Genomic DNA, 83,021 nt, shown 5'->3' on the forward strand with positions numbered 1-83,021 from the left:
GCTCGCGAAACTGCACGTGCTCGCCGCCCGGGACCTCGTGTCAGAGGCCGAGCTGGGCCGCCCGGTGGCCGACCCCGTGGTCGCCACCCGGCTGGACGGGCTGGCCGGCCTCGTCGCCGGCGGCACGAAGGTCTCCCCGCTGGTGCTCGCCGCTGTCGTACACGGGGAGTTGCTGAACCTGCGCCCGTTCGCCGGGCCGTCCGGCGTGGTGGCCCGCGGGGCCGCCCGGCTGGTGCTGCTCGCCAGTGGCCTCGACCCGCGTGGCCTGCTCCCCGTCGACGTGGGGCACCGCGAGCGGGAGCCCGAGTACGTCGGCGCAGCCGGTGCCTTCGCCACCGGCACCCCGGACGGGCTGCGCTCCTGGCTACGCCACTACATGGCCGCCGTCGAGGTCGGCACCGACCAGCTCACCGCCATCGGAGACGAGATCCTCGCCGCCGCCTGAGCGGCTGGACGGGTTGAGGACGGTCAGGCGGTGGTGGCGGCTCGGGTGCGGCGGTGCCGGCCGTACCAGGCGATGCCGATGGCCACGCCCACCCCGACCCCCAGGGCCGCCGCGGCCACCGGGACCGCGGGACGTTCCCGCAGTCGCCGGCCCAGCGGAATCGGGTGCCGGAACTCCAGCACCGGCCACGCGTTCTCCGAGGCCAACTTGCGTAGCTGCCGGTCCGGGTTGACCACACTCGGGTGGCCCACGCACTCCAGCAACGGGCGATCGCTGTACGAGTCGGAGTAGGCGTACGAATCAGCCAGGTCGTAGCCCCGGGCGGCGGCCAACTCGCTGACCGCCTCGACCTTGCTCGGGCCGGCCGCGTAGAACTCGACCTCGCCGCTGTACCGGCCGTCCCGCACCGTCATCCGGGTGGCGATCACGTCGGTCACCCCGAGCAGCTCGCCGATCGGCCGGACCATCTCCTCGCCGGACGCCGACACCAGCACCACGTCCCGCCCGGCGGCCTGGTGCTCCTCGATCAGGGCGGCGGCTTCGGCGTACACGTAGGGGTTGATCAGCTCGTGCAGCGTCTCCGCGACGATCTGGCGGACCTGCTCCACCTGCCAGCCCTTGCAGAGCGCGGCCAGGTAGTCCCGTGTTCGGGCCATGGTCTGCTCGTCGGTGCCGCCCAGCCGGAACATCAGCTGCGCGTACGCCGACTTGACCACGTCACGCCGGGTTATCAGCCCATCCCGGTAGAACGGCCGACCGAACGCCAGGGCGCTCGACTTGGCGATGACGGTCTTGTCCAGATCGAAGAAAGCGGCACTTCGGCCCACGGCGCGAAAGTCTAGCCGGATGGTCTATCGTCGGCGGGTGCCCGGGGTCATGCCACCCTTCAGACCTGCGGGCTCTCCGCTCCGCGTGATCACGCTCACACTCTGCGAGGAGATTTTCGCAGTGAGTGGAGGCAGCACCACTCGACGTGACGGGCCCGCTCAGGCAGACTTGTCCGTACGACGAGCTTTCACATCCTCGAAACAGGCAGACCCTCAGCGGTTGCACCCCCCGTGACCGCTGAGTGGTTCGGCTCGACCCCCCCCGGAGCCGAACCTCCGACGACCCCCGTCTCCCCCCGACGGGGGTCGTCCCTTTCTGCTGGAAACGCTCCACCGCAGCTCACAAGTCGTCCTCCGGCCCGTCCAGACCGTCCAGGGACGGCGTTTCTACGGCCGGAGGCAGCAGAGAGGCAGCAGAGCCGTCGAACGACTCCAGGACCCGAGCGGCGTAGTCGTCCGGAGTGTGGGTGTACCGGTTGAGCGTCGTGGATGCCTGCTCGTGGCCCATGACCCGCTGCACCAGGTTGATCGGGACGCCGTCGGTGACCAGCCAGGTGGCGTAGGCGTGCCGCAAATCGTGGAACCGCGATCGACGGATGTACGAGTGGACCGTGCCCGCTCTTTGCTGCCCCTCGGGATGAGAGACCGCTGAACCACTCATCGGTCTACTGCTACGGCCCATTCCACAGCTAGTATCTAGCCAGGCAGCTCACGCCTGCCGGGCTTCCGAGCCGCCTCACCCGCGTTGGGGCTGGCAATGAGGAAGAAAGGGTCTCCGACTCGCGTGATCAGCTTCCTCCTGCCCTGAACCAGGCTCTGCCTGTCTGTCCTCGGTGGGGTACGCGGGACGCCACCGGACAAGGACAATCGGTGACCAAGGACAAGGCGCGTAAGCGTGCCAACCGACAGCGGATGGTTGACCTAGACGAGCGGTACACAGGGGTCGTGGCTCGTGCTCCACGCTTGCTGACTTCGGAGTTCGCCCTCGCTGAAGCCTCATGCCTTTCAGAGGAAGAGCGAATCGAGCGGGAGTGGTGGTTTGTCCGCTGGCCCTGCCTTGATGGATGCCAGTCGGAGTACCAAGTCTTAGAAATCGGTTCAGCATCGATGGTGTCCTGCATCGGGTGTTCTCTGCCGGTCTGCGCCGACTGCCAGGTGGAGCCTGTCGAGTACGAGGCTGGGCGGTGCAGAGAATGTGTGGCGGGGCTTGCGGTAATGAGTCGGCCGCCAGGACCAACGTGCCTCGGCCGTTGCATCACCCAGGCCCAGGCGTGGGACGATGCGTACCCGGGCGAGTTCCATGACCACTCAGACAGTGCAACTGGCCTGTGTGACGCCTGCGATCTTCCTATCTGCGTGCACTGCGGAGCAGCCGAGGCACCGTACCTATTCGGAGTATGCGAAGAGTGCGGGAAGGTGTTGATCGATGAAGCGCCGCCTGAGCAAGATCCGCGGGATAGAGGTGTCGCTGCGGAGCTACAGCGACTCGTCGGTCAGATTGCCTCTGCTGGAGGAGGGCCCTTCCCGCATATCAACCGCTGGGTTAACAAGCAGATGGGGGTGCGTCGCCGAAGGGAGGCTGATGCGGGCCAACTTGCGGTGGGAGTTGATGTTGCCGGACGTTGGTCGGCGTCGTTGCGGACCGCGAACGAGCGCAATCAGCTCGACCAGTACGGGTCGTAGGAGCTGCGCGACTGCCCGCCAGCCGGCTGCCGGCGATGTCGGGCTGCCAGCTACCGGCCGGCGTGGGAGGACTTTCTGTACGTCTATCAAAGCGGCCCTGAACGGGCCGCCCGCGCCGCCGCCAGGGCGCGCGTCTGTCGCTCCGCTGGCGCTCCGACTCCGGCCACGCAGAACGCCCGGCGGCTGGCGCGGAAGGCGGAAAGCCCGAGGCCGCCGTAGACGGTAGCGGCGAATGTGGTGGAGGCTCGTGAGTCGGCAGCCGGCCAAGGCGCGGCGGCCGTCCCACCGCCGCGCCTTAGAGCGAGTCACCGCCGGTCGTGGTGGGGATGCGGCGTGAAGGATGCGGGGCCGCCCCTCCGACCTCAAGGGTGCTTCGCATCGCTGCGCGACAGCCCTACGGGCCGCCCTTGACCCCGGAGCCTCTGCGACCCCTCGGGCCGGCGTTGCCGGCAGGCGGGGCCTGCCCGTGATGCTCACGCCGCATCCCCACCACGACCTCGTATCGCACCCGCAGGCTTAAATCCAGTCAACTTCTACTTGACAACAGACGGCGCTAGCCATGACGTGGCCAACTAGCGAATTCCCCCAACTGCTCATTGATCAAATAAACTTGAGCAAGCAATGCGGCCGCGAAAGCCAAAGCGCTTTCAGCGTCTTCATAGTTGACTACCGGCCGAGCGCCGTGAGCCACGCTATTTGCCATATGCACAACGTCCGTCCCCCAGCCGGCAAGTCGCTCATCGATGTGTTGGGACTCCTTCAATCGACGGATGCCTCGTCCCGCAGTAACGTCGCCCAAGCCTCTGTCCGCGCAGACCGCTTCAACGACCCATCTAGTAAGCACCAGGACGGTGTCAAACCGGGAATCTCGCTTGGCAGACCAAGCGGAGGCGAACGCGCTGAGAACGGTATGAGGAACTTGATCCTCGATATAGGCGGAGAGCATTGAAGCCCGCTGACCACCTGCAATCATTGCATGAGACCGACTGTCAGTTGCCAGCATATTGTTCTGGATTACGTGTTCGCCGCCCGCAGAAAGCGGAACAAGATGGCTTGCGCCGCTCTCGTAAAGCGCTGCTTCATGCAACCTTTTGAACACGGCAATGTCGCCGTTGAGCTGCCGAACGAGCTTTTCGACAAGACTCCATCGAGGGATACTGGATCCGGTTTCAGCGGCGCTTAACGAGGACGGGCTGTAGCCGATTTTTTCCGCAACCGCCCTGAGCGTCACACCCTCGTTGCCACGCAAAGAACGCAGCGCGCGCGCCAACTGAATTCGCGCAGAGGAGTTTGAATCGAGAGACGGCACAAAGGCATTCTTAGACTCACGTCCCAAATCGGCCGCCGGCGAGCCATGCTCTGACGCGCGAAGGGCACTTCTTACTCGTCGCGCGAGCGCCGGCACCAGCCGCATCTCCGAAGACTTCACCTCGATGCCCAGTTGCTCAAGCGCCGCCCTCACTCGCTCTTGATCGACTCCCAGGTCGTCTGCCAGTTCGGCGAGCGTTGCGGACCGGCCAGGACCGGGCGTGTCCGTAAAGTGAGTTTCTGGCACGGTAAATCACCTTTCCTACCACGTTGCCGTCGAAGCGTTCGGTGATGTACGGTCCGTTCGCCGAACATTCGGGCTGGCCGAACGGTCGCGCCCTCCGGCCTTGCTTGCCCTCAAGGAAGGATGTCCCAGCCGTGCTGGTCGACGCTCGATGGATCATGTTGGTTGCCGTCTTCACACTTGTCCTGTTTATGGTGCGCAAACGCAAGGAGTGGGCTGAACCGCTCCTTGTCGCCACCGCAGTGGCGACACTGCTGATCACGCTGCTGTTCTTCATCTCCGAACCGCTCGGGATGCTCTCCTGAGTGTTCGGCACCGAACAACCGGACGGTGCCGAACACATGGTACTACGAGAGATGGACCGAAAGATCAATCGCGGCAGACAGGGGCGGCCCACCCATCGTGGCGTGCGCCCAGAACTTGCACGCGAGGCGCGCGGCGCGAGGCGCGAGGCGTGAGGCAGCCGAGGCAGCAAGAAGGCAGCGCGAGCCTCGATGCGGGCCTAGCCGGAACGTGAACCGACGACGCCTGGCACCTGCTCGTCGACGAGGGCCGCCACCAGTTGGCAGCGGCCGGCAGGTTGTGCCCGCATCCCCCCGACGGGGGACCGCGTCGATGTCCAGCACCGCGCCGAGTCGTACCCGAACGTCAAACACCGCGTCTCCTCGTCGTTGGCGCCGTGTTTCTGAGAGGCGGCGCGCTGTCGGTCCTGTGTTGCTGGATCTGGAGACCGGTGATCTGGGCGAAGACCTCCCGCCGTGCCAGGGCCTTACCGGTGGCCAGGTCGATGGAGTAGCCGGTCAGCCACACCCAGCCGTGGTACGTCGGCTTGTCGCAGACCGAGCTCACCCGTAACCACAGAGCCCGATCACCGCCGAACTGCACCGACGCCCGACTGTCAATCAGCACCAGGTCCCCCGGAACGGGGACACCTGGCCGGCGTGGCGTCGGTGTGCGCAGCGCCGAGGCGGGCGGACCATTCACAGGCCGTCGTTCGGTTCGCGGTCCCAGGCCAGCACTCACCCCGGGCCGGCCTCAGCAAGTCGCCGCGACCGGAGACCGCGCAGTCCCGGCGCGGACGCCGCACGAGCTGCCAGCCCGTGGAAGATGCCTGCCCGATGGCATAAAGGTCACCCCGCTGGCGGACGAACTTCCGCGCCCTGCCGGAGCGCGGCGAGCAGGTGCCGCCAACCTTGACAGCGCCTGGAGCCATGAGGTGTGGGAGTCAGCAAGCTGAACCGGGGGTGGTCCGGATGTGTCCGAAACTTCCGTAGCACCATGCATCACAATCTCCCACCCACCAGGCATTAGAACTAGCTCTATATGACCCGATCGCATGTCCCGTTGTCAATAGAGCTAGTTCTAATGTTCGCGAGTGAGGCATACTTGCTGATAGAGATGGCTCTACGCAGCACGCGGCCAGGAGGAGCGATGGGCATCGGGTACCGGGATCTCGCTGCGCTCCTGCGCGAAGCCATCCAGCGCGGCGACTACGCCGAAGGCAGCACCCTGCCGAAGCAGGACGAGATCGCCGCGGAGCACGGAGTCAACATCAACACTGTCCGGCAAGCAGTGCGACTTCTCGAAGCCGAAGGACTCGTCACGCCCGTCCGCCGGCGCGGCACCGTGGTCCGGCCACGCATGGCCATGAAGCGACTCGGTACCGATCGCTACGCCAAGAGCAAGTGGAAGTCAGGGCTGGTCGCGTTCGCCGCCGATCGTGAAGCTACCGGCCGCGCATGGGCGCCAGGAGACCAAACCAACGAGGTGCGCCTGACGAAGGCGGACGCCGAAACCGCGGACGCGCTCGGACTGGCAACCGGAGCGCCCGTCTACGAACGCACTCGCCTGGTCAAGGAAGCCGAGGTTCCCACCCACACTCTGACCAGCTACTACCGGCCCGAAGACGTGGAAGGAACATCCCTGGTCGATCCGACACCAGGGCCGGCCGGCAGAGGCGGAGGCTTCGCTATCCTCACCGGCCGAGGACAGGAACCAGACACGATCACCGAAACCGTCCACGCCCGGATGCCCACCCCCGAGGAGACGCAACTCCTCCGCCTCCCCGCCGGCGAACCGGTCATGGTCCTACAGCGCACGACGTTCACCGAGAGCGGCCGACCAGTCGAGTTCGCCCGAGGAGTGCACGCCGCATCCCGCTTCACCTGGACGTACACCTTCAAGATCCCCGACTGAGGGATTAACGATGCCGAGGACTCGCGCGACCATCCCCGCCGAGCACCGCGCGGACGTCGAACGCCTGTGGAACTACCACAACATGCACCACGAGATTCGGCCGGTAGACGTCGGCATCGGACTCGGCAGTCACGACCTCGGAGTTGCCAAGGCGGCCACCGATCTATACCACCGAGGGATGTTTCCGACGCTGGTCTTCACCGGAGCTAACGCCGCGACCACCATCGAGACCTTCCCTCGGGGCGAGGCCGTCCACTACCGCGAGTACGCCATAGCTCACCGCGTCCCGGCCGATGCGATTCTCATCGACACACAGGCGACCAACACCGGCCAGAACATCGAGTACACCCGCGCGCTCCTCGCAGAGCACCGGGTCCAGGCCCAGTCGGTAATCCTGATGTCCCGCCCCTACCAACAACGCCGCGCGTACGCCACCTGCAAGAAATTCTGGCCCGACGTCAAAGTGATCTGCGCGTCCCACCCGCTCACACTCGACGACTACGTCACCAGCATCGGCAACGCCAAGAAGGTCATCGACATGCTTGTCGGCGACACCCAACGCATCGACTGGTACGCCGAACTCGGCTTTGCCATCCCCCAGCATGTCCCCGACGAAGTCCGCGCCGCCTACAGCCGCCTGATCGACGCCGGCTACACGAGCCGCCTCGTGTAGCCCGTCTACCAGCTCAGCGCTCGCCGGTCAGCCTCTGCCACCTCAGGCGACACCATGTCGCCACGATCTCACCGTCCTCGTCAGCGGCACCGGGTTCCCCGCCCGCACCACCTCGATCAACTCGTTCAGCACCAGCTGGAAACGTCCCACCGCAGGAAACACCTGTGCTGAGCGGTGTTGCTCGGACGGGCTTCCCTCCCCACCTCGTCGTGGGCCGTGCGATCACCGCCTGCCGTGTAATTTGCAGACGGGACGAGCCGAGGAGGAACAGGTGGCTGCTGGTGGTTTCTCGCCGAAGCGGCTGGCTCGGCTGCAAGGGTTGCTTGAGCGCCGCGTCGACTCCGGCTTCGTCCCGGGCGTGGTGGTCGTCCTCGCCCGCCACGGCGAGGTGCACGTCGAGGCAACGGGTCATCTCGCGTTCGACGGCCCAGGGGCGCAGACGCCGATGGCGATCGACTCGATCTGTCGCCTGGGCTCGATGTCGAAGCCGATCGTCGCCGCGTGTGCGATGACCCTCGTCGAGGACTGCACCCTTCGCCTTGACGACCCGGTCGACGATCTCCTCCCGGAGCTGGCCGACATGACAGTGCTCGCCGATCCCCACGGCCCGCTGGACGACACCGTCCCGGCGAAACGCCCGATTACGCTGCGGGACGTACTGGACGGCACCCTCGGCACCGGCATGGTCCCCGCCGAGCCGGGAACGGTGCCGATCGCCGACGCGCTGGACGCACTCGAATATCAGTCGCCGGACGAGTGGATCCGCCAGCTCGGTGACCTTCCGCTCGTCCACCAGCCAGGCGAGCGCTGGATGTACGACACCGCCGCCAACGTGACCGGCGTGCTCATCGCCCGGGCCACCGGCATGTCCTTCGGGGATGCGGTGCGTGAGCGGGTCTGCAAGCCGCTGGGAATGGCCGACACCGCCTTCCACGTGGGTAGCGAGAGCATCGGGCGCTTCGCGACGGCGTACGAGCAGGACAACGCCGCCACCGGCGAGCCGGTTGTCGAGGACGCTCCTGACGGGCGGTTCAGTCGACAGCGGATGTTCGAGTCCGGTGGCGGCGGGCTCGTCTCGACCGCCCAGGACTACCTGGCCTTCGCCTCGGCTCTGCTCGCCGGCGGCGCCCACCGAGGCGAGCGGGTGCTGTCGCGGCCGGCGGTGACGCTGATGACGAGCGACCACCTGACCCCGACGCAGAAGGCCATCTCCGGGTTCTGGCCCGGGTACTTCGACGCCATCGGCTGGGGCTTCGGGATGTCGGTCCGGACCCGCCGCACACACCTCGGGCCCTCGGTCGGCAGCTACGGATGGCCCGGCTTCTACGGCACAGCCTGGTACAACGACCCCGCCGAGGACCTGACCACGATCGTGTTGATGCAGCGGGCGCACGCGGGCGACCAGCGGCTGCCGATGTGGCACGACTTCTGGACCACCGTCTACCAGGCGATCGACGACTGACCGCAGCGCTCGTTTTCCCGCTGGGCGGCACCCGCCCTCGGCCGCCCGGTAATCCTCGGGCCCCCCAGCGACACAAGCCACTGTGAGAGTCGCCGAGGCAATGGGGGTTCGGGTGGGTCCACCGGAGAAGCGGGACGAGGGCTGGTTCACCAGTCTCTACGCCGCCGAGTACGAGCACATAGTCCGATACGGTCTGCGTCGGCTCGCTGACCGGGATGCGTCCGCGGAGCTTGCCCAGGAGGTCTTCGTCGTCGCCTGGCGTCGCCGCGTCGAGGTGCCGGAGCGCAGCCTGCCCTGGCTGTACGGGGTGGCCCGGCGCCTTCTGGCAAACCAGTGGCGGTCACGACGTGCCGCACCGGACCTCCTTTCGACCACCGATGTCGACCTCGAGCGACTGGCCGGATCGTCGGGTGCCGACACGAGCGTCGGGGTCGCCGACATCTGGACTGCTCTGGCCACCCTCAACGACCTCGACCAGGAAATCCTCCGGCTGGTCGGCTGGGAGGAGCTGACGGTGTCCGAGGCGGCCAAGGTTCTCGGCTGCACCGGGGCGACCGCCGCGGTGCGCCTGCATCGCGCCCGCCGCCGTCTTGCCGAAGCGATGTCGGACCGGCCCGCGCAGACCCGGCGTAGCCCGGTGTTGGTGACCATTCGAGAGGATCTGTGATGTTCGGAGCAGAGCGCACCCGTACTCTTCTCGGCCCGGCCGACCCGGCCCGGAACGCCGCCGTCGGGCCACCGCTGGTCTCGGCGCGCGAGCTGATCGACCGCGCCGACGCTACCGAAACGGTCGCCGGGCGTCGTCGCGTACGACCGACCCGCCGGCTGGTCCTGACGGCCGGGACGCTGGCGGTCGCGGCCGGTGCCGTGGCGGTGCTCCAGCCGTTCGGCGGGGACGCACCGGACACTCCGGGCGAACCGGCGGCGGCAACGGGGTTGGTGCTCGTGCCGGTCGCGTACCAGTTCGACGCGGATCCGCCGGCCGCCGGCCCGCAGCTGCGCATGCTGGCCGACAAGATCAAAGACGCGGCGTACGACCACCAGAGCGGCCGCTACATGTATCACCACACGAAGCTGTGGGGCGATCCGGTGATGACGTCCGCCGACGGCCGCCACCACGTGGCCTTCGCCAGCGAGACGAAGCTCTGGCAGGCCGCCGACGGGACCGGCAACCAGGTCAGCACCCAACTGGAGCCGCAGTACCCCGACCAGGAGTCTCGGGACTACTGGCAGCGCGAGAGCGCTGCGCGGCCAGCAGCCACCGGCACCCCCGCACCGGACGTCATTCCGCTGTCGCCCGAGGAGCTCAGGCCACTGTCGGCCGACCCGTCGGAGCTCCGGGAGCGGCTGAAGGTCGAGTACGGCGCGGGGGCGGCGAGCAAGTGGGTCGGCACGCTCTACGGGCAGTACGTCGTACCGCGTGCGACCCGAGCGGCGGTCCTGCGGGTCCTGGCCGACGTGCCCGGCTTCCGCTGGCGGGGGCAGGTCACGGACCGTGCCGGCCGCAAAGGAGTCGCCGTCACCTTCGACGACCGCGAACACGACCAGCAATCCCTTCTGATCTTCGATCCGAAGACGGGCGAATTGCTCGCCGATGAGCTGTTGACGCTGTCGCCCGTGCGGATCAGCTCGTACAAGGTGATCCTCGATACCGCCTGGTCGAATCAGCCCAGCTGACCACCGTCTTGCGGGGCCGCTCCTTTTGGGAGCGGCCCCGCTGTCTTTGCTCAGCGGCGCTAGCTGCGGAGTTGCCCGCGCCCGTAGCAGATCAACTTTCTCAGCGGGGGTTTTCCACAGGCCACCAGGTTGTCCACAGGCGACGACATCGCGACGGCTCGTGGGGCGGATTCCGAGCACTGTCGGCGGCATACCAGAGCCCGACCGCTGGAGGCCGCGATGCCACCCCGTACCACGGTTCCGCCGATCCGCCGGCTCCCGCTGGTCGTCACCGGCGACGATGATCTGCTCGACGATGTGCTCCGGCTCGCCGCCGTCGGCGGCACAGAGGTGGAGTTGGCCCGCGACCCAGCGGCTGCCCGTACCCGGTGGCTTCCCGCACCCCTGGTGCTGCTCGGCGCCGACCAGGCGCAGGCGTGCCTGCGCGCCCGGTTGCCGCAGCGGCCCCGGCTGGTGCTGCTCGGCCGGGCCGGTCAGCTCGACCCCGGCTGGCAGATCGCCGAGCTGATCGGGGCCGAGCACGTCGCCACGCTGCCGGCCGCGGAGCCGTGGCTGGTCGACCGGTTCGCCGAGCATGATCCGGGCCGTCCGGCCGGCGTCGGCGCCCGGGTCGTCGCTGTCCTTGGGGGTCGGGGCGGTGCGGGCGCGAGTGTGCTCGCCGGTGGTCTTGCGGTGACCGCCGCGCGGGCCCGGCTGCGCACTCTCCTGGTCGACGCCGACCCACTTGGTGGTGGCCTCGACCTCGTGCTGGGCTGGGAGCAGTTGGAGGGTCTGCGCTGGCCGTCGCTCACCAGCGCCGACGGACGGGTGGACGCCCCGGCGCTGGTGCAGGCCCTGCCCAGCCGGGGTGATCTCGTGGTGCTCTCCTGGGACCGCGGCGAGATGCTGCCGTTGCCGCCGACGGCGATGGCGGCGACCGTCGACGCGGCCCGGCGTGGGCGGGACTTCGTGGTGATCGACCTGCCCCGACAGTTGGACGATGCGGCAGTGGTGGCGCTGCAAGCCGCCGACCAGGCGTTCGTCGTCGTGCCGGCCGAGTTGCGCGCCACCGCTGCGGCCACTCGGGTGGTGGCCGCAGCCGCCCCGCACTGCGCTGCGCTCTCGGTGGTGGTGCGCGGGCCTGCGCCAGGGCGGTTGCGGTCGTCCGAGGTGGCACGCGCGCTGGGCCTCCCCTTGGCCGGCACGCTGCGCCCCGAGCCGGGGCTCTGCCGTGGGCTGGAACGGGGCGAGGCGCCGGCCGCCGGGGGCAAGGGCCCACTTGCCGCGCTCTGCCAACGGATCGTCACCGACCTCACCGGCGTGCCGGCTACGGGTGCGGCATGACCGCCGGGCCGGAGGATGGCACGCTCGCCGCCCGGGTACGGCAGCGGATCGCGGCAGCCACCACCCCGGTCACCGCGGCGGCCATCGTTTCCGCGGTACGGGCCGAGCCCGCCGCCGCAGTGCTCGGTGACACCGCCATGCTGCGGATCGCCGACCGGGTGCGCGACGACCTCGTCGGCGCCGGGCCGTTGGCGCCGCTGCTGGCCGACCCGGAGGTCACCGACGTCCTCGTCAACGGTGCCCGGGTCTGGGTCGACCGCGGGTCGGGGCTGCAGCAGGTCGCCGTCCCGGTGGGCTCGGTGGAGGACGTCCGCCGGTTGGCGCAGCGGCTGATCGCCAGCGCGGGGCGGCGGCTCGACGACGGCTCCCCGTACGCGGACGCGCGGCTTCCCGATGGCACCCGACTGCACGCCGTGCTGCCGCCGGTGGCGACCGAAGGTCCCTACCTGTCCCTGCGGACCTTCCGGCACCGGCCGTTCACCCTCGACGAGTTGGTACGCCAGGGGACCGTGCCGCGACCGTTGGCACCACTGCTCGCTGCCGTCGTGGCAGCCCGGTTGGCGTACCTGGTGACCGGGGGTACCGGGTCAGGCAAGACGACACTGCTCAACACGTTGCTGGGAATGGTGCCGGCCACCGAACGGATCGTGCTGGTGGAGGACGCCGCCGAGCTGCGCCCGGGGCATCCGCACGTGGTGGGGCTCCAGGCGCGTACCGCCAATGTGGAGGGCACGGGCGTGGTCAGCCTGGCGGACCTGGTCCGACAGGCGTTGCGGATGCGCCCGGACCGGCTGGTCGTCGGGGAGTGCCGGGGCGGTGAGGTGGTCGATCTCCTGGCCGCGCTCAACACCGGCCATGACGGGGGCGCCGGCACCCTGCACGCCAACACACCGTCGGACGTGCCGGCCCGGTTGGAGGCCCTGGGCATGTTGGGTGGGCTGCCTCGCGCCGCGCTGCACGCCCAGGTGGCCGCCGCGTTGCAGGTGCTGTTCCAGGTGCGACGAAGCAACCGGGGTCGTGTCCTGGAGTCGGTCTGCCTGCTGCTGCCCGAGGGGCCCGAACGGTTGGTGACGGTGGTGCCCGCCTGGGTACGCGGCAGTGGGCTCGGGCTCGCCGCCCGTGCCCTCGGGGCGCTGCTGCGGGAGCGTGGGGTGGCGGTGCCGCCCATCCTCAGCGAGCCATGGCCCGGATCGGCGGGTCCGGCATGACCGGCGAGACGATGCTGGTGGCGGCACTGCTCCTGGTCGCCGCTGCCCTGGTGGCGTGGCCGGTGCGGAGCATTCGGTCCCGTCGACGTCGCGTGCTGGCACCGGGGCGGAGGGCCGGCGGCGTCGATCCGGATGACGCCCTGGTGCAGTGGATCAGGGAACTCGGTCGCACGCCGGACGGGCCGGTCGACGGCACCGCCCCGACCAACGGTCATCCGGTCGACGTCGCGTGCGAGTCGGCGACTACTGCGGGTGCCAACGGAAGACGGACGGCACTCGGCTGGCCCGACCGGGACGTCACCGGCAGCCCGAGGTGGCCGGGAGCGGCAGACAGGTTCACGCGTCCGTTGGGCCCGACGCGCCCGCCGGCCCGTCGGGATCCCCGACGCCCGACCGGCACCGCCCGCCCGGAAGCGCCCCCCACCATGCTTGACGTCGAACAACGGCCGGCGGCCACGGTCACGATCGGTGTCAGCGGTGTGGACGCGGCCGGTCGGAACGAGGTCTCCGGGCCGGCAACCGCCGATGGGCACGGCGACCTGGACGCCGGCTGTCGGGGCGACGCGTCCGCCGGGGCGGCGTCCGACGGGTGCGCGATCGTCGATTGCCGCGCCCACGGGCGCGTCAGCCCGACCGACAGAAGGCTGGGTGCGCCTCCGTCGGTGCGCATCTCGCGATCGACGACCCGCGTGCTGTCGGTGGTCGGTCTGCTCGGTGGCGGTGTGGGTGCCGTGGTCGGCGGTCCGGTGGCCGCGGTCGCGATGGCCGGGTACGCAACGCTGGCCGTGCGCGCCGCGCTGCGTTGGCGAGTGAACCGGAGCGCCGAGCGGGACCGACGACGTGGGCTGGACCAGCTCTGCGGCCTCGCGGCGGATTTGCGGGCCGGCCTGCCCGTCCCACACACGCTCGACGTCACGGCCGTCCATAGTGACGGGGCGAGCCGCCTACGTCAGCTGACCTCGGCGGCGGTGCGGTTGGCCGACCGGACCGGTGCGCCGCTGGCGGAGCTTCTGGAGCGGATCGAGGCGGACGCTCGGGCGACCGACCGGGGTCTGGCCGCGGCGGCGGCCCAGGCGGCCGGTGCCCGGGCCACGGCCTGGCTACTGGCGGCCCTGCCGCTTGGCGGGATCGGGCTGGGGTACGCCATCGGCGTCGACCCCATGTCGGTGCTCCTGCACAGCACGATCGGCGGCGCTAGCGCGGTAGTCGCGGTCGCACTTCAGGTCGTGGGCCTCCTCTGGACGGAACGGCTGGGCGCGACACCGGGGCGGGCCGGATGACGGCCCGAGGCCCAGCCGGCCAGCCCGGCGCCGCCGGCCAACCTAGCTCCGGGAGGCAACGCAGCTGGGCCGGCCAGCGCAGCCCAGCCGACCGGCCCAGCTCAGCGAGCCAAGCCAACTGGGCGAGCCAAGCCCACTCGGCGAGCCAGCCCAGCTCAGTGAGCCAGCCCAGCTCAACCAGGCGGCGACGGCCGGACGCGATCCGCCTCGTGGCGGTGTTGGCTGGGCTCGCCGTGGCCATCGTCGTCGAGGGCTGGCTCGGGCTGCTCGGCGCTCTTCCGGCCGCCTTCCTGCTCGATGTCCTGTTGCGGCGGATCGAGTCGCCCGCTGTGCGTAGGCGGCGGCAGCAGGAGGCCGCCGACCTACCGCTCGCCGCCGACCTTCTGGCCGCGGCGATGCGGGCGGGTGCGCCGGTGGATCGCTCGGTGTTGGCCGTCGCCGAGGCACTGGACGGGCCGATCGCCGGCCGGTTGGCCCGTGTTGGCCGCACGCTGCTGCTTGGTGGTGGCCCAGCGGAGGCATGGTCCGCGCTGGACGGCGTGCCCGGCGCGGAGCGCCTCACCGCGGCGGCGTTGCGCTCGGCCAACAGTGGTGCCGCCCTGGCCGGCGCCCTTACCCGGCTCGCCGACGACCTGCGCGCCGACCGGGCCACCGCTGCCGAGGCATCGGCCCGCCGGGCGGGTGTGCTCATCGTTCTGCCGCTGGGGCTCTGCTTCCTGCCGGCGTTCATTCTCGCCGGACTCGTGCCGGTGATCGTCGCCGTCCTCGGCGACGTGCTCTGACCCATCGAGAAGGGAAACAGTCATGCGCAAACTCATCGCTCGCCTGCGCGGCGATGCCGGGATGAACACGGCCGAGTACGCCGTGGGTACCCTCGCCGCGGTCGCCTTCGCCGGGATCCTGTTGAAGGTGCTGACCTCCGGCAACGTCCAGTCGGCGCTGACCGCCGTCATCGACCGGGCACTGAAGTGATCGAGCGCCGGCGGGCCGGCCGCGATCCAGGGCCGAGTGTTCCCGGGCTGGCGGCACGCGCCGGGCGGAGACTTCACGTCCTCGCGCGGACCGTTGGCGGGGACCGGGGGTCCTTCACCGCCGAACTGGCGGCCGGCCTGCCGGCGCTGCTCCTGCTCCTGCTGGCCGGCCTGACCGCTGTCAACGCCGTCAGCGCACAGGCGGGCTGCCTGCACGCGGCCCGGGAGGCTGCGCTCGCCGCAGCCCGGGGTGCGGACGGCAGCGCGGAGGGTGGCCGTGCGGCGCCGCCGGGCGCGACGGTTTCGGTGTCCGTCGACGGCGACCGGGTGCAGGCGACGGTACGGGCACCCGTCCGGACGTTGGGCGGCCGGCTACCGCGGATCACAGTGGTCGCCACCGCCGTCGCCGCCGTCGAACCGGGCACTCACGAGGGGAGTTGGTAGTGCGAAGAGATCCCTCACCCCGCTCCGGTCGAGAACCGGCTGCCGGAGGGCTCGTTGCTGGCCGGCCGGACCGCCAGCGAGGTGGCGCGACGATCCTGCTGTTGGCGATGGGGCTCGTCTTCGTGGTGTTCGGGACGTTCGGTGCCGCCATCGTCGCCGCCGGAATGGCGAGTCAGCGGGCGGCGGTAGCAGCCGACCTCGGCGCGCTGGCCGGGGCGGCGCGGGCGCTCGACGGCGACGCGGTGGCCTGCGCCTCCGCCGCTGACCTCGCCGGTCGCAACGATGGCCGGCTGGTCGGCTGCCACCTCGACGGGTTGGACGTGCTGGTGACGGTCGAGGTGGCGTTCACGCCACTACCCGGCCTGACCCGGGTGGCCGCGGCGAGCGCCCGCGCCGGCCCGGTGCGGGGCTGACCCTCACTGGCTGGGCGCCTGCTCAAGGAGCCAACGGCCCTGGTGGGATTGGTGGGCGCTGTGGAGCTGAATCGGTTAGGACATCAAGGGTGATGCGTTTACGACATCAGCTCCAAAGGGAGACCGGACCCGTCAGGGGCCGAGTCACCAACGGCCTCGCGCCTGAGGAGGGTCCAACGGCGCGCCGGCAGGGGCGTGCGGTCCAACGGCCTCCCGCCCGGGAGCGCGGCCCCCGACGGCCTCCCGCCCGGGAGCGCGGTCCCCGACGGCCTCCCGCCCGGGAGCGCGGTCCAACGGCCTGCCGGCCGGGCGCGGCCAGAGCAGAGCGGCCCGACGGCCCGCCGGCCGGGACCTGGTCGAGGTCCCGGTCCCGGCCGGCAGCCGAGGATTGGGTGGCTGCTACGGCGACCGTGGAGGGTCGCCGCGCCGCCCTGGTCCGGGCCGGGTGTGTCAGCGGGCCTGGAGCGCGTCGAGGGCGACGGCCATCGCGATGACCAGGCGACGGTCGATCTGCGGGTTCTGCACCTCGACGACGTACTTGTCGCGCAGGCCCCACTTCTTGACCACGGTGAAGACCGGCTGGCCGTTCGCGGTGAAGTCGAAGTGGTACGGCAGCCAGGACAGCGAGTCGACGAATCGACGCAGCAGTGCCACCGGCATGCTGCGCTCCTGGCCCGTCACCTGCGGCAGGCCGCCCTGCTCGACGTGCCAGGTGGACCGCAGCAGCGACTGGGCGAAGTCCTTGCGGAACAGGCCGATCGGGTTGCCGGCCGCGTCGGTGACGTCGTAGGTGGCGCCGAGGTCGATGCGCTGGCGGGCCTTGAAGCCGAGCAGGGGCTGCTGCTTGGAGTCGTCCGTGTAGATGGTCACCTGCTCCTTGAAGGCGAGCCGCTTCTGCTGCGCGAACGCCAGCAGCTCACCCTCGGTGCCGTCGGGGGAGACCGCCCGGACCTCGTACTGGTTGACCATCATGCGCAGTCGCTGGCGGATGTGGAACTGGTGCTGGCCCTGCAAGTTGTCGAGCTGCATGTGTACTCCTCTGGGGGTTGGTGCGCCGGAGTCTCGCACAGCCCGACAAGTGCCGCCCTCCCCGCTGTCCATGATCAGTTGCTGCTGGGTAGCCGTCGAGGTCGCCGGACGACTACCCAGCCCGGAGTGATCACTGGTGCCCTGGCAGGATCACTCCGGGAGACCTCAGCGACTGTCGACGGAGGTCGCGGCCCGCAGCGCCCAGGTGTTAAGGACCTGGTGGATGCCGCGGAGCCGCTCGTTGATCTGTTCCAGCCGTTCCGCCTGGGCCAGGGCGGCCAGTGCCGACCCCAGCGCGATCTGCTGGTCGAGGGTGAGATTGTCCTGGTCGATGGTGTAGAGCAGGTCGACGGTCTCGGCGATGGTGTCGGCCACAGCTTCTCCTCGGGCACGGGGGGCGATCAGCAACATTGGCATCGATGGAAGCGCTCCCACATCATTGTGCCCCGTGCCATGCCGATTCATGCAAGCCGCTCAGTCCGGCAGGTTCGCCAACACCACGTCGAGGACCCGGATCGCGTCCGGCTTGGAGAGCGGGTTGTTGCCGTTGCCGCACTTCGGTGACTGCACGCAGGACGGGCAGCCGGCGTCGCAGCCGCACTCCGCGATCGCGTCCCGGGTGGCCCGCAGCCACGCCGCCGCCGTTCCGTACGCCCGCTCGGCGAACCCGGCACCGCCCGGATGCCCGTCGTAGACGAAGACGGTCGGCGCCTCGGTGTCCGGGTGCAGCGCGGTGGAGAGCCCACCGATGTCCCACCGGTCGCAGGTGGCCATCAGCGGCAGCAGGCCGATCGCGGCGTGTTCGGCGGCGTGCAGCGCACCCGGCACGTCGGCCGGCTGGACCCCGGCGAGGGCCAACGACTGCGGTGACAGGGTGAACCAGACCGCCACCGTCCGCAGCTCCCGGGCGGGCAGGTCGAGCGGTCGGGTGTCGATCACCTCGCCGGTGGCGATCCGCCGCCGCTGGTACGACACCACCTGGCTGGTCACATCCACCTCGCCGAGGAACATGCCGACCGGCCCGGCGTCCACGTAGGAGCGCACCGACACCACGGACACGTCGGTGACGTCGCGGGCGTGGGTGGACCAGTCCGGCTCCTCGGCGCGCACCAGCGCGCAACCGTCGGCCAGGTCGAGTTGGTCGACCACGTACGAGACGCCCTGGTGCAGATAGATCGCGCCGGAGTGCAGCAGGAAGTGCGACGAGCCGCCGTCGACAGTGCCGAGCAGCCGGCCGGTCGACGACTCCACCACGGCGACCGGGGCGCCGCCCTCGCCGCGCAGGTCGACCTCGGGCCGCTCCCGGTGCCGCCAGTACCAACCGGTGGGCCGCTGCCGCAGCGCCCCCGCCGCGACCAGCTGGTCGACCGCCTCCTTCGCCCCCTCACCGAAGAGCACCAGGTCGGCCGGGGTGAGCGGCGCCTCCACCGCGGCGCAGGCGAGCTGCGGTGCCAGCACGTACGGGTTGGCCGGGTCGAGCACCGTCGCCTCCACCGGCGCGCCGAAGATCGCCTCCGGGTGGTGCACCAGGTAGGTGTCCAGGGGGTCGTCCCGGGCCACCAGCACCGCGAGGGCCTCCTGCCCGGAACGCCCGGCGCGGCCCGCCTGCTGCCACAGTGACGCCCGGGTGCCCGGGTAGCCGCAGATCAGCACCGCGTCGAGCCCGACCAGGTCCACGCCCAGCTCCAGCGCGTTGGTGGAGGCCAGGCCGAGCAGGTCGCCGTGCAGCAGGGCCCGTTCCAGCTCGCGCCGCTCCTCCCGCAGGTAACCGCCCCGGTAGGCGGCCACCCGGTCACCGAGCCCCGGCACCGCGTCGTCCAGCGCTCGACGCGCGTTGGCGGCCACCACCTCGGCGCCCTTGCGGGAGCGGACGAACGCGAGGGTGCGTACCCCCTCGGCGACCGTGTCGGCGAGCAGGTCCGCGGTCTCGCGCAGCGCCGACCGACGGACCTGGTGAAGCTCGTCGTGCTCGCCGGTCGCCTGCGGCGGCACCGGAGAAGAGGCCGACGAGTCGGGTGGCAGCAGCGGCGGTTCCCAGAGCGCGAAGGTCACCCCGCCACGGGGGGAGGCGTCCTCGGTGACCGCTGTCACCGGCAGGCCGGTCAGCCGTCCGGCAGCGGTGGCCGGGTCGCCGGAGGTGGCCGAGGCGAGCACGAACACCGGGGTGGCCCCGAACCGGGCGCACTGCCGGCGCAGCCGACGCAGCACGTGCGCGACGTGCGAGCCGAACACGCCCCGGTAGGTGTGGCACTCGTCGATCACCACGTACGCGAGTCGGCGCAGGAAGCCGGACCATTGGGCGTGCCCGGGCAGGATGCCGTGGTGCAGCATGTCCGGGTTGGTCAGCACGAACCGGGAGTGCCGGCGGATCCACTCCCGCTCGGTGCGCGGAGTGTCCCCGTCGTAGCAGGCGGGGCGTACCCCCTCCAGCTCCAGCGCGGCGACGGCGCGCAGTTGGTCGGCGGCGAGCGCCTTGGTCGGCGCCAGGTAGAGCACCGTGGCCCGGGGGTCGGCGAGCACTGTGGCCAGGGCGGGCAGCTGGTACGCCAGTGACTTGCCGGACGCGGTGCCGGTGGCGACGACCACGTGCTGGCCCTCGTACGCCAGGTTGGCCGCCTCGGCCTGGTGCTGCCAGGGCGCGACCACGCCGCGTCGGGTGAACGCCGTGCGCAACTCCGCCGGTGCCCACGCCGGCCACGGCGCGGGCACCCCGGCGCGGGCCGGCACCCGCTCGACGTGGGTGACCGGGTCGGCGGCGCCCCGGGCGCGTAGCCGGCGCAGCAGGTCGGCCGGGGCTGGCCCGGGGCCGGGACCAGCGGATACGGTGGCCGCGGACGACGACTCCAGGTCGTGGCGCGGCGTGCCGCGCGCGGAGCTGAAGTCGTTGGAGGTCACGCCCTGCACTCTCGCACTGGTGTTCGGAGATGAAAAGTCGGACACCGGGGTAAGGGGAAGCCTCCGCTGGCGTCCGCAGGCCGTCCCGGCGGTAGTGGTTAGATGCCCACGAGAGTTTACGGCTCTGGCGAGGAGGACCGATGGAGCTGTCACTGGCGACCCGCACCGTGGGAGAGCACACGGTGCTCGAGGTCGGTGGTGAGGTGGACGTCTACACCGCGCCCCGGCTCCGTGAACGACTCCTCGAACTGATCGACGGTGGCGCCCGTCACGTGGTGGTCGACCTCGGTCGGGTGGACTTCCTCGACTCCACCGGTCTGGGCGTGCTGGTCGGCGCGCTCAAGCGGCTCCGCTCGGCCGCCGGTTCGTTCGCGCTGGTCTGCGACAAGGAACCGCTGCTCAAGATCTTCCGGATCACCGCGCTGGACCAGGTGTTTCCGCTGCACCCGACGGTCGACGCGGCGATCAGCGCCGACTCGGCGGGCGCCGGCGCGTGATGGCGACAGTCAAGCTCTCCTTCTCGCCCGCCCCGGTGCACGTGCGCACCGCCCGCCTGGTCGGCGTCGCCGTCGCCCGGCGGGCCGGGGTGCGTGAGGACCTGCTGGACGAGGTGCGCCTGGCCATCGGTGAGGCGTGCACGCGCGCGGTGGCCCTGCACCGGCAGTACGGCCTGGCCGACCCGGTGCTGGTGGAGATGTCCGACGGTGGCTCGTACGCAGTGCGGGTGGTGGACCGGGCGCCGATCGAGGCGGGTATCGGTCTGACCGCGCTGCCGCCGGACGAATTGGCCAACGAGTCGCTGACCGATGAGGCGCTGACCACCGGCGTCGGCTTCGCGCTGCTCGCCGGCTTCGTCGAGGACCTCCAGGTGCGCCCGGTCGACGAGGGCATCGGCACCGAGGTACGGATGGTGTGGCCCGTCGGCCGCTGATCAGTTCCGCTGCGTAGGCCGCGTCCCCTGCCGGGGATGCGGCCTTCTTTGCATGGATGGGGCCCTATATCAGATTTCGTTTCATAACACAGCGACGAAGATCATCGCGACACGGTGCCACCTGGGTGTGACCTCCAACACTGCGGAGGGCTACAGTACCCGGGTTGTCAGCAAGTGACCTATCCCGCAGCCAGCGGGTATGGGTGTTCATCGCTGGTCCGCTGGTGGGTTGGCGCGCGCTTGCGAGTCCGCATCCAGGCGTCGGTCAGTGCGTCTCCACTCACCGGCGCGATTGTTCGGTAACAGGAGGACACAGATGTCCGAGACCTTGGCCGCCGACGGCGGCGGGCTTTCCCTTACCGGAAGCAATGTCACCTACGTCGTCATCGCCGCGGTTGTCGCGCTGGTGGCACTCGGTTTCGCTGCCGCCCTGACGAAAACGGTGCTGGCCGCTGGTAAGGGCACCGAGAAAATGCAGGAGATCTCGGGGGCGGTCCAGGAGGGCGCCTCGGCCTACCTGCTCCGGCAATTCCGCACCCTGGCGATCTTCGTCGTCGTCGCCGTCGTGCTGCTGTTCCTGCTTCCGGTGCACGACACCGATGGCAGTGAGCTGGCCGTGAAGATCGGCCGTTCGCTCTTCTTCGTGGTGGGCGCCCTGTTCAGCGCGTTCATCGGCGGCGCCGGCATGTGGTTGGCCACCCGCGCCAACCTGCGCGTGGCCGCCGCCGCGCGGGAGCGAGCAGGTGGCCGCGAGGCCGCCATGAAGATCGCTTTCCGGACCGGCGGCGTCGTCGGCTTCCTCACCGTCGGCCTCGGCCTCTTCGGTGCGGCGCTGGTCGTCCTCGTCTACCGGGGTGACGCGCCCACAGTGCTGGAGGGCTTCGGCTTCGGCGCCGCGCTGCTCGCGATGTTCATGCGGGTCGGCGGCGGCATCTTCACCAAGGCCGCCGACGTCGGCGCCGACCTGGTCGGCAAGGTCGAGCAGGGCATCCCCGAGGATGACCCGCGCAACGCCGCCACCATCGCCGACAACGTGGGCGACAACGTCGGTGACTGCGCCGGCATGGCCGCCGACCTGTTCGAGTCGTACGCGGTCACGCTGGTCGCCGCGCTGATCCTCGGCCGCGCCGCCTTCGGCGAGCAGGGCCTGGTCTTCCCGCTGATCATCTCCACCATCGGCGTGCTGATCGCGATCGTCGGCGTCTTCATCACCCGGCTGCGCGCGTCCGACCGTAACGCCCTGACCGCGATCAACCGGGCCTTCTATCTGTCTGCGGTGCTCTCCGCGGTGCTGGTGGCGATCGCCGCGTACGCGTACCTGCCGGCGACGTTCGGCGAGTTCGACAGTGGCCTCACCGACGCCACCGGCAACCCGCGACTGGTGGCCATCGGCGCGGTCGTGATCGGCATCGTGCTGGCCGCCGCGATCCAGGCGCTGACCGGCTACTTCACCGAAACCAAGCGCCGACCGGTGCAGGACATCGGCAAGAGCTCGCAGACCGGTGCGGCGACAGTGATCCTGGCCGGCATCAGCATCGGCCTGGAGTCGGCTGTCTACTCGGCGCTGCTGATCGGCGCCGGCGTCTTCGGCGCCTTCCTGCTCGGCGGCAGCTCCATCACGCTGTCGCTGTTCGCTGTGGCGCTGGCCGGCACCGGCCTGCTCACCACTGTCGGCGTGATCGTCGCGATGGACACCTTCGGGCCGATCTCCGACAACGCCCAGGGCATCGCCGAGATGTCCGGCGACATCGACGAGCACGGCGCTCGCACGCTGACCGAGCTGGACGCGGTCGGCAACACCACCAAGGCGATCACCAAGGGCATCGCGATCGCCACGGCGGTGCTCGCCGCGACCGCGCTGTTCGGCTCGTACACCGACACGCTCAGCAGCGCGTACGCGACGGCCGGCGTGGGCGACGTCGGCAACGAGATCCTCAACGCGCTGAACGTGGCGAACCCGCGCAACCTGGTCGGCCTGATCATCGGCGCGGCGGTGGTCTTCCTCTTCTCCGGGCTGGCCATCAACGCGGTGTCCCGCTCGGCCGGTGCCGTGGTGATGGAGGTCCGCCGGCAGTTCCGTGAGCTGCCCGGCATCATGGACGGCACCCAGCGCCCGGAGTACGGCAAGGTCGTCGACATCTGCACCCGGGACGCGCAGCGCGAGCTGATGACCCCCGGCCTGCTCGCCATCCTGGCGCCGATCGCTGTCGGCTTCGGCCTCGGGCCCGGCGCGCTCGCGGCGTACCTGGCCGGTGCGATCGGTGCCGGCACGCTGATGGCGGTGTTCCTGTCCAACTCCGGTGGGGCCTGGGACAACGCCAAGAAGCTTGTCGAGGACGGCGCGTACGGCGGCAAGGGTTCCGAGGCGCACGCCGCGACTGTCATCGGCGACACCGTCGGTGACCCGTTCAAGGACACCGCCGGCCCGGCGATCAACCCGCTGCTCAAGGTGATGAACCTGGTCTCGCTGCTGATCGCTCCCGCCGTGGTGGCCTGGAGCGTCGGCGACGAGCGCAACGTCGGCCTGCGGGTCGGCATCGCGCTGGCCGCGACGCTGATCATCGTGGCGTCGGTGGTGTTCAGCAAGCGCAAGGGCATCGCGATGTCCGACTCGGACGCCGATGGCAGCACCGGCGCGGGCAGCACCGATCACCGCCCGGAGACGGTAAACGCCTGATCCAGGAACGGCCCGATGCCACACCTGGCCAAAGGCCGTACGCTGCAACGCATGCGTACGTGCCGGGCGTCTGCCGCCGGAAAGTTCACGGTGGTCCTGGCCACGATCGTCGTCCTGGCCGGCTGCGGCGGGGGTCCCAGCCCACGGGCCTGGGCGGCCTCGGTCTGCGGTGCCCTCACCCCGTGGCGCTCCGAGATCAACAAGCTGACCAGCAGCACCGATGAGCAGATGACCGCGCAGACCACGCCGGCGCAGGCCAAGGAGAACCTGGTGCGGCTCTTCGACGGGGCGGAGCAGGCCAGCGAGGCCGCGCGCCGCAAGGTGGAGAAGGCGGGCATCCCGGAGGCCGAGAACGGGGAGGCCATCTCCGCTGGTTTCCGTAACTCCCTGGGGAAGATGCGGGACGCGTACGGTCGCGCCCGGGACACCATCGACGGCCTGGGCACGGGCGAGCCGACCGTCTTCTACGACGGCGTGCGGGCCGCCGTGGCGACCCTCAACAAGGAGTACGACGCCAGCGCGCTGGACACCAGCAAGCTCAACTCCGAGGAGTTGAAACAGGCATTCGACGAGGTGCCGGAGTGTCGCTGAGCGGGCTCGGTGACACCGGGAAGGCACAGCCGCCCCCGGCGCTGTTCCCCGCGCCCGAGTCCGACACGCCCACTCCCGGGCGACGCCGCGGCGGCGCGCCGCAGAACCGCCCGTCGCAGGACGGCTCAGCTCAGAAGGGTGACGACGCGGGCCGGCAACTTGTCTTCTTCGGCGCGGACGCGGCCGAACCGACCGTCGCCGATCTGGCCGGGCTGCTCGCCGGGCCGGGTGAGGTGGTCCGGATGGGCGGCACCGCCCGGCTCTCGGTGCAGGTGGACGCCGCCTGGCGGGTGCACGTGCTCGTCGCCGAGTTGGCGTCGCGTGGGCTGGCGGCGAGCTGGGAGCCGACCGAGGGCGCGCGACACGCCGTTCGTACGTCGTACACCCGGGTCTTGAAGCCGCTCGCGGCCGCCTGGCTGCACGGTACGACGAAACGCCCGCCGGCCGCGTTCCACCTGACCGGCCGGCGGTTGCGGCTGTGGCTCGCCGCCGCCGGGACGCCGGAGCCTCCGGACTGTTTTCTGTTGCGGCTGGGCGCCGACGACCAGGAGTGTTGGGAGCCGATCGGTGTGGCGCTCGCCTCGGCGGGGCTGGCCGGGACGCTGCTCGGCCCGGGTGAGGGCGGCCCGGCGTACCGGATCGCCGGCCGCCGCCGGTTGGCCCGCCTCGCCGAGCTGGTCGGCGGGCCGCCGACCGCGACGCCTGCCGACGCCTGGCCAACCTGATCCACCCCACCTTCACCGGATCGATCATGGAGTTGTGGTGGGGGACGTATTGCCTTTCCGGGGTTAAAACGCCCACCGTAAGTCCATGATCGACGGGGTTGGGCGGCGGCCCGGGGGTGGGGCGGCCGGGTGTCCGGTGCCGGACAGCCGGCGGGTCGATCCAGGCGGAAAACGGGCGGGTCGGGCCTCGGTCATGGGTCCGCCATCGTCACAGTGACCCGCTTCGAGCCCTACCCACGGTGTACGGTGGCGCCGTCCGGCAGTGCCGAGCGCGGCGAGGCGGCGTCCACGACCGCGTCGAAGCGGTTTGCGGCCCGCGAAACCCGAAACGCGGGCGGCGCGTTACGTTGGACATCCGGACCGCCGGTGCGACGGCGGGGTCGAAAGCGGTCGCTGTCCGGGCGCCGGCAGGCCACGAGCAGGAGTGAGGTCGGGGAGAGACGTGCCGAGCAACGCTGGAACCACCCGTCTGGTCATCGTCGAGTCACCGGCGAAGGCCAAGACGATCTCGGGCTACCTTGGCCCGGGGTACGTCGTGGAGGCCAGCTTCGGTCACGTCCGCGACCTGCCGCGCAACGCCGCCGACGTGCCGGCCAAGTACAAGAAGGAGCCCTGGGCCCGGCTCGGGGTGGACGTCGACAACGGCTTCCAGGCGCTCTACGTCGTCTCCGCCGACCGTAAGCAGCAGATCAGCAAGCTGGTGAAGCTGGCCAAGGAAGTCGACGAGATCTTCCTGGCGACGGATGAGGACCGCGAGGGCGAGGCCATCGCCTGGCACCTGGTCGAGACGCTCAAGCCCAAGGTCCCGGTCAAGCGGATGGTCTTCCACGAGATCACCAAGCCGGCGATCCAGGCGGCGGTGGCCAACCCCCGGGAGATCGACCGCGATCTGGTCGACGCCCAGGAGGCGCGCCGGATCCTCGACCGCCTGTACGGCTACGAGGTCTCCCCGGTGCTGTGGAAGAAGGTCATGCCGCGGCTCTCGGCAGGCCGGGTGCAGTCCGTGGCGACCCGCATCGTGGTCGAGCGGGAGCGGCAGCGGATGGCCTTCCGCACCGCCGAATACTGGGACATTCTGGCCACCCTCGCGGTGGCCAACGCCGGTGAGGGCCCGCGTGCGTTCAACGCCACCCTGATCGCTCTGAACGGCGACCGGATCGCCACCGGTAAGGACTTCGAGCCGACCACCGGTCGCGTGAAGCCCGGCGCTGGCGTCGTGCACCTCGACGAGAGTGGCGCCCGGGGGCTCGCGGCCCGGCTGGAGGGGCGGCCGTTCACCGTCACCCGGGTCGAGGAGAAGCCCTACCGCCGTCGCCCGTACGCGCCGTTCATCACCTCGACCCTCCAGCAGGAGGCGGCCCGCAAGCTGCGCCTGTCCTCGCAGCAGACGATGCGCACCGCGCAGCGCCTGTACGAGAACGGCTACATCACCTATATGCGTACCGACTCGGTCAACCTGTCGGAGACCGCCATCTCGGCGGCCCGCCGACAGATCGTCGAGCTGTACGGCGAGCGCAGCGTTCCGCCGGAGCCGCGCCGCTACACCGGCAAGGTGAAGAACGCGCAGGAGGCGCACGAGGCGATCCGCCCGGCGGGGGACAACTTCCGTACCCCGGGCGAGGTGGCCAAAGAGCTGTCCGCCGAGGAGTTCAAGCTCTACGAGCTGATCTGGCGGCGCACCATCGCCTCGCAGATGACCGACGCGGTCGGCTCCAGCGTGTCGGTGCGCATCCGAGCGGTCTCCACCTCGCAGGAGGAAGCCGACTTCGGCGCGACCGGCAAGACCATCACCGACCCGGGCTTCCTGCGCGCCTACGTCGAGTCCAGCGACGACGAGAACGCCGAGGCCGAGGACGCCGAGCGCCGGCTGCCCACCCTGGTCAAGGACCAGCCGCTGACCGCCGACGAGCTGGCCGCACAGGGCCACCACACCCAGCCGCCGTCGCGCTACACGGAAGCGTCGCTGGTCAAGGCCCTGGAAGAGCTGGGCATCGGCCGCCCGTCCACCTACGCGTCGATCATGCAGACGATCCAGGACCGGGGGTACGTCACCAAGCGCGGCCAGGCGATGATCCCGACCTTCCTGGCCTTCGCGGTGATCGGGCTGATGGAACGGCACTACCCACGCCTGATCGACTACGACTTCACCGCCACCATGGAGAACGAGCTGGACGAGATCGCCGGCGGTGACCACGCGGCGGTCGACTTCCTCACGGCGTTCTACTTCGGCAGCTCCAACGGTGCCGGCGACCAGGACATCGCCCGTTCCGGCGGGCTCAAGAAGCTGGTCACCGAGAACCTCAGCGACATCGACGCCCGCAGCGTCAACTCCATCCCGCTCTTCACCGACGACGACGGCCGCGAGGTCGTCGTGCGGGTCGGCCGCTACGGGCCGTACCTGCAACGGGAGCTGCCCGGCGGCGAGCAGCCGGCACCGGCTTCGGGTGAGGGCGAGGAGGGTGGCACCCAGGGTGACCGGGCGCCGATCCCCGAGGGCCTGGCCCCGGACGAGCTGACCCCGGAGAAGGTGCACGAGCTGTTCCTGGGCGGCAGCGGCGAGCGCAAGCTCGGCGACGACCCCGGCACCGGCGAGCCGATCGTGCTCAAGTCCGGCCGGTTCGGCCCGTACGTGTCCAGCGGCGAGCGGAAGTCGTCGCTGCTGCGTACGCAGACCCCGGACTCGCTGACTCTGGAGGAGGCGCTCAAGCTGCTCAGCCTTCCCCGGCTGATCGGTGTCGCGCCGGACGGCGTCGAGGTCTTCGCGAACAACGGTCGCTACGGCCCGTACGTCAAGCGGGGCGAGGAGTTCCGTTCGCTGGAGTCCGAGGACCAGATGTTCACTGTCGGCCTGGACGAGGCGCTGGCTCTGCTGGCCGCCCCGAAGGCCCGTGGACGGCGAGCCGCAGCACCGCCGTTGCGCGAGATGGGCGTGGACCCGGCGACCGAGAAGCCGTTGGTGATCAAGGACGGCCGGTTCGGCCCGTACGTGACCGACGGGGAGTTCAACGCGTCGCTGCGGCGCGGGCAGACGCCGGAGGCGCTGACCATCGAGGAAGCGTCCGAGATGTTGGCCGAGAAGCGGGCGAAGGGTCCAGCGCCGCGGAAGAAGGCGGCGGCGAAGAAGGCGCCCGCGAAGAAGGCGACGGCCACCAAGAAGACGGCCGCCGCCAGCAAGTCCACTGCCGCGAAGAAGGCCACCACGGCCAAGGCGACGGCGGCGAAGAAGGCCCCGGCGAAGAAGGCCGCCCCGCGCAAGGCCGCGACCAGCACGGAGTAGCCCTCCGCTCTACGAGATCTTGGAAAGAATGTGCCCCTGGGGCGGCTGTTTCCTTCAAGATCCCCTAGACCAAGGCCGTCAGACCCCGAGGACGTGGTTCAGGTGGGGGTTGGTGAAGACGCGGTGGGGGTCGAGCCGGTCGCGGACGGCCTGGAAGTCCGCGAAGCGGGGGTACGCAGTGGCCAGCGAGGCGGCGTCGCGGTAGTGCAGCTTGCCCCAGTGCGGGCGACCGCCCAGCCCGGCGGCCACCTGCTCGAAGGCCCGGAAGTACGGCTCGTACGGCATGCCGACGTACTGGTGCACGGCGATGTAGGCGTTGTCCCGGCCGTAGCCGTGCGACAGCCAGATGTCGTCGGCGGCGGTGAACCGCACCTCCACCGGGAAGAGCACCTTGAACGGCAGGCCGTCCACGATCCGCTGGAGCGCGGCGAGCGCCTCGGGCAATGCCTCGCGGGGTAGGCCGTACTCCATCTCCACGAAGCGGACCCGGCGCGGCGTGCAGAAGACCCGGTCGGAGCGTCCGGTGTACTGGCGTTCGGTGAGGGCGCGGGCGGAGACCGCGCTGATCCCCGGGGCCAGCGCGGGCACGGCCCGGCCGAGTCGGCAGGCGCCGGCGAAGACCCGGTTGGACAGGAAGTCGTCGTCCACCCAGCCGCGCCAGCGGGGCAGCGGCCTGTCGTTGGCGGGTACCCGGTCGTTGGCCTTGACCTGGACCCGGGACGTGTACGGGAACCAGTAGAACTCGACGTGGTCGTGTCGGCCGATCAGCTCGGGCAGTTCGCCGAGCACGTCGGCCAGCTCGGCCGGGCGTTCGTGGGCGCGCAGGACGAAGGCGTCCACGCAGCGCAGGGTCACCTCGACCAGGACGCCGAGCGCGCCGAGTGACACCCGGGCGGCGGCGAGGACGTCGGGATGTTCGTCGGCGGAGCAGCGCAGCACCTCGCCGGTGCCGGTGACCACTGTGATCGCCTCGACGAAGGTGGAGAGGCACCCGTAGCCGGCTCCGGTGCCGTGGGTGCCGGTGGAGATCGCACCGGCGACGGTCTGCGCGTCGATGTCGCCGAGGTTGGGCAGCGCGAGGCCGTGCCGGGCGAGCAGGCCGTTGAGCGCGTGCAGGGTCATTCCCGCCGGCACTGTGACCAGTCGGTGGGCGACGTCCACGCTGACAGTGGTGTCCAGGTCGGACAGGTCCATCCGACGGTCGTCGGCGAGCGCGACGGCGGTGAACGAGTGACCGCTGCCCGTCACCCGGATCCGACCGCCGTCGGCGGCAACAGATCGGACGGCTTCTGCGACATCGGTCGGCGAGCCGGGGCGCAGGATCGCGCTGGCGCTGCCACGCTGGTTACCGGCCCAGTTGGACCATCCAGCCCCGAGCGGTGCGGTGCGGACCATGCGCACTCCTCATTCATGAATATGAACTGACTTCATATCAGGAACGTTCTAGCTGGTAAATACCGCAATTGCGATCCGCTCGTTGTACCGGTAGTCACGGACTCGTGACGTGGAGATATGTTCATCCGTCGAAGGGGGGTGGCGCAGAGTGTCCACACCAGCCGCCACGACCGGGCCGCTGCGCCGCGTACCGGTGCAAGGTCGAAGTGTCGCGCGGGTACAGCGCATGTTGGATGCCTGCGCCGAACTCGTCGACGAGGTGGGGTACGAGGGGCTGACCACCACCCTGCTCGCCGAGCGGGCCGAGGTGGCGATCGGGTCGGTCTACCAGTTCTTTCCGGACAAGCGGGCGATCGTGCAGGCGTTGACCCTGCGGACGATGGAGTCCTACCTCCAGCGCCTCGACGAGCGGTTCGCCTCCGACGAGATGACCCACTGGTGGGACGGCGTCGACGCGGGCATCGACGAGTACATCACGATGCACCGCACCGTCCCCGGCTTCCGTACCCTGCACTTCGGCGACGTGGTCGACCTGCACCTGCTCGACGAGCAGCGGGACAACAACGGCGTGATCGCCGATCAGTTGGCCCGGGTGCTCACCGAGCGTTTCGGGCTCACCGACGTGCCCAAGCTGCGCTTCGTGCTGGAGATCGCGGTCGAGGCCGCGGACGCGCTGATCAAGCTCGCGTTCCGTCGGAAGCCCGAGGGCGACGAGCGGGTGCTGCTGGAGGCGAAGGCGTTGATCCGGGAGTACCTGCACCGCCAGGTCGACGGCCCGGACAACGGCCGGTCGACAGTCGGCAAGCAGGCTGGGGCGCCCCAACCCGCCTGAGTCGGCGCGGGGCGAACGGGCCTCGGCCGGCGGTGAGGGCAGCTGTCCGGTCTCAGAGGAAGGCCTGCCCCTCACCCCGGTAGGTGGGGACGGTCGCCACCACCGCGTCGCCCTCGACCAGGTGCAGCTCGTTGACCCGTTCACACAGCTCACCTGCCTTGGCGTGCCGGAACCACACCCGGTCGCCGATGCGCAGCCCGGCCGCCGCCGCTCCGGACAGCGGAGTCTGCACCTCGCCGGCGCCCTCGGTGCCAACCAGCTTCAGCCCCGCCGGTAGCCACGGCCGGGGCAGTCGACTGTCGGCGGCCGGGCCGGAGGCGATCCAGCCACCGCCGAGCACCGTCGCCAGCTCCGGCGTCGGTCGGCGGACCACCGCGCAGGCGAAGAACGCCGCAGGGGTGGGCCGCCAGGCGCGGTACGCGTCGAACAGCGTCGGCCCGTACAGGCCCGATCCCGCGGTGATCTCGGTTACCGCGGGATCGGCGCTGGTCGCGGCAACGCTGCCGGTGCCGCCGCCGTTGACGAATTCCAGGTCGGCGTGCTCGCGTACCGCGGCGACCGCCGCGCCACGGCGGGCCAGCAACTCGCGGTACGACCCGCGCTGGGCCAGCCTGATCGCGCCCGCCAGCAGCGTCCTGCCCGGCGGCGCGTCACCCAGGCCGGCGATCTGCGCCTCGTACGACATCAGCCCGACCAGCCGGAAGCCGGGCCGACCGGCGACGGCTGCGGCGAGCGCGCCGGCCGCCCGCGCGCTGTGCACCGGTGAGCGGCGGACGCCGACGTGCACCCGACCGCGCAGCGGTCGCCAGGAGGCGTCCAGATCCAGGCAGAGCCGTAGCTCGGCGCGCTGCCCCGGTGCCGTGACGGCGTCGATGAGGTCGAGTTGGCCGGTGCTGTCGATCATCAGGGTGATCGCGGCGGCGAGCGTCGGGTCGGCGCCCAGTTCGGTGAGGGCGGCCCGGTCCGCGCTCGGGTACGCGACCAGCACGTCGTCGCTGACGCCGGCGCGGACCAGCCAGATCGCCTCGGGCACTGTGAAAGCCATCACGCCCTGCCAGCCGGGCCGGGCGAGGGCTCGACTGATCAGCTCCCGGCTGCGGACCGACTTGCTGGCGAGGCGGACCGGTTTTCCGGCGGCGCGATCGGCCAGGGCGACCGAATTGGCGTCGAAGGCGGTGAGGTCGACCACCGCGTACGGGGGGTCGAGGTGGGCAGTCGCCCGATCCAGGCGCTCGCGAAGTTTGTCGCTTTCGATGGCCACGTGTGCACGCTAACTGTCTGACGGAGAATGCGAAATACCCTCGCGTACGTCCGGGCTGCGGTCGGTACCTCCGGCGGCCTAGGCTCAGCGAGCAGGAGAATGTCGCCCGGGGGGTGGCCCCCACCGGGTCTAGAGTGTTGCACCGGAGGTGCCCAGCGATGGGCCGGCACGTGGAGGTACGGCCATCGAAAGCCAGAACAGCGGCGAGTCGCCCGGCGTGTCGCGCTCGGGTGACCAGTCGGGCAGCGCCGCCAAGCAGCCCAACGGCGGTCAGGCTGATCCGTCCGGTTATGCCGCGATCCGGTCAGTGCTGCGCATCCGGCCGTTCCGACGGCTCTGGATCGTGCTCGGCGCGGCCTCCTTCGGTGACTGGCTCGGCCTGCTGGCCACCGCGCTCTTCGCCGCCTCGCAGGTGCAGGGCAGCACCGCCCAGGGCGCCGCGTTCGGCGGGGTCACCGCGATCCGGCTGCTGCCCGCGCTGGTGCTCGGCCCGGTGGCCGGCGTCTTCGCCGACCGGTTCGACCGGCGCTGGACGATGGTCATCTGCGACCTGCTGCGCTTCGTGCTCTTCGCCTCCATTCCGCTCTACGCCCTCAGTGGCGCCGCAGGTGGCCTGGTGGTCGGCTGGGCGCTGATCGCCACCTTCCTGATCGAGTCGCTCACCCTGCTCTGGATCCCGGCCAAGGAGGCCGCGGTCCCGAACCTGATCCCGCGGGCCCGGCTGGAAGCGGCCAACCAGCTCACCCTGATCACCACCTACGGCCTCACCCCGGTCGCCGCCGCCATCGGCCTTGCCGTGCTCGACCGTGGCGTCCGTGGTGCCGTCGGCGGCGACCTGCCCTCCTGGGCCGAGCCGGCCCAGCTCGCGCTCTGGATCAACTCCTTCTCCCGGCTCGCCACCGCACTGGTGGTGGCATTCGGGATCAAGGAGATCAGCGAGGCTCAACGCGGTGAGGCCGAGCGTGCCGAGCAGAGCATGTTCCGGCAGTTCTCCGAGGGCTGGAAGTACATCGGCGAGACCCCGCTCGTCCGTGGCCTGGTGCTGGGCATCTTCGGCGCGTTCGCCGGTGGCGGCATCGTGGTCGGCACTGCCAAGTTCTTCGCCAACTCGCTGGGCGCCGGCGACGCGGCGTTCTCACTGCTCTTCGGTGCCATCTTCGTCGGCCTGGCGCTCGGCATCGGGCTCGGCCCGATGATCGTCAAGGAGATGTCCCGGCGTCGCTGGTTCGGCATGAGCATCGTGCTGGCCAGCGCCGCGGTGATGACCCTCGCCTTCGCCATCCACCTGTCCATGGCGATCGTCGGCGCGGTGCTGGTCGGCGCCGGTGCCGGGATGGCCTTCCTGGCCGGCACCACGCTGCTGGGCGGCGAGGTGGCCGACGAGGTGCGCGGCCGGGTCTTCGCTGTGGTGCAGATCGGCACCCGGCTGGTGCTGATCCTGGCCATCGGGCTGAGCAGCGTGTTGGTCGGTGTCGGCGGCTCCCGCAAACTGACAATCGCCGACCTCGGCATCTCCGTCTCCTCCACCCGACTGCTGCTGCTCGCCGCCGGTGCCGCCGGCATCTTCGCCGGGATCAGCGCGTTCGGCCAGATGGACGACAAGAAGGGCGTCCCGGTCCTCGCCGACCTGTGGGGCTCCATCCGGGGCCGTCCGCTGATGCCCGCCGAGCCGTTCGTCTCCGCCGGGCTCTTCGTGGTCTTCGAGGGCGGCGAGGGCGCGGGGAAGTCCACCCAGCTCACCGCGCTCTCCCAGCGACTGCGCGGTCACGGCCGAGAGGTAGTGGTCACCCGCGAGCCGGGGGCCACCGGCGTCGGCCGGCGAATCCGGTCGCTGGTGCTGGACACCTCCGGCGACGACGCGCCATCCCCCCGGGCCGAGGCGCTGCTCTACGCCGCCGACCGGGCGCACCACGTGGCCACAGTCGTCCGACCCGCGCTGGTCCGGGGCGGCGTGGTGATCAGTGACCGGTACGTCGACTCGTCCCTGGCGTACCAGGGCGCCGGCCGGACGCTGCCCGTCGACGAGGTCTCCTGGCTCTCCTCCTGGGCCACCGGTGGGCTCAAGCCCGACCTGGTGGTGCTGCTGGACGTCGAACCGCGCACCGGCCTGTCCCGGGTGGCCTCGCGCAACACCGGCACCGACCGGCTGGAGGCCGAGTCGGTCGCCTTCCACGAGCGCGTCCGGTACGCGTTCCTCGACCTCGCCGCCGCCGACCCGAAGCGCTACCTGGTGCTCGACGCGTCCCGGCCGGCCGACGAGATCACCGGGCTGGTGGTCCGGCGGGTCGAGGAGATGCTCGGCAAGCCGGGCGGCATCGTGCACCCGCGGCCGGCGCAGGGCCCGGACACCTCGGTGCAGCCTGAGTTATCCGACGCGGAGCTGGTGACGATGGAGCACAAGACCTGATGCCGGACGTCTTCGCCGACCTCGTCGGTCAGGACGAGGCGGTGGTCGAGCTGCGGCGCGCCGCCGCCGCAGCAGCCGCCGTGCTGCGCGCTGGGGCGGCCGCGTTGGTCGCCGCCGGCCCGGCCAGCGGTAACGAGTCCGTGGCCGACGACGCAGTGACCGGCGGGGTGGACCCGTCCACCGGGATGACGCACGCGTGGATCTTCACCGGGCCACCCGGCTCCGGCCGCTCGGTCGCCGCGCGGGCGTTCGCCGCCGCACTCCAGTGCGCGCACGGCACCGGCTGCGGTGAGTGCCCCGGCTGCCACACCACGATGGGCGGCACCAACGCCGACGTGCGGATGGTGGTGCCCGAAGGGCTCTCCATCGGCGTCGGCGAGATGCGCGCGCTGGTGCTCCGCGCGGCCAGCACCCCGTCCGGTGGGCGCTGGCAGGTGGTGGTCATCGAGGACGCCGACCGGCTCACCGAGGCCGCCGGCAACGCGCTGCTCAAGGCGATCGAGGAACCCCCACCGCGGACGGTCTTCCTGCTCTGTGCCCCGTCCACCCACCCGGACGACATCTCGGTGACCATCCGGTCACGCTGTCGGGTCGTACCCCTGCGGCAGCCGCCGGCCGCCGATGTGGCCGAGGTGCTGGTTCGTCGGGACGGCATCGCCCCCGACGTGGCGCAGTGGGCGGCGGCGGCCGCGCAGGGTCACGTGGGTCGGGCCCGCCGGCTGGCCCGCGACCCGGAGGCCCGCAAACGACGCGAGGCGGTGCTCGCGGTGCCCCGCCGGCTGACCGGTGTCGGCGCGGCGTTCGACGCGGCGTCGGCGCTGATCGAGGCGGCCGAGGCGGAGGCCGAGGCGTCGGTCACCGAGGCCGACTCGACCGAGCGGGCGGCACTGGAGACCGCGCTCGGCGCGGGCGGCACCGGCCGGGGCGCGGCCGGCGCCATGCGAGGCGCTGCCGGGCAGCTCAAGGAGCTGGAGAAGCGGCAGAAGTCCCGGGCCACCCGGGCCCAACGGGACGCACTGGACCGGGCGCTGGTCGACCTCGCGGGCTTCTACCGGGACGCGCTCACCATGGCGCTGAGCGCACCCGTCGCCCCGGTGCACACCGACACGGCCGCGTTGGCCGGCGCCGGCGCGCAGAAGTGGGACGCCGAGGGGTCGCTGCGCCGGTTGGAGGCCGTGCTCGCCTGCCGTGCGGCGATCGAGGCGAACGTCAAGCCGCGGATCGCGGTCGAGGCGATGATGCTCGCCCTCTGGAAGGGCTGACCCGCACTTCCCGGCCGTTGTCCACAGGCATCGACAGGCCCGATTGCGGTGCGGTACGGTCCCTGTGCCGTGGTGACGGTGGCACCACACTGAGTGATGGATCACCCGGGAGGAGTCGGCCGATGCCGCGGGGGGAGATCGACGAAGCCTGGATCGAGGAGGCGGTGCGACGCTACCGCCGGATCGAGTCCCTCCAGGCCGAGTTCGACCAGGCGGTGTCGACCGTCGAAGTGACCGTCCGCTCGCCGGACGGCCTGGTCGAGGTGGTGGTCACCGCCGGTGGACGGATCACCGACGTCCGGTTCCTCGGGCCGTTGCACAGCCGAAGCCCGCGCGACGTGGCCGGTTCCGTGCAGGCCGCGGTCACCGCGGCGGCCGACGCCGCCGAATGGGCCCGGGAAAAGCTGCACAACGAGACGTTCGCCGCCTACCGACCGCTCGCGGGGGCCTGAGATGGACACACTGCGCGCGCTCTCCGCCCGACTGGACGAGGCGAGCGCCACGCTCACAGTCGTTTCGCACACCGTCACCGCCGGCGATCCGGCCCAGGCCGCGTTCGGCGCCGACGCACCGGGCCGCCCGGGCGAGATCGGTCGGGCGCTGCACCGGCAGTGGACCACCGCCACCGACGACCGGGCCCGGGAGGCCCGCGCCGCGGCCGGTCGACTGGCCGCCGCTGCGGCTGCCGTGCGGGAGGCCGCCGACCGCTACGCCGAGGTCGACCGGGCGGCCCGCCGCCGGCTCACCGGGGAGCCGTGATGGACGCGCTGGACCGGCTCGCCGAACCCGGCCTTGACCTGCTCCGCCGGGTGGACAGACTGATCGCGGCCGGCGTCCCCGAGGGGCACCGGGTCTGGCCGCTGCTGCGCCGCATGCAGGTGCTGCCGGGCGACGCGGTCCGCGGCTTCCTCGACCTGCACCCGGTGCCGCTCGCCAGCGCCGGCTACGCGGTGCGCCGGCTCGTCCGGGGGTACGACGACGTCTCCGCCGCGCTCACCGACTCGGTGCTCTGGTCCGGGCCGGCCGCCACTGCGTACGGGCAACAGCGGGCGGCGCTGCTGCGCCACCTCGACGAGGGGCCGGACAGCCTGGTCGGGCGACTCGAATCCACAGCCGGTTACGCCGACGCCCTCGCCGACTGGGTGGAGGGCAGCCGTCTCGCGCTGGCCCGCACGTTGGCCGACGTGCTCCGCTCGGCCGAAGCGGTAGCCGTGGTCGCCGCCACCGCGACCGGCGCGTCGACGCGGCCCGGGCCGGTCGGGCCCGGTGTGGCCGACGCCGCCGAGATCGCCGCACGGGTGCTGGCGGTGCTCTGCGTCGCGTACGACGGTGCGGAGACGCTGCTGCGTCAGTGGGCGCCGAGCCTGGCCGAGACCGCGTGGCGTCCGCCAACGGACGGACGACCCCGCTACGACCAGCCCACCCGGGTCGGCTGGTAACGGAGCCCGGCCCTCCGGCCGTGGCGGTGTTGCCCCGGATTTCGATCCTCCGGCCGTGGCCGCGTTGCCTCGGACAGGCCACGGCGTCGCTCGTGGGCGCCTGACCTGAGCCGGCGCCCACGGCGACGCCGTGGTCTTCCCCGTGCACCCCCCGCAGGTCTTCCTCCACTCAACGCCGCCGAGGCACGTCTTGTCTCCTGCCCGGCCCCGGATTCAACCGTCCGGGCGAGCAGCAACGGCACGACGGGACGCCCGGCAATAGGTCGAGTCGACGGTCATGAATGGCAGCGGCGCGTAGGCGGGCGGTGCGCCTTGCGCCGTGACCCGTCGTAGGGTGGGGGGATGGGCATGCTCTGCGCGGTCAGCTTCAACCGGTACGGGCGGCTCTACTACCTCGACCCGGGCGAGTTGCGTCCGCAGGTGGGCGACCGGGTGCTGGTGCCCACCGATGACGGGCCCGAGGTGGCGGAGTGCGTGTGGGCCGCGCAGTGGGTGACCGAGGAGACCGACGGCTTCCCCCGCCTGGTCGGGCTGGCCGGTGATGACGACCTCCGCCGGGACGAGGCGTTGCGTCGGCGCAAGGCCGAGGCCAAGGTGGCCGCGAAACGGCTGATCCGCTCGCACGGCCTGCCGATGAAGGTGGTGGCGGTCGACCATGTGCTCGGCTCCGCCGAGAGCGGCGGTGAGCGCAGCACCGTCTACTTCACCGCCCCGCACCGGGTGGACTTCCGGTCCCTGGTCCGCGACCTGGGCGCGACCCTGCACTGTCGGGTGGAGCTGCGCCAGCTCTCCGCACGCGACTCGGCGCGGGTGCAGGGCGGCATCGGCTCCTGCGGTCGGGACCTGTGCTGTGCCACCTTCCTCACCGACTTCGAGCCGGTGACCATCCGGATGGCGAAGGACCAGGACCTGCCTCTCAACCCGCTGCGCATCTCCGGCGCGTGCGGGCGGCTGATGTGCTGCCTCAAGTACGAGCACCCGCTGTACCAGCGCTTTCAGGAGACCGCCCCGTCGGTCGGCAGTCGGGTCTCCACCCCCGAGGGTGACGGCCGGGTCGTCGGCCACAGCGTCCCGAGAGACGCGGTGACGGTACGCCTGGACGCGGACGGCTCGCGCTCAATGTGCTCCCGCGCCGACGTCTGCGGTTCCCGCCAAGCCCACGACCAGCAATACACCCCCTAACCCCGCGCCCGTTCCTCTCCGGCCCGGCTCCCCGGCTCCCGCCCGCCGCTTAGCCCAGTTGATCAAGAAGTTTGCGTCAGGAATCGGGTCGGTCATGACGCAAACCTCTTGATCAACTCGGGTGGGGGTGGGTGGGTGGGTGGGGTGGGTGGGGTGGGGTGGGGTTAGTGCAGGACTGTGGGGGGTTCGGTTAGGTGGGGGGTTAGGGGGGTTTTGGGGATCAGCCAGCTTTGGGTGGGCGACTGGTCGGGGTTCACCTGCCAGTCGCGGGAGACCCGGTCCACCCCCAGCGGGTAGATGGTCAACGTGCCGTCCGGGTCGATACGCAGTCGCAGGAACGACTTCGAATCCTCGATGCCCTGACCGGCGAAGAGTTCATTGACGTTCACTCCGAACGAGCCCGCCACCAGCAGGTACGCCGCCACCAGTTGGCTGGCGACCAGGCCGATCACCGGGCCGTAGAGCACCGCCGCGGCGACCGCCGGCAGCGGCCACGGCCAGTCGTAGAACGGCAGCGCCAACCAGACCCAGGTGCCGGCCGCCCCCAGAGCCACCTGCGCGACGCCGTGGCCCACGCCGAGGATCCAGTGCCGCACGTGGCGTTTGCCGCTCGCGCTCGGCGGCTTGGCGAACAGGGCCGCCGCGATCACCGTCACGAGCACCATCACCACCAGCGGGACGCTGAACAGCCGCTGGTTGGTGCTGTCGGCCCAGTTCGCCGTCGCGCCCGCCATGGCCAGCATCAGCAGGGTGTGCAGGGTGCCGAGCAACGTGGTGAAGCCAGGATTGCGCAACGGCAACCGGGGGAAGATGCCCCAGCCGTAGCGGCGCGACCGCGCGGCGTCCGGGTAACGGGCCACCAGGTCGTACGGCTGGGTGGAGCTGGCCCTGCGGGCCAGCGTGTCCCGCGGTGGCACCTCGATGCGCTCCGGCAGCTTGTGCGTGGGGTAGAGGTAGGCGCCACCACCGCCGCAGGTGATCAGCTGCCGGTCCGGCCCTGAGTAGCGGGCGTAGTGGTGCAGGTCGCCCGAGAGCAACAGCCGCACCCGCGCCCCGGTTGGGTCGATGATCGTGCGGATGAAGTAGTCGATCGAGTCGTACGCCGTGGGGTTGTCGGCGGCCTTGACCCAGGTTGGCGCCGGCGTCGCGATGATCACCTTCGACTCCGGACCGAGCCGCCGGGCCACCTCGTCGAAGTAGGCCAGCTGCGGGTCGTCCAGGTACGAGCCGGACTGGTCGTCCACGCCGAGCAACCACCAGCCGGCCGGCAACTCCACAGCGAAGTACGACCGGGACTGCCCGGTGCCCCAGCCCGCGAAGTTGCGGTCCCGGGAGCGGACGAACAACCGCAGGAACGCGGTGAGGCCGTCGTACCAGTCGTGGTTGCCCGGCACCGCGAAGAGCGTCGGCTTCTCGGCCGGCGCTACCGGCAGCGCGGCCTGGTAGGGGCCCTTGCACCGGTCCTCGTACGCGGCGTAGGCCGCCGACGGGTACACCTGGTCGCCGCCCATCACCAGGGTCTGCGCCCGGGGCAGGCGGTGCCCGTCGACGGTCAGCTCGGGCTGCGCCAGCAGGTACGCCACCGAGTACGTGGCGTTGAAGCCGTCACCGAGGTCGGCCACGTAGTCGAGCCACAGCCCACCGTCCGGCCCGACCTGGCGGAAGACGCCGTCGCCGAACGCGTTCTGCAACTCGCGCTTGTCGAGGTACGCCCCGAAGAGCACCGCCAGCAGCGTCCGGATGCCGGTGCTGATCAACAGGAACGGCGCCAGCCACGGCACCGGTTTGCGCGGCGTGAAGCCTAACTCCAGCGGGTCGGTGCTGCGCGGCCGATGGGCGGCGCGTTCACCGGCCGGCGCGCGGTCAGGGCGTTCGGTCGTCTCGTCCTGACGTTCGGGGTGGTCGCGTTCGTCGCTCACCCGCCGCAGCGTAGTCCCGGACCCGATCATCCGCTGTCCGGTAAGCGTCCAGATGGCGGCCGATGTCCGGTTGGTGCTGGCCAGCGCGGCGGGGGTATCCCGTTCGGTCGGTGCCGCCGGGGTGCCGTACACTTGCTGATCGTTGCCGCCTTAGCTCAGTCGGCTAGAGCGACGCACTCGTAATGCGTAGGTCGACGGTTCGATTCCGTCAGGCGGCTCGGTAGCGAAGCCCAGGTCATTGGCCTGGGCTTCTGCCGTTTCTCGTGGTCCACGGCAGCGCCGCCGGACGTGCCAGTCCGCAGACAGTCCGTATCCCGCGCAACGACCGCGGGATCCCCTCAGGCCCTTGGCCCCCCGTTGTCACGTCTCACCCATCTAGACCTGCTCGCAAGCACAGGAGCGAAGCCTGGAAGTGCCAGCCGCTTGCGTGCAGGGCTACGGGGTGATGGACCTCTTTGATCTGCCTATCGGCGGTCTCTACTGAGATGCGCATCGACAACGGTTCGTCCCGGACTTCGAGCGGGCACTGAAGCCGCAGCTTGACGTCGAGCCAGCGGGTGCTGCCGGGGCGCAACGGCTGGGACTGGCCGACGTTCTGAATCAGGACGCCAGATGTCTGCGCTTGCACCGCGCGTATCGTGACCGGCAGAGGGCCAAAGTTGGTCACTTCCACCGACCCGTCCACTTCGGCGACGCCCTTGGTAACGACGCCATCGGAACGGGCCGACCCCGGCATGACGACGAGTGCGACCGACGCGGCCCGTTCCCGCTGCTCACGTAAGTCTCGCAACTCGTTGACACTGATCCCGCCCAGCAGCAAGCCGACCAGGAAGACGGCGACGAGGCGCAGTTGGGCCTTCTTGAGCGCACGACGACGGGTAGTGGTGGGACCTGATTCGGTCGGCACATGGTTGTGCTCGTCGAGATCGATCACGCCATGCTCAGGCATTGCGATAGCTTAGGGGCCTCGGTCCCTAACGCGTGGCCCATGCCGGTAGCCGATGCCCAGGACAGTCACCGTCGGCCACGAACGGTCACGCGGTTGGGTGCCTTGGCCTACCCACCAGGCCCTCATCGGCCACGATCTTCGTCGTTCCAAACTGGCGCTCCGGGTCCCAGCGCCAGCTAAGCCGCGTGATGGTCAAATGTTCAGCAGGCCGCCGTTGCGCACGACGTCGTCCTTGATCGCTATCAGGTTCGCCGAGACGTACGGGATGTTGTGCGCCTGGTGCCATTCGCTCGGGAAGTACGTCACCAGCCGCGACGCCTGAAACCGGCATTTGATTTCAGGTACGAACCGAGAATACTTGGCGTCCGTGAAGTACCAGAACGAGTTCTCGTTGTAGAACGCCACATGCGTCGGATCCTGGTAGGCGCCTCGACCGTCGGTGCTGGGGGTCAGCGACAACAGCATGCCATTCGGTGCGAGTAGTCGGTACAGCTCATTGAACAGTGCGATCTTGTCCGGGATGTGTTCCAGGAAGTCCACCGCTCGAATGACACCGACGCTGTTGTCCGGCAGGTCCACGCCTTTCGTGATGTCGCAGACGATGTCCACACCCGACCCGTCGTGGCAATCCAGACCGAGATACCCTTCCGGCTTGTTGTGCGCGGCGCCCAGGTCGAGCGCCAGGAGCCCCTGCCGCCGTGACCAGGCCAGCACATTATGTTGAATGTTCCGGTCATAGATCTCCACCGTGCGCTGCTGGATGCGAGCGTTGACATCTGGAATGCGCTGCGTGTTCTTGGCATGCATGCGTTGGAGGTACAGGCATTTCTGAATGTGATGGAACTCGCTCACCTGGTACATCCGAGCCATGAGATCGGCGTCGTCCGCAACGTCGAGCGACTCGTCGTACCCGCCGACCTTCTCGTAGATGTCCCGGCGGAACGCCCGTACATGGTTCGGTGCGTACCAGATGTAGCTCACGTTGTGTGGCGTCGGCGGCAGTGCCCGGCAGACCAGCACTTCGCGGCCGTCCACCTTGTCGTCGTAGTGCCGCCAGCCGAACGAGCTCGCGAAACGGTCCTCAGAGCGGCCACCGTCCTCCTGGATCTGCGCGGTGTCGCTGTAGACGAACCCCACCTCCGGGTTGGAGTCGAAGGCGTCGACGATCTCTTGCAGACAGTCGCTGCTGAGCAGGTCGTCGTCGTCGAGCTCGACCAGGATGTCACCGGCAGCCTCGGCGCAGGCGTACCCCTTCACCGCGCCGACGCCGTTCAGGTTGTCCTGGACAATGAGCCGGATCCGATCGTCGTGCCTCTCGGGTCGCCAACGCGACCCCTGATTGAGGATGACCACCCATTCCCAGTCGGTGAAGGTCTGCGCGACGAGCGATTCGAAGCATTCGTCGATGAAGCGGGTGCGGTTGCTCCCCGTGAACACCGTTACGCGAGGTGTGCGCATGGAGACAATCACCGACCCGCCGAAGTCGAGGATCGAGCGGTAGGGGTCGGGCGGTACTTCGCGGGAACGGCTGAGGTGAGCCCCTTGTCCAGACGGATCGCCGCCTTGAAGGCGTCCCGCGCTGCTGCGTCCTCGCCAGACTGGGACAGCAACATGCCCAGTCGGAGGTAGGCGGTTGACGACTTGTCGTCGATCGACACGACCTTGCGGTAGATGTCTATCGCCGTCGTCGGCGCCTTGCCTTCCAGTGCTATGGCCTGTTGTAAAGGGCCGGCTTGTAGTTGGCGTCGGCCGCCAGTGCCTTGTCGTAGTTACTGATCGCCTCGTCGGCTTGATTGCGCGACTGGGCGATGTAGCCCAGGTTGAACCAGGCGAACTTGTTGTCGGCCTCGGCGTCCAGCAGCTTCTCGAAGGTGGCCTTTGCCGCGTCGAAGTTGCCGGCCTGGCCCTGCTCAAGACCGAGCTTGAGCAGATCCGCCGGCGTAGTCTCGGCACCGTTCGTCTGGTCGGTGCTGCCGGCGTTGTTCGTCTGCGGCTTTTCGGCAGGCTTGTCGCTGCATGCCGTGACTCCGGTCAGCAGGACCGCACCGCAGGCGAGCGACCCGAATATCTGACGCATGTTCATTACTCCTCCTCGACGGTGACGGGGCGGTTCGACCTGCTGTTCGGCCGGTTGGTGTCGCTACTGTTTGACGTCGCCCGGCCCGAGGTGTTGGACGGAGCCGTCAACGCCAGCGGTGTGGCGAGTGAAATGCAGGAGACCCAGATGTCGGCGCCCCCGCCGGTGAAGGTGAACTGGTAGCCACTGACTGAGAGCGGCTGGATGAGCACAGGGTTGACGCCTGCTCCCGAGAGCTGGTATCCGGTTCCGACAGCGATATCTCCGGCCTGGCAGCCGAAATCGACAGGGGTGTCTGCGATCACGGTCAGCGGGCCCTGAATGTAGGCGGCCTCGATTCCGTTGCCCGCCACGCCCTGCGGGCCCTGGGCACCCGTGGCGCCCTGCGGTCCTGGTACGCCCTGAAGTCCTTGTGCCCCCGTGTCTCCCTGGGCGCCCTGCGCACCTTGGAAGCCTTGGACGCCTGGAGCGCCTGCGTCGCCTTGTGGGCCCTGGGCGCCGGTGGCGCCTTGTGCGCCCGCGTCGCCCTGAGCGCCGGTGGCACCTTGGAAGCCTTGGACGCCTTGTGCGCCCGCGTCGCCTTGTGGGCCTTGGGCTCCGGTGGCGCCTTGAGCGCCTGTGTCGCCCTGCGTGCCCTGCGCGCCGGTGGCGCCTTGGAAGCCTTGGACGCCTTGTGCGCCCGCGTCGCCTTGTGGGCCTTGGGCTCCGGTGGCGCCTTGAGCGCCTGTGTCGCCCTGCGTGCCCTGCGCGCCGGTGGCGCCTTGGAAGCCTTGAGCACCTTGAGCACCCGTGTCGCCCTGCGGTCCCTGAGCGCCGGCGGCGCCTTGTGCGCCCGCGTCGCCTTGCGGGCCTTGTGCGCCTGCGTCGCCCTGAGCACCGGTGGCACCTTGGAAGCCTTGAGTACCCGCGTCGCCCTGCGGGCCTTGGGCGCCGGTCGCGCCTTGAGCGCCTGCATCGCCCTGCGTGCCCTGCGCGCCGGTCGCGCCTTGGAAGCCTTGAGCACCTTGAGCACCGGTGTCGCCTTGCGTGCCCTGAGCACCGGTGGCGCCTTGGACGCCTGGAGTGCCCGTGTCGCCCTGCGGGCCTTGGGCGCCGGTGGCGCCTTGTGCGCCTGCGTCGCCTTGTGGGCCTTGGGCGCCGGTCGCGCCTTGAGCGCCTGCGTCGCCCTGCGTGCCGGTGGCGCCTTGGAAGCCTTGAGCACCTTGAGCACCGGTGTCGCCTTGCGTGCCCTGAGCACCGGTGGCGCCTTGGACGCCTGGAGTGCCCGTGTCGCCCTGCGGGCCTTGAGCACCGGTGGCACCTTGGAAGCCTTGAGCACCCGCGTCGCCCTGCGGGCCTTGAGCACCGGTGGCGCCTTGTGCGCCTGCGTCGCCCTGCGGGCCTTGAGCGCCGGTCGCGCCTTGTGCGCCTGCGTCGCCCTGGGCACCTTGGGCTCCGGTGGCACCTTGTGCGCCTGCGTCGCCCTGCGGGCCTTGAGCGCCGGTCGCGCCTTGTGCGCCTGCGTCGCCCTGAGCACCGGTGGCACCTTGGACGCCTGGAGCGCCCGTGTCGCCCTGCGGGCCTTGAGCGCCGGTGGCGCCTTGAGCGCCGGTGGCGCCTTGTGCGCCTGCGTCGCCCTGAGCACCGGTGGCACCTTGGAAGCCTTGAGCACCCGCGTCGCCCTGCGGGCCTTGAGCGCCGGTCGCGCCTTGAGCGCCTGCGTCGCCCTGCGGGCCTTGAGCTCCGGTGGCACCTTGTGCGCCTGCGTCGCCCTGCGCGCCTTGGGCTCCGGTGGCACCTTGTGCGCCTGCGTCGCCCTGGGCACCTTGGGCTCCGGTGGCACCTTGAGCGCCGGTGGTGCCTTGGAAGCCCTGCGCGCCCGCGTCGCCCTGGGCACCTTGGGCACCCTGGGGGCCTTGAGTGCCATGCTTGTCGTGCGGGTAGTCGCCCTTGTCCTTGTCGTGACCACCCCATGGGCTCTGCCAGCCCTGTGGGCCGTAGTCCGTTTGCCCGTCGGGATACTGGTCCCACGAATCGCCGGGTCCGTCGTCGTCTTGGCGAACAGTTGACCAGGATGACGGCCACGCGCCGTGTTGGCCGAGCGGACCGGGCGTACCGATGTGTACGTCCTGTGCGGACGCCTTCGTCTCCACCGGCGGAGCTGCGGCTGCGGGTCCACCCGTCATTCCGACTACCAGTAGGGCGGAGCTCAGCCCTGAAGCGGCCCGGCCATGGTTCCGGCTGCGCCGCAGCCGTCGATTGTTACTCATGACCCTTCCAGAGCCGCCCCGGATGCACCCAGAGCTACCCATTAGTCACCTGACGCTACTTCTTGGGCGAGTCGTAGCGTATTCGACTGATTGGCCGGTCGAGAGGGGTTTTAGCCGTACTTGGGTACATTTAGGAGAAGGTGGAACTTACTTGCGATAGCTGCATAAGCCCTGGCCATCGCGTTGCGGGTCGTCGATTCCAAGGACTCGTCACGTTCGACGGTGGATGAACCGCCATGACCCGAAGGCTGAGGCATCAGCCTCGCGCTTCCCGCCCCGGCGTTGTCTTCGCAAGCGTGGCGGCCACTCGGGGCGCCTCGCGTCGGCCCTGATCGCGGGCTGCGGCCACGAGCGCGGGCACGACGGATCGGTCCATCACACTGGTCCCCTGCGCTCGTTTGGAGGCCGTATCCCGGAGCAGCAACTCCACCCGGCGGCCCGTTCCGAGCGCCGCTCGCTGTTTGTCGATACGCGCCCACGGGCCGATCGCGGCGGTGCTCGGTGCGAGGGCGATGGCCGGGCCGTTTCCGGGGCGAGGTCGAGGTTGAGGGTCGATCGCATGCCGCCGTCCAGGTAGCGGAAGTCGCCGATGCTGACCGGGGCCGCGGAGGTCGGCATGGCGCAGCTTGCGGCGACGGCGTTCACCAGGGGGACGCCGTCGTGCCGGGTGATGGTGCGGCTGGCGCCGGTTTCGGTGTCGACGACCACGATGCGAAGGGCGAGTCGACCGAGGCGACGAGCGGCCTGCTCGGGGCTGCGCGCGAACAGTTGTGCCCGCGCGAGCCGAAGCAGGTGGAGCAGGCCCAGTGCGGGTGAGGTTTCGTGTGCGACACCGCCGTGCTGGCGCTCGAAGAGTTCCGCGAGTGGGGTGCCACCGCCACCGAGCACCCAGACGGGCCGCGCGTCGTCAGTCGCCTCACTCGCGTCGAATACTGCTAACGCCGTACGCAGTTTAGGCTGACAGTGACGAGGAAGGATTGACAACGGGCGATCAGGGCTCCCGTCGTCCGACGATGATGCCGCCGAGCCGGCTCTCCGCCGAGGTGACGGTGGTCTGCGAGTCGACAGTGAACCCGCTCTGGCGTAGCCAGGCCGCCACCTGGGCAGGCTGCCGACGATGGACGCGCACGTTCATCGGGTGGCCGCCGTAGCCGTCGGTCTTGAGGGTGGTCTCGTCGCCCACGTGGAAGCCGAGCAGCAGCGGGCCACCGGGGCGCACCACCCGCCGGAAGTGCGCTAACACGACGCCGATCTGGTCGTCCGGGATGTGGATGAGGGAGTACCAGGCGACCAGGCCGGCGACCGAGCCGTCGGCCAGATCGAGGTCGGTCATCGAGCCGACCTCGAACCTCAGCTCAGGATGGTCACGGCGGGCCACGTCGATCATTCCGGGCGAGAGATCGATCCCGAAGGCGTCGACGCCGAGCGTGTGCAGGTGGGCGGTGATTCGCCCCGTCCCGCAGCCCACATCCGCGACCGGCCCGCCGCCGGCACCCCGTACGAACTCGGCGAACGATGCCAGCGCGGCTTGTTCGTACGGTGCCTCCGCCAGGAGGTCACGTACCAGGTGCGCGTAGCTGACCGCGACCGTGTCGTAGGAGGTGCGGGTCGCAGTCAACCACTCGTCTACGGTCACGAGTCCAACGTTAATTCAGCGACACACTGATGCCTCACCTACCCGGACCGACAGTTTGGAGGCGTCCACCCATGACTTCCGCGCCGGTGATCGTGAGTTTGCCCATCGCTGACCGGGCCACCTCCTACCGCTTCTATCGCGACGGGCTCGGCCTCGACGCCGTGGGCGAGTTGGCCGACGACGGCATCCCGGAGCCGTTGCAGTTCGTGGTCAACGACGGGCTGCGGCTGATGCTCATCCCGACCGGCGGCTTCGGTTGGGTGATCGGCCGGCACGAGGTCGCCCCGAGGGGCCAGAGCGAATGTCTGCTCAACCTTGGCGTCGCTTCGCCGACCGAAGCGGACGCGCTCGTCGAGCGGGCGCGCGCTGCCGGCGCCGAGATCATCACCGAGGCGGCAGACCAACCCTGGGCGTACGCGGGCGTCTTCGCGGACCCGGACGGTCACTTGTGGATGGTGTCCGCCGATTCGGAGTCCTGAAACCGTCGGTGGTGGTGGTTAGGGTCCGGCAGTGACCGTGACCACCGATGCCCCTGGGGCGCTGCCCACCCCCGCCGACGAGGCCCGGCTGTGGGCACTCATCGAAGCTGCCTGGGCCGAGTTGGGTGCCGAGCCCCTGGCGCTGCGGCAGGCCCTCATCGAGCGCGACCCCGCCGACGACGGCGGCCATGACGATGGCGGCCCGTCCTACGCGATCGACGCCTGGCTTGATGCCTTTCTGGATCGCCTCGGGCACCTGACCGCCGAGCTGACCGGGCGGGAGCTGACCGACCTCGACCGGGTGGTGGAGCGCAAGCTGCACGACATCGATCGGGAGGACATCCACGAGGTGACCGACGGGTCGGACGACGGCTTCCTCTATGCCCGAGGTTTCATCGTCGCCCTGGGGCGGGCGTACTACGAAGCGGTCCGCGCCAACCCCGCGATGGCGCTGCTGGACGCCGACTGCGAAGGCATGTGTTATCTCTTCGCGCACCTGCACAACGACCGGTTCGGTGCGTGGCCGGAGACCGGCTCCGGGATCTCCCGGGAATCGTTCGGCAACCCGGCCGGCTGGTCGGCCTGACCGGCACCAGCCCGGGTCACTCGGTGCGGATTCAGACGTAGATCTTCGTGGCGTACTCCGGGCCGTAGTGCCGTTCCAGGTCTTCGAGGCTCTCCCTCGGGGCCTCGACCTCCTTGATCAGGCGTGCCCGGGACGGCAGTGCCTCCGGCTGCCAGGTCTCCGGCCGCCACAGCGCGGACCGCAGGAACGCCTTCGCGCAGTGGTAGAAGATCTGCTCGATCTCCACCACCACGGCGAGCACCGGCCGGTGCCCCTTGACCACCATGTCGTCGAACCAGGGCGCGTCACTGACCAGGCGGGCCCGCCCGTTGATCCGCAGCGTGTCGGTCCGCCCGGGGATCAGGAAGAGCAACCCGATGTGCGGGTTGTCGAGGATGTTGCGGTAGCCGTCGGCCCGCTTGTTGCCGGGCCGCTCGGGCAGCGCGATGGTCGTGTCGTCCAGCACCAGGGCGAACCCGGCCGGGTCGCCCTTGGGCGAGACGTCGCAGCTGCCGTCCGCGCCGGCGGTGGCCATCAGACAGAACGGTGAGGCGCCGAGCCACTCGCGGTCCCGTTCGTGCAGCCGGGTGCGTTCCTTGTCGGCGGCCCGCGCGTTGGGCACGCCGAGCAGCTCGCGCAACTCCTCGTGTGAGGTGATCTCCACCGTCACGTTGATCCTCCCTCAGCCGTTGACCCGGTGGCGGGCACCACCGTCGTCAGCCTAGGCCGCTGTGACCAGCGCGAGGTTTGTGCCTGGTTGCCGGGGGTACGGCCTCACCCGACGCGCTCGCCGCACGAGACCGTTCCGCAGGACGCCGACCAGTGGAGGCCGGGAGATGGAGAGCCGACTCAAGGTGCTGGGTCACCCAGTCCATCCGATGCTGGTGATGTTCCCGGTCGCGCTGCTGGCCACGGCGGTGCTGTTCGACGTGGTGGACACCGTCGGTGGTCCCGACTTCCTCGGCGAGGTCGCGTACTGGAACATCACCGTCGGGCTGATCGGCGGCCTGCTCGCCGCGGCGGCCGGCACGTTCGACCTGCTGGCGATCCCGACCGGCACCCGCGCCAAGCGGGTGGGTCTGCTGCACGCGGGCGCCAACGTCGCGGTGATTCTGCTCTTCGCCGCCGTGTGGGCGGTGCGGCTCAACGCGGATTCCCGGGCCGCCGGCGGGGCACTGGTCGCCATCGAGGTGGTCGCGCTGGCGATTCTCGGCATCAGCGCCTGGCTCGGTGGCGAGCTGGTCGACCGACTCGGTGTGGGCGTCGACAGCGATGCCGGCCTGGACGCGCCCAGCTCACTACGGCCGCCGACGGCCACCCAGCGGATCGGAGAGGTGTGATGAGCGAGCAGCAGTTCGGCGGCTTCGGCCGGGGGTGGCGCGGTAGCCGGCAGCAGGGCTGGGACCCGATGGGGGAGTTGCAGTCGCTGCGGTCCGAGTTGAGTCGCCTGGTCGGTGGTCGCGGCGGGGCGTCCGACGTCGAGTTGACCGAGACCTCGGACGGCTGGGAGGTCGTCGTCCGGCTGCCCGGAGTGGCGCCGGAGGAGGTGGCCGTCGAGTTGGACGACCGCGAGTTGTGCGTGCGGGCCCGCTCGGAGGCGGAGGTCAACGCCGACCAGGGCATCCCCGGCGGTTTCGAGACGCGCGGCTTCGAATACCGGGTCAACCTGCCGGCGCGGGTCGACCCGGACACCATCGACGCGGTGATGGACCACGGCCTGCTCCGGGTCCGGCTGCCGCGGGCGACCCGGCCCGCGCCGCGCACCATCACCGTCGGTCGCACCGGGCCGCGCTCCGGCGACCTTTCCACGGGTACGCCGATGCCAGCCGATCCCGCAGCGGACCGGGAGCTGCACCGCCCGGACACCGCCGGCGAGATCGACCGGCCGTAGCGGGCCGGGTGGTCACCCCGTCCGTGCTCGGCCCGACCGCCGAGCGCCTTCCCGACGTGCGGCGGATCGCCGTGCTGCGCGCCAACGCGCTCGGCGACTTCATCTTCGCCGTGCCGGCGCTGGACGCGTTGCGCAGCGCGTACCCCTCGGCGGAGATCGTGCTGCTCGGTGCGCCGTGGCACGCGAAGCTCTGGCGCGACCGGCCCGGCCCGGTCGACCGGGTGCTGGTGGTGCCGCCGGCAGCCGGCATCCGTACGCCGGAGCCGGGCGAGCCGGAGTCGTCGATGGACGACTTCGTGGCCGCTGCCGCCGGTGCGGAATTCGACCTGGCGGTGCAGATCCACGGCGGGGGTGCCAACTCCAACCCGCTGATCAGTCGGCTCGGTGCCCGGTTGACGGTGGGCCTGCGCGCCGACGACGCGCCGCCGCTGGACCGGTGGCTGCGCTACGTCTACTACCAGCATGAGGTGATCCGCTACCTGGAGGTGGTGGCGCTGGCGGGAGCGCCGGCCACCACCATCACGCCGACTCTGGCGGTGACCGACGCCGACCGGGCCGAGGCCGCCGAGGTGCTCGGCCCGGCCAACCGTCCCCGGGTGGCGTTGCATCCGGGCGCCACCGACACCCGTCGCCGCTGGCCCGCCGAGCGATTCGCCGAGGTGGCCCGGGCGCTGCACGAGGACGGCTACGAGGTGCTGGTCACCGGCACGCCCTCCGAGCAGGAGGTGGTGGACCGGGTGGTCGCTGCGGCGCAGGTGCCGGTGCGCCCACAGGTGGGCACGCTCAGCCTGGGCGGGCTGGTCGGCTGCTACGCCGACTGCGCGTTGGTCGTCTCGAACGACACCGGCCCGCTGCACGTGGCCGCCGCGGTGGGCGCGCCCACTGTGGGCATCTTCTGGGTCGGCAACCTGATCAACGGGGCCAGCCCGCTGAGGAGCCGGCACCGGCCGATCAGCTCGTGGACGGTGCACTGCCCGGTCTGCGGTGTCGACTGCACACCCGGCATCTATCCGCACCGGCCCGGCGACGGTGACTGCCCGCACCGGGATTCCTTCGTCACCGACGTACCGGTGATCGAGGTGCTGGAAGCCGCCCGGGAGTTGCTCACCCCGTAGGTCAGGCCGGCTGCGGGGTGTCCTCGTCGGCGAGGACGACCTCCCACGCCTCCACGTCCCGGTCGGTGACAGTGGTGGGGGACTCCAGGTGGTACGCGCCGCTGGGCAGGATGCCCGCACCGCCGTAACGGGACAACACGGCGAGCTGCGCGGCCACGTCCTCGCCCTGGTGTTTCTCCTGCACCCGCCGCCAGAAGTCGAAGCCACCGGCGTCGACGAGCTTGGCCCGGTCGTAGAGCACGCACCCGCCGATCCAGGAGACCTTGTACGCCCGCCACGCGCCCGGCGGCAGCGCCAACTGCTCGGTGATGTGCAGCAGGTTCGCGGCCGAGTGGATCCGGGCCCGGTTCCACTCCGGGGTGTCGGGTCGGATCCGCTCCGGTGTGGGCGGGCCGGCCCACTCCTCGTAGTGGCCGTGCGATTCCGGTCGCACGTCATCGGTGTACGAGAGCCCGTGCACGCCGTTGCCGACGAACCCGCAGCCCAGCTCCCCGATCGCGGTGACCAGTCGGTGCAGCGCACCGGGTTCCAGCCAGATGTCGTCGTCGAGGCTGAGGACGTACCGGGCGGCCGAGGCGGCGAGCAGGTACGCCCGGTGTTCGGCCAACCCCCGTCGGGGCAGCCGGCGGGTCAGCAGCACCGGGTGGCCCCGGTGGCGTAGCGCCCGGACCATTGTGGCCGCGGCGGGGTGCGTGTACGCCGGATCCCCGTCGGACTGGTCGCTGACGACCACGCCGAAGCCGGGTACCTCGTCCTGGGCGGCGAGCCCGCCCAGGGTGACGGCCAGTTCGGCGGGCCGGTTCCGGGTCGGAATCAGCACGTCCACCAGCCGGTCGGCGCGGAACTCCTCCGGGGTGCCGAGGTCGAGGGGGCGGTTCACGACGCCTGGGTGCGGGTGCGCAGCGACGGGTCGGGCTCCCGGTCGTCGAGGTGTGGCGACGGGTCCTGGCTGTGCGACCGGATCCGCTCGATGATCGCGGAGGTGGACCGGTCCGGCACGTACCCCAGGGTGCGCACCTGGCCGCCCAGCCGGCGCACCAGCGGCGCCTCCGGCACCAGCTCCGGCGGATAGTCGCCGCCCTTGACGTACACGTCGGGTCGGACCGCCTCGATCAGCGCGGCCGGTGAGTCCTCCTCGAAGACCACCACGTGGTCCACGCAGGCGAGCGCGGCGAGCAGGGCAGCCCGGTCCTCGACCGGGTTGACCGGCCGGTCCGGGCCCTTCAGCCGTCGTACGCTGCCGTCCGAGTTGACCGCCACGATGAGCAGGTCGCCCAACGCGCGGGCCTGCTCCAGGTAGCGCACATGCCCCCGATGCAGTACGTCGAAGCAGCCGTTGGTGAAGACCACCGATCGTCCCGCCTCGCGGTACTCGGCGACGATCGCGTCCAACTCGTCGCCGCTGACCAGCGCCGGGTGGCTGGTGATGTCGGTCGGCTGGTCCAGCGCGGCGAGCAGGTCGTCCCGTCGGCACACGCAGGTGCCGGTGTCCGAGACGGTGATGGTGGCCGCGAGTTGGGCGAGTTGGGCGGCGGTGGGCAGGGGCGCGTCGGCGGCCAGGGCCAACGTCATCGCCGCGAGGTACGCGTCGCCGGCGCCCACGGCGTGGCTTGCCGGCACCGGAGTGCTGTGGCTGCGTCGTGGCTCCCCGTCGGCGCCGCCGACCACAGCGCCCTCGGTGTCCAGGGTCACCGCGACCACGTCGGCACCGGTGTGCGCACGCAGTTCGGCCAGCCGCGACTTGGCCAGGACGGCCCGGTCGACGCCCTCTCCGGCCCGGGTGTTCACTGTGACGCCGGTGCCGGTGACGCTGAGCCCGTCACCGGTGAGGGCCACCCGTCCCTCGCCGGGGGTGGGCTCGCCGACCGGCCCCGGGCGGTCGGCCCGGATCAACTCGGCGGCGGTGTCGTCGGCGCGTACCGCCCCCGGGGCCGCGCCGACGGTCATCTCGGACGGCCCGTCGACCGGATCGCCGTCCGGGTGTTCCAGGTGCAGTTCGGTCCCGCCGGTCAGTCGGGTCGTACCGCCCGCCCGGGCCAACAGCCGGGTCGCCTCGGCGAAGCTGGGGGTGACCACTGTCGGCGCGAGGCCCCGCCAGTCGGCCAGGTCGTGGGCGTCCAGCGCGACAGTGGCGTACCGCTGGCGGTTCTCGACCAGCCACGCGCGGACCGGCGCGGGCAGCGCGCCCAGACCGTAGTCGCAGACCACCAGGGTCGGCGCCTCCCCACCGGCGGCGGCGCGCAACTCCTCGGTGGCGCAGCTCAGGGCGGTGAGCAGCCGGCTCACCCCGTCGTGGTCCAGGACGTCCTCCGGGTCGCCGGAGTCCTCACGCAGCAGGATCTGGTTGCCGGCCAACATCCGCCGCTTGACCGGGGTGGGTCGCCCGGGTTGGTTGACAGTGCGGTCCCAGACGCTCGCGCGGTCCAGGCAGTCGTGCAGCTCGTCCCCGGCGACGTCGGCGCCGACCGGTGCCACCAGCACCGCCCGGCCGCCGAGGGCGGCGACGTTGACGGCGGTGTTCGCGGCCCCACCCGCGGCGGAGATCCGCCGACGCAGGGTGAGGACCGGGGCGGGCGCCTCCCGGCAGAGCCGGTCGGAGTCGGCGAACCGCCATTCGTCCAACATGGCGTCACCGACGATCAGGACTGGGCGTCCGAGCCAGCTCTCCACGACGGTGGCGAACCGGCGCTGCTCCGCTGCTGCTCCTGCCATGCCTCCCCGGGTCCCCAGCGGCCTGCCGGACAAACCTGCGCGCCAACCGTCCCGCCGCTGGTCAGGTCGCCTTCGATGGGCCCTGACCGGTCCGAGCCCTGTCCGACCTGTTTCGGGCGTTCGAGGGCGGGAAGGGGATTGAGGTACCCCGGAAAGGAGATGTACCGAGATGGCAGCGACATTGCAGGGCAAGCGGATCGCCTTCCTGGCCGCCGACGGCGTCGAGGAGGTCGAGTACGTCCAGCCACGCGAGGCGGTCGAGAACGCCGGCGCGACGGCCGAGCTGGTTTCGCTGAAGCCCGGTTCCATCCAGTCCTTCAACCACCTGAACCACTCGAAGACGTACGACGTGGACGTGACAGTCGACAAGGCCGACGCCGCCGGCTACGACGCGCTGGTGCTGCCCGGAGGGGTGGCGAACCCGGACTTCCTGCGGGGCGACCCCGACGCGGTGCGGTTCGTGAAGGCGTTCTTCGACGCGGGCAAGCCGGTCGGGGTGATCTGTCACGGCCCGTGGACGCTGATCGAGGCGGACGTGGTGCGGGGCCGGCGGATCACCTCCTGGCCGACCCTGCGTACCGATCTGACAAACGCCGGAGCCACCTGGGTGGACGAGGAGTGCGTCACCGACGGCAACCTGACCAGCAGCCGCAAACCCGACGACCTCCCCGCCTTCTGCGCAGCAATCACCAAAACCTTCACCACCCCCTGAACCCCCCCTGAACCCCCCGCCCCTTCCCCAGGCCCCCGGTGATCAAGAGGTTTGCGTCAGGAACGCCGTGCACCATGACGCAAACCTCTTGATCAACGCCAGAAAGTGGGGGTGCGGGGGGGTGGGGTGGGTTTTTTGGTGGTTGGGGGCATGTTCTGCGGGTGGCGGGATAGAAGGCCACATGACCACCGAAGCCTCGGATGCGCCGGTGCTGAACCGTCAGCAGATCCGGCTGCTCATGTTGGGCCTGATGACCGGCATGCTGCTGGCCGCCCTCGACCAGACCATCGTTGGTACGGCGCTGCCGACCATCGTGGGCGAGCTGGGCGGGATCAACCACTACTCCTGGGTGGTCACCGCGTACCTGCTCGCCTCGACCGCGTCGACGCCGCTGTACGGCAAGATGGCCGACCTGTACGGGCGTCGGCCGGTCTTCCTCTTCTCGATCGGCACGTTCCTGCTCGGGTCGTTGCTGGCCGGGCTGTCGCAGAACATGACCCAGCTGATCGTCACCCGGGGTATCCAGGGTCTCGGCGCCGGTGGTCTGCTGACGCTCGCGTTCACCATCATCTCGGACGTGGTGTCACCCCGGGAACGTGGTCGGTACCAGGGCCTGTTCGGCGCGGTCTTCGGGATCTCGTCGGTCGCCGGGCCGCTGGTGGGCGGTTACTTCGCGGAGACCGACTGGCGGTGGATCTTCTACATCAACGTGCCGCTGGCGATCCTGGCCATCGTCGTCTGCTACCACGTGATGCGGCTGATCCCGTTCGAACGTCGGGACCACTCGATCGACTGGCTCGGTGCCGGTCTGCTGGTGGCCGGGGTGAGTTCGCTGCTGCTCGCGCTGAGCTGGGGTGGCAACGAGTACGCCTGGGGCTCCGGCGTGATCATCGGGCTCTTCGTGGCCGGTGTGGTGCTGGGGGTGCTCTTCGTCCTCCAGGAGGCCCGGGTGGCCGAGCCGATCCTGCCGCTGCGGCTGTTCCGGAACGCCACCTTCGCGTTGGCCAACTCGGCCCTGCTCATCATCGGTCTGGTGATGTTCGGCTCGATCATCTTCATCCCGCTGTACCTGCAGATCGTGAAGGGCGCCTCGCCGACCCGCAGCGGTCTGCTGATGCTGCCGATGATGGCCGGCATCATCATCACCTCGATCCTCACCGGACGTGCGATGACCCGGATCGGTCGCTACAAGTGGTTCCCGGTGGCCGGTTCGGTGACCCTCCTGGTCGGCATGTTCCTCTTCACCCAGTTGGAGGTGGCCACCTCGCTCTGGGTGGCGTTCGGGTACATGGTGGTGATCGGCGTCGGGCTGGGCCTGTGCATGCAGTCGCTGATCCTGGCGGTGCAGAACGCGGTTTCGGTACGCGACCTGGGGGCCGGCACCTCCTCGGCGACCTTCTTCCGGTCGCTGGGCGGTTCGTTCGGTGTGGCGATCCTCGGCACGGTGCTCTCGTCCCGGCTGACCGGCGGGCTCGCCGACCGGTTGCCCGGCGCGATCGCGCAGCTCCCGCCGCAGGAGCAGGCCGCGGTGGCGGCGAGTGGCGGCGCGAACATCTCGATCAACGATCCGGCCACCATCCTGGCCCTGCCGGGGCCGGTGCGTGCGGCCATCCAGGGCGCCTTCGTCGACGCGCTGGACATGGTCTTCCTGACTGCCGGCCTGATCGCGATAGTGGCGGTGGTGGTCACCCTGACGCTGCCCAACACGCAGCTGCGGGGTGCCGGCCCGAAGGGTGCCACCGGTGGCGCCGACCCGCTCGGCGGGGAGGCCCCGGCTCCGGGCGGCAAGCCGTTGACCCGCGAGTCGAAGGAGGAGGCCGCCGCCGACATGGAGGCCAAGTCCCAGACGATGATCTGAGTGCCTCGACGCCGACCGCCCCGGACCGCTCCGGGGCGGTCGGCGTCAGTCGGGCCCCAGGTGGTCAGGCGGGGCGGCGGTAGGCGCCGTACCACCAGGTCGCGGCCAACTCCCGGGCGGCTGCCGCGTCGGTCTCGGGGTCGGCCGAGGTCGTGCTGACGTGGTCGGCGAGGAAGCGGTCGCCGCCGACCACGATCAGCCGGCTGGCCGTCGTCACGTCCAGGTCGGCGGGGGTACGCCCGGCCTGCTGCTCGATCCGGAGCGCGTCGACGGTGCGGGCCACGAACCGCTCCAGCCCGGCCGCCCAGTACTCCCGGACCGCCTCGTCGTACGCGGCGACCTCGCTGACCGCGGCCAGCACCGGAGCGTACGTCCGGTATATCCGGATCACGTCGGCGAAGACCTCGGTGAGCCGCGCGAGCGGGTCGCCGGGACCGCCCGGGTCCCAGCTGCCGGTGCGGTCGAACGAACTCTCCCGCATGGTGCCGGCGAGGCGCATGAGCAGTTCGGTCTTGTCCCGGAAGTGGGTGTAGAAGGTCGACCGCGCGACGCCGGCCTCGGCGGCGATCCGCTGCACGCCGAGGTCGGTGAAGCGGATCCCCTCCCTCAGGAGCCGTTCGGTGGCCGCCAGCACCCGCGCTTCGACGGCCGCGCGTCCGTCGGGGTTGCGCGGGCGGCGGCGGGTGATCGAGGGCATAGCCGGAATCCTAGGTGGCCGGGGGTCGGGTGGGCGACGTACGCTCGTTGCCGGACACAGTGTCCGACATAGTGACCACGGAGTGCCTGAGCTCGGCCTCCGATCCACCATGAGGAGCAACACACGTGAAGTACCGACTGCTGGGCAGCACCGGGGTGTACGTCTCGGAGATCTCGCTCGGCGCGATGACCTTCGGCGGCAGTGGGCACCCGCTCTGGGGCACCCTGGGTGGGCTGGCGCTGCCCGAGGTGCAGCGGCTGGTGGACACCGCGCTGGACGCGGGCGTCAACTTCGTCGACACCGCCGACGGCTACAGCGACGGCGAGAGCGAGGAACTGCTCGGCAAGGCGCTCGGCAAGCGGCGTCGCGACGTCGTACTGGCGACGAAGGTGCACTCCCGGACGGGCCCCGGCCCGAACGACGTCGGCACCTCCCGGCTGCACATCATGCAGAACCTGGAGGACAGCCTGCGCCGACTGGGCACCGATCACATCGACCTGTACCAGATCCACAACTTCGACCAGATCACTCCCATGGAGGAGATGCTGCGCGCGCTCGACGACGCGGTTCGGCAGGGCAAGGTCCGCTACATCGGCGCCGCCAACTTCGCCGCCTGGCAGATCTCCAAGGCGCTGGGTATCTCCGCCCGGGAGAAGCTGGCCGGGTTCGTCTCGGTGCAGGAGTACTACTCGCTGCTGGGCCGGGACGTGGAGCGCGACGTGGTGCCGATGGCGCTCAACGAGGGTGTCGGGCTGACCGTCTGGAGCCCGCTCGCCGGTGGTTTCCTCTCCGGCAAGGTCGGCCGGGACGGTGCCGTCGCCGACAGTGGCGCGCGTAGCGCCCAGCCCGGTTACGCCAGCTTCACCCCGTTCGACCCCGAGCACGCCTTCGGAGTTGTCGACGTGCTCAAGGGTGTCGCCGAGCGGCACGAGGTGAGCCCGGCCCGGGTGGCGGTCGCCTGGCTGCTGTCCCGACCGGCAGTGACCAGCGTGATCGTCGGTGCCCGCAAGCACGAGCAGTTGGTCGACAACATCGCCGCCTCGGATCTCACGCTGACCGAGCAGGACCTCACCGAGCTGGACGAGGCCACCAAGCTGCCTGTCGCGTACCCGAACTGGATCCAGGAAGGGTTCTTCGCCGGGCTCCGCCTGCCGCAGTGAGGCACGGCCCCGGGGTCGGTGGCCCCGGGGCCGCCCTACTTGAGGATGAGCCGGTTCGTCTGCTCGAAGACGTCCAGGTCGGCAAGGGTCTCGACGACCGAGGTGGAGAGTGGGGCGGGAAACCGGTCGCGCGCGAAGAAGCCGGCGTCGGTGGTCTCGTCGGTGACCCGGGCCAACTGCCCGTCCCACTCCTCCACCTTGAACGCCGTCGTGAACACCTGGTACGTGTGGCCGTACATGTTGGTGCTCGTCCGGTCCGGGCCGGTGTAGAGGGCGAACGCGCAGACCCGCAGCGCGCGCAGCCCGGTCTCCTCACGGACCTCGCGTACCGCGCAGTCGGCGATCGACTCGCCCAACTCCATCGCGCCGGCCGGCATTGCCCACTGGCCGTTGTCCGAGCGTTTGATCAGCAGGACGCGGCCGGCGTCGTCGTTGACCACGGCACGGGCGCCGACGAACATCAGCGTCCGGTCCCCGGCGAGCGCGCGCAACTGCCCCACGTACGAGTCGGCCCAGGAGATGCTCACCTGCGACAACTTACGGGGGTTCCCAACGTGTGACCGCCGACACTAGCTTGTTACCCATGCGTAGCACGATGATGGACGCCCCTCTGCAGATCTCCCGGATCCTCGACCACGGCGCAGGGGTGCACGGCACAGCCGAGGTGGTCACCTGGACGGGCGCCGAACCCCGCCGGATGACGTACGCCGAGGTGGGCCGGGCCGCCGCCCGGCTGGCACACGGGCTGCGCGACGGGTGCGGGGTGACCGGCGACGAGCGGGTCGCCACCTTCATGTGGAACAACAACGAGCACCTGGTCGCCTACTTCGCGGTGCCGAGCATGGGCGCGGTGCTGCACACGCTCAACATCCGGCTCTTCCCCGACCAGGTCGTCTACATCGCCAACCACGCCGAGGACCGGGTGGTCCTCGTCGACAGCACGCTGCTCCCGCTGCTGGCCCGGGTGATCGGTGAGCTGACCACTGTGCGGCACGTCGTGGTGGTCGGCGGTGGTGATCCGGCGCCGCTGGTGGCGGCGGCCGGCGACCGGATCACAGTGCACCACTGGGACGCGTTGCTCGCCGACCGGCCCGACACGTACGACTGGCCCGAGGTGGACGAGCGCGACGCCGCCGCGCTCTGCTACACCTCGGGCACCACCGGCAATCCGAAGGGCGTGGCCTACTCGCACCGGTCGATCTATCTGCATTCGTTGCAGGTCTGCATGCCGGAGGGTTTCGGTCTCGGGCCGACCGACCGCGAGTTGGCCATCGTGCCGATGTTCCACGCCATGTCGTGGGGCCTGCCCTACGCGGCCTTCCTCTCCGGCGCGTCGCTGATCATGCCGGACCGGTTCCTCCAGGCCGCGCCGATCGCCGAGATGATCGCTGCCGAGCGGCCGACCCTGGCCGGTGCGGTGCCGACCATCTGGACCGACCTGCTGGCCTACCTGGACACCCACGACGTGGACACCTCGTCGCTCGGTGAGGTGATCGTCGGCGGCTCGGCGTGCCCGCCGGCGTTGATGCACGCGTTCGACGAGCGGCACGGGGTCGACGTCATCCACGCCTGGGGGATGACCGAGATGTCCCCGCTGGGGTCGGTCTCGCGTCCGCCCGCCGGTGCGACCGGTGCGCAGGCGTGGCGCTACCGCTACACCCAGGGGCGGGTGCCGGCGGGCGTGCAGGCGCGGATCGTCGGCCCGTCGGGCGACCCGATGCCCTCCGACGGCACGGCCGTGGGGGAGTTGGAGGTCCGTGGGCCGTGGGTGACCGCCCGGTACGTCGGTGACGACGCCCCGGACGAGGAGAAGTTCCGCGACGGCTGGCTGCGTACCGGCGACGTGGGCACCCTCTCGCCGGACGGGTACATCAGCCTGACCGATCGCGCCAAGGACGTGATCAAGTCCGGTGGTGAGTGGATCTCGTCGGTGGAGTTGGAGAACGCGCTGATGGCCCACCCGGCGGTGCTGGAGGCGTGCGTGGTGGGGGTCCCGGACGAGCGATGGGACGAACGTCCGCTGGCCACGGTGGTGGTCCGGGAGGGCGCTTCGGTGACCGCCGAGGAGTTGCGGGACTTCCTGGCCGGGTCGGTGGCGCGCTGGCAGTTGCCCGAGCGCTGGGCGTTCATCGACACGGTGCCGAAGACCAGCGTCGGCAAGTTCGACAAGAAGGTCGTCCGTTCGCGGTACGCCGGGGGCGAGCTGACAGTCCGGGAGCTGACAGCCCCGTAACGTTTTCCCCGGCACTGTCGCCTGTTGGGCGGGAGTACTCCTGAACCCTCCCCAGGGGCGGCCCCGGCGTTCGCACCGCGCCGGGGCCGCCCGCTCCACGCGGGGTGACCCGCACCGTCATTGTTGCGAAAGTTGTTCGCTTCTGTCCTGCTGACGGAGAAATCGGGTGGTCAGCGACCCGATCAGGCGTCGCTGGTGGTGATGAGCACCTTGCCCACCGTCGAGTCCTCCACCGCCTGGTGCGCCGCGGCCGCCTCCGCCAGCGGGTAGTGGTGCAGCGGCAGGCCGGCGTCCGCGCCGACCCGGATGCCACCCTGGCTGGCCGCCGCCGCCACGTCCTTCACACCCTGCGCCTTGGCCGCCTTCGGCTCCGTGTAGACCAGGACGAACTGCCAGCGGGCGTTCGGCGCCATCATCGCCCGGATCGGGATGCTCACCTCGTCCCCGCCGTTGTCGGCGTACATGCAGACCGCGCCGCCGTGCCGCAGCACCCGTACGTCGACCGAGGCGTTGCGGGCGGGGGAGACCTCCACGATCGTGTGGACCCCGTCGGGGGCGATCTTGTGGACCTCCTCGACCACGTCCTGTTCCCGATAGTTGATCACGAAGGAGGCGCCGGCCGAGGCTGCGAGCTGGGCCTTCTCCGCGCTGCTCACAGTGGCGATCACCGTGGCGTCGGCCCAGCGGGCGAGCTGGATCGCGGCGTTGCCGACCGCGCCCGCACCACCCTGCACCAGCACCGTGTGATCCGCCAGCGCGCCGGCCCGCAGCGTGTCCGGCATGAACTCGCCAGCGGTCAGACAGCGATGCGCGGTGAGGAACGGGATGCCCAGGGCCGCGCCCAGCTCGAACGGGGCGGCGCCGAGGCGTACCGCCTGCCGGACCGGCACCAGCGTGTACTCCGCCGTCGTGCCCCACTGTCGCTGCCAGGCGGCCTCCCAGACCCACACCCGCTCACCGATCAGGTCGGGGTCGACCCCCTCGCCGACCGCCTCGACCACCCCCGCGCCGTCCTGCCCGGGAATCTGCCAGCCGTTCGGCGGGGCGTTGCGGCGGGACTTCCAGTCGGTCGGGTTGACCCCGGAGACCGCCATCCGCACCAGGACCTCGCCCGCACCCGGCTCGGGCACCGGGCGGTCGACCAGATCGAGCACCGAAGGGTCGCCGTTGCGCTCGTACACGATGGCCTTCATCCGTGGTCTCTACCCGGCTCGACCCGGGTCAACCCAGCTCGTCCACCAGCTCCGGGGTCAGCTCACCGATCGCGTTCAGCGTCACCACGGCCAGCCCGGCGGCGTCCGGGTCTAGCGGGTACGAGCCGTGCGGCACCGCCACCACCCGCATCCCCGCCGCCGCGGCGGAACGCACCCCGTTGGACGAGTCCTCCACGGCCACACACCGGGTCGGGTCGACGCCGAGGCGCTGCGCCACGCTCAGGAACACGTCCGGTGCGGGCTTGCCCCGCTCGGTCTGCTCGGTGGAGAGGGTCGCGCCGAACGCGTCGGTCAGGCCGGTCGCGGCCAGCGCCGCCTCGATCAGCCGGGTCGGCGACGAACTGGCCAACCCGAGCGGCCACCGCGCGGCCAACCGGCGGACGACCTGGTCGGCGCCGTCGATGAGGGGTACGTGGTCCCGGTAGCGGCGGGTCATCTCCTCGACCACCTCGACGGCGACCTGCTCGGCGGTGCGGTCGACGCCCAGCTCTCCGCTGAGGTAGTGGGCCCACTCGCCGGTGCTCATCCCCATGAGTCGGCGTTGCGTGTCCGGCTGCCACGTCCCGCCGTGCGTCGCCACGTACGCCCGGCGGACCTCCTCCCACACCGGCTCGGAATCCACGATCACGCCGTCCAGGTCGAAGACCACCGCATCAGTCACGGGCCCATCCTGCCCGACCGGTGGGTGCCCGGTCAGCCGGGCAACGCGGGCAGACCGAGCGGGCTGCCCTCGGGGAGCAGGGTTTGACCGGACCGGGCGATCGGCTCCAGCAGCTCCCGGAGCCGGTCCGTGTCGTGGGCGCCGAGCGCCTGCCACGGATGCGCGGCGGCCCGGTCGGTGGCGTCCTCGATGGCCTGGAACCCGGCCCGAGCATGGTCGGTGGCCGCGCCGTCCCCGGTCAGCCAACCCCGCTCGGTGAGCCGCTCGCGGGCAGCGTGCCACTGCTCCTCGGACCAGCCCCGGCCCAGCAGGTACTGCGGCGGCGAACCGTCGAGCGCGACCCGCCCGGTCAGTGTCTCCACCGGGTCCAGGCCGGCGGCCACCAGCGCCGCCACGTGCCCGTCCCCCCGGTGCTCGCGCAGCGTCGTGGCGGCCTGCCAGAGCCGCGCCAGCGGGTACTCGCCGGCGGGGAGAGCCGCGTTGGCCGCGCCGAGCACCCGGCCGGCTGTCTGCGCCGCCGAGGCGGCCCGCTCCAGCAGGTCGGCGGCCTCCACCAGGTGCGACTCCGGAAGCTCGTAGGTCAGCTCGGCGAGCGCCTGCACGGCACCGGTCAGACGGGCGCGCAGCGCCTCCTGCGGGGTGGCCAACCGCCACACCGCCGGCAGCGCGCGGGCCACCATCGGCGGCGCGAAGTTGAAGAAGGCGGCGATCACCGGGGCAGCCTCGACGGCTCCCAGCGGCGCGGCCCGGCCGGCGAAGTAACCGCGCCAGTAGCCGCGCAGCCCGACCGCCTCGTACGCGGCCCGGGCCCGGGGGTGGAGGTAGGTGACGGTGTGCACCGGCTCGAAGTACGCCCACATCGACCGGGCGGTACGCCCAGGCTCGTCCAGCGCCGTCACATGCACCTCCGCGTCCCGGTTCCGGATGCTCACCCCGGGCGGCGAACCGCCCGGGGTGACGCCGAACCTACTGCCGCTGGGTGACGGGCCGGAAGCCCCATGTGAACAACTCCATCGCGTCCCGGCGACAACCGGGACGACCCGGACAGGTCACTGGGCGGCGAGCACGTCCACCACGAAGCGCAGCGGACCGGTCGGACGTCCACCGGCGGCGGCCTCGTCGTTGCCGTACGCCAGCTCGCCCGGGATGTCGAGCTGCACCCGGCTGCCCACCGTCACGCCGACCAGACCCTGGTCCCAGCCGGGAATGACCTGGCCGACGCCGATCGGGAAGGTGGCCGGCTGCCCGGCCTTCCAGGACGAGTCGAACTCCTTGCCGTCCTTGTAGAACACCCCCACGTAGTTGGTGGTGATGTTCTGGCCCTTCTGCACGGCCGGGCCCTTGCCCTTGATCAGCGGGGTGACCGTGAGCTTCTTGAGCTCGCCAGTGCCCGGCGTCACCGCCGGCTTGGTGCCCAGCGCCGGATCGGCGCCCTCGGGCAGCTGCGGAGCGGGGGGCGCGCCGGCCTCGTCGGGGGCCGGGGTGGAGGCGGACGGGGTGGCGTCGGCCTGGGTCTTGGGCTTGTCGTCGCCCCCGCCGATCGTCACGAAGACGCCGATCAGCACACCGACCACGGCGACGGCGGCCAGGCCGCTGGCCCACGCGTTGCGCTTGCGCCTCGCGTCGGCGGCCTTCTTCTCCGCCAACTGGGCGGCCAGGCGGCGCCCCGACTTGGTTGCCGGGCTCTGGTCCGGGCCCGTCTGCTGCGTCCGCTCGCTCACGTCGTCGACTCCCTGCTGCGAAGTGTGGCCGGCACCCGGTGCCGGGGGGAAAGCCGACGCACACGGTACCCGCACCGCGGCCTACCGTGCCCGCCGCCGACGCCTCGGATCGCCCAGCGCGACAGATCCGGGGCTTTCCCGGGCGGTTATTCCGGGACGACCAGGAAGTCGGTCACGAACGACGTGATCCGTCCGTCGGCGGTACGGCCGATCCAGGTGCCGTAGCAGCCGTCGCCCCAACCGGTGGCCACTGTGACGACGTTGGCGCCGCTGGCCTCGTCCAACACTGCGGTGATCAGCCCCGGGACCGGGGACGAGGGCAGCTCGGTCGGGATGAAGACCTCCTCGACCCGGTCGGAGTCCCAGCTCTCCAGGACGGCGAGCGCGGTCGGGTCGGCGAGGGTGCCGGCGCCGGCGTCCACCCCGTAGCCGAAGTAGTCGTCCGCGCCGAGCGTGGCGACGTCCTGATCGCCCGCGACGGCCGGCTCCCAGCGGATTGTCGGTTCCGTCGAGACGACCAGCTCCAGCGCGGCGACCCGGCGGTCCACCTCGGCGTCCTCCCGGAGCACCACCGCCACCCAGGCGCGGGCGGGATGCCGCCCCGGCGGCACTGTCACAGTGAACGGCTCCGCCTCCGGGCAGACCAGCGGGTCACACCCGACCACCCGGCCGGTCGGCAACACGATGTCGCCCACCGGGTGAACCTCGATCAGGTACCCGCCGTGCTGGTCGGTGAAGCGGGCGCCGGGCGTCAGTAACCGGTCCAGATCAGGGGTGTACGGCATGGGGGCTCCTCCGGTCGCCAGCGGCCGGCGGAGCGTACCCGGCGAGGCGGACACCGCCGCCGCTGCCGTACGGTCAGGCGCTCTTGCGGGGTGCGGTCTTGCGTGCGGCGGTCTTCTTCGCCGGCTCCGCCTTCTTGGCAGCGGTCTTCTTGGCAGCGGTCTTCTTCGCCGGCTCCGCAGCCTTCTTCTCGGCCGTCTTCTTCGCCGCGGTCTTCTTCGCGGGCGCCTTGGCCGCCTTCTTCTCGGCTGCCTTCTGCGCCGACCGGGCCGACGAGATGGGCGTCGGCTCGCCGCCGCCACCACCGCGGGCGGGCTGCTCGCCGCGAGCCGCCTTGGCGCGCTCCACCGAGGCCTTCAACGCCGCCATCAGGTCCACCGCCGCGGCCGGGGCCTCCTCGACCTCCTCCGGCTGGACGACCTCCCGACCCTCCACCTTGGCGTCGATGACCTCCTGCAACGCGGCCCGGTAGTCGTCGGTGAAGACGTCCGGCTCGAACTCCCCGGTCATCGAGTCGATCAGGGAGCTGGCCATTGCCAGCTCCGGCGGGCGCACCTTGAGGTCCTCGTCGAGGAAGCCGAAGTCCGGGGTACGGATCTCGTCCGGCCAGAGCATGGTGTTGAGCAGCAGCACACCCTCGCGGACCCGCAGCGTGGCCAGTTGCTCCCGCTGGCGCAGCGCCACCTTGACGATGGCCACCCGCTCCGAGTCGATGAGCGCGTCGCGCAGCAGCACGTACGGCTTGGTCGCCGCGCCCTCCGGCTCGAGGAAGTACGCCTTGTTGTAGAGGATCGGGTCGACCTGCTCGGCCGGCACGAACTCCAGCACGTCGATGGCACGGGAACTGGTCAGCGGCAGGTCGGCGAAGTCCTCGTCGGTGAGGATCACCATTTCGCCGCCGCCGATGTCGTAGCCCTTGGCGATGTCGTCGTAGGTGACCTCTTCGCCGCAGACCGAGCAGGTGCGCTTGTAGCGGATTCGACCGCCGTCCTCGCGGTGCACCTGGTGGAACCGAATGTCCTTCTCCTCGGTTGCGGAGTAGAGCTTCACCCCGATCGAGACGAGCCCGAACGACACGGCTCCCTTCCAGATGGCACGCATCCTGCGCTCCCTTCCCCGGTATCGACCATGCTCGCATCCGAAAGAACCGGACGCGAGGTGTTCGGGCTGCTACTACAGTCGGGTCGTGCCCGGCGCGCCGCTCAAGCCGATGCTCGCGATGACCGGGCCGCTCCCGGCGGGTGACGGCTGGGCGTACGAGTTCAAGTGGGACGGCGTCCGCGCCCTGGCCGACATCTCAGGTGGCGGTCAGCACCTGTATGCCCGTTCCGGCGTGGAGATCACCGCCGCGTACCCGGAGTTGGCCACCCTGCCCGAGCAGGTCGACGACGCGCTGCTCGACGGCGAGGTGGTGCTGCTCGGCCAGGGCGGGCAGCCGTCGTTCACCGCGCTGGCCGAGCGGATGCACGTCCGGGACCGGGCCAAGGCCGCCCGGTTGGCAGCTGTCATGCCGGTGACGTACATGATCTTCGACCTGCTCCGGCTGAACGGCGACGACCTGACCGGCTGGCCGTACGAGCGCCGCCGGGAGGCCCTCGACGCGCTCGCGCTCGGTGGCCTGCGGTGGGCGGTGCCACCGATGTTCGCCGACGGGCCGGCCACCTACGAGGCGGCCGGGGAGCACGGCCTGGAGGGGGTGATGGCCAAGCGGGTCGGGGCCGTCTACCGCCCCGGGGTGCGCTCGCCGGACTGGGTGAAGGTCAAGCTGGAGGTGACCGGCGACTTCGTCATCGGCGGTTGGCGGCCGGGCGCGCGCCGGATCGGCGGGCTGCTGGTCGGGGTGCCCGGCCCGGACCGCCGACTGATCTACCGGGGTCGGGTGGGCGGCGGGATCGGCGCGGCCATCGAGCGGCAGCTCCTCGCCGAGCTGGAGCCGCTGCGCTCCGGCGTGTCACCGTTCGCGCCGGGTGTGCCGCGCGAGGATGCGCGGGGCGCCATCTGGGTAACACCCCGGGTGGTGGTGGAGGTGAAGTACGGCCAGCGCACCCCCGACGGTCGGCTGCGCTTCCCCCGGGTGCTGCGGTTGCGCCCGGACAAGCCTCCGGAGGAGGTCGACGATGCCGGCTGAACGGCTACGGGTGGACGTCGAGGGCCGCGCGCTGGAGTTGTCCAACCTGGACAAGGTGCTCTACCCGGCGGCCGGGTTCACAAAGGGTGAGGTGATCGACTACTACACCCGGATCTCCCCGGTGCTGCTGCCGCACCTGCGGGACCGACCGGTCACCCGGATCCGCTTCCCCAACGGGGTGGACGACAAGTCGTTCTTCGAGAAGAACACGCCGGCCGCCACCCCGGGCTGGGTGCGGGTGGAGAACCTTCCCGCGCCCGGGTCGACGAAGGGCCGGGAGACCATCGACTACGTGGTCGCCGACGACCTGCCCACCCTGGTCTGGCTGGCCAACCTGGCCGCGTTGGAGCTGCACACACCGCAGTGGAAGGTGGGCGAACACCCCGACATGATGGTCGTCGACCTGGACCCGGGGCCGCCGGCCGGGCTCGCCGAGTGTTGCCCGGTGGCGGTGCTGATGCGTGACCGCCTCGCCGACGACGGCATCGAGTCGTACCCGAAGACGTCCGGCAAGAAGGGCATGCAGCTCTGCTGCCCGATCGCCGGCACCCAGTCGTCCGACCTCGTCTCCGACTACGCCCGGCGGATCGCCCAGGAGCTGGAGAAGGCCCACCCGAAGCTGATCGTGTCGAAGATGGCGAAGAACCTCCGACCGGGCAAGGTCTTCATCGACTGGAGCCAGAACAACGCGGCGAAGACCACAGTGGCGCCGTACTCGCTGCGGGCCCAGTCGGTGCCGTCGGTGTCGACGCCGCTGACCTGGGACGAGGTCGAGGCCGGCGCGCGCGGCCGGAAACCGGCCGTCCGCCAGTTCACCGCCGCCGAGGTCCTGGCCCGGGTCGACGAGTACGACGACCTGCTCGGCCCGCTGCTCGACGGCGGCCCGGAACTGCCCACCCGCTGACGGGCGCTGACATCGTCCGGAGGACGCGAACCAGCGCGGCCCGACGTCCACGTGAACAGCGGGCGAAGCACGGCGTAGCCACGAGGTGCCTACCGCTACAGTGCAGCCATGCGGCAGAGTGAGCTTGTCGATGCGCTGCGTGATGTTCCGGCGTTGACTGTGGTAATCGACGGCCCCGCCTTGGTCGTCACGGTTCCCGCGATCGGCGAGAGCCTGCGGTTGCACGCTGAGGCGGTGACCTGGCTGAAGCACGGTGTGCTGCCGACCGGGGATCCGTTCCTGCAGCTCCAGGCATGGCAGCAGGACCAGAAGGTAAGCCTGGTGCTGCTGAACGACAACGTGGGGTGGGTGCCACCCGACGTCAACTCGCTGCTGGACACCCAGATTCCGGTCACCCTCACCGACGCGCCGGAGATGGTCACGTACACCGATCTGGAGCGCGAATCCGTCCGGGCGCTTGATGAAGCCGACCGGCCGGAGGTGAACCTGTTCGCCCTCACCGCGACGCTGCTGGTGCACCGGTGCGCCATCGTCGGCGCTATGCGACTCGGACTGCGGCCGCTACGGGCTGTTCGGCTCTGGCACGAGCTCTGGTGCCACGTCGGCGAGTTCCTGGCCGGCCCCTTCTGGCCCGATCCGTACTGGGACCGGCTCCTGCTGGAGGCGGGAGTGCCGCTGGCATCGTACGAGGAGGCCCGAGCCGGGGAGCGACCGGCCATCGAGGCGTTGACAGTGGCCGACCTGCGGGCGATGGAACCGGTACTGACGGTCACCCGGGCGGACGGCCACTTCCTTGCCGCCTGGCGGCAGTGGATGAAGCTGACACCGCGCCAGGTGTGCGAGGTGCTGACGGCGGACCTGCCGGAGGTGAGGGTCGAGGTGTCGCTCTACATCGAGGGCGGGGGAGCGGTCTCGATGCGCATCGCGCCGTCCGGAGTCTTTCAGGCTCTGATCGAGTTGCGGTTGTCCTTCACCACAAGATCCGCCTCACTCGACGAGATCCGCATCGCCGACGAGTTGAAGGGCAGCGGGCTCTTCTCGCGGCTCCGCTCCAACCTCGAAAATCTCACTCGATCATTGGGACTGCTGTCCCTGAAGGTCTACGCCACCGGTGACGGCAGTGTGGCGTTCGCCCGCGCCGGCTACGACTGGGATCGATCCTGAGCCGTGCGCCGTCAGCCCCGGCCCGTCAAGGTCCGCCGGAGGCGGGCGGTGGCGTCGGCGCCGATGGCCTCCTGAGTTGCCATAAGCAGTCGCCCACACAACACCCGGGCGGCCTCGATCTCGGAGCGGGCGTGTCCTACCTCCCGTAGCAGGGTCTCGCTCTCGTCGTTCGCCACCGCTCTGATGTCCGGGACCTCCCGCCGGCGCGCGTTCTGCACCTCGTTCGTCACCATCAGCACGAAGTCCGTCCGGTTGCGGGCGAGTGCGGTTGCGGTGTAGGCGGCAGGGCTGCCAGCCACCAGGCGGGTGACGGCCTCGGCGGGCAGGAAGAACAACGTCGTCGTGGAGAACTGACTGAGAGCGGCCTGTTGCTGCCAGCGGGACAGCAGCCCCGACTTGCCGTCGAGGAAAGGTGCCATCGCGAACGCGAAGTCCACGTCGACGGTGGCGAGCAGCGCCCGGGAGTGCGCGATACCGCCTCTGAGCTGATTGATCAGCGTGGACTGCCGGCGCACCAGGGCGGCGAACTCCGACTGGTCGTCGGCGCGGGGCTCGCCGCTGGAGATCAGGGTGTCGGCCAGGGCCAGGAGGCGCTCGCCGTTCACGCACAGCTCCTGAAGCGTGAGGGCCACCTCCAGCAGCTCGGCACCGACCTTCGCGTCCTGGGACACCGCCCGCCGGTCCAGCACCCTGGTGACGTACGAGCTGATGATCTGGACCATCGTGGACAGCAGCTCACCCACTGCGCGGCCCCCTCAAAGTGGTGTGGCCGCGAGTGTAATCGCTGGCCGCCTGCCTTCGCGGGATCGCCACCAGGCACCGCCGAGCAGGGCCACGGTGATGACGGTGACCGCGACGTCGCCGGCCAGGGCGGCCGCCGGGGAAGCAGGGGAGTACGGCGGCACCAGGTACGCGAACGCCGCGGCGGCGGCCAGGCCCGCGGTGCCCGCTACGAGCACGTGCCGCTGCCCCCAGCGCACGCCCGACGACAAGTACGCGATAAGCCCTCCGGCGGCAGCCGCGAGCGCCAGCGCTATCGCCACCCCCGCCCAGCCGGGCGTCAGGTCAGCGCCGAAGCGGACGAGGGCGACCGGCAGACCCACCCAGAGCGGGTGCGGCACCCGACGGGCCCGGCGCGGGTGGGCGCGGCGCCAGCGGGGCAGCAGCGCGACCGCGACCAGTACGAGGACCACCACGGCGGCGAAGGCCAGCTGGAATGGACTGGCCAGGAAGCCCTTCCGGCCGCTGCTGTCAGAGAAGATCAACAGGCTGCCGAGCAGGTAGAGCACGCCCACCACGGCGAGACCGGGCCGGCCCAGCCACGGCCGCAGCCGCCATTCCGGCCCGAGGAACGACTCGATGAGCACGATCGGCGCGCAGATCGTCAGCACGATGTGGTTGCCCACGTGGTCGAACGCCTGCCGGAGGCTGAATTCGAGCCCCGGCACCAGCGTCGCCTCGGCGGCGGCCCGGGTGTCGGCGTACTGAGTGTCGTCGAGGTAGCCGGGGGCAGCAGCAACGCGATCACCGGCAGGAGCCGCCGACGCAGTGGCAGACGGCCGGCGGCGGCGGGGCGGTCGGTGGCGGCATGGTCGGCGGTGGCGGGGTCGGGTCCGGTCGGCACGGGCGCTCCTCGGCGGCCTCTCGGGGATCGTTCCCTGCACCGTGCGCGGGCCACCCGGTCACCCGATACGGCCATCGGCCGACGACCGGTGCGACCAAAGTCGTTGAGTACTGTGGTGCCGACGTCGACCCGGGGAGCGTGGAGATGCAGCCAACCGTCACGGCCGACCTGGCGGCCCGGCCCGTCGAGGCCGAGCGTCCGCTGCTCAGCTACCGCGACGAGGCGACCGGCGAGCGCGTCGACCTGACGGCACAACAGGTCGGTCAGTGGGCGGCACGCAGCGCGAGCCTGCTTCGGGACGGCTGCCGACTCGGCCCCGGCAGCCGCGTAGCGGTCCTGCTGCCGCCGCACTGGCGTACCGCCGCGGTGTTGTTGGGTGCCTGGGCCTCGGGCCTGGCGGTGTCGTTCCGACCGCGCGCCACAGCGGGCCTGGCGGTGCTCGAACCGGGCGGCGACCGGCCGTTCGACGCGGTCTTCGTGACGCCGGAGCGGCAGGACGACTGGCTGGAGGACGTGCCGGAGGCGCCGCACCGCTATCTCGTCGGCACCGGTCCGGGGCGGCTGGACGACGTGCCGTTGGGCTGGTTGGACTGGTCCGCCGAGGTGCTCCGGCACGGCGACGGCGCGCCCGACCACGCCGCCATCCACCCGTCGGACCCGGCCACCGCGGACGGCACCACCTACGGTCAGTGGGGTGCGCTCGCCCAGGAGTTCGCCACGATGCTGGACCTGCGCGCCGGCGACCGCCTGCTGGTCGACGCCGCCGAGACCGAGCAGCCGCTGAAGTGGTTGCTCGCGCCGCTCTCGGCCGGCGCGTCAGTGGTGATCAGCGCCAACCTCGACCCGGCACGGCGGGACGCGGTGGTCGCCGCCGAGCAGGTGACCCGGGTCCTCTAAAGAGTGGAGTACTGGTACTGCGGGTAGTACCATTGCCGGGTGCCCTCGATAGCCAGGCTCGTGGAAGCGATGCGGCAGCGTCAGCAGAACATCGCCTACAACGATCTTTATCGGGTGTGCGAGCACTACTTCGGGAAGCCGCGGCAGGCGGGCACCTCGCGTGCCGTGTTCAGGATGCCGTGGGCCGGTGACCCACGCGTCAACATCCAGGACGACAAGGGCAAGGCCAAGGCGTATCAGGTCCGGCAGGTTCTCAAGGCGATCGACAAGAAGGAGGCCATGTGGTGCAACCCGACGCCCGTCCCGAGATCACGCACTACACCTACCGCGTCACCTGGTCGGTCGATGACCAGGAGTTCATCGCCACCTGTGCCGAATTCGCGTCGCTCTCCTGGCTGGCCCCCACGCAGGTGGAGGCGCTGCAGGGCCTTCAAGATCTGTTGGAGGAGGTGATCGTCGACATGCAGGAACAGGGCGAGGCGGTGCCGCAGCCGTTCGCGGAGCGAAGCTACTCAGGCAAGTTCAACCTCCGTGTCGGAGAGAGCCTGCATCGCGAGCTCGCCATCGAGGCCGCCGAGGACGGGATGAGTCTCAACCAGTACGTCCTTCGTAAGCTCCGCGCCGCCTGAGCGGTCGGACAGCTCATGACCTTCCCGCGCCTCGAAGGGTGCTGTTTGATCAAGCAGCCAGGTTCGCTCTACGCCGGCCCCGGCTCGCTTTCGGTTCCGGGCGGTGCGCGTCTCGTCACCCGTCAGGTGGAGGCCATCCTTTCCGCCCGTTCTCACATTCCTTCTGCTCCTACGCTTCGCCGAAGGCACGCGCGCGGTCAGTGCGCCGGCCACTGTGCACACCGGCGGAGGGGACATGGCTTCGAGGCGTACCCGTCGGAGTGTGGTTGCGGCGGTGGCCGGCGCTCTGTTCGCCCTCGGGGTGGTCGCGCCCGGTCCGGCGGCGGCGCCGCTGCCCCGCGCGGCCCAGGCCGACGGCCCTACGGTCCCCGATTCGCGGGAGCCGCGCCCACCGCTGCTCCCCGCTGACTTTCAGGGCACCGGCCGGTACATCGTGCGGGACCTCGGGATCGACGTGCCGTTCTCCTGGCAGGGCCGCGACGGCAACAGCCAGATGACCGCCGGCGGCCCGGACCATCCGATCTGGTTCACGAACCTGATCTACGAGAACACGCTCTACACGCTCACCTACAGGTGGCCGAACATCCCGCTGTTTCCGCCCCGCGCGTGCAGCAAGGTGCCGGGGTTCTTCAACCGGCAGATCTTCAACGACAAGTTGAAGACCGCCCGCTACGTGGGGCCGGAGATCCTGCAGGGTGAGAAGGACCGGCACGTGGACCACTGGCGGGTCGGGGTGGTCGGCGGTTCCACGGTGCCGGGGGAGTTCTTCCGGTTCCCGATCGCGCTCGGGGACATCTACGTCGACCAGCACGACCCGAGCCGGTGGTGGCAGGTGTTGCAGTTCGGCCTGCAGAACCTCTTCGACCCGGAGCTGGACGAATGGTTCACCATGGACACCTTCGACCACCGCCCCGGCGAGGTCACCCTCCCCGACCGCTGCCCACCCCCCACCTCGTGACCCATCGACTCCGTTGATCAAGAAGTTTGCGTCATCATCAGGCCGTTCGATGACGCAAACCTCTTGATCAACACAGGCGAGGGCGCGGCCGACGATCTTGGCAGCTACAGGGTGAACAGTAGGGCGGCGTTCAGGAGGACGACGAGGGCGGTGGCGAAGTGGATGCCGAAGGCGACAGCCTTCGTGCCGCCGTTCCGTAGCACGATGACGGTGTCGCCCAGCGGGACGAGCGCGACGATCAGCATGAACCACGCGACCGCGTCGGCGGTCGTGAAGGCGATCAGGGCGAGGCCGAGCAGCCCGAACGTCAGGTCCTTCAGCCCTTTGACCGTCAGGTAGGCGGGGTCGCCGTCCGGGCGGGCCGGCACGCCGTACCCGGCGGCGGCGGCCTGCGGCGCCAGCAGGAACCGCGCGCCGATGAAGACGACGAAGAGGCTGAGTACGACGGCGAGCCCGTAGGCGAGGGGTGCCAGCATGAGTCTGCTCCAATTCCTAGCAGTGCTAGATATGAGAGCGACGCTAGCAGAGCGCCGACAGCAATGCTAGCGGTGCTAGGGTTGCTGTCATGTCGACACAGGCGCGCCGGGAGCGTGAGCGGGCTGAACGGGAGCAGGCGATCATCAGCGCGGCACGGGACCTGGCGTTGGCCGAAGGCTGGGACGCGGTAACCACCCGACGGCTCGCCGCCGAGATCGAGTACAGCCAGCCCGTCCTCTACAGCCACTTCAAGGGCAAGGACGCCATCATGGCGGCGGTAGCCGTCGAGGGCTTCGCCGAGCTGGCAACCGCAGTGGTTTCGGCCCGGGCCTCCGCCGCCGACCCCCGGCAGGCGGTCGCCGACGTGGCAGCCGCGTACGTCGCGTTCGCCCAGCAGCGGCCCGCGATCTACGACGCGATGTTCACCCTCGCCGTGGACCTGCCGTTCGCCAGCCAGGACGTGCCAACCGACCTGGCCCGAGGCTTCGCCGAACTGTCCGAGACGGTGCGCCCGGTCGCGGCGGACGACGACCTGGAGACGGTCACCGAGACCTTCTGGGCCGGCCTGCACGGGCTGGTCACACTGATGCGCAGCGGCCGGCTCCGCCGCGCCGACCACGACCGCCGGTTGGCGGTGCTGGTAGACCGCTTCTCCCCGTGAGCGTTGCCGGTCAGGGCTGACGTGGTCGTCGCGCGCACGGCGCAAGGTGGTCGGTGGGCAGGGCGCACCGGGCGCCGCCGGGCAGTGGCCGATCACAGAAGACCCAATGTCGTACGCCCTGCTGGTCCTCCGCCGAGACGGTCACCCCGCCCGGCTCGACCCGCGCGCTGAGCCGGACCAACACCCGAGCAGCGGCCGCGAAGATGCGGGCGCGCAGCAGGTCAGGCGCGGTGATCGGCAGGTGGATCACCCAGCGGTCGCTCATCGGTAGCGGGGCTGTTACCTATGTCAAGCACGTCTCGGAGTCATCTACCCACCTATGTCACTCGCGCTACATGCGTTGCCTACGTCGAAGCGGCTGATCAATACTGGGCGAGCCAACCGACTGCAAGGGGCTCCACGTGCCTATCCCGCCCACAATGGACGAGCTGCTCGACGATCTTCTGAAGAAGATCAAGGACGGGACCTATCCGCCGGGGTCACAGCTTCCGTCCGGGCGCGTGCTGGCAGACGAATACGACGTCTCGCAGTCCACGATCAGCCGTGCGGTGGCGAAGCTGCGGAAAGAGAGCGTCCTCGTCGGGCGTCCCGGGCGCGGGGTCTTCGTCGCGGAGTCCCACAAGCGCTGACGCTCGCTGGTTGCTCCGGAGCGCGGCGCACGGAGCGTGTGGAGCGCGGTGCACGAGGCGTTACTTCCCGGCGTTGCCCGTGGCCGCCGTCCACGCCGGACGGCTGATTCGTCTACGACATCAGCTCCATAGCGAGCGCACGAGACACCCCGTCCCCGCCAGGCGCCCGCACCCACCGCGCTGATCGACTCGGGTTCCAGGAGATCGGGGCATCACAGCGCCCCGGACACCGCGACTTCCTGGAGACCGAGTCGATCAAGGCAGCGTGCGTCAGTCGACGGTCGGGAGCTTCGGGCCGAGGACGTCGTCGGCGTCGACGATCGTGTACGCGTACCCCTGCTCGGCGAGGAAGCGCTGCCGATGCGCCGCGTACTCGGTGTCGATCGTGTCCCGGGACACCACCGTGTAGAAGTGCGCCTGCCGGCCGTCGGCCTTCGGCCGCAGCACCCGACCGAGCCGCTGCGCCTCCTCCTGGCGTGACCCGAACGTCCCGGACACCTGGATCGCCACCGCCGCCTCGGGCAGGTCGATGGAGAAGTTGCCGACCTTCGAGATGACCAACGTTCGCAGCGACCCGGACCGGAACGCGTCGAACAGCCGTTCCCGCTCCTTGTTCGTGGTCGAGCCCTGGATGATCGGCGCGTCGAGGTACTCGCCGAGCTGGTGCAGCTGGTCGATGTACGCGCCGATCACCAGCACCTGGTCGTCCGGGTGCCGGTCGACCAGCGCCTTGACCACCGGCAGCTTGGTGCGGGCGGTCGCCGCCATCCGGTAGCGCTCCTCGGCCTCCGCCGTCGCGTACGACATCCGCTCCGCGTCGGTCAGTGTCACCCGGACCTCGGTGCACTCGGCCGGGGCGATCCAGCCCTGCGACTCGATGTCCTTCCACGGCGCGTCGTACCGCTTGGGCCCGATGAGGCTGAACACGTCACCCTCGCGGCCGTCCTCGCGTACCAGAGTCGCGGTGAGGCCGAGCCGGCGGCGGGCCTGGAGGTCCGCTGTGAACCGGAAGATCGGCGCGGGCAGCAGGTGCACCTCGTCGTAGACGACCAGGCCCCAGTCGCGGGCCCCGAAGAGGTCCAGGTGGGTGAACGCGCCGCCACGCCGCGAGGTGAGCACCTGGTACGTGGCGATGGTGACCGGGCGGATCTCCTTGCGCTCGCCCGAGTACTCGCCGATCTCCTCCTCGGTCAGCGAGGTGCGGGCGATCAGCTCCCGCTTCCACTGCCGGCCGGCGACCGTGTTGGTGACCAGGATCAGGGTGGTCGCCTTCGCCTCGGCCATCGCCGCCGCGCCGACCAGGGTCTTGCCGGCGCCGCAGGGCAGCACCACCACCCCCGACCCGCCGGCCCAGAACGCCTCCACGGCCTCCCGCTGGTACGAGCGCAGCGTCCACGGCTTGCGCCCGTCCTTGCCGGCCTCGGCCAGCTCGATCGGGTGCGCCTCACCGTCGACGTACCCGGCCAGGTCCTCGGCCGGCCAGCCCAGCTTGAGCAGCGCCTGCTTGAGCCGGCCACGCTCGGACGGGTGCACCCGGATGGTGTCGTCGTCGATCTTGTCGCCGAGCATCCCGGCGAGCTTCTTGCTCTTGGCCACCTCGATCAGCACCAGCCGGTCCAGTGCGCGCAGCACCAGCCCGTACGCCGGGTCGTTGGCGAGCTGAAGCCGGCCGTACCGGTCCATCGTCTCGGCCACGTCCACCAGCAGCGCGTGCGGCACCGGGTAGCGGGAGTACTTGAGCAGCGAATCCACGACACCCTCGGCGTCGTGCCCCGCCGCGCGGGCGTTCCACAGACCCAGCGGGGTCAGCCGGTAGGTGTGCACGTGCTCCGGCGAGCGTTCCAGCTCCGCGAACGGCGCGATCGCCATCCTGCAGGCCTGCGCGTCGGGGTGGTCGATCTCCAGCAGCAGGGTCTTGTCCGACTGCACGATCAGTGGTCCACCGCTCACGCCAGCGTCCTTCCCTCGGTTGGCCGACCGGCCGGAACGGGTGGCATACCCGCTGCTGGCCGACCATCCAGTGTTGCACGATGCGGGACGGCGGAAGAAAGATGCTCACCGGGCGCAACCGTGATGGCACTCACGAACGTCTAGTAAAGGGACGACTGTCTGGGGAGGGCCCATGAAGCATGTCCGGATCACTTCCCGGCTGGTTGCCCTCGTGGTGGTCGTGCTGGTCGGCGCGGGAGCGTGCGCGTTCGATCCGCAGTCCGGCGGGAGTGGTGGCGGGGGAGCCGCCCCAGCCGGTGCGGCGGAACAGGCAACGGGGGCGGGCGACACGTCCGGGCCCGACCAGCACGGCCGGCCCACCCCGGCCTCGCCCACCCCGAAACCCACCCGGAAACCCACGCCGAAACCGACCCGCCCGGCACCCACGAAAACCCCCGGCACCGGTACGCCGACCGTCGCCGGCTGCCCCCAGGGGCAGCACCAGCGCGCGGTGGAGACCCACCTGGCCCGGTTGGGCGGGTTCGGGGCGGTGACAGTGGACGGCCGGCAGTCCGCCGCCGACTGCGCGGCGATCAAGAAGTTCCAGAAGAGGTACGGCATTCGCCCCGTCGAGGGTCGCGCCGGACCAACCACCCTCGACGTGGCCCAGCGCCTCGCCAGCACCGACACGACCCGCTGCAAGGCCGGCACCGGCACCACGTTCTGCGTCGACCTGACCCGGCAGACCGTCTGGGCGCTGCGCGGCGGCAAGGTGATCATGGCACCGACGGTGACCCGCACCGGCATGTCCGGCTACCGCACCCCCGCCGGCACGTACGCCGTCAACTACCGCAACCCCAAGGAGTGGTCCAACCCGTACGAGGTGTGGCTGCCGTACTGGCAGCACTTCACCCAGGGAATGGGCTTCCACGAGACCACCACCTACCTGCACGAGAAGTCGATCGGCTCGCACGGGTGCGTCAACCTGCTGCACGCCGACGCCGTCCGGATGTGGGAGCTCGGCAAGGTCGGCACCCGGGTGGTGCTGATCGGCCGGCGCCCCGGCACCTGAGTGACACCGAACGAATCGCGGCGCTAACCCCCTGTCCGACCAGACTTTCGAGTGTCACCCTTGGAGTCCAGGGCCGGACCGGGCGGGGAGGCTGGGCATGACGGTCGACCGTGACGTGATCGCGGAGCACGAGCACGCACCACCCGACGAGGTGTCCCGAGCGACGGTGATCGCGTACGCCGTCGCGGCGACGCTCCTGCTCGGGTGGTTCCTCTTCGGCTGGCTGGTGCTCCAGCAGGGCTTCGTCGACTCGGTCGGGGAATCCGCCGGCGCCGGCTTCGGGCTGCTGCTGATCATCTCGGTGGTCGGCACCGTACGCCGCAGCCGCCGCTGACCGACAGCGCCCGCGCGGTGGCGCCGTCGGTCAGTCCGCCACCACCGCCGCGGTGATCCGGTGCAGCGCGAACGTGTGCAGCATCTCGGTCCGTTCGTCCTCGGCCCGCAGATAGCCGGCACCGATCGACACCGGCTTGAGCAGGCGTGACGCCGTCGCCCCGTGCGCGTCGACGTAACCCACCCAGACCAGCGCCTTGTCCCGGACCGCCTGCTGGAGCACCGCCAGGGCCTCGCTGTGGGTGTGCGCCGGCACCGGGCCGCCGCCCAGCCCTGGCGCGCCGCCGCGCACCACCGCCGGCGCCCGTCGGGCGGCCCGCGCCGCCGCGTCGCCTCGCCGGATGTGCTCCACCACGCCGAGCAGCCGGGGCATGGGCAGCTTCGGGGCGGCCAGCGGGTCGATCGTCCGGGTGGTCACCGACACCCGGGGCGGGGCCCGCCGGATTCGCGGCCGGGCCAGCACCGTGCTGCCGGTGCCGTCCTCCTGCACCGGGGCGTACCCCGCGTCGCGCAGCGCGCCCAGCAGCCGACCAACCTGGTACTGCGTACACAGCACCGTGGGCGCTAGCCGGCGCAGCGCCACCGACTCCAGCCGGCGGTCGGCCAACACCTCGCTGATCAGCGTCTCGTCGTCGCTGCGCAGGTACGCCCCGGCCAGGCCGACCCGCAGCCCGCCGTGCTTACGGGCCACGTCGTCGATCAGGTAGGTGAGCCCCTGCGGCACGGGGGTACGTGACCGACGCCGGAACACGTCGTGCAGGTCGTCGGCCGTGTAGCCGGAATCCAGGGCCCGCCGCACGCTCGCCGTGGTGACCCGGTGCACGCTGGCCCCTCCGGCCGACTCCAGCTCGGTCATCGCCTCCAGCTCGACGGCGAGCGCCGGCTCGGGTGGGCCGGGCACCACAACGGTCAGGTCGGCCTGTACCAGGAAGTGGTCGACCGGTGCGGGCAACAGGGCGTCCAGCGCCCGCGCGGCACTGGACGGGTCGCCACTCTCGACGTCGGCGTGCACGCCCAGCGGGTCGTCACCCCGCTCGTCGGTCGACGTCAGGTCCCCCAGCAGCAGCCGACCGTACGAGGTGAGCGCCCCCAGCCCCGTCACGCCCAGCTGCGCGGCCTCGGCCAGCACCTCCCGGTGGGCGGCGTCCCGGCCCCGGCTGCGACGCGGAGCCCGCCAGTCCAGCAGCTCCTGCACCTCCTCCGGGGTGGGTGCCGTCGCCGGCTCAAGATCGGCCAGTACGCCGAGCACCGCCCGTCGAGTGGCCGGCACGCTGGCCCGCTCGGCCTCGGAGGAGAGTGCGGCGATCGGTCGGTCCCGCTCGTCACGGCGGCCCACCAGCCCCACCTGCCGGGTCATGGTCAGCCACGCTCGGGCGAGTTGCTCCCACCGTTGGGCCAGCGAGCCGGCCCGCCACACCTCGTACCCGCCGGTCGGCAGCACCTGCTGATCCGCCCCGTACCGGCCGGTGGTCGCACCGGGCATCTCCAGCTCACCGAGGAGCCCTGCCGCGTAGGCCACCTCCAGCAGCAGCGCGGTGCTCGGTTCGTCCAGCCCGGCGGTACGCGCCAACCGGCGCAGGTCCCGTACACCGATGCCACCCGAACGCAGCACCGGCGCTGGCTCGTCGGCGAGCTGCTCCAGCAGCCCTTCGGTGTTTCGGACCACCTCCATGGCCTGCCCGGCTCCGGCCGAGTCGACCGCTTTCGGCTCACGCGGCGTGGCGGCCACCGGCGGTGGGCTGGTACGCAGCGGCCCGAGGGGACCGCTGTCCCGGCGCAGCAGCAGGCCGACCTCGCGGGGCAACTCCACAGTTCCGCTGGCCGTGGACGAGCCGGTCGTCGCCGGGACCAGCAGTCGGTTGTCGACGAGCCACCGCACCGGGGAGCCGGTCGGCGCGCCACCGTTGGTCGGGTCGGAGAGGACCGGGTCCGCCGCGCCGAGCGGCGGCGCCTGCAACGCCCCCGGCGGCACGCTGCCCACCGGCGGGCCGGCCGCCAACCGGTCCAGGATCGCCCGGGCCGAGGGCGGGGCGGCGAGCACCGTCCGTCGGAGCTTCGCCGGGTCCGCGCACAGCGCGGCCGTGCGCGGGTCCAGCTCAGCGGCCGGTCGGCCGAGCCCAGCGGGGTACGGGGAGACTTCGTCGACGGCGGGCAGCACCTGGAGCGCGTGCTCCGGGCCGTACAGCAGGAAGAGCGCACGCAGTCGGCCCACGGCGGCCCGGACGGCCGTCGGAGCCGGCGGTTGCGGCCCCGAGGTCGCCATCGCGAGCACGGTGTCGGTGGCCGTGGTGGCGTCGTCCGGACTCCGGGTGAGGCGGGCGGCGTCGAGGATCTGAAGGGTGAACTGGTCCAGACCGTCCAGCGCGCGGGCCACGGAGACCCGGGACTGGGCCCGGATGGCCAGGGCGGAGACGTCGGCCGGCACGGGCACGACGAGGTCGGGCCGCAGCTGGAGGAGCGCGGCCAGTGACTCGTCGGGCAGCGACCGCAGGTGGTCGGCGAGTGAGGTGGTCATCGTCTTTCCACGCTAGCCCGGCACCGGGCTTCCGCGCCCCTCGGACGTCCGGTCGGCTGGGAGTAGCCGGTACGTTTCTCGACATGCCCGCACTGACGGTCGGATTCGACCTCGACATGACCCTGGTGGACTCCCGCCCCGGCATCGCCGCGGCGTACCGGGCGCTGACCGCGAGGACCGGTGTGCCGGTCGACGCCGAGTTGGCGGTGTCCCGGCTCGGGCCGCCGCTGCGTACCGAGATCGCGCACTGGTTCCCGCCGGAGCAGGTCGAGTCGGCCGTGCGGGTGTATCGCGAGCTGTACCCGGCGTACGCGATCACCCCGACGCTCCTGCTGCCCGGCGCTCGGGAGGCCGTCGAGGCGATCCGTGCGCGGGGTGGCCGGGTGCTGGTCGTCACGTCCAAGATCGGTCGGCTGGCCCGGTTGCACCTGGACCACCTCGGTCTCACTGTCGACGAGCTGGCCGGCGACCTGTTCGCCGAGCAGAAGGCGACCGCTCTGCGGGAGCACGGTGCGACCCACTACGTCGGTGACCACGTCGCGGACATGGTGGCGGCGGCAGCGGCCGGGGTGCCCGGCATCGGTGTCGCAACCGGCCCTTGCTCCTCAGATGAGCTGCGCGAGGCCGGGGCGGAAGTGGTGCTGAACGAGCTCACCGAATTCCCAGCGGCGCTCGACGGGATGATCCAGCTAGCCTTGGAGCAGTAGCGGCTCAAGTGAAGCAGGGGTTTTCAGGTGCCTACGGGTCGAGTGAAGTGGTACGACACGGCCAAGGGATACGGCTTCGTCACGAGTGACGAGGGCGGCGACGTGTTCCTGCCCAAGGGGGCGCTGCCGGCGGGTGTCACCGACCTCAAGGGTGGCCAGCGGGTCGACTTCAGCGTGGTGGACAGCCGCCGGGGCGCGCAGGCCATGGGGGTCAAACTGCTGGACGCGCCGCCGTCGATGTCGGAGCTGCGGCGTCGGCCGGCCGAGGAGCTGCACGGCCTGGTCGAAGACATGATCAAGGTGCTGGAGGCGAAGGTCCAGCCGGACCTGCGCCGGGGTCGGTACCCGGACAAGAAGTCCGCGCAGAAGATCGCTCAGCTTGTCCACGCGGTGGCCCGCGAGCTGGAGGTCTGAGGCACCAGGCCGGCGGTGGCGGCCCGGTCGAGCAGTGCCGCCACCGCGGCGAAACCGGCCTCGCCCAGGTCCGCGGTGAACTCGTTGACGTACAGGCCGATGTGCCGGTCGACCACGTCGAGCTCCATCTCCTGGGCGTGCGCCAGCACGTACTCCCGGCTGGCTGCCGGGTCCGCCCACGCCTGCCGGACCGACTCGCGGACCCAGCCGGCCGCGGCGTCCGGGTCGACCGCACCGCGTCGGGCCAGGATCGCGCCGAGGGGGATGGGCAGGCCGGTGTCGCCCTCCCACCATTCGCCGAGGTCGACAAGGGCGCTCAGGCCGTGCCGGTGGTAGGTGAACCGGGCCTCGTGGATGACCAGCCCAGCGTCGTAGCGCCCAGCCGCCACGCCCGGCATGATCTCGTGGAACGGAACCACCTCGATCCGGGCCGGTGGCCGCCCGGCCGCCCAGAGCCGGAACAGCAGGTACGCGGTGGTCCGGTCACCCGGCACCGCCACCGTGGCGCCGGTCAGGTCGGTACGGTCCGGCCCGCCGTCACGGTCGCCCCGGGTGAGCACCAGCGGACCGCAACCGCGACCCAGGGCACCGCCGCAGGGCAGCAGGTGGTAGTCGTCGAGCAGCCAGGGCAGCGCCGCGAAGCTCACCTTCACCAGGTCGAACGCACCCCGCTCGGCCGCCGTGTTGGTGACGTCCACGTCGGCGTACGTCACCTCGACCGGCGGCGCGCCGGGCACCCGCCCGTGCACCAGCGCGTGGAAGACGAACGTGTCGTTGGGGCAGGGCGAGATCGCCAGGGAGAGCGCCACACCCTCACGGTAGCCCCGCCCTCCGCCAGCGGTCCGTGCCCACCCCACGACTGTGATCCGCGACCGTGACGCGGAGCTGTGATCTGCGGCGGGACGAGGCGGCGGGACGAGGCGTCGGGACGAGGCGTCGGGACGAGGCGGCGGTATGAGCTGCGGCGGACGCCGCCGGGCGGAACAACCGCGGGGAAACGACCGGCCCAGCGGGGTCGACCACCCACCCCGGTCTCCCTTTGGAGCTGATGTCGTAAACGAATCGCCCGGAGTCGGTGACCGTGGTTTGGAGCCTGAGGCCAAGGGGGGTGCGCGCAGGCCAGGAGCCCAGGCCCAGGCCCAGGCCCAGACCCAGACCCAGGCCCAGACCCAGACCCAGGCCCAGACCCAGGCCCAGGCCCAGACCCAGGCCCAGGCCCAGGCCCGGGCCCAGACCCAGGCCCAGACCCAGGCCCAGACCCAGGCCCGGGCCCAGACCCAGACCCAGACCCA

General features: G+C 70.8%; 86 protein-coding genes and 1 tRNA gene (1 of these 87 only partly in view). 52 read left to right on the forward strand and 35 right to left on the reverse strand.

From position 1 onward, the window contains the following. A protein-coding gene (locus PSH03_RS15020; RefSeq protein ID WP_210784013.1) for a Fic family protein crosses the window boundary here: on the forward strand, positions 1-445 show its 3' portion. Its footprint begins 302 nt before the window's first position; 445 of the gene's 747 nt are visible here — the last part of the coding sequence; its start codon lies off the left edge, out of view; the stop codon is at positions 443-445. Positions 446-468: 23 nt separating this feature from the next. Here PSH03_RS15020 and PSH03_RS15025 read toward each other — a convergent pair whose 3' ends face one another. From PSH03_RS15025 to PSH03_RS15035, 3 genes are all read right to left on the reverse strand, one after another. Further along, positions 469-1,272, reverse strand: a complete 804-nt coding sequence (locus PSH03_RS15025) for an HAD family hydrolase (protein WP_210784012.1) — start codon at positions 1,270-1,272, stop codon at positions 469-471. A gap of 340 nt (positions 1,273-1,612) precedes the next feature. Further along, entirely contained in the window at positions 1,613-1,933 is a 321-nt protein-coding gene (locus tag PSH03_RS15030; RefSeq protein WP_238689490.1) for a tyrosine-type recombinase/integrase, read from the reverse strand. Between the two features lie 1,575 nt (positions 1,934-3,508). After that, positions 3,509-4,510 carry a helix-turn-helix domain-containing protein gene (locus PSH03_RS15035; protein ID WP_238689491.1) on the reverse strand — a complete coding sequence of 334 codons (1,002 nt, stop codon included), beginning with the start codon at positions 4,508-4,510 and terminating at the stop codon, positions 3,509-3,511. Between the two features lie 131 nt (positions 4,511-4,641). Between PSH03_RS15035 and PSH03_RS15040 the strand changes: the two genes are divergently transcribed. Further along, entirely contained in the window at positions 4,642-4,812 is a 171-nt protein-coding gene (locus PSH03_RS15040; protein ID WP_238689492.1) for a hypothetical protein, read from the forward strand. A 343-nt stretch (positions 4,813-5,155) separates the two neighbouring features. On the opposite strand, the gene PSH03_RS15045 is transcribed toward PSH03_RS15040, so the two are convergent. Next, positions 5,156-5,416, reverse strand: coding sequence for a hypothetical protein (locus tag PSH03_RS15045; RefSeq protein ID WP_238689493.1), 261 nt, complete (start codon positions 5,414-5,416; stop codon positions 5,156-5,158). A 522-nt stretch (positions 5,417-5,938) separates the two neighbouring features. Here PSH03_RS15045 and PSH03_RS15050 point away from each other — a divergent pair. The 12 genes from PSH03_RS15050 (at position 5,939) to PSH03_RS15105 (ending at position 16,154) form a co-directional block, all read left to right on the forward strand. Beyond that, positions 5,939-6,703 (forward strand): GntR family transcriptional regulator, encoded by a 765-nt coding sequence (locus tag PSH03_RS15050; protein ID WP_238689494.1) that lies wholly within the window; start codon positions 5,939-5,941, stop codon positions 6,701-6,703. Positions 6,704-6,713: 10 nt separating this feature from the next. Further along, positions 6,714-7,376 carry a YdcF family protein gene (locus PSH03_RS15055; RefSeq protein ID WP_238689495.1) on the forward strand — a complete coding sequence of 221 codons (663 nt, stop codon included), beginning with the start codon at positions 6,714-6,716 and terminating at the stop codon, positions 7,374-7,376. Positions 7,377-7,647: 271 nt separating this feature from the next. Next, a complete protein-coding gene (locus PSH03_RS15060) occupies positions 7,648-8,838 on the forward strand; it encodes a serine hydrolase domain-containing protein (protein WP_238689496.1) in 1,191 nt (396 codons plus the stop codon). A 112-nt stretch (positions 8,839-8,950) separates the two neighbouring features. Continuing rightward, positions 8,951-9,505, forward strand: a complete 555-nt coding sequence (locus PSH03_RS15065) for an RNA polymerase sigma factor (protein ID WP_238689497.1) — start codon at positions 8,951-8,953, stop codon at positions 9,503-9,505. Then, a complete protein-coding gene (locus PSH03_RS15070; protein ID WP_238689498.1) occupies positions 9,505-10,515 on the forward strand; it encodes a CU044_5270 family protein in 1,011 nt (336 codons plus the stop codon). Before PSH03_RS15065 ends, PSH03_RS15070 begins: the two co-directional genes overlap by 1 nt. A 219-nt stretch (positions 10,516-10,734) precedes the next feature. Continuing rightward, the gene (ssd, locus tag PSH03_RS15075) at positions 10,735-11,838 is read left to right on the forward strand and encodes a septum site-determining protein Ssd (RefSeq protein ID WP_238689499.1); all 1,104 of its coding nucleotides are present in this window, start codon (positions 10,735-10,737) and stop codon (positions 11,836-11,838) included. Continuing rightward, complete coding sequence (locus PSH03_RS15080; protein ID WP_238689500.1) at positions 11,835-13,046, forward strand: TadA family conjugal transfer-associated ATPase; 1,212 nt, start codon at positions 11,835-11,837, stop codon at positions 13,044-13,046. The genes ssd and PSH03_RS15080 overlap by 4 nt, the downstream gene beginning before the upstream one ends. Then, positions 13,019-14,326 carry a type II secretion system F family protein gene (locus PSH03_RS15085; protein WP_238689501.1) on the forward strand — a complete coding sequence of 436 codons (1,308 nt, stop codon included), beginning with the start codon at positions 13,019-13,021 and terminating at the stop codon, positions 14,324-14,326. Before PSH03_RS15080 ends, PSH03_RS15085 begins: the two co-directional genes overlap by 28 nt. Before the next feature lie 158 nt (positions 14,327-14,484). Further along, on the forward strand, positions 14,485-15,108 hold the full coding sequence (locus tag PSH03_RS15090) for a type II secretion system F family protein (RefSeq protein ID WP_238689502.1): 624 nt from the start codon (positions 14,485-14,487) through the stop codon (positions 15,106-15,108). A gap of 22 nt (positions 15,109-15,130) precedes the next feature. Continuing rightward, complete coding sequence (locus tag PSH03_RS15095; protein WP_081883916.1) at positions 15,131-15,298, forward strand: DUF4244 domain-containing protein; 168 nt, start codon at positions 15,131-15,133, stop codon at positions 15,296-15,298. Positions 15,299-15,345: 47 nt separating this feature from the next. Beyond that, entirely contained in the window at positions 15,346-15,741 is a 396-nt protein-coding gene (locus PSH03_RS15100; RefSeq protein WP_238689531.1) for a TadE family type IV pilus minor pilin, read from the forward strand. Then, positions 15,741-16,154: an Rv3654c family TadE-like protein gene (locus PSH03_RS15105; RefSeq protein WP_308194383.1), complete on the forward strand. Its 414-nt coding sequence runs from the start codon at positions 15,741-15,743 to the stop codon at positions 16,152-16,154. Before PSH03_RS15100 ends, PSH03_RS15105 begins: the two co-directional genes overlap by 1 nt. 450 nt (positions 16,155-16,604) lie before the next feature. On the opposite strand, the gene PSH03_RS15110 is transcribed toward PSH03_RS15105, so the two are convergent. The 3 genes from PSH03_RS15110 to PSH03_RS15120 all read right to left on the reverse strand — a co-directional run bounded on the left by PSH03_RS15110 (position 16,605) and on the right by PSH03_RS15120 (position 20,030). Next, complete coding sequence (locus PSH03_RS15110; RefSeq protein ID WP_210783986.1) at positions 16,605-17,183, reverse strand: LURP-one-related family protein; 579 nt, start codon at positions 17,181-17,183, stop codon at positions 16,605-16,607. 165 nt (positions 17,184-17,348) lie between these two features. Further along, positions 17,349-17,558: a hypothetical protein gene (locus tag PSH03_RS15115; RefSeq protein ID WP_030334221.1), complete on the reverse strand. Its 210-nt coding sequence runs from the start codon at positions 17,556-17,558 to the stop codon at positions 17,349-17,351. 99 nt (positions 17,559-17,657) lie between these two features. Beyond that, on the reverse strand, positions 17,658-20,030 hold the full coding sequence (locus tag PSH03_RS15120; protein WP_255750665.1) for a DEAD/DEAH box helicase: 2,373 nt from the start codon (positions 20,028-20,030) through the stop codon (positions 17,658-17,660). Positions 20,031-20,218: 188 nt separating this feature from the next. Between PSH03_RS15120 and PSH03_RS15125 the strand changes: the two genes are divergently transcribed. The 6 genes from PSH03_RS15125 (at position 20,219) to topA (ending at position 28,279) form a co-directional block, all read left to right on the forward strand. Then, positions 20,219-20,575 (forward strand): STAS domain-containing protein, encoded by a 357-nt coding sequence (locus tag PSH03_RS15125; RefSeq protein WP_210783984.1) that lies wholly within the window; start codon positions 20,219-20,221, stop codon positions 20,573-20,575. After that, positions 20,572-21,009, forward strand: coding sequence for an ATP-binding protein (locus PSH03_RS15130; RefSeq protein WP_030334228.1), 438 nt, complete (start codon positions 20,572-20,574; stop codon positions 21,007-21,009). Before PSH03_RS15125 ends, PSH03_RS15130 begins: the two co-directional genes overlap by 4 nt. Positions 21,010-21,325: 316 nt before the next feature. Beyond that, positions 21,326-23,686, forward strand: a complete 2,361-nt coding sequence (locus tag PSH03_RS15135) for a sodium-translocating pyrophosphatase (RefSeq protein WP_238689504.1) — start codon at positions 21,326-21,328, stop codon at positions 23,684-23,686. Between the two features lie 51 nt (positions 23,687-23,737). Then, complete coding sequence (locus PSH03_RS15140; protein WP_210783982.1) at positions 23,738-24,277, forward strand: hypothetical protein; 540 nt, start codon at positions 23,738-23,740, stop codon at positions 24,275-24,277. After that, complete coding sequence (locus PSH03_RS15145) at positions 24,268-25,002, forward strand: hypothetical protein (RefSeq protein WP_210783981.1); 735 nt, start codon at positions 24,268-24,270, stop codon at positions 25,000-25,002. The genes PSH03_RS15140 and PSH03_RS15145 overlap by 10 nt, the downstream gene beginning before the upstream one ends. A 442-nt stretch (positions 25,003-25,444) precedes the next feature. Beyond that, the gene (topA, locus tag PSH03_RS15150; protein WP_238689505.1) at positions 25,445-28,279 is read left to right on the forward strand and encodes a type I DNA topoisomerase; all 2,835 of its coding nucleotides are present in this window, start codon (positions 25,445-25,447) and stop codon (positions 28,277-28,279) included. 78 nt (positions 28,280-28,357) lie between these two features. Here topA and PSH03_RS15155 read toward each other — a convergent pair whose 3' ends face one another. Continuing rightward, positions 28,358-29,674 carry a D-arabinono-1,4-lactone oxidase gene (locus PSH03_RS15155; protein ID WP_238689506.1) on the reverse strand — a complete coding sequence of 439 codons (1,317 nt, stop codon included), beginning with the start codon at positions 29,672-29,674 and terminating at the stop codon, positions 28,358-28,360. A 226-nt stretch (positions 29,675-29,900) separates the two neighbouring features. On the opposite strand from PSH03_RS15155, the gene PSH03_RS15160 reads away from it, so the two are divergent. After that, positions 29,901-30,506, forward strand: coding sequence for a TetR/AcrR family transcriptional regulator (locus PSH03_RS15160; protein ID WP_210783978.1), 606 nt, complete (start codon positions 29,901-29,903; stop codon positions 30,504-30,506). A 52-nt stretch (positions 30,507-30,558) separates the two neighbouring features. Here PSH03_RS15160 and PSH03_RS15165 read toward each other — a convergent pair whose 3' ends face one another. After that, a complete protein-coding gene (locus PSH03_RS15165) occupies positions 30,559-31,767 on the reverse strand; it encodes an amino acid deaminase/aldolase (protein WP_210783977.1) in 1,209 nt (402 codons plus the stop codon). A gap of 307 nt (positions 31,768-32,074) precedes the next feature. On the opposite strand from PSH03_RS15165, the gene tmk reads away from it, so the two are divergent. From tmk to PSH03_RS15195, 6 genes are all read left to right on the forward strand, one after another. Then, positions 32,075-34,174 (forward strand): dTMP kinase, encoded by a 2,100-nt coding sequence (gene tmk / locus PSH03_RS15170; protein WP_210784023.1) that lies wholly within the window; start codon positions 32,075-32,077, stop codon positions 34,172-34,174. Next, a complete protein-coding gene (locus tag PSH03_RS15175; protein WP_210783976.1) occupies positions 34,174-35,436 on the forward strand; it encodes a DNA polymerase III subunit delta' in 1,263 nt (420 codons plus the stop codon). Before tmk ends, PSH03_RS15175 begins: the two co-directional genes overlap by 1 nt. A gap of 122 nt (positions 35,437-35,558) precedes the next feature. Then, a complete protein-coding gene (locus PSH03_RS15180) occupies positions 35,559-35,888 on the forward strand; it encodes a YbaB/EbfC family nucleoid-associated protein (RefSeq protein ID WP_053659404.1) in 330 nt (109 codons plus the stop codon). A 1-nt stretch (position 35,889) separates the two neighbouring features. Next, complete coding sequence (locus PSH03_RS15185) at positions 35,890-36,195, forward strand: type VII secretion target (RefSeq protein WP_112602113.1); 306 nt, start codon at positions 35,890-35,892, stop codon at positions 36,193-36,195. Beyond that, positions 36,195-36,875, forward strand: a complete 681-nt coding sequence (locus PSH03_RS15190; RefSeq protein ID WP_210783975.1) for a hypothetical protein — start codon at positions 36,195-36,197, stop codon at positions 36,873-36,875. Before PSH03_RS15185 ends, PSH03_RS15190 begins: the two co-directional genes overlap by 1 nt. Positions 36,876-37,217: 342 nt before the next feature. Next, the gene (locus PSH03_RS15195) at positions 37,218-38,057 is read left to right on the forward strand and encodes a PSP1 domain-containing protein (protein ID WP_210783974.1); all 840 of its coding nucleotides are present in this window, start codon (positions 37,218-37,220) and stop codon (positions 38,055-38,057) included. A 164-nt stretch (positions 38,058-38,221) separates the two neighbouring features. On the opposite strand, the gene PSH03_RS15200 is transcribed toward PSH03_RS15195, so the two are convergent. Then, positions 38,222-39,976 carry a metallophosphoesterase family protein gene (locus tag PSH03_RS15200; RefSeq protein ID WP_210783973.1) on the reverse strand — a complete coding sequence of 585 codons (1,755 nt, stop codon included), beginning with the start codon at positions 39,974-39,976 and terminating at the stop codon, positions 38,222-38,224. A 144-nt stretch (positions 39,977-40,120) separates the two neighbouring features. On the opposite strand from PSH03_RS15200, the gene PSH03_RS15205 reads away from it, so the two are divergent. Then, positions 40,121-40,194: transfer RNA gene (locus PSH03_RS15205), tRNA-Thr, on the forward strand. Between the two features lie 149 nt (positions 40,195-40,343). Here the strand turns inward: PSH03_RS15205 and PSH03_RS15210 are convergent. From PSH03_RS15210 to PSH03_RS15225, 5 genes are all read right to left on the reverse strand, one after another. Beyond that, positions 40,344-40,925, reverse strand: coding sequence for a hypothetical protein (locus PSH03_RS15210; RefSeq protein WP_210783972.1), 582 nt, complete (start codon positions 40,923-40,925; stop codon positions 40,344-40,346). Between the two features lie 192 nt (positions 40,926-41,117). Then, positions 41,118-42,395, reverse strand: coding sequence for a glycosyltransferase (locus tag PSH03_RS15215; RefSeq protein WP_238689507.1), 1,278 nt, complete (start codon positions 42,393-42,395; stop codon positions 41,118-41,120). Beyond that, a complete protein-coding gene (locus PSH03_RS33045; protein WP_372494761.1) occupies positions 42,392-42,583 on the reverse strand; it encodes a hypothetical protein in 192 nt (63 codons plus the stop codon). Before PSH03_RS33045 ends, PSH03_RS15215 begins: the two co-directional genes overlap by 4 nt. Before the next feature lie 50 nt (positions 42,584-42,633). Beyond that, positions 42,634-43,008: a tetratricopeptide repeat protein gene (locus PSH03_RS15220; protein ID WP_238689508.1), complete on the reverse strand. Its 375-nt coding sequence runs from the start codon at positions 43,006-43,008 to the stop codon at positions 42,634-42,636. After that, entirely contained in the window at positions 43,008-43,355 is a 348-nt protein-coding gene (locus PSH03_RS15225; protein WP_238689509.1) for a hypothetical protein, read from the reverse strand. The genes PSH03_RS15220 and PSH03_RS15225 overlap by 1 nt, the downstream gene beginning before the upstream one ends. Positions 43,356-43,457: 102 nt before the next feature. Here PSH03_RS15225 and PSH03_RS15230 point away from each other — a divergent pair, with 102 nt between their 5' ends. Next, complete coding sequence (locus PSH03_RS15230) at positions 43,458-45,050, forward strand: hypothetical protein (protein ID WP_238689510.1); 1,593 nt, start codon at positions 43,458-43,460, stop codon at positions 45,048-45,050. A 576-nt stretch (positions 45,051-45,626) separates the two neighbouring features. On the opposite strand, the gene PSH03_RS32875 is transcribed toward PSH03_RS15230, so the two are convergent. After that, positions 45,627-45,959, reverse strand: coding sequence for a patatin-like phospholipase family protein (locus PSH03_RS32875; RefSeq protein WP_308194384.1), 333 nt, complete (start codon positions 45,957-45,959; stop codon positions 45,627-45,629). On the opposite strand from PSH03_RS32875, the gene PSH03_RS32880 reads away from it, so the two are divergent. Then, positions 45,912-46,067, forward strand: a complete 156-nt coding sequence (locus tag PSH03_RS32880; protein WP_238689537.1) for a hypothetical protein — start codon at positions 45,912-45,914, stop codon at positions 46,065-46,067. The two genes, PSH03_RS32875 and PSH03_RS32880, sit on opposite strands and share 48 nt — an antisense overlap. 175 nt (positions 46,068-46,242) lie before the next feature. Here the strand turns inward: PSH03_RS32880 and PSH03_RS15245 are convergent, their stop codons facing one another. After that, positions 46,243-46,887, reverse strand: coding sequence for a class I SAM-dependent DNA methyltransferase (locus PSH03_RS15245; RefSeq protein ID WP_210783967.1), 645 nt, complete (start codon positions 46,885-46,887; stop codon positions 46,243-46,245). A 71-nt stretch (positions 46,888-46,958) separates the two neighbouring features. Here PSH03_RS15245 and PSH03_RS15250 point away from each other — a divergent pair, with 71 nt between their 5' ends. Together PSH03_RS15250 and PSH03_RS15255 are read left to right on the forward strand one after the other, a co-directional pair. After that, complete coding sequence (locus PSH03_RS15250) at positions 46,959-47,366, forward strand: VOC family protein (RefSeq protein WP_210783966.1); 408 nt, start codon at positions 46,959-46,961, stop codon at positions 47,364-47,366. Between the two features lie 31 nt (positions 47,367-47,397). Next, positions 47,398-47,952 carry a DUF4240 domain-containing protein gene (locus PSH03_RS15255; RefSeq protein WP_238689511.1) on the forward strand — a complete coding sequence of 185 codons (555 nt, stop codon included), beginning with the start codon at positions 47,398-47,400 and terminating at the stop codon, positions 47,950-47,952. Positions 47,953-47,983: 31 nt separating this feature from the next. On the opposite strand, the gene PSH03_RS15260 is transcribed toward PSH03_RS15255, so the two are convergent. Then, positions 47,984-48,601 carry a pyridoxamine 5'-phosphate oxidase family protein gene (locus PSH03_RS15260; protein WP_238689512.1) on the reverse strand — a complete coding sequence of 206 codons (618 nt, stop codon included), beginning with the start codon at positions 48,599-48,601 and terminating at the stop codon, positions 47,984-47,986. 166 nt (positions 48,602-48,767) lie between these two features. Between PSH03_RS15260 and PSH03_RS15265 the strand changes: the two genes are divergently transcribed. The 3 genes from PSH03_RS15265 to PSH03_RS15275 are packed head-to-tail and all read left to right on the forward strand — an operon-like array spanning position 48,768 to position 50,937. Further along, positions 48,768-49,271 (forward strand): DUF2231 domain-containing protein, encoded by a 504-nt coding sequence (locus PSH03_RS15265; protein ID WP_210783963.1) that lies wholly within the window; start codon positions 48,768-48,770, stop codon positions 49,269-49,271. Beyond that, positions 49,271-49,822, forward strand: a complete 552-nt coding sequence (locus tag PSH03_RS15270) for an Hsp20/alpha crystallin family protein (RefSeq protein WP_112677659.1) — start codon at positions 49,271-49,273, stop codon at positions 49,820-49,822. The genes PSH03_RS15265 and PSH03_RS15270 overlap by 1 nt, the downstream gene beginning before the upstream one ends. Positions 49,823-49,830: 8 nt before the next feature. Further along, positions 49,831-50,937 (forward strand): glycosyltransferase family 9 protein, encoded by a 1,107-nt coding sequence (locus PSH03_RS15275; RefSeq protein ID WP_238689513.1) that lies wholly within the window; start codon positions 49,831-49,833, stop codon positions 50,935-50,937. Between the two features lies 1 nt (position 50,938). On the opposite strand, the gene PSH03_RS15280 is transcribed toward PSH03_RS15275, so the two are convergent. Both PSH03_RS15280 and rfaE2 read right to left on the reverse strand, forming a co-directional pair. Beyond that, on the reverse strand, positions 50,939-51,817 hold the full coding sequence (locus PSH03_RS15280; RefSeq protein ID WP_238689514.1) for a glycosyltransferase family 2 protein: 879 nt from the start codon (positions 51,815-51,817) through the stop codon (positions 50,939-50,941). Further along, positions 51,814-53,649, reverse strand: a complete 1,836-nt coding sequence (gene rfaE2, locus PSH03_RS15285) for a D-glycero-beta-D-manno-heptose 1-phosphate adenylyltransferase (protein ID WP_210783959.1) — start codon at positions 53,647-53,649, stop codon at positions 51,814-51,816. The genes PSH03_RS15280 and rfaE2 overlap by 4 nt, the downstream gene beginning before the upstream one ends. Before the next feature lie 169 nt (positions 53,650-53,818). Here rfaE2 and PSH03_RS15290 point away from each other — a divergent pair, with 169 nt between their 5' ends. Both PSH03_RS15290 and PSH03_RS15295 read left to right on the forward strand, forming a co-directional pair. Beyond that, positions 53,819-54,361, forward strand: coding sequence for a type 1 glutamine amidotransferase domain-containing protein (locus tag PSH03_RS15290; protein ID WP_238689515.1), 543 nt, complete (start codon positions 53,819-53,821; stop codon positions 54,359-54,361). Positions 54,362-54,542: 181 nt separating this feature from the next. Beyond that, entirely contained in the window at positions 54,543-56,219 is a 1,677-nt protein-coding gene (locus PSH03_RS15295) for an MDR family MFS transporter (RefSeq protein ID WP_238689516.1), read from the forward strand. 64 nt (positions 56,220-56,283) lie between these two features. Here the strand turns inward: PSH03_RS15295 and PSH03_RS15300 are convergent, their stop codons facing one another. Then, positions 56,284-56,916 carry a TetR/AcrR family transcriptional regulator gene (locus PSH03_RS15300; protein WP_210786908.1) on the reverse strand — a complete coding sequence of 211 codons (633 nt, stop codon included), beginning with the start codon at positions 56,914-56,916 and terminating at the stop codon, positions 56,284-56,286. Positions 56,917-57,041: 125 nt separating this feature from the next. Between PSH03_RS15300 and PSH03_RS15305 the strand changes: the two genes are divergently transcribed. Next, positions 57,042-58,076 carry an aldo/keto reductase gene (locus PSH03_RS15305; RefSeq protein ID WP_210786912.1) on the forward strand — a complete coding sequence of 345 codons (1,035 nt, stop codon included), beginning with the start codon at positions 57,042-57,044 and terminating at the stop codon, positions 58,074-58,076. A gap of 35 nt (positions 58,077-58,111) precedes the next feature. Here the strand turns inward: PSH03_RS15305 and PSH03_RS15310 are convergent, their stop codons facing one another. Continuing rightward, the gene (locus PSH03_RS15310; RefSeq protein WP_210786914.1) at positions 58,112-58,603 is read right to left on the reverse strand and encodes an NUDIX domain-containing protein; all 492 of its coding nucleotides are present in this window, start codon (positions 58,601-58,603) and stop codon (positions 58,112-58,114) included. A gap of 71 nt (positions 58,604-58,674) precedes the next feature. Here PSH03_RS15310 and PSH03_RS15315 point away from each other — a divergent pair, with 71 nt between their 5' ends. Continuing rightward, positions 58,675-60,309 (forward strand): fatty acid--CoA ligase, encoded by a 1,635-nt coding sequence (locus PSH03_RS15315; RefSeq protein ID WP_238689535.1) that lies wholly within the window; start codon positions 58,675-58,677, stop codon positions 60,307-60,309. 182 nt (positions 60,310-60,491) lie between these two features. On the opposite strand, the gene PSH03_RS15320 is transcribed toward PSH03_RS15315, so the two are convergent. The 6 genes from PSH03_RS15320 to ku all read right to left on the reverse strand — a co-directional run bounded on the left by PSH03_RS15320 (position 60,492) and on the right by ku (position 65,789). Next, complete coding sequence (locus tag PSH03_RS15320) at positions 60,492-61,502, reverse strand: NADPH:quinone reductase (RefSeq protein ID WP_238689517.1); 1,011 nt, start codon at positions 61,500-61,502, stop codon at positions 60,492-60,494. A gap of 28 nt (positions 61,503-61,530) precedes the next feature. Continuing rightward, on the reverse strand, positions 61,531-62,184 hold the full coding sequence (locus PSH03_RS15325; protein ID WP_238689518.1) for an HAD family hydrolase: 654 nt from the start codon (positions 62,182-62,184) through the stop codon (positions 61,531-61,533). Between the two features lie 32 nt (positions 62,185-62,216). Further along, complete coding sequence (locus PSH03_RS15330) at positions 62,217-63,044, reverse strand: SCO6745 family protein (protein ID WP_238689536.1); 828 nt, start codon at positions 63,042-63,044, stop codon at positions 62,217-62,219. 189 nt (positions 63,045-63,233) lie between these two features. Next, entirely contained in the window at positions 63,234-63,905 is a 672-nt protein-coding gene (locus PSH03_RS15335) for an FKBP-type peptidyl-prolyl cis-trans isomerase (RefSeq protein WP_210786920.1), read from the reverse strand. 146 nt (positions 63,906-64,051) lie between these two features. Then, a complete protein-coding gene (locus tag PSH03_RS15340) occupies positions 64,052-64,690 on the reverse strand; it encodes a DUF4241 domain-containing protein (protein ID WP_238689519.1) in 639 nt (212 codons plus the stop codon). Positions 64,691-64,763: 73 nt separating this feature from the next. Further along, positions 64,764-65,789 (reverse strand): non-homologous end joining protein Ku, encoded by a 1,026-nt coding sequence (gene ku, locus PSH03_RS15345; protein WP_112639968.1) that lies wholly within the window; start codon positions 65,787-65,789, stop codon positions 64,764-64,766. Between the two features lie 85 nt (positions 65,790-65,874). Between ku and ligD (PSH03_RS15350) the strand changes: the two genes are divergently transcribed. The 3 genes from ligD (PSH03_RS15350) (at position 65,875) to PSH03_RS15360 (ending at position 68,884) form a co-directional block, all read left to right on the forward strand. Next, positions 65,875-66,816, forward strand: coding sequence for a non-homologous end-joining DNA ligase (gene ligD, locus PSH03_RS15350; RefSeq protein ID WP_238689520.1), 942 nt, complete (start codon positions 65,875-65,877; stop codon positions 66,814-66,816). Then, entirely contained in the window at positions 66,806-67,720 is a 915-nt protein-coding gene (gene ligD / locus PSH03_RS15355; protein ID WP_238689521.1) for a non-homologous end-joining DNA ligase, read from the forward strand. The genes ligD (PSH03_RS15350) and ligD (PSH03_RS15355) overlap by 11 nt, the downstream gene beginning before the upstream one ends. 108 nt (positions 67,721-67,828) lie before the next feature. Then, positions 67,829-68,884, forward strand: a complete 1,056-nt coding sequence (locus PSH03_RS15360) for a hypothetical protein (protein WP_238689522.1) — start codon at positions 67,829-67,831, stop codon at positions 68,882-68,884. An 11-nt stretch (positions 68,885-68,895) separates the two neighbouring features. Here the strand turns inward: PSH03_RS15360 and PSH03_RS15365 are convergent, their stop codons facing one another. Both PSH03_RS15365 and PSH03_RS15370 read right to left on the reverse strand, forming a co-directional pair. Then, entirely contained in the window at positions 68,896-69,627 is a 732-nt protein-coding gene (locus PSH03_RS15365; RefSeq protein WP_238689523.1) for a hypothetical protein, read from the reverse strand. 12 nt (positions 69,628-69,639) lie between these two features. Continuing rightward, a complete protein-coding gene (locus PSH03_RS15370) occupies positions 69,640-70,332 on the reverse strand; it encodes a hypothetical protein (protein ID WP_238689524.1) in 693 nt (230 codons plus the stop codon). A 320-nt stretch (positions 70,333-70,652) separates the two neighbouring features. Here PSH03_RS15370 and PSH03_RS15375 point away from each other — a divergent pair, with 320 nt between their 5' ends. From PSH03_RS15375 to PSH03_RS15385, 3 genes are all read left to right on the forward strand, one after another. Further along, positions 70,653-71,405 (forward strand): TIGR03089 family protein, encoded by a 753-nt coding sequence (locus PSH03_RS15375; RefSeq protein ID WP_238689525.1) that lies wholly within the window; start codon positions 70,653-70,655, stop codon positions 71,403-71,405. Positions 71,406-71,686: 281 nt separating this feature from the next. Continuing rightward, positions 71,687-72,034, forward strand: coding sequence for a type II toxin-antitoxin system HicB family antitoxin (locus PSH03_RS32885; protein WP_238689526.1), 348 nt, complete (start codon positions 71,687-71,689; stop codon positions 72,032-72,034). 235 nt (positions 72,035-72,269) lie between these two features. After that, positions 72,270-72,992, forward strand: coding sequence for a hypothetical protein (locus PSH03_RS15385; RefSeq protein ID WP_238689527.1), 723 nt, complete (start codon positions 72,270-72,272; stop codon positions 72,990-72,992). A 104-nt stretch (positions 72,993-73,096) separates the two neighbouring features. On the opposite strand, the gene PSH03_RS15390 is transcribed toward PSH03_RS15385, so the two are convergent. Continuing rightward, entirely contained in the window at positions 73,097-73,468 is a 372-nt protein-coding gene (locus PSH03_RS15390) for a DUF4267 domain-containing protein (RefSeq protein WP_210782778.1), read from the reverse strand. An 89-nt stretch (positions 73,469-73,557) separates the two neighbouring features. On the opposite strand from PSH03_RS15390, the gene PSH03_RS15395 reads away from it, so the two are divergent. Beyond that, complete coding sequence (locus tag PSH03_RS15395; protein ID WP_210782780.1) at positions 73,558-74,130, forward strand: TetR/AcrR family transcriptional regulator; 573 nt, start codon at positions 73,558-73,560, stop codon at positions 74,128-74,130. 10 nt (positions 74,131-74,140) lie between these two features. Here PSH03_RS15395 and PSH03_RS15400 read toward each other — a convergent pair whose 3' ends face one another. Then, the gene (locus PSH03_RS15400) at positions 74,141-74,395 is read right to left on the reverse strand and encodes a hypothetical protein (RefSeq protein WP_210782782.1); all 255 of its coding nucleotides are present in this window, start codon (positions 74,393-74,395) and stop codon (positions 74,141-74,143) included. Between the two features lie 154 nt (positions 74,396-74,549). Here PSH03_RS15400 and PSH03_RS15405 point away from each other — a divergent pair, with 154 nt between their 5' ends. Then, complete coding sequence (locus tag PSH03_RS15405; RefSeq protein ID WP_210782784.1) at positions 74,550-74,759, forward strand: GntR family transcriptional regulator; 210 nt, start codon at positions 74,550-74,552, stop codon at positions 74,757-74,759. Between the two features lie 270 nt (positions 74,760-75,029). Here the strand turns inward: PSH03_RS15405 and PSH03_RS15410 are convergent, their stop codons facing one another. Next, positions 75,030-76,709, reverse strand: a complete 1,680-nt coding sequence (locus tag PSH03_RS15410) for a DNA repair helicase XPB (RefSeq protein WP_124854244.1) — start codon at positions 76,707-76,709, stop codon at positions 75,030-75,032. A gap of 172 nt (positions 76,710-76,881) precedes the next feature. Between PSH03_RS15410 and PSH03_RS15415 the strand changes: the two genes are divergently transcribed. Then, entirely contained in the window at positions 76,882-77,760 is an 879-nt protein-coding gene (locus tag PSH03_RS15415) for a L,D-transpeptidase family protein (RefSeq protein WP_238689528.1), read from the forward strand. Between the two features lie 97 nt (positions 77,761-77,857). After that, the gene (locus PSH03_RS15420) at positions 77,858-78,094 is read left to right on the forward strand and encodes a hypothetical protein (RefSeq protein ID WP_210782788.1); all 237 of its coding nucleotides are present in this window, start codon (positions 77,858-77,860) and stop codon (positions 78,092-78,094) included. Positions 78,095-78,124: 30 nt separating this feature from the next. Here the strand turns inward: PSH03_RS15420 and PSH03_RS15425 are convergent, their stop codons facing one another. Beyond that, complete coding sequence (locus PSH03_RS15425; RefSeq protein ID WP_210782790.1) at positions 78,125-80,608, reverse strand: helicase-associated domain-containing protein; 2,484 nt, start codon at positions 80,606-80,608, stop codon at positions 78,125-78,127. Between the two features lie 83 nt (positions 80,609-80,691). Here PSH03_RS15425 and PSH03_RS15430 point away from each other — a divergent pair, with 83 nt between their 5' ends. Both PSH03_RS15430 and PSH03_RS15435 read left to right on the forward strand, forming a co-directional pair. Beyond that, positions 80,692-81,315 carry an HAD family hydrolase gene (locus PSH03_RS15430; RefSeq protein ID WP_210782791.1) on the forward strand — a complete coding sequence of 208 codons (624 nt, stop codon included), beginning with the start codon at positions 80,692-80,694 and terminating at the stop codon, positions 81,313-81,315. Between the two features lie 27 nt (positions 81,316-81,342). Then, entirely contained in the window at positions 81,343-81,729 is a 387-nt protein-coding gene (locus tag PSH03_RS15435) for a cold-shock protein (RefSeq protein WP_124816498.1), read from the forward strand. On the opposite strand, the gene PSH03_RS15440 is transcribed toward PSH03_RS15435, so the two are convergent. Then, on the reverse strand, positions 81,690-82,538 hold the full coding sequence (locus tag PSH03_RS15440; protein ID WP_210782792.1) for a 1,4-dihydroxy-6-naphtoate synthase: 849 nt from the start codon (positions 82,536-82,538) through the stop codon (positions 81,690-81,692). The genes PSH03_RS15435 and PSH03_RS15440 overlap by 40 nt on opposite strands. Before the next feature lie 277 nt (positions 82,539-82,815). Between PSH03_RS15440 and PSH03_RS15445 the strand changes: the two genes are divergently transcribed. Continuing rightward, on the forward strand, positions 82,816-83,021 hold a 206-nt coding region (locus tag PSH03_RS15445), incomplete at its 3' end, for a hypothetical protein (protein WP_238689529.1).

This window comes from Micromonospora salmantinae (assembly GCF_022230905.1).
GTDB classification, from domain to species: Bacteria; Actinomycetota; Actinomycetes; order Mycobacteriales; family Micromonosporaceae; genus Micromonospora; species Micromonospora salmantinae.

Excerpts from the sequence above, each read along its gene's own strand:
- PSH03_RS15030 (WP_238689490.1), bottom strand. The coding sequence starts at position 1,933 with ATGAGTGGTTCAGCGGTCTCTCATCCCGAGGGGCAGCAAAGAGCGGGC.
- PSH03_RS15050 (WP_238689494.1), top strand. The coding sequence starts at position 5,939 with ATGGGCATCGGGTACCGGGATCTCGCTGCGCTCCTGCGCGAAGCCATC.
- PSH03_RS15055 (WP_238689495.1), top strand. The coding sequence starts at position 6,714 with ATGCCGAGGACTCGCGCGACCATCCCCGCCGAGCACCGCGCGGACGTC.
- PSH03_RS15070 (WP_238689498.1), top strand. The coding sequence starts at position 9,505 with ATGTTCGGAGCAGAGCGCACCCGTACTCTTCTCGGCCCGGCCGACCCG.
- ssd (WP_238689499.1), top strand. The coding sequence starts at position 10,735 with ATGCCACCCCGTACCACGGTTCCGCCGATCCGCCGGCTCCCGCTGGTC.
- PSH03_RS15080 (WP_238689500.1), top strand. The coding sequence starts at position 11,835 with ATGACCGCCGGGCCGGAGGATGGCACGCTCGCCGCCCGGGTACGGCAG.
- PSH03_RS15085 (WP_238689501.1), top strand. The coding sequence starts at position 13,019 with ATGGCCCGGATCGGCGGGTCCGGCATGACCGGCGAGACGATGCTGGTG.
- PSH03_RS15095 (WP_081883916.1), top strand. The coding sequence starts at position 15,131 with ATGCGCAAACTCATCGCTCGCCTGCGCGGCGATGCCGGGATGAACACG.
- PSH03_RS15110 (WP_210783986.1), bottom strand. The coding sequence starts at position 17,183 with ATGCAGCTCGACAACTTGCAGGGCCAGCACCAGTTCCACATCCGCCAG.
- PSH03_RS15125 (WP_210783984.1), top strand. The coding sequence starts at position 20,219 with ATGGAGCTGTCACTGGCGACCCGCACCGTGGGAGAGCACACGGTGCTC.
- PSH03_RS15135 (WP_238689504.1), top strand. The coding sequence starts at position 21,326 with ATGTCCGAGACCTTGGCCGCCGACGGCGGCGGGCTTTCCCTTACCGGA.
- PSH03_RS15140 (WP_210783982.1), top strand. The coding sequence starts at position 23,738 with ATGCGTACGTGCCGGGCGTCTGCCGCCGGAAAGTTCACGGTGGTCCTG.
- PSH03_RS15155 (WP_238689506.1), bottom strand. The coding sequence starts at position 29,674 with ATGGTCCGCACCGCACCGCTCGGGGCTGGATGGTCCAACTGGGCCGGT.
- PSH03_RS15160 (WP_210783978.1), top strand. The coding sequence starts at position 29,901 with ATGTTGGATGCCTGCGCCGAACTCGTCGACGAGGTGGGGTACGAGGGG.
- PSH03_RS15175 (WP_210783976.1), top strand. The coding sequence starts at position 34,174 with ATGCCGGACGTCTTCGCCGACCTCGTCGGTCAGGACGAGGCGGTGGTC.
- PSH03_RS15180 (WP_053659404.1), top strand. The coding sequence starts at position 35,559 with ATGCCGCGGGGGGAGATCGACGAAGCCTGGATCGAGGAGGCGGTGCGA.
- PSH03_RS15185 (WP_112602113.1), top strand. The coding sequence starts at position 35,890 with ATGGACACACTGCGCGCGCTCTCCGCCCGACTGGACGAGGCGAGCGCC.
- PSH03_RS15190 (WP_210783975.1), top strand. The coding sequence starts at position 36,195 with ATGGACGCGCTGGACCGGCTCGCCGAACCCGGCCTTGACCTGCTCCGC.
- PSH03_RS15195 (WP_210783974.1), top strand. The coding sequence starts at position 37,218 with ATGGGCATGCTCTGCGCGGTCAGCTTCAACCGGTACGGGCGGCTCTAC.
- PSH03_RS15210 (WP_210783972.1), bottom strand. The coding sequence starts at position 40,925 with ATGCCTGAGCATGGCGTGATCGATCTCGACGAGCACAACCATGTGCCG.
- PSH03_RS15220 (WP_238689508.1), bottom strand. The coding sequence starts at position 43,008 with ATGAACATGCGTCAGATATTCGGGTCGCTCGCCTGCGGTGCGGTCCTG.
- PSH03_RS15250 (WP_210783966.1), top strand. The coding sequence starts at position 46,959 with ATGACTTCCGCGCCGGTGATCGTGAGTTTGCCCATCGCTGACCGGGCC.
- PSH03_RS15265 (WP_210783963.1), top strand. The coding sequence starts at position 48,768 with ATGGAGAGCCGACTCAAGGTGCTGGGTCACCCAGTCCATCCGATGCTG.
- PSH03_RS15270 (WP_112677659.1), top strand. The coding sequence starts at position 49,271 with ATGAGCGAGCAGCAGTTCGGCGGCTTCGGCCGGGGGTGGCGCGGTAGC.
- rfaE2 (WP_210783959.1), bottom strand. The coding sequence starts at position 53,649 with ATGGCAGGAGCAGCAGCGGAGCAGCGCCGGTTCGCCACCGTCGTGGAG.
- PSH03_RS15290 (WP_238689515.1), top strand. The coding sequence starts at position 53,819 with ATGGCAGCGACATTGCAGGGCAAGCGGATCGCCTTCCTGGCCGCCGAC.
- PSH03_RS15295 (WP_238689516.1), top strand. The coding sequence starts at position 54,543 with ATGACCACCGAAGCCTCGGATGCGCCGGTGCTGAACCGTCAGCAGATC.
- PSH03_RS15300 (WP_210786908.1), bottom strand. The coding sequence starts at position 56,916 with ATGCCCTCGATCACCCGCCGCCGCCCGCGCAACCCCGACGGACGCGCG.
- PSH03_RS15315 (WP_238689535.1), top strand. The coding sequence starts at position 58,675 with ATGGACGCCCCTCTGCAGATCTCCCGGATCCTCGACCACGGCGCAGGG.
- PSH03_RS15320 (WP_238689517.1), bottom strand. The coding sequence starts at position 61,502 with ATGAAGGCCATCGTGTACGAGCGCAACGGCGACCCTTCGGTGCTCGAT.
- PSH03_RS15330 (WP_238689536.1), bottom strand. The coding sequence starts at position 63,044 with ATGTGGGCGTACTTCGAGCCGGTGCACACCGTCACCTACCTCCACCCC.
- PSH03_RS15340 (WP_238689519.1), bottom strand. The coding sequence starts at position 64,690 with ATGCCGTACACCCCTGATCTGGACCGGTTACTGACGCCCGGCGCCCGC.
- ku (WP_112639968.1), bottom strand. The coding sequence starts at position 65,789 with ATGCGTGCCATCTGGAAGGGAGCCGTGTCGTTCGGGCTCGTCTCGATC.
- ligD (WP_238689521.1), top strand. The coding sequence starts at position 66,806 with ATGCCGGCTGAACGGCTACGGGTGGACGTCGAGGGCCGCGCGCTGGAG.
- PSH03_RS15360 (WP_238689522.1), top strand. The coding sequence starts at position 67,829 with ATGCGGCAGAGTGAGCTTGTCGATGCGCTGCGTGATGTTCCGGCGTTG.
- PSH03_RS15375 (WP_238689525.1), top strand. The coding sequence starts at position 70,653 with ATGCAGCCAACCGTCACGGCCGACCTGGCGGCCCGGCCCGTCGAGGCC.
- PSH03_RS15385 (WP_238689527.1), top strand. The coding sequence starts at position 72,270 with ATGGCTTCGAGGCGTACCCGTCGGAGTGTGGTTGCGGCGGTGGCCGGC.
- PSH03_RS15390 (WP_210782778.1), bottom strand. The coding sequence starts at position 73,468 with ATGCTGGCACCCCTCGCCTACGGGCTCGCCGTCGTACTCAGCCTCTTC.
- PSH03_RS15395 (WP_210782780.1), top strand. The coding sequence starts at position 73,558 with ATGTCGACACAGGCGCGCCGGGAGCGTGAGCGGGCTGAACGGGAGCAG.
- PSH03_RS15400 (WP_210782782.1), bottom strand. The coding sequence starts at position 74,395 with ATGAGCGACCGCTGGGTGATCCACCTGCCGATCACCGCGCCTGACCTG.
- PSH03_RS15405 (WP_210782784.1), top strand. The coding sequence starts at position 74,550 with ATGGACGAGCTGCTCGACGATCTTCTGAAGAAGATCAAGGACGGGACC.
- PSH03_RS15415 (WP_238689528.1), top strand. The coding sequence starts at position 76,882 with ATGAAGCATGTCCGGATCACTTCCCGGCTGGTTGCCCTCGTGGTGGTC.
- PSH03_RS15420 (WP_210782788.1), top strand. The coding sequence starts at position 77,858 with ATGACGGTCGACCGTGACGTGATCGCGGAGCACGAGCACGCACCACCC.
- PSH03_RS15425 (WP_210782790.1), bottom strand. The coding sequence starts at position 80,608 with ATGACCACCTCACTCGCCGACCACCTGCGGTCGCTGCCCGACGAGTCA.
- PSH03_RS15430 (WP_210782791.1), top strand. The coding sequence starts at position 80,692 with ATGCCCGCACTGACGGTCGGATTCGACCTCGACATGACCCTGGTGGAC.